Origin of the sequence: Pseudomonas sp. SORGH_AS_0199, assembly GCF_031453735.1 — a bacterium.
Taxonomy (GTDB): domain Bacteria; phylum Pseudomonadota; class Gammaproteobacteria; order Pseudomonadales; family Pseudomonadaceae; genus Chryseomonas; species Chryseomonas aestiva.
Map to the genome: position 1 here is coordinate 3285264 of NZ_JAVJAE010000001.1, position 114410 is coordinate 3399673.

Sequence of the window (114410 nt, forward strand, 5' to 3'; positions counted from 1 at the left end):
GCAGCGCCGTGTCCAGGATGGCCAGGGACAGACCGGCCCCGAGGGGACCGCCACCATGGCGATAGGCACGCTCGCCGGGATCGACCAGATAGGGCGGATTGGACAGGATGAAATCGAAGTCGCCCGCCACATCGTTCAGCAGGTTGCTGTAGCACGCGCTGACATTCTCGGCCCCGGCCAGTTCGGCGTTGGTCCGGGTCAGGGCCAGGGCGCGCTCGTTGATGTCCACCGCCAGCACCTCGACATCGGGCCGCGCCAGGGCGACCAGGATAGCACCCGGACCGGCACCGCTGCCGATGTCCACGGCGCGGCGGATGTCACCGGTCTCGAAGCGCAGCTGGGCTTCCAGGGCATTGGCATAGCGATAGGTGTCGGGGCCAAAGAACACCGCATCGGCGTCCTCGGTGGGATAGGCGGAATGCACGAACAACTGGTCGCCCAGGCTCGACACCCGCACCCGGCTGCGCCAGCCACTCGGCACCGCGGTCAGCAGCTCGGCGGCCGCCAGTATGTCGACCAGAGAGCCGGGCAGCAGCTCGGGGGAAAACGGCCGGCTCCAGCCGAAGATGCCCTGCAGATCCCGCGCCCAGGCGTTGCCTGGCCGGGCATTGACCCGCGCGTGGGAGGCCGGGGTGGGCGTGATGAAGTGATAGTCCGCTGCGCGCAGCGTTTCGATCAGCAGTTTCAGGGCAGCGGCCGCGGCAGGGCTGGTCGCGGTGCGTTCGGGGTGTTCCATGGCCGTCATGGATGGTTCCTTCAATGACAGTCGAAAGGAAAAAGGACCCTCGCGGGTCCTTGAACAGGGGTCAGCCCAACAGGGAGACGAACAGCCGCGTCGCCAGCAGGCCGGCACGGCTGTGATGGCGCGCCGGTGACAGTTGCTCTACCAGCAGCGCCATGGCGGCCGCACGACTGGGCTGGCTCGCCAGCCGCTGCTCCAGCGCGACCTCATCGCGATCGAAGTCGCTCGCCTGGGCCTTGCTGGCATTGGCCGCCGTGCCCTGCTCGGCTTCCAGCGCCGGACACAGGCGCTCCTGCTGACGCTGGCGCGCGCGAAAGCTCACCTCGCGCCGCGGCAACACCGCCACCCGCTCGGCGGCAGCCGGGTTCCGGGCCCCGCTGTGCACGAAGTCACCGGCGATCCAGTCGTGGATCAGTTGCTGCTCGTAGGCGGTGAAGACGCCAAACATCTCGGCACGCTCGCCCTGGATCAGCCGCCAGAAGCGGCTGTTGACCGGGTTCTCGTGACGCTTGATCCAGCCCTGCTCCTGCATCACCTTGAGGAAGTCGGGAATCTGCGACGGATCGCATAGCCAGTCGCTGACGCTGCGGCCACCGATGCGGCAATAATCGGAGTGCACATAGCGGCCGACCGTGCTCTTCTCCGCCAGCACCTCGATCACCGCCTGCTCCAGATCGAAGCTGCCAATCACTGACGTGGTGCCGGCGCCCAGCTCATTGAGCAAATAGCCCTGCACCACGCGCTGGTAGAAGGCAGCGCGGCCCTCGGCCGGCATGGCGTCGTGCACCGCCTGCAGCGCCTTGCGCGCATGACCGGTGCCGGCATTGTCGACCGTTACATGCAGCGTGAAGTAATAGGGGTCGATACCCAGTTCGTTGAGCTCGTAAGAGGTGATCAACAGGTGCAACGGCAACTGCTCGTAACCCAGATTGAAGCCGAGCACCTCGGGCAGGTAGTGATCGGCGTTATGGGCCAGGGCCAGCTGAATCGCGCCCTGTACATAGTGCTCGTCGCTCAGCTGCGAGAAATCTTCGCAGCCGTGACTGGCCAGCAGCTTGCGATAGAGCACCACATGGTTCTTGTCCGGCTGGCCGTCGCCCAGTTCTTCCAGATAGATCTGGATGGCCGCCCGATAGCGCAGGTCGTCCCAGTGGGCGAGCGTGCCATAGAGCCAGGCGCCATCCACCAGCTTGGTGGGTGCCACGCCACGCAGGAAGTACAGCGCATGGGCCTTGCTGCCGAAGTAGCGGCGCGGCGCACCAGCCTTGCGGGCCGCCAGGTAGTCCTGGTACCGGGCGCCGACCCGGGCGTTGTTCTCCAGCACCCAGGCTTCCAGGCCCTCGGGGTCTTCCGGCAGGTCGGCGGTCATGCCAGATACCGCCTGCAGTTGGTCGTCGAGAAAGCGTCGAGCCCTCTCCTGCGCCCTGACGCCCGGGTGCTCCACCAGCAATTCCTGATAGAGCGATCGGGCCGGTTGCAGGTTGAGCGGATTCGAGGCGGCGTACTGGCCGGTAACGGCTCTTGTCGTGGTCTGCATGAAGGGCACATCTGGCAGCTGATGAATACCTCGTTCGGCCTGCGGAAAAGGCCTTGGTTCCTGGCCGAGCCCGCGCCGGAACGGTGCCGCTCCGCTTGCGGCCGTCAAAGGCAGTGCCTGGCGACCACTGCCATTCGTCGGCAGGAGCTCCGCGCCACTGCGCCTGCTGCCGGTCCGCACCAGGCGACGGGTGACCTGATGAAGGGCCTCATTTTCCAGGCTGGCGGGCCGATAGCCTGAAAACCCACGCGACTGCCAGGCCCTGCCCATGTCTCCTGCCGATTCCGATGTCGATCTGCGCGCCCTCCTCGATTCGATCCAGGAATTCATCATCGCCAAGGATGGCCGCGGGCGCTGGTTGTTCGTCAATCGCATCGTGCTCGAGGCCTACGCCATGCTCGGCTTCGACTACGTGGGCATCACCGATGCCGAATTGATCGAGCTGTTTCCGGATCATGCCCAGGCCTTCGCCTACAACATCGAGACCGACGAGCGCGCCTGGCGCAACGGTGTGGCCACGCAGATCGAGAAGTCCTTCATGGGGCCGGATGGACGCATCAATACCTGGGAAGTGATCAAGACGCCTCACTTCGATGCACAGGGCGGACGCCAGCTGCTGACCATCGTCAGTCGCAATGTCACCGAGCGCAAACTGGCGGAGACCGCCCTGCAGGACAGCGAAAGACGCTTCAAGTCCCTGGCCTACCTGGATGCCCTGACCGGCATCCCCAATCGACGCAGCATCCTCGACCAGATCGTCGGTCACCTGGCGGTCGCCTCCCCCCAGGCGGATTGCGCCCTGTTCTACCTCGACCTGGACAGGTTCAAGGCGATCAACGACGAATTCGGCCATGAGGTGGGAGATCGGCTGCTGGTGGCCTTCGTCACCCGGGTCAGCGCCTGCCTGCGCCCGGACGATCTGCTCGGGCGGATCGGCGGAGACGAATTCATCGTCTTCCTGCGTGACACCCCCGCCACCACCGCCCTGGCCCTGGCCGAGCGCCTCTGCCTGGCCCTGCAGGAGCCCTGGACGCTGCAGGACATCCGCCTGGCGACCACCTCCTCCATCGGCATCGCCCACGGCACCGCCGGCAGCCTCAACGTCCACGAACTGATCCGCCGCGCCGATGGCGCCCTGTACCAGGCCAAGCGCGCCGGGCGGGCCCGGGTGGTGCTGGCGGACGGCTAGAGCCGCTCCGTCGACTGGGCGCGGATCATGATCTCGCGCTGGCGAAAGGCCTTTTCCAGACGGTGCCGATAGCCTTCCCACCAGGCTCGATCCAGGGCCTCGGTCATGACCTCGTAGACCAGCAGCTCGTCGTCCTCGACGCGCTGCGCCTCGTCCTGGCACAGGCCCTCCACCGGGGCCCGGCTGAAGGCGGTCAGCCCGCCGAAGCGCGCGACCAGTTCCTCGCGCACCTCCTGGAACAGCGCCCCGGACAGGCGCTGGCCGTCATTGTCGTTCAGGGGTAGCAGCAACTGGACGAGGTACATGGCCATCTCTCCTGGAGTAGTGGGCTGCAGACTCCCTGGGCCCCCGGGCGGGTTCCCGTCCATTGATCCCCTGCCCGCACGCCAGAAATGCAAAGGCCCTGCCGAGGAGCGCTCGGCAGGGCCTTTCACCACCGTTCAGTCGGATCAGACCGAGAACCGGCCGACCAGGCGATTCATGTCCACCGCCAGGCGCGAGACCTCATGGGCGGCGGCGGCGGTCTGGTGCGCCCCGGCCGAGGTCTGGATCGACAGGTCGCGGATGCTGACCAGATTCTGGTCCACCGACCGGGCGACCTGGGCCTGCTCTTCCGAGGCCGTGGCGATGAGGAAATTGCGCTCGTTGATCTCGGTGATGGAGCGGGCAATCTCCTCCAGGGCCGCGCCCGCTTCGTTGGCAATCTTCAGGGTGGCGGTAGCCTCGTCGCGGCTGCGTTGCATGGCCTGGACAGCGCCTTCCGAACCACTCTGGATGCCGCCGATCATCTGCTCGATCTCGCGGGTGGATTCCTGCGTTCTGTGGGCCAGGGCCCGCACCTCGTCGGCGACCACGGCGAAGCCACGGCCCTGTTCGCCAGCCCGGGCGGCCTCGATGGCGGCGTTCAGCGCCAGCAGGTTGGTCTGCTCAGCGATGCCGCGGATCACGTCGACCACGGTGGCGATGCCTTGCGCCTGCCCGGCCAGGGCGACGATCTGCTCGCTGGTATGGGACACGGTGCCGGTCAGCGACTGGATGGCGTTGACGGTCTCGGTGACGCGAGCCGCGCCCAGACCGGTCGAGCGCTCCGACTGTTGCGCGGACGTCGAGGCCGAGGCGGCGTTGCGCGCCACCTCCTCGACGGCGGCGGTCATCTCGTTGACCGCGGTAGCCGCCTGCTCCACTTCGCTGTTCTGCCGTTGCAGCCCACGGCTGCCCTCTTCGGTCACGGCGTTCATCTCTTCGGCGGCGGACGCCAGCTGCGTCGAGGCTTCGCCGATGTGGCTGACGGTATCGCGCAGGGTCTGCTGCATCTGCACCGTGGCGCGCATCAGGTCGGCCATTTCGTCGCGGCCCTCTGCCACGGCCGCGACCCGCAGATCACCCTCGGCAATGCGGCGGTTGACGGCCAGCACCTGGCGCAGCGGCTGCAGGATGCTGCGGGTATAGAGCGTGGCCAGCACCACGGTGAGCACCACGGCCACGGCGGAGATGATCCCGAGCAGCCAGAGGTTATGGCTGTAGGTCTGGGTCGCCAGTTCGCCGGCCTGCTTGGCGCCGCGCTGGTTGAAGTCCGCCAGGGCCACGATCTTCTCTTGCAGATCGTTGGTCAGCGGCCGGATGTTGGCATTGACGTAGGCGGTCCCTTCGCTGGCCGGACGGGTCCGGGCGAGGGTGACGATCTCGTCGAGGCGGGCATCGTAGAGCTTGGCGCCGGCGGACACGGCATCGGCCAACCGCTGCTCCTCAGGCGAAGCCACCAGGGCCTGGTAGGCCGCCACCTCCTGCTGCAGATGGCCGCGCGCCTGGGCGATGGTCGCCGCGGCGGTCTGCTTCATCTGCTCGTCTTCAGAGGCCACCATGCGCAGGGTTTCCAGACGCAGCCTGAGAACGAGGGAGTCTATCTTCGCCGTCTGGGCGATGCTGGCCATCCAGTTGGTCTCGACATCCTGCTCAGCTTTGTACAGCGCGTTGAGGCCCACGGCCGAGGTGACCGCCAGCACCAGCAGCAACAGGGTAACGGCGGCAAAGCACACGGCCGAGCGGGCCGACAATTTCAGGGTACGCATGGCGCGACTCCAGTCAGGAAAGGCATGTTCACCCCTTCTGTTCGGCGCTACCGTCACTGGCTGAATAGCCACCCATCGGCGATCGACGGCGCACCCGCCAGGAGCTGCAGGCTAGAGCCGACGCGGGCTCCAGGAGGATGCAGCCAGCTGACGAGCAGCCGCCGCCCTGGCCAATTGCCATGCGCAGTCGGGCTAGAATGAGCCTTTTCCTCAATCGAAATCCCCATGCCGCCGACGAAGCTTCGCCCTGCGCGTCTGGTCCCCTTGCGCAATCGCCTGCTGGCCATCGCCTTCGCCGGAATCGTGCCCCTGGCGCTGGTGGCCGGCCTGGGGCTCTGGCTGCTCGTCCAACACCAGCAGCACGAAGCCGAACAGCGAGCCCTGGAGTCCAGCCGCCAGGCGGCCACCACCATCGAAAGCGAATTGCGCCGCTCGGTGACCATTCTCCAGGCATTGGCCGAGTCGCCCCTGTTGCGGACGGGTGACCTGAGCGATTTCGACACCCTGGTCGGGCGCATCCTGCCGCTGGTGCCAGGCTGGCGAACGGTGCTGCTCGCCACGCCGGAGGGCGAGGTCGTCCGGCGGATATCGAGCGTCAATCGGCCCGCAGGCGGTCCTCTCGCCGAACCGGACAGCTTTGCCGAAGTGCTCGCCCAGCGCCGGCCGGTGATCGGGCAACTGGGCCGCGGCCCCGCCGGGCTGTTGGCCTTTCCGATCCGGGTCCCGGTGCTGCGCGAAGGTCGGCTGATTTTCGTGCTGACCGCGGTGATGACACCGGAGAGCATCCGCGCGGCGCGCATGGCCCGCGCCCTGCCCAAGGACTGGGTGGGCTCGGTATTCGATCGCCATGGCCTGCGCGTCGCCCGTACCAGCCTGCACGAGGAGAGCCTGGGCGAGCCGGCCCTGCCAGCTCTGGCCGAGATCCTGGCCCAGCCCGGCGAAGAAGGCGTCGGTACCGCCCGCACCCGGGAAGGTCACGAGGTCTATACGGCCTTCGTGCGCCTGCCCGATTCCGGCTGGACCGTAACCACGGCGATCCCCACCGAAGAGGTGGCCGCAGCTGCCAATCGCTCCTTCGCGCTCTATGGCGGTGGCCTGGTGCTGTCGGTGGTCTTTGCCTGGGCGATGGCCCTGCTGTTGTCGCGGCGAATCAGCCGGCCGGTGCAGGCGCTGCAGGCGGCCGCCCAGGCGCTGGGGCAGCGCCTGCCGCCGGTGCTGCCCGACAGCGACGTGCTGGAGATCCGCCAGGTGGGCGAAGCGCTGCTGACCGCGGCCGAAGCCCGCCGGCTGATCGAAGAGGAACGCGACGACTACCTGCGCAGCCTGCAACTGAGCCAGGAACAGCTGCAACTGCAGGTCGCCGACCTGGAGGTCCTGCAGCGGCTCAATCATCGTCTGCTGCAGTTGCCCTCGCTGCCACAGCAATTGCAGGAAATCCTCGCGGTCCTCTGTCGCTTCCACCAGACGTCCCTGGGCTGCGTCTCGCTACTGGAAGACAGCAAGCCGCCGCAGCTGTATTTCGCGGCCGGTTTCTCGGCGGAAGATCAGGCGCAGCTGGCCACCCTGCCGCTGGCGGAAAGCGCCTGTGCCGCCGCGCTGCGCAGCGATGCCCGGGTGGTGGTGCCGGCGCTGGCGGCCGCACCCGAGTTCGCCTCCCTGGCCGCCCTGGGCCAGCGCCTGGGCTTCGCCGCCCTGCATGCCGTGCCCCTGCGCAGTACCCTGCACGGCACGCTCGGCGCCATCACCGTCCACCTGTCGGAAGCCCGGGAACCCACGCCGCGCCAGCAGCGCCTGGCCGACCTGTGCGCCTCCAAGGCGGTGCTGGTGATCGACCGCGCCCGCATCCAGGAGGCCGCCCTGCGTTCGCAACGCCGGTTGCGGGTGGCCCTGGAAAGCTCCCAGGTCTCCTTCGGCATCGCCGTGCCCGCTGCCGCGGGTGCCTTCAACTGGGACTATCTCAACCCCATCGGCGCCACCACCCTGGACCTCGACGGCAGCGCTGCGAACGCCCGCCTGCCCTGGGCCAGTGCGCGGATCCTGCAGCTCTGTGCGGAGCACCAGGCCGGTGAGGCGGCCTGGTCCGTGGAAGTGCAAGGTGCCGATGCCAGCGGCGCCAGTTGCTGGCTGCAGATCAGCGCCACGCCCTTCGACGGCAACGTGGCGGTCTGGTTTCTCGACATCAGCGAGCGCAAGCGCCAGGAGCAACAGCTGCGCGACAACGACCGGCAAAAGGACGAATTCCTCGCCGTGCTGGCCCATGAGTTGCGCAATCCGCTGGCCCCCATTCGCCAGGCGGCGGCGCTGATCGCCGCGCCCCAGGCCTCGGCCGAACAGCAGCAGCGCAGTTGCCAGACCATCGAGCGACAGGTGGAACGCATGGGCGCCCTGCTCAACGATCTGCTGGACATCTCGCGCATCACCTTTGGCCGCATCACCCTGCACAACGCCGTCGTCACCCTGCAGACGGTACTCCAGGCCGCCGCCGAGGCGACCCTGGCGCCCATGCAGGAGAAGCGCCAGACCTTCGCGCTGCACTTGCCTGAGGCGCCCCTCTGGCTGCATGCCGATCCGCTGCGCCTGGAGCAGATCTTCATCAATCTGCTGGGCAACGCCGCCCGTTACACCCCGGCAGGAGGCCGGATCACCCTCGCCGTGCAGGCGAGCGAGACCGAGGTGCGGGTAGACATCGCCGACAACGGCATCGGCATCGCCCCCGAGCGCCTGGCGGACCTGTTCCAGATGTTCGGCCAGCTCGATCCGCGCCTTACCGAGCGCTCGCCCGGGCTGGGCATCGGCCTGGCCCTTTCCCGCGAACTGGCGCGGTTGCAGGGTGGCGACATCACCGTGACCAGCGCCGGCCTGGGTCAGGGCAGCCGCTTCACCGTGAGCCTGCCGCTGACGGTGGCGCCACCCACCAGCGCGCTGGAGACCGTGGCCGCCGCCTCGGCAGCGCCCGCCACTCGCCGGATCCTGGTCGCCGACGACAACCCCGACATCGCCGACACCATCGCCGAACTCCTCGAGCTGGATGGCCACGAAGTGCGGGTCGCCTACGATGGCCAGCAAGCCCTGACGCTGTTCCAGAGCTATGGCCCCGAGATCGTCATCTCCGACATCGGCATGCCCGGCCTGACCGGTCACCAGCTGGCCCGGGCGATCCGCGCCACCCCGGACGGCCAGGCGGTCAGGCTGATCGCGATGACCGGCTGGGGCCAGCCCCAGGACCAGGCCGAGGCCCTGGCGGCCGGCTTCGATCATCACCTGACCAAGCCAGCCGACATGCGGACCCTCTACGCCCTGGTGGGCGCCTAGGCGTTGACCCGGTGCGAACCGGCCAGCCGCGTCAGCCCATAGAGCGCCACGCCCACCAGCAGCATCAGCCCGGCGCGCCACCAGGTCGCGGCGCCCTGCTGGGCCAGCAGTAGCGCACAGGAGCCTAGGGCCAGTACCGGAAAGAGCCAGTGGACGCGGAAATGCGCATGCTCGACCCGGTCGCGCTTGAGCACCAGCACCGCCAGGTTGGTGCTGATGAACACCACCAGGAGCAGTAGCACCACGGTTTCGGCCAGCACATCCAGGGTACTGGTATAGGTCAGGGCGATGGCCACCGCGGTGGTGGCGAGGATGGCGATCCCGGGGGTCTGTCGCCGTGGCAGCACCCGGCCGAGCACCGGCGGCAGCAGGCCCTGGCGGGCCATGCCATAGGCCAGGCGGCTGGCCATGATCATGGTCAGCAGTGCGCCGTTGGCCACGGCGATGAGGGCGATGACGGCGAACACCCGGGTCGGCACCCCCAGGCCCGAGGCACCGAGCACGTCCATCAGCGGTGCGCCCGACGCCTTGAGCTGGTCGACCGGCAGCACCAGGGCGGCGCCGGCGCCCACCAGCATGTAAACGATGCCGGCGATGACCAGGGCGCCAAACAGCGCTCGCGGATAGACGCGGCTGACGTCACGCACTTCCTCCGCCAGATTGGCCGAGGTCTCGAAGCCGACGAAGGAATAGAAGGCCAGCAGCGAGGCACCGAGGATGGCCACGGTGGCCGAGGGCGCGTCCACTTCCAGTAGCCGCGCCGGCTCGCCCTGTCCCTGGACGACGAACCAGGCCGCCGCCGCGACGACGATCACCAGGCCTGACAGCTCGATCAGGGTCATCACCAGATTGACCGACAGCGATTCCCTGATGCCCCGGGCATTGAGCAGGCCGATGAGCACCAGGAAGGCCAGGCAGACCCAACTGGCGGGCCAGGGCACCAGTGCCTGCAGATAGCCACCGGCAAAGGCCACCGCCAACCCTGCCGCACTGGTAACCCCGGCGGCCAGCATCGAGAAGCCCACCAGGAAGGACAGCCAGGGCTGCCCGAAGGCTCTCTCGGCGAACACCGCCGCGCCCCCCGCCCTGGGGTACTTGGTGACCAGCTCGGCATAGGACGCCGCGGTCAGGAGGGCGAACAGCAAGGCAACTAGCAAGGGCGCCCAGATGGCGCCGCCGACCCGGCCGGCGATGGTACCCGCCAAGGCATAGACCCCCGCACCCAGGACGTCGCCGAGGATGAAGAACAGCAGCATGGGCAGGGTGATGGCGCGTTTGAGCGTCGCGGTTGCAGGGGAGGATTCCATGGTCATGCTCGAAGTGCTCCTGCGCGGTCCGTTCGGGAAGGATTCTGGCGATCCCAAGGGCCGCCGCTTGCCTTCGTAGAGGTCGCCGACGGCAAGCGGGTTCCGAGGTGCCATCGCTCCTCCCCTGGCGCAAGGGGTCGTTTCCTCAGCGCCACCCAACAGCCGCGTGCCAGCCGCTGCCGCCGGCCGCCTCCCCTGCCCCGCTCTATCCCGGCGACCTCTACGCCCTGGCCGCTTCGCTTGGTCGCAGCCGCAATCCGGGCAGTAGCCGGGCCGTTCCTTCCGCCCAGCCTGCCGATCAGCGGCAAGGCCTATCCTGCGTCGCACGAGGCCGCCACACTCTGCCGCTTTCGTGGTCGAACGATGCTCAGACCGCTTTTTCCCGAGGATCTTCTGCAAGATGAGTGAGGCACCCCTGGCAACGCTGACGCGCGAGGAACTCGAAGCCGAAGTCCTGCGTTTGCGCGCCGCCCTGCGGTCCACCGAGGACCGCGCCGTGGCCCCGACCGGCGCCATCCGCCGGCCCAGCAAGGCACGCAGCCGCGCCGTGCTGGAGAGCACCACCCAGTTCGCCATCGTGGTCTGCGACTCCGAGGGGCTCATTACCGACTGGAATCCCGGTGCCGAGCAGGTCATGGGCTGGACCGCCCAGGAAATGATCGGCCAGGATGCCTCGCGTTTCTTCACCCCGGAGGACCGTGCCAACCGTCGTGCCGAGTACGAGATGGCCAAGGCCCTGCGCGACGGCAGCGCCATCGACGAGCGCTGGCACCTGCGCCAGGACGGGCAGCGCTTCTGGGCGTCCGGCGAGATGATGGCGCTGAACGATGACGACGACGAGCCCCTCGGCTTCGTCAAGATCCTGCGTGACCGCACCGAAGAACACCTGGCGGGCCTTGCGCTCAAGGAAACCCAGGAACGCTATCGCCTGGTCGCCGAAGCCACCAACGATGCCATCTGGGACTGGGACTTCGCCTCCGGGGCGGTGCTCTGGAACGAGGCGCTGCACACGGCCTATGGTCACACCCCCACCGCGGTCGAATCGACCAGCGACTGGTGGCTGGACCGGATCCACCCGGACGATCGCACCCGTATCGCGGCCTCCATCCACGCGGTGATCGACGGCGACGGCCTGGTCTGGACCGATGAATACCGCTTCCAGCGCGCTGATGGCTCCTACGCGCTGGTGTTCGACCGCGGTCGGGTGATCCGCGACAGCTACGGTCGCCCGCTGCGGATGATCGGCGCCCTGCTGGACATGAGCCAGCTGCAGACGGCCGAGACCGCCCTGCGCAAGAGCGAAGAACGCTTCCGCGCCATCATCGAGACCATCGGTTCGGCCTTCGCCATCGTCCAGGTCAAGTTCGACGCCGACGACAAGCCCATCGACTACCGCTTCCTGGAAGCCAACCCGGCCTTCGAACGCCAGGCCGGGGTCAACCTGCGTGGCAAGTGGGTGACCGAATTCGCCCCCAACCTGGAACAGTTCTGGTTCGATACCTACGGCCACGTGGCCAAGACCGGCGAGCCGGCGACCTTCGAAAACTACGCCAACACCTTCGAACGCTGGTTCGATGTCCGCGCCGTACGGGTGGGCGATCCCGACGAGCGCCAGATCGCCATCCTCTTCAGCGACGTGACCGAGCGGCGCAACGCCGAGGAACGGCTGCGCATCAGCGAGGCCCTGGCGCGGGAAAACATCGAGCGGGTACAGCTGGCGTTGTCCGCCGGCGCCATCATCGGCACCTGGCACTGGGACCTGCCCACCGACCGCTTTACCGTGGACGAAGCCTTCGCCACGGTCTTCGGTCTCGATCCGCGCCTGGGTCGCGAAGGTCTGAGCCTGGCCCAGGTGGTGACCAACGTCCATCCCGACGACAAGGGCGGTCTCGCCCACGCCATCGACGGGGTAATCGCCCAGAGCGGTCCCTTCGCCCACCAGTACCGGGTACGGCGCGCCGACGGCAACTACTACTGGATCGAGGCCAATGGCCGGGTCGATCACGCTGCCGACGGCACCCCGCTGCGTTTTCCCGGGGTGCTCATCGACGTCGAGGAGCGGCGGGCGATCGAAGCCGAACGGGACAAGGCGCTGGCCGCCTTGCGTACCCTCAACGAGACCCTGGAAATCCGGGTGGCCGAACGCTCGGCCGAACTGATGCAGGCCGAGGAAAAGCTGCGTCAGTCGCAGAAGATGGAAGCGGTCGGCCAGCTCACCGGCGGTCTCGCCCACGATTTCAACAACCTGCTGGCGGGTATCTCCGGTGCCCTGGAACTGATGGAGACGCGCATCGCCCAGGGGCGGTTGCGCGAACTCGATCGCTATCTGATCGCCGCCCAGGGCGCGGCCAAGCGCGCCGCCGCCCTCACCCACCGGCTGCTGGCCTTTTCCCGGCGCCAGACCCTGGCGCCGCGGCCGGTGGACGTCAACCAGCTGATCGATGGCCTCACCGAACTCATCCAGCGCACCGTGGGTCCTGGCATCCAGGTGGAGACCGTCGGCGCCGCGGGCCTCTGGCCGGCCCTGGTGGACCCCAGCCAGCTGGAGAATTCACTGCTCAATCTGTGCATCAATGCCCGCGACGCCATGCCCGAGGGCGGTCGCATCACCATCGAGACCGCCAACCGCTGGATGGATCGCGAGAGCGCCCGCGCCCAGGATCTACCGGAAGGTCAGTACCTGTCGCTGTGCGTGACGGATACCGGGGTGGGCATCGCGCCGGAGGTCGCGGCCCGGGTGTTCGAGCCCTTCTTCACCACCAAGCCCATCGGCCAGGGCACCGGTCTGGGCCTGTCGATGATCTATGGCTTCGCGCGCCAGTCCGGCGGCCAGGTACGGCTCTACTCCGAGATCAACCAGGGCACCACGCTGTGCATCTATCTGCCGCGCTACCTGGGCGAGGCGCCGACCGACGAAGGCCTGACCGCGCGCCGGGAGGTGGCCGGCAGCACCCAGGGCGAAACGGTGCTCATCGTCGACGACGAACCGACGGTGCGGATGCTGGTCGTGGATATCCTCGAAGACCTCGGTTATGCGGTGATCGAAGCGGCCGACAGCCTCACCGGCCTGAAGATCCTGCAATCGGACGTGTCGCTCGACCTGCTGATCACCGACGTCGGCCTGCCCGGCGGCATGAACGGTCGGCAGATGGCTGAAGCGGGGCGCCAGTCGCGTCCGGGCCTGAAGACGCTGTTCATCACCGGCTATGCCGAGAATGCCGCCATCGGCAACGGGCATCTGGACCCGGGCATGGAAATCCTCACCAAGCCCTTTGCCATGGACACCCTGGCGGCCCGGGTACGCGAGATGCTAGGCGTCTAGCATGCCGCCCTAGAAGCTGGCGCCGATTTTCAGCGCCACGGTATAGCCCTCGGCCCGGTTGCGCGTCTCGAATTCCTTGTAGGCGTGCAGCCAGATGGCCGGCAATCCCGAGGAGGGATCGAAGAAGCTGAGCGCCGGCCCCAGCGCCAGCGTCCGGGCACGGTTGCCGCGGGTCAGGCCGGGAGCGTCGTCGTCGCTGAGCTGGCGGTAGTAGTAGCCGCCCAGCCCCGCGGTCCAGGGGCCGAAATGCTGGCCGACGGCGAATTCGTGGCGATACTCCACCCCGCTGCGATAGTCGGTGGCCGCGTTGCGCGCATTGATGTCGACCTGGAAGCTGGACGACAGCTCCAGTCCGCTCGGGCTGATGTAGCTGGCGTTGAGGATCGGCGAGACCGTCCAGTGGTTGGTCCCGGGGCTGACCAGCCGATTCTTGTCGTAGTCGCCGGTCGGCGCCTGGATCGACAGCTGGGTGTTGATGCCGACGCCGGGCGCCGGCTCCCAGGCGAGGATCAGCGGAATCAGCTGCAGGTCGGCGGGACGGAATAGCTCGGCGCTGTCGCTGAACACCCGCTGCCCACCGGCGTTGATGCCGAGATCGGCGTCCATGCGAAAGAACACCGAGACCGCACCGAAGCCGTAGCGCGCACCGAACAGTTGCTGGTCGGTCATGCGCAGGTAGGCCAGGCCGATGGCCAGGACATTGATGTTGAAATCGTTGCCATCGTCCTTGCCATGGCTGTCCTTGATCACCCGTGCCTGGTAGTCGCTGAAGCGCATGCCGAAGGTGCCGACGGGCGTCGACGGCGGCATGAAGCCGGCGCCGAAGTCCTGCACCCCGGCCGCGGTGGTCGGCATGCCCTTTTCGGTGGCATGGGTGGTGGCGGCCAGTGCGGCGAGCGACAGGACGGCGGCGCGGGTCAGCATTCCGGGCAAAGACGGCATGGCGGGATTCCTCAGGGCATTCGAGCGGGCGAGCGAGGCCTCACCGGGTGCGTGAGCGCCCGGTCTTGGCATAGGGATCAGGGGAGGATCAGTCCGGCGCGGCGGCGACCTGTTGCGCGATCTGCGCCTTGCGGTTGACGCCGAGCTTCTCGTAGATGCGCCTCAGGTGATGGCGGACCGTGGCCGGCGCCATGCCCAGGTTGCGGGCGACTTCCTTGTAGGTCTGGCCGAGGGCGAAGCACTGGGCCACTTCCAGTTCACGGGCGCTGAGGCGCTCCGCCGAACTGCGCCGGCGCGCCTTGAGCAGCAGCAGATCGCCCAGCGGCTGGGCATCGAGCTGCAGGGTGCGGCCCTGGTAGGTGCTCTGGGGATCACAGGCGGGCGGCAGGCGATTGCCGTGCCAGCCCTCCCATTCCCCCGCCAGCAGGGCGGCGAAGCCGGGCTCCATGGACAGCAGCACGCCATAGCGATCGCACACCGCCAGGGCCGTTTCGTCGAAGCTGCCCTGGCTGTCTCTCAGGGTCGCCAGGGTGCGCAGGCAACTCTCGCGCTCGGCATGCAGCAGGTGGGGCATCAGCCATTCCACCAGCTGGCATTCCAGCGCGGTGAAAGGCGTGGCGGGATCTTCGCGGAACAGCGTGAGGTGCACGCCCAGGCGGGTCTGGTCGTCGGTGAGCACGATGCGCAGGCCATGGGCCAGGCCATACCGCTGCCCCAGGGCGGCCAGGGCCGGCGCGGCCGTCTGGTCCCGGCAGTCGAACAGCTGACAGCGGCCCTGCTCCTGATGCAGGTCGCCCAGGGCGCGGTCGTCGGCCTTGAGGGCATCCCATTCCCGGGTATAGCTGCGCGGCAGCCCCAGCAGGAAGGTGCTGTGCGCCACGGGGGCGCCGTCGCGCCAGGCGGAATTTCCCCACCAGGCCTTGTCGAAGGCGACCAGGCACTGCAGCTGCTCCAGGGCCTGGGCATGGAATTCGGTGATGGCCCCGCCACGCAGGCGGGCTTGCAGCGCCAGGACGACCTGGCTGAAGCGAGCGACCACCGTGCTGGGCACGCTGCAGGAAACGACGGCTGACTGATCCATGCTACCCCCATTGTTTTGATTGTCTTTGGGTAGGATGCCGGCCCCCTGACGGGGCCTGGCTTGGGTCCGAGTCTACCGTACCGCTGCGGCGCGCCTATCGTTCAGATGCAGGATAGGCCGCCCTCTGCTACCCGCGCGTCCGCGCAACGGCCGCGCGCGAACCGGGGTCCAACGCGGGTCGCCATCGTTCATCTGATCGATAGACCCGCCCGTGACCTCCGGCGAGGCTGGCGGCGACCCGGCGTCCATCCTGGCACCCGGGACCACAGGAGAAGCCCCATGCCCGACGTCTTCGCGCGCCTCACTCCCGAGGTCGCCGGCCTGCTGGCGCAGCTGGCCGCCCATCCGCAGCCGCCGCTGGACAGCCTCACCCCGGAGCAGGCGCGCGCCGCCTATGTGCAGCTGAATCACGCCCTCGGCCTGCCGCCGGCAGCGGTGACGCGGGTGGACGAGCTCAACGCGCCTGGTCCGCTCGGCCCCATCCCGCTGCGCCTGTACCGCCCCTATGCGGAAGACGATCGACCCCGCCCGCTGGTGGTCTATCTGCACGGCGGTGGCTGGGTGATCGGCGACCTGGACAGCCATGACTCGCTCTGTCGCCAGATCGCCCTGGGCACCGGCCATGCGGTGCTGGCGGTGCACTATGCCCTCGCCCCCGAGCATCCGGCCCCGGCGAGCCCTGACGATGTGCTGGCCGCCCTGCACTGGCTGGCCGAGGCCGGCAGCGCCTTGCACCTCGATCTCGACCGTGTCGCCGTAGCCGGCGACAGCGCTGGCGGCGGCCTGGCGGCCATGGCCGCGCTGCACCTGCGCGAGGGACCGCTCAGGCTCAAGGCCCAGGTGCTGATCTATCCCGGCGTCGACAACACCCCCGAAGCCTGGAGTCACCCCTCGCGTATCGAGAATGCCGAGGTCCCGCCGCTGACCCGACCGATGATGGATTACTTCTCCGGGATGTATCTGCGCGACGTGGACACCCGCGACCCCCGCGTGTCGCCGCTCTATGCCCCTTCCCACGCCGACCTGCCGCCGGCGCTGATCTTCGGCGCCGAATGCGACGCCCTGCGCGACGATGCGCGCCTCTATGCCCAGGCGCTGATCGGTGCCGGCAACGCCGTGGAGTACCACGAGCTGCCAGGCATGATCCACGGCTTCATCGAGATGCTCGGGGTGCTGCCAGGTGTGCGCTGGACGCTGGAGCGGATGAATGCCTTCCTGCGTGAGCAGCTGCAGCAGGCCTGAGTCCGCCCCCGCGGGTCAGATCCGGCCGAACCAGTGCAGCACCAGGCGGTAGAGGTGCTGCGGCCAGCGCGACCACCAGCCGCCCTGCTCTACCGCCTCCAGGGCCACCAGCGGGCGGGTCTGCAGAATGCGGTCACCCTCCAGCAGCTCCAGGCGGCCGACCACGGCGCCCTGGGCGATGGGCGCCACCAGCGGCTCGTCCAGCACCAGACGGCGCTCGGGCGGTTGCTGACCCTTGGGGCGGGTCAGCACTACGTCCTGGGTCACGCCCACCGGCAACGTCGACTGCGCGCCTTCCCAAACCGCCGGGGTGCCCAGGGCAACGCCGGCCTTGTCGAAGGTCAGGTTGTCGAAGAAGCGGTAGCCATAGGTCAGCAGCTTCTGGGTGTCCGCGGCGCGGTTGTTGATGGAGTTGGAGCCGAACACCGCGGTGATCAGCCGGCGTCCGTCGCGCAACGCCGAGGTCACCATGCAGTAGCCGGCCGCCTCGGTATGCCCGGTCTTGAGGCCGTCCACGGTGTGATCGCGCCAGAGCAGCAGATTGCGATTGGGTTGGCGGATGCCGTTCCAGGTGAAGTACTTCTTCGCATAGAGCTCATAGTAGGCCGATTCGTCCTGGATGATGGCGCGGGCCAGCAGCGCCATGTCGTAGGGCGAGGAGAAGTGCTCGGGATCGGGCAGTCCGGTGGGATTCATGAAGTGGCTGTCGTGCAGGCCGAGGCGCTGGGCCGTGGCGTTCATCAGGCTGGCGAAGCTCTCGTTGCTGCCGGCGATGTGCTCGGCCAGGGCCACGCTGGCGTCGTTGCCCGAATCGATGACGATGCCCTGTAGCAGATCGTGCACCGCCACCGGGGTGCGCGGATCGAGAAACATCCGCGAGCCCTCGGTGCGCCAGGCGTGCTCGCTGACGGTGACCTTGTCGTCGGCCTTGAGCTGGCCGGCCTGGATGTCACGGGTCGCCACATAGACGGTCATCAGCTTGGTCAGGCTGGCCGGCGGCAGGTGCTCGTGGGAACCTTCCTCGGCGATCACCTGGCCGGTGGTGGCATCCATCAGCACCCAGGCCTTGGCCGAGAGCTGGGGCGGCGAGGGAATGAGCACATTGGCGGCGGGCGCAGCGGCGGGTGCAGCCTCGACCTGGCCGAGCCAGGCGAGACCCAGGGCGGCGAGACCGAGGCAGAGCAAGGGGTGTTTCACGAGCGGCAGATCCGGTATGGCAGTGGGGCCCGCCATCCTGGGAGAGCCCTGCCCCGGTCTCAAATGAAGGAAAGTGAAGAAAAATTTAGGAAGCCGCGCCTCAGCCGGCGCTGGTGATGACCACCCGGGCGCCCAGCGGCTCGGCCGTCTCGATGTTCAGGCTGAAACCATGCAGGCGGACGATGGCCGCCACCAGGGACAGGCCCAGACCGTAGCCGGGCTGCTGGCGACTGGCATCGCCGCGATAGAGCCGCCGCAGCACACTCTCGCGCTCGGCTTCGGGAATGCCGGGGCCGTCGTCGATCACCTCGATGCGCACCGCCAGGCCGACGCCGCGCGCCACCAGCCGCACCCGTCCCCCCGCGGGGGCGAACTTGAGGGCGTTGTCGAGCAGATTGACCAGCGCCTCGAACAGCAACTCGGCGTCGCCCTGCACCTCTGGCAACGCCTCACCCAGTTCCAGGCTCAGGGTCTGGGCCTTTTCCTGGGCCAGGGGCTCGTAGAAGTCATGGGCCTGGCGCAGCAGCGCGGCCAGGTCCAGGGGCGCGAAGGCCATGCGCCGTCGGGTGTCCTCCAGCTCGGAGATGCGCAGCAGGCCCTGGAAGCGCGACATGATGGCCTCGGTCTCGGCGAGCGCCTCGCCAAGGCTATCGGCCTGGGGTTCGGCCAGCGGCAGCTGCTGCAGCTGATGCAGGCGCGCCCGCAGCCGCGTCAGCGGGGTGCGCAGGTCATGGGCGATGCCGTCGCAAACCCCCTTCACCTCGTGCATCGAGCGCTCGAGCTGCGCCAGGGTGGTGTTGACCGCATCGGCCAGCATGTCCAGCTCGTCATGCCGCGGCGACAACGGCAGCCGTTCTTCCAGGTGACCGGCGACGATCCGCTCCAGGCTGCGCTGCAGCCGTTCCACCCGTCGCAGCGGTCGCCGCCGCAGCAGGTGCCAGCCGACCAGCCCGGGAATCAGGGTCAGCGACAGTCCCCAGAACAGCGCCTGGCCGATGATGCCGCCCACCGCCGAAATGGAACCGCCATCGCGGGCCAGCACCAGGATGCGGCCGTCCGCGCGGCGCTGCAGAAAGGCGTGGCTGCTGCGGGTCTCGTCCAGGGCGTCGGTGGTCCTGAGGCCGCGCTGCAGGTAGTGCACCCGACCGTCGTCCGGCAGGTTGCGCAGCAGTTTGACCAGGTTGCCGGCGACATAGCGGCCATCGGCCTCGAACAGGCCGTAGGCGTCGATGCCGGGCATGGAATAGACCTCGCTGGCCTGCAACTCCCCCAGCAGGTCGGCGTCGGCCACCTTGCCGTAGTAGTGCGCCCGCTGCAGCAGGGTGCGCTCCGCCACGGCGCCCAGGTAGCCGGAGATCTGCCAGTAGAGCACCCCGGTGAAGACCGCACCCCAGGCCACGAAGAGCAGCGCATAGAGCGCCAGCAGACGGCTGCTGCCCGAGCGCCAGCGCCTAGTCCGGGACGACGAGGACATAGCCGGCTCCACGGACGGTATGCACCAGCGGCCGCCCCGCCCGTTCGATCTTGCGTCTGAGCCGCCCCATGTGCACGTCGATGATGTTGGTGCCCGGATCGAAGTGATAGCCCCAGACCTGCTCGAAGAGCATGGTGCGGGTGACCAGTTGCCCGGCGTTGCGCATCAGGTAGGTGAGGATCTTGAATTCGGTGGGTAGCAGGGCGATGGCCTCGCCGGCACGGGTCAGGGTGTTGTCGATCAGGTCCAGGGTCAGCTCGCCCACCCGCAACTGGTGGCTGGCGGACTGGGCGACCGGCCGCCTGAGCAGCGCCTCCAGGCGGGCCATCATCTCCACCAGGGAAAAAGGGCTTGGTCAGGTAGTCGTCTCCGCCGCATCTCAGGCCGCGAACGCGCTCGTCGACATCGGACAGGGCGCTGAGCATCAGCACCGGGGTGGCGATGCCGAGGCCGCGCAGGGTGCTGACGATGGTCAGGCCATCGAAGTCCGGCAGCATGCGGTCGAGGGTGATGATGTCGTGGCCGCCGGCGATGGCCGCGGCCAGGCCGTCGCGGCCGGTGCGTTCCCAGCGTACCTGATAGTCTTGCGCCTGCAATTCGCTGGCGATGGCGTGGGCGGTCACCTCGTCGTCTTCGATGACCAAAGCCTGGGTCATGATGGCCTCTGGATCTGGCGCCCGGTCTGGCGGACCGGACACCCTAGGGAAAACGCCCAGGCCGGTAAATTAAATTTTTCTTCATTCGGACTAACGCGCTTCCGCCCTGCCCGCGGTCTATCGTCGGTCTTTTCACCCTGGAGGCCTCACCATGTTTCGACGTCTGCCCACCCTCGCCCTTGGCGCCCTGCTGCTGGCGTCCACGCCGCTGCTGGCCGCGCAACCCGTCACCACCCTCACGGTGCTGAGCTCGGGCGGCATCATGGGCGCCATCCGCGAAGTCGCCCCGGCCTATGAAAAGGCCACCGGCGTGAAACTGGACATCGCCGCCGCGCCGTCCATGGGCGACACGCCCCAGGCCATCCCCCAGCGCCTGGCCCGCAACGAGCCGGCCGACGTGGTGCTGATGGTGGGTTCGGCGCTGGACAAGCTGGTCGCCAACGGCCAGGCGCTCAAGGACAGCCGCGTCGACCTGGGCCAGTCGTTCATCGCCCTGGCGGTGCGCAAGGGCGCGCCCAAGCCGGACATCTCCACCATGGACGCCTTCAAGCAGAGCCTGGAGAACGCCCAGTCGGTGGCCTATTCCGACAGCGCCAGCGGCGTCTACCTGTCGCACATCCTGTTCCCACGCATGCAGCTGAGCGATGCCTTCAAGGCCAAGGCGCGCATGATCCCCGCCGAGCCGGTGGGCGAAGTCGTCGCCCGCGGTGACGCACAGCTGGGCTTCCAGCAACTGAGCGAGTTGAAGCCGGTGCAGGGCATCGACATTGTCGGCCTGATCCCCGACCAGGCGCAGAAGATGACCCTCTATTCCGGCGCCGTGGTCAGCAAGAGCACGCACCCGGATGCGGCCCGCGCCCTGCTGCAGTACCTGGCCTCGAAGGACGCCGCCAAGGCCATCCAGGACAGCGGTCTCAAGCCCATCCCCGCCCAGCAATAAGGGCCAGGCCGCCGGCGTCAGACGAAGAAGGAAATGGCGCCGGTGGCCAGCGCGAGTACGGTGATGACCAGGGAGGTCAGTACCGCCCATTTGACCGTGGCCTTCTGGAAATCGCCGATGTCGCGGTCGACCATGCCCACCAGCAGCAGCGTCGAGGCCACCAGCGGACTCATCAGGTGCACCGGCTGGCCCAGCACCGAGGCGCGGGCGATCTCCACCGGATCGATCCCATAGGCCGCGGCGGCATTGGCCAGGATGGGCACCACGCCGAAGTAGTAGGCATCGTTGGACAGCACGAAGGTCAGCGGCATGCTGGTGATGGCCACCACCAGCGGGAACCAGTGGCCCCAGGCCGGCGGAATCCAGTCGACCAGGGTCTGGGCCAGGGCATCGACCATCTTGGTGCCGGAAAAGATGCCGGCGAAGATGCCCGCGGCGAACACCAGCAGCACCACGGTCATGGCGTTGCCGGAATGCGCCAGGATGCGCTCCTTCTGCAACTCCAGCTGCGGGTAGTTGATCATCAGCGCCAGCACGAAGCCGATCATGAACAGGATGGCCGCGTGCATCACGCCCATGACCAGGGCGGTCATCACCGCGATCACCAGCACCAGGTTGACGTAGGCCAGGCGGGGGCGCTTGTTCGGCGAGTCACCGAGGATCTCCTCGATATAGCACTTGCCGCCCGCCGCCCCGCCGCTTTCCAGGGCAACGTTGCCGATGCGCGCGCGCTCGCGGCGACCGAGCAGGAAGGCGGTGAAGACCACCCAGGCCGCCCCGCCGATCACCGTGGGCAGCATGGGAATGAAGTAGGCGGTGGCGTCCAGCCCCAGCGCGGCGATGGCGCGGGTGGCCGGGCCGCCCCAGGGACTCATGCCGCTCATGATGCTCAGCGAGAGCATGGAGACGGTCGCCAGCACCATGGGATTCATGCCGATGCGCTTGTACAGCGGCAGCATGGCGGCGCAGGTGATCATGTAGGTGGTGGTGCCGTCGCCGTCCAGGGCCACCAGCAGCGAGAGCAGCGCGGTGCCGATGGCGATCTTCACCGGGTCGCCGTTGACGCGCTTGAGGATCTTGCGGATCAGCGGATCGAACAGTCCGGCATCGATCATCAGGCCGAAGAAGAGGATGGCGAACAGCAGCAGCGCCGCCGAGGGCGCCACCATCTTCAGGCCGTCGAGCATCATCTTGCCGGTGGTGGGGGCGAAGCCACCGATGAGGGCGAAGACGATGGGCACCACGGTGAGCGCCACGATGGGCGACAGACGTTTGCTCATGATCAGGTAGGTGAAGGTCACCACCATGATCAGACCGAGAAGCGCGAGCATAGGCATATCCCTTGTTCTTGTTGTAGGTCTGGCCAGACGCGGGCCAGCCGATCCCCGCCTCCGGCCAGCTGACGGCGCGGAGGTGGGAGTGCAGCGGAAGCGGGGTTGGAACGATCAGGCGTGGGGACGGGCGTCCGATGCCGTCCACTCGGCAGCCTCGGGCAGCGCCAGGGGTTCGGCCTTGCCACTGGCCAGGGCACGCATCAGCTTGTCGCGATCGCAGGCGTCCTCGCCCAGCGCGATCACCACCGTGGCCACGGCGTTGCTGGCCAGGCTGGTCAGGGCGCGGGCCTCGGACATGAAGCGGTCGATGCCGATGAGCAGGGCCAGACCGGCCAGGGGGATGTCATGGATCACGGTGAGGGTCGAGGCCAGGGCGACGAAGCCGCTGCCGGTCACCCCTGCCGCACCCTTGGAGGACAGCAGCATGATCGCCAGCATGGTCAGGGTCTGGCCGATGGTGAGGTCGATGTTGCAGGCCTGGGCGATGAAGACCGCGGCCAGCGACAGGTAGATGGCGGTGCCATCCAGGTTGAAGGAGTAGCCGGTGGGCAGCACCAGGCCGACCACGCCCTTCTTGCAGCCCAGGCCTTCGAGCTTCTGCAGCATGCGCGGCAGCACCGGCTCGGTGGACGAGGTGCCGAGCACCACCAGGAATTCCTCGCGGAAGTAGCGCAGCAGCTTCCACAGGCTGAAGCCGCGCGAGCGGCACAGCGCGCCCAGCACCACGAAGACGAAGAAAGCGCAGGCGATGTAGAGGGTGGCGATCAGCTTGGCCAGGGAACCCAGCGAGGTGATGCCGTACTGGCCGACGGTAAAGGCCAGGGCGCCAAAGGCACCCACCGGCGCGAAGCGCATCAGGTAGCCGAAGATGCGGAAGACCATCTGCGACGCCGACTCCAGCACATCCAGCACCGGCCGGCCGCGCTCGCCCATGGCGGACAGCGCGAAGCCGCAGAGCACGGCGATGAACAGCACCGGCAGCACCTCACCCTTGTTGAACGCCCCCATGAAGGTGTCCGGGATGATGTGCATGAAGAAGTCCACCACGCTGAGCTTGGCCGCCGACGCCGTGTACTGGGCGATGCTGGCGGTGCTCAGGGTCGCGGGATCGATGTTCATGCCCACGCCGGGCTGGAACAGATAGACCGCGCCGAGGCCGATGAACAGGCTGATGACGGTGAGCACCAGGAACAGCAGCAGCGTCTTGCCCATCAGCCGACCCAGGGTGCTCTTGTCGGTCATGCCGGCGATGCCGGTGACGATGGTGCAGAACACCACGGGGGCGATCATCATCTTGATCAGCTTGATGAAGGCGTCACCCAGGGGCTTGAGCGCGACGGCCTGTTGCGCCCAGAAGTGACCGACCAGCACCCCGAGGACCACGGCGCAGAGGATCTGGAAGTACAGCGATTTGGCAAGTTTCATGGGGCATCACCGTTTATTGAAGTTGTGCGGATGCGCTGGTGGTTGGGGGATATCGCTTAGCTGGCAAGCCTCCGCGCGGTGGGCGCGTACACGTGGCCGGCGAACAGGCGGCGCGCGGTCCGGACGACCGAGGCCTGGATGGTAGTGCCGTCCGCGCCGCCGCGCGACAGCACGACGTCGATCCCGCCGCTGGGATGCTCCAGGCGGACGTGGGTCAGGTCACGCGTCGACTCGCCGAGCAGAGCCATCACCACTGTTTCCGCGGTGACGCAGGCGGTGGCCAGGCCGATGGAACCGGTGATGGCCAGGGCGCGGTGGCAGCTGTGCGGCATGAAATAGCGCACCTGCAGGGTGCCGCCGTGCTGGGGTGCAGACACCAGTACCGGCTTGGGGATCACCTTGCCGCTGACATCGCCCAGGCCCATGGCCCGACCCGCCTGCAGACGCAGGGCTTCCAGCCGCGCCAGCAGCGCCGTGTTGGCGTCCAGCTCGGCCGGCCGCTCGCTGCCGGTCACGCCCAGGTGGCGGGCGTCGACGATCATCATCGGCATGGCCATGTCGATGCAGGTCACCGGCACGCCGTCGAAGACATCGGTAGCCTGGCCGGTGGGAAACAGCTTGCCGGTCTTGCTGCCCACGGCGTCAAGAAAGGTCAGCTGCACCGGCGCGGCGGTACCGGGCACGCCGTCGATGGCGGTGTCGCCTTCATAGCGCACCAGGCCGCCCGGCGTGTGCACCAGCGAATCGACGAAGCTGTTGGTGTTGAGGTTGCGGATGCGCACCAGGGTCTTGCCGTCTTCAGCGGCGACCAGCCCCTGCTCCACGGCGAAGGGACCCACGGCACAGAGCATGTTGCCGCAGTTGGGCGCGGTATCGACGCGGCGCTCGGCGACCATCACCTGGACGAAGAGATAGTCCACGTCGGCATCGGGATGGCTGGACGGGCTGATGATGGCGACCTTGCTGGTCTGGGGGCTGCCGCCACCAATGCCGTCAATTTCCAGTTCGTGACCGGCACCCATGAGGTCGATCAGCATCTCGTCGCGCTGGACGGGATCGCTGGGCAGGTCGCTGGCAAGGAAGAAGGGACCCTTGGAGGTGCCGCCTCGCATGAGAACGCAGGGAATACGTTGCATGACTGCTGACTCTTGTTGATCAATAGCGGTTATTGATGTTCTGCAGGCAAGATTGGCAGCCGGATATAAATCTATCCAATGCAAATATCAGCGTTATTATTCCACTTGGATAATCAATTACGCCGAGGTTCCGAGGCAGGGCAATCATGGACTACGAGCTGCAAGACATTCGATCTTTCGTGAAAATCGCCGAACTGGGCAGCTTCCATGAGGCCGCCGACGCCCTGCACCTGTCGCAACCGGCCCTGAGCCGACGCATCAAGAAGCTGGAAGACGGCCTGGGCACGCCCTTGCTCGAACGCACCACTCGTCGCGTCGGCCTCACTAGCGTCGGCCGCGATTTCCTGCCCAAGGCGCGCCGCCTGTTGGACGACTTCGAGGATTCCATCCTCAGCATCCGCGAACTGGCCGAGCGCCAGACCGGCCAAGTCACCCTGGCCTGCATCCCCACCGCGGCCTTCTACTTCCTGCCCTCGGTGATCCGCCAGTACAACGAGCAATACCCCAAGATCCGCATCCGGCTGCTGGACCTCAGCGCCAACGACGGCCTGGAGGCCGTGCTGCGCGGCGAGGCCGACTTCGGCATCAACATGCTCAGCGGCCAGCATCCGGACATCGAATTCGTCCCCCTGGTGCAGGAGCAGTTCGTGCTGGCCTGCCGGCGTGACCACGAACTGGCCGGGCGCCCGTCGATCAGCTGGGCCGAGCTGGTCGAGCACCGGCTGATCGGCGTGGGGCGCCTCAGCGGCAACCGGGTGCTGCTCGACCATGCCCTCTCCGCGCGCGGCATCCGCCCCAAGTGGTTCTACGAGGTGCAGCACCTGTCCACCTCCCTGGGCATGGTGGAAGCCGGCCCTCGGCGTCTCGGCCATGCCCAGCCTGGCCATGCCGGACGCCGACCACCCGACCCTGGTCAGCGTGCCCCTCACCGATCCGGAAGTGACCCGTACCCTCGGCCTGGTCTCGCGCCGCGGGGCCTCGTTGTCGCCCGCCGCGGAAAAATTCGTCGCCATCCTGCTCGGCCAGTGGAAGACCGAACAGCCCTAGTCCGCGCCATGCACGTGCCCCTGTCCTGAATAGCAGCGGCCAAGCGCCAGTATCCAGTGAACGTCGCGTCCCCTCGGGCGGTCTGTTGGCTGCAACAACTGGTTACGGTCAGGTCCGCTCATGTCCCTAGCGCGAATATCGCGTCCTTCTACTCCTCGTCCGGGGAGCACCTCGCGGCACCGCTCAGCCGTCCGGGCGCTGGCCGGCCTGGTGCTCGCCGCTTCGCTCACGGGCTGTTCGCCGCTGCAGCACGGCTTTCTCGCCCCGGCCGGTCTCGCCGCCAGCGGCGAACGCGACCTGCTGCTGTGGATCGTCGGCCTGGCGCTGGTGGTGGTGCTGCCGGTGATCCTGCTCACCCCGCTGATCGTCTGGCGCTATCGCCACGGCAACACGCGCGCCGCCTACCGGCCACGCTGGGAGTTTTCCTGGCTGCTGGACGTCTTCGCCTGGGGCGTACCGGCGCTGATCGTCGCGGTGCTGGCCTTCTTGGTCTGGACCCGCACCCACAGTCTGGACCCCTATCGCTCGCCGACGCCCGGCGAGGCGCCGCTGGAGGTCCAGGTGATCGGCCTGGACTGGAAGTGGCTGTTTCTCTATCCCGAACAGGGCATCGCCACGGTCAATGAGCTGGTCTTGCCGGCGGGGCGGCCGGTACAGCTCAGGCTCACCAGCGATACGGTGATGCAATCCCTGCTGCTGCCGCGCCTGGGCGGCCAGATCTACGCCATGGCCGGCATGCAGACCCAGCGCTATCTGCAGGTTCCGGCGCCCGGTCAGTTCGAGGGCCGCAATGCCCAGTACAGCGGCGAAGGTTTCCAGGACCAGCACTTCCCGATCCGGGTGCTGGCGGAGGCGGATTTCCAGGCCTGGACCCGACAGGTCGGTCAGGCCCGCGAAGCCCTGGACTGCGCCCATTACCAGGTGCTGGCCCGCCCCGGCACCCTGGAGCAGGCCGCCGAGTGGCGCCTGACCCAACCTGCCCTGTTCGCCTGGGTGCTGGCGCGCTATCGCCAGGACCCGGTACCCACCTGTGCCACCTTTACCGGAGCCGCCCATGACTGATTCCTCGGCCCTCTGGCACCTGCTGTTCGGCCGCCTGGGTTACGACGCCCTGCCCTTCTACAGCCTGATCGCCACCTGCGGCGCCAGCGTGGTGATCCTCGGCGCCCTCGCTACGGCCGGGGTGATCACCTGGCTCGGCAAATGGCGCTATCTCTGGCAGGAGTGGTTCACCAGCCTGGACCACAAGCGCATCGGCATCATGTATGTGGTGCTGGCGCTGGTGATGTTCAGCCGCGGCGTAGTGGAAGGCGTGATGATGCGTACCCAGCAGGCGCTGGCCATCGATGCGCCGGGCTACCTGCCGCCGGAACACTTCGGCCAGCTGTTCAGCACCCACGGCACCATCATGGTGTTCTTCGTCGCCATGCCCTTCCTCACCGGGCTGATCAACTTCGTCATGCCGCTGCAGATCGGCGCCCGCGACGTGCGCTTTCCCCTGCTCAACGCCATCAGCCTCTGGCTGACCGTGGCCGGTGCCGCCCTGGTGATGGTGTCCCTGGTGCTGGGGCGCTTTTCCACCGGTGGCTGGAGCGGCTACCCGCCCTATACCGGCATCGACTACCAGCCCGGCGTCGGCCCCGACTACTGGATCTGGGCGCTGACCCTGAGTTCCCTCGGCAGCACCCTCACCGGCCTCAACTTCGCGGTCACCCTCTACAAGGAAAGGGCGCCGGGGATGCGCCTGTTCCATATGTCGCTGTTCAGCTGGACGGCGCTATGCACCAGCATCCTGATGATCTTCGCCATGCCGCCGCTGACCGTGGCTACCCTGCTGCTGGCCCTGGACCGCTACCTGGACTTCCACTTTTTCACCAATACCCAGGGCGGCAACCTGATGAACTACATCAACCTGTTCTGGCTGTTCGGCCACCCGGAGGTGTACATCCTCATCCTGCCGGCCTTCGGGGTCTTTTCCGAGGTCTTCGCCACCTTTTCCACCAAGCGTCTCTATGGCTATCACTCGCTGGTCTGGGCCACCCTGGTGATCGCCGTGTTGTCCTTTACCGTCTGGCTGCACCACTTCTTCACCATGGGCCAGAGCCCCAAGATCAACGCCGCCTTCGGCATCGCCACCATGCTCATCGGCATTCCCACCGGGGTGAAGATCTACGACTGGATGGCGACCATGTTCCGCGGTCGCATCCGCCTGACCACGCCGCTGATCTACGCGGTGATGTTCATCATGCTGTTCGTGATTGGCGGCCTCACCGGCATCACCCTGGCCACGCCGCCAGTGGACTACCAGGTGCACAACACCGTCTACCTGGTCGCCCACTTCCACAACATGCTGATCCCGGGAATGCTGTTCGGCATGCTGGCGGGCTACCACTTCTGGTTTCCCAAGGCCTTTGGCTTTCGCCTCGACGAGCGCTGGGGCCGCATCGCCGCGCTGAATTTCGGCCTGGGCTTCATCCTCGCCTTCATGCCCCTGTATGTGCTGGGCGTCTCTGGTCTGCCGCGACGCAGCCAGGCCATCCACAACCCCGATTTCGCTCCGCTGCTGTGGGTCGCCGAACTCGGCGCCGTGGTGCTGCTGGCCGCCCTGGGCAGCCTGGTGATTCAGCTGGTGGTGAGCATTCGGCGCCGCGACAGTGCGCGGGTGCCGGCGGGTGATCCCTGGAACGGCCGGACCCTGGAATGGGCGGTCGCCGCGCCGCCGCCGGAGTACAACTTCGCCGTGCCGCTGCCGATCAACGACCGCGACCCCTTCACCTGGCTCAAGGAACAGGGCCTGGCCTACGACCGGCCGCGGACCTATGCCGATCTGGTGCTTCCCAGGAACAGCGCCGTACCGGCCATCGTCGGTGTGGCGGGCTTCGCCTGTGCCTTTGGCCTGGTCTGGCACATCGGCTGGATGGCCGTACTGGGGCTGCTGGTGGCCTGGGGCGCGGTGATCGCCCGCAGCTTCCAGCGCGATACCGAGCGACTGATCTCGGCGGCGGACGTTCGGCGCGAGCATGAGGCCTGGCTGGATGAGGTCGCCGCGACCCGCCCCGTCACGCGCGACGAGGAAACCGGGCCGGGCAATCGTGGCCTGGCGGAGATGGCGCCATGAGTTCGCGTGATATGAACCACGCCGGCCTAAACGTCGGTCACACCGACCACGCAACCCACGCCGAGGCCGAATACTCGCTATTCGGCTTCTGGATCTTCCTGATGAGCGACGCCCTGGTGTTCGCGCTGCTGTTCGCCATCTATGCGACGCTGCAGCACGCCACCGCCGGGGGACCGGTGGCCCGGGACGTCTTCGAGATCGGCAGTGTCACCGTCCAGACCCTGGTGCTGCTGGCCAGCAGCTTCACCTACGGCCTGGCGTCGCTGGCGATGAAGTACCACGAGGGTCGCCTGCGGCCCCTGGTGACCTGGCTGCTGGTGACGCTGGCCCTGGGGCTGGTGTTCCTCGGCCTGGAAGTGCACGACTTCCTCGGCATGGCGGACAAGGGCGCCCTGCCCCAGCGCAGCGCCTTTCTCTCGGCCTTCTTCGCCCTGGTGGGCATGCACGGGGTGCACGTCGCCAGTGGTTGCCTGTGGCTGGTGGTGATGCTGGTGCAGCTCAGGGTGTTCGGCCTGGATACGCCGGTGAAGACCCGGCTGATGCGCCTGGGGCTGTTCTGGCATTTTCTCGATATCGTGTGGGTCGCCATCCTGTCGGTGGTCTACCTGCAGGGGCTGTTGCCATGAAGCGTGACGACTATCGCCGAGAACTGGCGAGCTATGTGATCGGCCTGGTGCTGGCGGTGACTCTGAGCCTGATCCCCATCGGCCTGGTGCTGTTCCCGACCTGGCCGCGCGGAACCACCCTGGGCGTCATCTTCGGCCTGGGGCTGCTGCAGATCCTGGTGCACCTGCGCTGCTTTCTGCATATCAGCCTGGGTCGCTCGCACCGCCACGACCTCTATCTGCTGCTGTTCACCAGCCTGATCCTGGTGCTGATGGTGGTGGGTAGCTTGATCGTGCTGGGTGATCTGCACCACCGCATGGGTTGATACCGGTCGCCGTCCCTGAAGACGGCAACCGGATCGTCACCCACCTTACTGGGTGCGCGTCACCCGCCAGACGGTATTGGCCAGGTCGTCGGCGATGATCACGCCGCCACGTTGGTCCACCGCCACCCCGACCGGTCGGCCGCGGGTCTTGCCATCGTCGCCAAAGAATCCGGTGGCGAAGTCGATGGGCTCGCCGGCCGGACGGCCCTGCTGGAAGGGCACGAAGACCACGCGGTAGCCCACCGGCTTGTCACGGTTCCAGCTGCCGTGTTCGCCGACGAAGACGCCGTTGATGAACTGACCGCCCACCGCCGCGGTGGCAAAGGTCACGCCCAGGGCGGCGACGTGAGAACCCAGGCTGTAGTCAGGCTTGATGGCCGCGGCCACCTTGGCCGGATTCTGCGGCTGGGCGCGGGTGTCGACGTTCTGCCCCCAGTAGCTGTAGGGCCAGCCATAGAAGCCGCCCTCGCGGATGGAGGTCAGGTAGTCCGGCACCAGGTCCGGGCCGATCTCGTCGCGCTCGTTGGCCACCGCCCACAGCTGGCCGCTGTCGGGCTGGATGGCCAGGGCGGTGGGATTGCGCACCCCGGTGGCATAGCTCTTGTGCGCGCCGCTCTGGGCATCGATCTGCCAGATCACCGCGCGGTCCACCTCGACATCCATGCCGCGCTCGCCGACGTTGCTGTTGGAGCCGATGCCCACATAGAGGTAGCGACCATCGGCGCTCGCGGCGAGGGACTTGGTCCAGTGGTGATTGATCGCCGCCGGCAGATCGACCAGCTTGTCCGGCGCGCCGCTGGCCTGGGTCTGGCCGTCCTGGTAGGGAAAGCTGACCAGGGCGTCCTGGTTGGCCACGTAGATCCGGCCATTGGCGAAGGCCAGGCCATAGGGCGCGTTGAGATTCTCGGCGAACACGGTCTTGAGTTCGTACTTGCCATCGCCGTCGGCATCGCGCAGCAGGGTCAGGCGATTGCCACCCTTCACCTGGGTGTTGCCCTGGGCCTTGATGTAGCCGGCGATGACGTCCTTGGGCTTCAGCTTGGGCGCGTTGCCGCCACGGCCCTCGGCCACCAGGATGTCGCCATTGGGCAGCACCAGCATCTGCCGCGGAATGCGCAGGTCAGTGGCGATGGCGGTGATGGTGTAGCCCTGGGGCACGGTGGGCGTGCGATCGCCCCAGGGGGCCGGCTCGGCGATCTTCATGCTCGGCAGGAGGCCGCGCTGGGGTTCGGGCAGCTTGGGATCGGGTCCGCGCGCCTGGGTGTCGGCACCGCCTTCGTTGCCGCAGGCGGCCAGCAGCACGGCCAGACCAAGGACGCTCAAGGCTCTTGGAGTGCTCATCGAACCACCTCCGAACGCAGATTGGAGAGCGCGATCCAGGCGGCCACCAGGCTCAGCACCGAAACCACCACCGAGAGAATCAGCCCGGCGGGCATCACCGCCCAGGCGTCCTTGGCGTGTTCGAAGGCATTGACCAGCCCCAGTACCCAGGCCAGCAGCAGCAGGAGGAAATAGGCCGCCGGCCGGCGACCGCGGAAGCGCGCGCCGAACAGATTGCCGAGGGCGAACAGCAGGGCCAGCCCGGACAGCAACAGCGCGCCGGCGATCAGCCAGGCGGCAAAGTTGGCCCACTGGATGTGCATCGTCTGGTAGTAGGCGATATCGCTGAGCAGGCCGCCGATGAACAGCGGGACGGAGCCGGCCAGCAGCAGCGCGTGCAGCGGGCCGGGCCGGACAGGGTGGTAATGGTGGGCAGCTACGGTCACTGACGACTCCTTTTCTAGACGGGACGTGGCAGGGCCGGGCAGCCACTGCGCAACGCAAGACGCACTGAAAAGGATTGCGCGCGCCCGGGGTTAGTTCAGCCGCTTCGCCTGGCGGACACCTCTTGCAAAAGAAGAGATAATGACAGTCTCGTTGCAGCCACGGCCTCTGCCAGGCGCCTGTCCGGCAATGCCGCCCGTGCAACCCGCTGTCCAGCTGCCGACCGAAGCGCTGGACGTCACCTCGTCCACAGGAATCTTTCGCGCATGACCTCTTCCCGGTCCGTCGACCAGGCCTCCCGGCGCGCGGCCATCGTCCTCGCCTGCTGCCTGCCCAGCGACGTGCTGCTCTACCTCGTCCTGCCCATGTACGCCCCGGTCTTCGGCATCACCCTGATCGAAGCCGGCATCCTGCTGGCCGCCAACCGGGTGATCCGCATCGTCGGCTATCGCTATGTGGTGCAGCTCTATGCCCGCTGCGGGGATCGGCGCAGCCTGGTGGTGGCCGCCGCGGTGGCCGCGCTCTGCGCTCTGGGCAACGCCAACCTCTCGGGTTTCTGGGCGCTACTGGGACTACGCCTGGCCTGGGGCCTGAGTTTCGCCACCTTCAACCTGTCCACCCAGGTACTGGCCACCGCCGACCCGGCCGGCGCCGCCCGGCGCACCGGCACCTCCCGGGCGCTGATCGCCATCGGCCCCATGCTCGCTCTGTCCGCGGGTGCCTGGCTCACCCTGCAATACGGGCCGCGGGCGGTGCTGCTGCTGAGCAGCGGTCTCTGCCTGATCGGGCTGCTGCTGGCCCTGGGGCTGCCGCGCGCCGGTCACGAATTGCCGGCGCCCGGGCGGCGCCTGCGCTGGCCGGATCGCATCGTCACCTGGTCCTTCATCGAGGGCGTGACCCTGGACGGCCTGTTCATCTTTGGCCTGTCGGCCTTTTCCCAGGCGGTACTGGGCGGCGACGCCGTGCTGGTGGCCGGGTTGCTGATGGCGCTGCGCTATGTGTCCGACATGCTGCTCAGCCCGCTCGGCGGTCGAGCGGCGGATCGCTATGGCGCGGCGCCCATGCTGGTGGTCTGCTCGACGCTGACCGCGCTGTTCCTGATCGCCTTCGGCTTCCACTGGCTGATCCTCGGCGCCGGCGGAGTACTGATCCTGCGCGCCCTGCAGATCCCCCTGGTGGTGACCCTGGTCGCCACCCGCCATCCCGGCCAGGCCCGGCTGCCGGCGCTGGCCTCCAACGCCATGTGGCGCGACGTGGGTGCCAGCGTGGGGCCGCTGCTGGCGGGCGTGCTCATCCCGCTTGTGCCTTCGACCCTGCTGTATCCGCTGTCCGGCCTGGCCATCCTGGTCAGCTCCCTGGCCTGCCTGAAATTGAAACCGGCTGCCGCTTAGCTCTCCGTACCCTGGCGTCCGTTGCGGACGCCAGGGTCTGCCTGCCGCTACTTGCCGTGGGCCTGCAGCACCGGCTCGCTGACGCCCTTGACGCCGACCAGGGTCAGGCTGGTCAGCAGCACGTTCTGCGGCCCCTGGTAGGCATCCACCGGCTTGTACCACTCCGCCAGCGAGTGGGCACTGCCGCCCTCCCCGCCGCCGCTGATGGTCATGGCCGGCACGCCCAGGGACATGGCGGTGTTGGAGTCGGTGCTGCCACCGCTCAAGGTGACCTTGGCGCCGTTGGTCACGGCGGCGATGGAGCGCTGCGCCGTCTGTACCATGGGCGAATCCTCCGCGGTGCCACCGGCCGGACGGTCACCGATCAGCTTGATGTCGACCGAGATCTGATCGGTGTCCCAGCGCTTGTTCTCCTCCTTCACCGCGTCCTGCACCAGGGCCAAGATCTCCTTCTCTTCCGCCAGCAGCGCGGCCTCCTCGTTGGATCTCATGTCCAGGGTCAGGCGCGCTTCGCCGGCGATGGCGTTGACCGAGGTGCCGCCCTGCACCGTGCCCACGGTAAAGGTGGTCTTGGGCTCCTTGGGCGGCCGCACCTCGGCGATCTTGGCGATGGCGCGACCCATGGCGTGGATGGCGCTGGGTCGCCCGAATTCGGCGAAGCTGTGGCCACCCGGGCCCTTGAAGGTCATCTCGTAGCGGTGGCTGCCGGTGCCGCGATTGACGATCCGCCGCACGTCGATGCCGTCCACCGATATGAAGCCGTCGATGCCCTGGCGATCCTTGAACAGGGCCTTCACCCCGCGCAGGTTGCCGAGCTCCTCCTCGCCCACGGTACCGACGAAGATCAGGTCGCCCACGGTCTCGATGCCACTCTTGTTCAGGGCGTCGATCACCGACAGCAGCGCCGCCAGGCCCCGGGCGTCATCGCCGATGCCAGGGCCGTAGGTCTTGCCGTCCTTTTCCTTCAGGGTCAGGTCGGTGCCCTCGGGAAACACCGTATCCAGGTGCGCCGAGACCACCAGCTGCGGACCCTGGCCGCTGCCCTTGCGGGTGGCGATCACATAGCCTTCCGGGGCGATGCTGGCGTCCTTGAGACCCAGCTCCTGGAATCGCTTGAGGTAATAATCGGCGCGCACCTTTTCCTTGAACGGCGGCGCGGGAATCTGGGCGATATGCTTCTGTTCCGTGAAGGTGCGGCCGTCATCGGCGCGCAGCGCGTCCAGCGCCTTGGTGACCCGGGCATCGCCCTGGACGGCAGACAGGGAACCCTCGACGCCCGGCGCGGCGGCCAGGGGCAACGCCAGGGTGGCGGTCGCTGCGGTAAGCACTAGAGCGGAAAAGCGGTTGGCCAAGGCCGAACGAGCAAAAGACATCTGACACTCCCATTGCCTGAATTGGTATTCCGAAGAAGCGCAATCGTCAGACGAATGCGCCCCGCCTGACCCTAGGTGCCCGCGAACGAAAGGTCAAAGAACCGGGCGCTCTCGGATATGCAGCGTCGTTCAGGGTGCTCCTCGCGACTCAGGAGTCCAGAAACCTCCGCCCCTCGGCCGCCAGCTGCCTGAGCCGCGGAGAGATTCGCGTCCCGCGCTTGGCCAGGGCGGCGGACCAGCCTTCCAGGGCGCTGACGATTCGCTCCAGCCCGCACTGGTCGGCGTGGTACAGCAGCCCGCCGCGATAGCGCGGAAAGCCGTAGCCGTGCAGCCAGACCAGATCGATGTCGACCGGCTGTTCGACGATGCCCTCCTCCAGCAGCCAGGCTGCCTCGTTGATCATCACGAACAGGCAGCGTTCGAGGATCTCCGTATCACTGTGGCTGCGCGGGGTGATACCCCGGCGCTGACGGTGGGCGACGAGCAACCCGGCGATCAGGGGATCCGCCTGGCCCTGGCGCTGACCCGGCTCATAGCGGTAGAAGCCGGCGCCGGACTTCTGGCCAAGACGGCCGAGGGCGTGCAGCTGCTCGATCAGGTCGCAGGCCCGCTCGGCAGGGCTGAGGGATTCACCCCGCCCCTGGCGATTGCGCCAGGCGATGTCGATCCCGGCCAGGTCGCGCAGCTCGAAGGGGCCCATGGGAAAGCCGAATTCCCGCAGCACCCGGTCGACCTGTTCGGGGGCGGCGCCCTCTTCCACCAGCAGGGTCGCCTCGCGTTCGCGCACCGCCAGCAGGCGATTGCCGACGAAGCCATGGCAGTTGCCCACCGCCACCGTGGTCTTGCCCAGGCGCTCGCCCAGCTGCAGGGCAGTGGCCAGTACGGCAGGCGCGACCGCGCGGGTGCGAACCACCTCCAGCAGCTTCATCACCTGGGCCGGACTGAAGAAGTGCATGCCGATCACCGCCTCGGGCCGGCCGGTCACCCCGGCGATGGCATCGATGTCGAGATAGGAGGTGTTGGTGGCCAGGATGGCGCCGGGCTTGGCCAGGCGATCGAGCTGACGAAAGACCTCCTGCTTGACCGCCAGATCCTCGAATACCGCCTCGATGATCAGATCGGCGTCGGCTATCGCGTCCAGGGTCGCTTCACAGCGGATCAGGGCGGCGCGTGCGCTGGCCTGATCCGCCGTCAGGCGGCCCTTGGCCAGGGCTCCGGAGAAATAGCCGTCGATAGTGGCGCGGCCCCGTTCCAAGGCCTGGAGCTGGGTATCGATCAGGACGGTGGCCAGGCCGGCGTTGGCCAGGCAGAGGGCGATACCGCTGCCCATCAGCCCCGCGCCGATCACCGCCACCTGCCGCAACGCTACGGGAGGCGCCGCCTTGGCCAGGGCGCGATTACGACCCGCCAGGGCGCGCTCGGCGAAGAACACCTGGCGCAGGGCCCGGGCCTGGGCGGACTCGCGCCGGGCAACGAACAGCTCACGCTCGCGCTGCAGGGCGGCGGACAGCGGCAGCTGCCAGGCACCGCGCAAGGCGTCCAGCGCCAGCACCGGTGCCTCCTGTCCCGGCAACTTGCGCAGCAGCCCGCGGGCCTGGGCCTCGAAGGCGTCGGGGTCGAACGGGGGTACCGTCTGGACCGCCGTCGGCCGTGGCGACAAGGAGGGATGATCACGCAAAAAGCCCTGGGCCAGGGCCAGAGGTTCATCCTCGCCCAGACCATCGATCAGCCCCGCGCCAAGCGCCGCGCTGGCATCCAGGCGCGTGCCGCCCACGATCATGTCCAGCGCCAGGGGCGCGCCAACCAGGCGCGGCAGGCGCTGGGTGCCGCCCGCGCCCGGGATCAAGCCCAGGCTGACTTCCGGCAAGGCGAAGGTGGCAGCGGTCGCCGCGACCCGGTAATGACAGGCCAATGCCAACTCCAGCCCACCGCCCAATACCGTGCCATGCAGCGCGGCGATCACCGGCTTCGGCGAGGCTTCGAGGGCCGCCAGCACCTCCGGCAGATGGGGCTCCTGCAGCGGCAGGTCGAATTCGCGGAGGTCGGCGCCGGCGACGAAGGTCCGCCCGGCGCAGGTGATCACCAGGGTCTGGATCCCGTCATCGGCCAGGGCCTCCTGCAGCCGTGCCAGGAGCCCCGCACGCACCGCGCGGGACAGGGCATTGACCGGTGGATGGTCCAGGGTGATGACGCCCAGGGCGTCGATCCGTTGCAGGGTTACGGTGGTCATATGAGGTCTCCCGAAGGGTCAGAGCAGCGACAGCGGATAGCTGGCGATGACGCGGACGTCATTGGCGTCCCGCGAGAAATCGGAACGGTAGGTGGCGCTGCGCAGACGCAGGTTCAGGCCCTTGAGCGAGCCGCCCTGCAGCACGTATTGCAGCTCCACATCCAGTTCCCGTTCGGCGCCGGACGCGCCTCCGCGCAGTTCGGCCTGGCTGCCGCGTACGAAGCGCGTCATGAAGTTCAGGCCAGGAATACCCAGTCGACCCAGGTCGTAGTCGTAGCGTGCCTGCCAGGAACGCTCATTGGTCTCGGCGAAGTCGCCCACCTGGACGAAGTTGACCAGATAGGGATCGGTGCCATTGACGTAGGGAAAGGCCGTTGAGCCCGACATCTTCTGATAGCCCAGGCCCAGGGAATGGCCGGCGCGCTTGTAGGTACCCAGGGCGCTGAAGGCGCGGTTGTCGATGCGTCCGCCGCGGGCGCTGCCCTCGTCGTCGCTGTCGAACAGCCGCACCTCGGTGAGGAAGACGCCCCAGTCGCCCTTGCGGCGGTCGGTCAGGCCGAGAAAGCGCTGGCGATAGACATCTTCCAGCACGGCGTACTGGGCGCTCACATCGGTGGTGGTGCCGAAGCGGTAGAGGGCGCCGACGACATTGAAATCACCCCCCTCCAGGGAACCGCTGAAACGGCGATTCTTGTTGTTCAGCGAAAGGCCATCGGCCCCGGAGCTGTCGCGATAGACCGTGCGCTGGATGTTGGCGCCGGTCAGGGTCAGACCCTTGATCTCCCTGAATTCGAACTGGCTTCCCTCGAAGGTCTGGGGCAGCAGGCGGCCATTGTTGGTGACCAGGGTCGGCCAGCGCGGTAGCAGGGTGCCGATCCGCAACTCACTCTTGGAGAGACGCGCCTTGAAGGTCGCCCCGGCCTTGGCGTACTCGCCGGGCGCGCGGCCCTCGTCGTCTACCGGCAGCAGACCGGTGCCAGTGCGGCCACGGCCCGAATCGAGCTTCAACCCCAACAGGCCCAGGGCGTCCAGGCCGAAGCCAAGGGTGCCCTGGGTAAAGCCGGATTCGTACTTGAGGATGAAGCCCTGGCCCCACTCCTCGCGCTTGGACTGGCCGCTGCCGTCGCGAAAGTCGCGATTCATGTAGAAGTTGCGCAGCTCCAGGGTGGCCTTGCTGTCTTCGAGGAAGCCGTCGGCATAGGTGAGGGGCGACAGCAGGGCAATACCCAGCCCTGCCGCCAGGATCGGCTTGTCATGATGCCTGTGCATAGGAGGTCTCTACCGAACCCTAGCCGCCCGCGGCGTACCAGGGGGGATGGAAGGAAGCGTGCGGTTCAGCGCACCTGCGTCAGGTAGTCGGCGGCGGTACCGGGGATCTGGGTGTTCTGGATCTGACCCAGGAAGGTAATGGCGCGCTGGACGTCCTCATCGGTGAGATAGGGCGTCGCGGGGAAGGACTTGCGGTTGTTCTTCCAGGCGGCGGCATAGACCTGGTCGTTGACGCCCTCGAAGCGGGTACGTACGGCCTTGGCGGCCTCGTCCGGATGCTGGCTGATCAGCTGGGTGGCGTCGTTGAGCGCGGCAAGAAAGGCCTTGACCGTGTCCGGATGCTCCTGCGACCACTCGCGGCGAGCGCTCAGGGCGATGGAAGGATAGCCGTCCAGGGCCTTTACCTGGCCCTCGGACATGTCCAGCAGGGTGAAGCCCTTCTGCTCGATCACCGCGCTGTCCGACGCTGGCGACGACAGCGCGAAGCCGTCGATGCGGCCCTGGGCGAAGGCGGCCAGCATGGCGCCGCCATTGTTCAGGTACAGCAGGGTGAAATCCTTCTCCGACTGCAGCTTGGCTTCCTGGCCGAGGAAGCGCACCAGGAAGTCGGCGCTGCCGCCAGTACCGCTGACCGCCAGGCGCAGCCCCTTGAAGGCGGCCAGGCGCTGCTCGACGGTGGAGTTGGCGTTCAGCCCCAGGCGGTCGGCCACCTCCTGGCGGATCACCACGTTGCTCGCATACTGGCCGACCATGCGCCCCAGCAGGGTCACGTCGGCGCCCTTCACCTTGGCGTTGATGGCGTTCTGGATGGCGCAGGAACAGAACTCCACCGAGCGGCTGACCAGTCCGGAGGCGGCGGCGCCGCCACCCTTGAACTTGACCAGGCTGACGTCCAGCCCATGCTTCTTGAACAGCCCGGCATCCAGCGCCACGAACAGCGGCATGTGCACGAAGCCTTCGGTACCTATGGCCACCTTGACCGCTTCATCGGCCTGCACGGCGGGGGTAGCGGCCAGCAGCGCGGCACTCAGACCGAGGACGGAAAACAGACGCTTGAACGACATGGCAAAGACCTCTCTTCTTCTTGTATTGGGTAGTGGGAGCATTCAGATCGAGAGTTCGCGGGCGTCCTGTTCCTTCTTCCAGGGCATCAGCGCGGTTTCCAGCTTGCGCACCGCCGCCTGCAGCAGCAGCGCCAGGAAGATGATCGCCAGCAGCGCGGCGAAGACCCCGGCGGTGTCCAGCTGGCCGGCGGCGTCCTGCAGCAGGTAGCCCAGGCCGCGGTTGGCCGCCATGATCTCGCCGACGATGGCGCCGATCAGCGCATAGGGCACCGACAGCTTGAGCCCGGTGAACACCCACTGGATGGCCGAGGGCAGCACCACCTTGCCGATCAGGTGATGTTCCTTGGCGCCCATCAGCCGCAGGATCTCCAACTGCTCGCGCTCCACCGCACGCACGCCGCTGTAGGTGTTGAGGAACACCAGGAAGAACACGATGGTGGCGGTCAGGATGATCTTCATCTCGATGCCGATGCCGAACCACATGATGAACAGCGGCGCCAGGGCCACCTTGGGCAGGCTGTAGATGGAGATCAGGATGGGATCGAGCAGCTTGGCCAGGGTCTCGTTGCGACCCAGCAGCAGGCCGACGCTGATCCCGGCGCAGGCGCCGCAGAAGAAGCCGGCCAGGGTCTCGACGACGGTGATCCAGCCATGGGCGAACAGCCGACCGCTGGCGACCAGCTCGACGAAGCGGCCGCCGATCTCGCTGGGCGAGCTGACGAAGAAGGGATCCACCAGCGGTCCCGAGGCGAACTGCCAGGACAGCAGGATGACGGCAAAGATGGCGACGCGGCCGAGAAAGATGTTCATAGCAGGATTCTCCAGGGGTGGGCCGCTCAGGCGTCTTGGCTCGGGGTGATGAATTCCCAGAGGTCACCGCAGAGCTGGTGGTAACGCGGGTCCTTGCGCAGCTGCAGGATGTTGCGCTCGTCGCCCAGGGGGATGGTCACGTCGCGCACGATGGTGCCGGGACGGCCGGAGAAGATCAGGCAGCGATCGCCCAGGGCCACCGCCTCGTCCAGGTCATGGGTAACGAACAGCACGGTCTTCTTGAGTTGGCGACTGAGCTTGAACAGCTCGGTCTGCATGCGCATGCGCAGCTGGGCATCGAGCGCCGCGAAGGGCTCGTCCATCAGCAGGGTCTCGGGATCGTAGGCCAGCAGCCGGGCCAGCGCGGCGCGCTTGCGCATGCCCCCGGAAAGCTGGCTCGGGTAGGCCTTTTCGTGGCCTTCCAGGCCGACCAGGGCCACCAGCTCGCGGATGCGTGCCTGGCGTTCGGCCTTGCCCACGCCGCGGATCTCCAAGGGCACGGCGATGTTGCCGACTACGTCGCGCCAGGGCAGCAGGTGATCGCTCTGGGTCATGTAGCCGGTGCGGCCGTTGATGCCCTTGACTGGCTGGCCGCTGTAGAGCACCTGGCCTTCGGTGGGGGCGAACAGGCCGGCCACCATGTTGAGCAGGGTCGACTTGCCGCAACCGGAAGGACCGACGATGGTCACCACCTGGCCCTGCTGGATGTCGACGTTGATGCTGTGGGAAGCCTGTTTCGCCACGCCCTTGACGGTAAAGGCCTTGGCGACGTTGCGAAAGGAAATCACGGTGGGCGCCGGGGCGATGCTGCCGATCGGCTCGCGAGGGCTGGCGTTCTTCAGTACGGCGGACATGGCGTTACTCCCGGTTCGAGGACGTGGCGTCGGGTTCAGGACTCATGAACGACGCGACGGCGTCTGACGGTAGGGATGCACACCATGGGCGATTGATCTGGAAGCTGTTCATAGTGACCTACTTATTGTTATGAGTCAGAAATGAAGCGTTCTTGGATTATGCAAGGGTGAACCTGAGCGGCAATGGTGCTATTCCACCCTGTGGAACAGCACCGCTTCAGCTCAGCACGGTGAGCCCATCGAGGGCGACCACGCCCTGCCCTTGCGGCCTGACCAGCAGCGGATTGATCTCGGCTTCCTGCAGGCGCTCGCCCAGGCGCAGGGCCATGTCGGAGAACGCCACGATGCAGTGCGCCGCCGCCTCGACGTCGGCCCTGGGTCGGCCGCGATAGCCGTCCAGCAAGGGATAGGTACGCAATTCAGCGAGCATTTCCCGGGCATCCTCCAGGGTCACCGGCAGCAGGCGCAGCGTGGTGTCCTGGAACAGTTCGGCGGTCACGCCACCCATGCCTAGCAGCAGCGCCGGGCCCAGTTGCGGATCACGGGTGAAGCCGAGGATCAGCTCCTCGCCGCCGCTGACCATTTCCTGCACCAGGAAGGCCTCGGGATCGAAGCCGACCTGGGTGGTCACCTCGTCGCGCATCCGCTCCAGACGTGCACCGATCCCCTCGGGTCGCTGCCGCAGGGCCACGCCGCCCACCTCGCTCTTGTGCGGGATGCGCGCCGAGAGCACCTTGAGTACCACCTCGCCGCCCAGTTCGCGGGCCGCCGCCTCGGCCTGACGCGCATCGCCCACTACCCGCTCGCGGGTCACCGGAATGCCGAAGGTTTCGTAGAGCTGCTTGCTGCGCGCCTCGTCCAGCGGGCCGGGTTGCAGGTCCGCCAGAGCCACCGACTCGGCCAAGGGAGCGGCGCCGAGCTGCCCCGGCCGCTGCCTTGCATAGCTGCCTTGCAAGGCCAGCGCCTTGAGCGCTCCGGCACAACTTTCGGGGGCGCTGAAGGCCACCCCGCCCGAACCGTTGATGCGCTGCGCCGCCGCCGGCGCATGGGGGCTGATATAGGCCAGCACCGGCTTAGTCGAATGGGCCAGGCTGTCGCGGATGGCATCGGCCATCAGGTGCGGCTGGGCCACCCCGGAGGAACCCACCACGCTGATCACCGCGTCATAGTCGGGGCTGTCCAGCAGGATGCTGATGGCGCCACGCATCACCTCCGGTTGCAGACCCGCCAGGGTCAGGTCGATGGGATTGCGGTCGAGCACCGCCTGGTCGCCGACGTCCAGGGCGCGCAGTCGCGCCGCCGTCTCCGCGCCGGGCGGCGGGGTCTGGAAGCCGTTGACGCCCAGGTTGTCGGCGATCAGGGTACCGGCGCCACCGGTGGAGGTCAGGATGGCTACCCGGGTGCCCTGCATGACCCGGCCACTGGCCAGGGCGAAGGGAATGTCCAGCAGGTCGGCGAAGGTCTCGGCGCGGATCACCCCGAGCTGGCGGAAATAGGCCGAATAGAGATCGTCGGAGCCAGCCAGGGCGCCGGTATGGGAGGCCGCGGCGCTGGCGCCGGCTTCCGAACGGCCGACCTTGAACACTACCACCGGCTTGCCGGCGGCGCGGGCCCGGCCCACGGCGCGGGTGAACCTGGCGGTGTCGCGCAGCCCTTCGAGGTAGAGGGCGATCACCGCGGTGGCCGGATCGCCGGCCAGATGGTCGACGAAGTCGGCGACGTCCAGATCCACCTCGTTGCTGGTGGAGATCAGCTTGGAAAAGCCGATGCCGGCCGCCACGCCGCGAGAGAGCAAGGCACCGAGGATGCCGCCGCTCTGGGAGACCAGGGCCACCCTGCCCGGCAGCAGGGCGTCCATGTCCAGGGCGCCACTGGCGGACAGGGTGATGCGCTCGCTGACGTTGACCAGGCCGATGGTATTGGGGCCGAGGATACGCATGCCGCCGCGCGCGGCCTGGAGTTCCGCCTGGCGGCGGATGCCGCTCTCCCCGGTTTCGCCATAGCCGCCGGCCAGCACGATGGCCGCCGCACAGCCCAGCGCCGCCAGTTCGGCCACCGCCTGATTGGCACGTTCGGCACCCAGCAGGATGACAGCCACGTCCGGCACCTCGGGCAACTCGGCGATAGAGGGATAGCAGCGCAGGCCGTCGATCTCCTCGTAGCGCGGATTGACCGGATAGAGGCGTCCCTGGAAGCCATGCTTGCGCAGGAAGGCGATGGGCCGGCCGGAGGTCTTGCGGGCGTCGCCCGAGGCGCCGATGACGGCGACGCTGGCCGGACTGAGCAGACGGTCGAGGGCGCTCATCGTTGGCCACCATTGCTCTTGCGCTCCAGGAAGGCGGCGACCGACTCCTGGTGTTCGCTTGAGGTGTAGCAGATGCCCTGGGCCTGGCTGCCCATGGCCGAGATCTGGCCCTGGGTCAGTTCGAAGGTATTGTTGAGGATCGACTTGCTCAGCCCCAGCGCCGTGGCGGAACCGGCGGACAGTTGCAGCGCCCAGTCCTGGGCCGCTGGCAGCAGCGCATCGTGGGGCACCACCCGGTCGATCATGTTGATGCGCTCGGCTTCGCCCGGCGCGACGGTGCGACCGGTGAAGATCAGCTCCTTGGCCCGGCTCAGGCCGACCCGCCGTGGCAGGAAGTAGAGGCCACCACCGTCGGGGATGAGGCCGCGGGCGATGTAGCTCATGGCGAAGGAAGCCTGCTCGGACGCGATGATGAAGTCGCAGCTCAGCGCCATGTCGCAGCCCAGCCCGGTAGCGGCGCCGTTGACCGCGGCGATGGTCGGCTTGGGCAGGTTGTGCAGCAGCGAAACGGCATGGTGAACCCGTTGCTGGCGCTTCCAGCCGTTGAAGGCCATCGAACCGGCCGGCGCACTCATGCGCGCCTGCATGCCCTTGATGTCGCCGCCGGCGCAAAAGCCCTTGCCGGTACCGGTCAGGATCAGCGCCTTGATCGCGCTGTCGGCGGCGATGCGCTCCAGGTGCTCGATCAGCAGGGTGCGCATGTCGTCGCTGATGGCATTGCGCGCTTCGGGGCGGTTGAGCGTCAGGGTGGCGATGCCCTGGGTCACCGTCAGCTCGATGGGGGTCGAGGATTCGGGAGCTGTCGTCATGGGAGGCCTCTCTTATTCTTGGGTTGATTGGCTGCCCGGATCTGCGCCAGGCTTGAAATCAATCTGCGCGAGGAGACCTGTCATGACAACGCAGCCATTCCACCAGGTGGAACACGCCGTCGCCGAGCCGCACGCCGCCGACATGCCTGGCCAGGGCAAGGCACCGGCCAACCGCTCGCTGGAGCGTGGCCTGGATGTCCTGCGGGCTTTTCGTCCGGGCACCGAATACCTCACCAATGGCGACCTCAGCGACCTCCTCGGCCTGGCCAAGTCCACCGTCAGCCGCCTGACCCAGACCCTGGTGCGTACCGGCTTTCTGGACTACGACGGCGGCCGCAGCGCCTATCGCCTGGCGCCGACCTTTCTCGGCCTGGCCCATGCCATGCACCAGGGCAGCAGCCTCCTGCAGGCCGCCTCGCCGCTGATGATCAAGGTGGCGCGGGAGCACCAGGTCAACGTCAGTCTGGCGGCGGCGGACCGCGACGAGATGATCTACCTGGAGTCGATTCGCCTGAGTCAACGCAAGACCCCGCGCAACGTCCTGGTCGGCCAGCGCCTGCCGATGGACATCACCTCCCTGGGCCGCGCCTGCCTCGCCGGCCTGGGCGAAGCCCAGCGCGAAACGCTGATCGCCACCTTCTGCGCCCGCCGCTGCGAGGCACGCCGGGCGCCACTGGAACAGGAGATCCGCGCCGCCCTTGCCAGCGTCCGCAGCAAGGGCTACTGCCTGGCTGCCTGGCAACCCGAAGTGGTCGCCATCGCCACCCCCCTCGGCCTCCCCGGCTATCGCACCCATGCCCTCAACATCAGCCTGGCCACCCCGCTGTCGGAGGCGGAGATCGAGGAGCGCTATGCCGGGGTGCTGCTGGAATTGGCCGGGAAGATCAGGGCGGCGTGTGGGAGTGATCCTGGCGGACTGACGTGATGTCTCGGGGCAACATCTCCGCCCGGGAGGCCATCCTTCCGCTCCGTGGTGTCACTCCTGCCTATTACTGAAGACTGGTTGAGCCCGGTAGTACAGCGGGGGCACCGCCCTACCTGACCGGGCTACGTCCCGGCCCGGCCAGGCTCACTCGGCCCGCCCGGCCTCGCCCAGGTGCTCCAGCGCCCACTGCTCTGCGCTGGTCACCGCGAAACCGTGCCGGGCATTGAAGGTGGTTTCCATCGGCCAGGCGACACCGCGGCCCTGGGCGAAGACGGCACGGTACTTCTTGATGTGCTTGGCATCCTCGTCGGACTCCTGCTCCATGGCGTCCACCAGGTAGGGAACCGACCAGACATTGGTTTTGAAGGGACGCTTCAATACCCGCTCCAGCAGCTCGGCCAGCTCGCCATAGGCCAGCGTGTCACCCGCGAGATAGACGATTTCATTGCAGAAACGTGGCTCGAAGAAGACGATCTCGGCGGTCAGCCTGCCGATGTCGTCAGGGGTGGTCAGGGTCACGCAGGTATCCAGGCTGCCCAGTGCATTCACGGTAGCCGTTACGAGGTCTACCACCCCGAACACGGGTTCGAACAGGAAGCTGGTGAACATCCCGGTGGAGATGATCACCCACTCGGTCCGGTGCTGCGCCCGCAGGAGTTCACGCACATCGAGCTGGGCATCGAACAGGTCCTGGGGGCTGCCGCGGCCGATGGCCTCGAAGTCCACACCGAATTGCCAGGGGAAGTAGCGCTTTACCCCGGATTGCAGCGCGGCGCGAGCCAGCTTCATGGGGGTTTCGCGGCCAGCAACCATGCCGGCACAACCAATGACGGTATCGAATTGCGCGAAAATCACCGCCAGTTCGGCGATGGAATCCTTGACCAGGTCGCCTGCCACCAAGGCGACGCCGAGGGCGCGCAGCTCGTCTATCTCCCTTTTCTTGCCAGGCTCCTGGCTGTCGAGCGTGGCCTGGCGCAGCAGCACGCTGATCCGCGAGCCCGGCTTTTGCCCGGAGAGCCGGGCGAGATTGCGCAGCACCGGCAGACCGAGTTCGCCGGCGCCGAGCACGAGAATGGATTGGGTAGCGGTAGGGAATTGGGCAGTCATCATGACTCCTGACGTCAGGTGTAAGATGAGCGAATGCTGGCAGACGCCAGCGGCGCTCAGAAGAAGGCACACGCGTGATACCAGGGGACGAGATGACCGATCTGGAGATCCTCCGACAGTCCGAAGCCATCTGCCAGACGCTCAGGCGGGACGAAGACGGCGTACGCCGGGAGGTGCTGACCCATGCGGGCAGTCGCTGGTCCCTGGGGGTCCTGCATGCGCTTGGAGTCTATGGCGTCATGCGGCATGCCGAGCTGGCGCGGCAACTCTCGGGCATCACCCAGCGGATGCTGACCAAGACCCTGCGCGCCCTCGAACGTGACGGCCTGCTGCTGCGCCACGACTTCGACGAAGTCCCGCCCCGGGTCGAATACGAATTGACGCCGCTGGGCCTGAGTCTGCTGATCCGGATGACGCCCATCTGGACCTGGGTCATCGAGAATGTCGAAGACTTCCGCGCCGCGCGCCGTGCCTTCGATGAGCGAGTTCACGAGAAGCCGGCGTGGCAATCGCCAAGGCCCATGCCGGACGAGCCAATTGACGAAGACCCACGGCCCTGAATGGAACCGCCAGGGCAGCCACTGCGTTCCGCGGTGGCTGCCCTCGTGACCCAGGCCTGGCCGGTGAACGCCAAACGGACCCTGCCGCCCCTTTCGTGCTCGCACCTCACCCACTCAGGAGTCGCACCCATGAGACGTTCCAGCCTGGATCATCTGGTCATCGTGGCCCCGACCCTCGCCGCGGGCGCTCTGCATGTCGAGCAGCGCCTGGGCGTGGCGCTGCAGCCCGGCGGCAAACACGCGCGCATGGGCACCCACAACCTCCTGCTGCGTCTGGGTGACTGCTACCTGGAAGTCATAGCCCCGGACCCGGATGCTCCACCGCCGACCAGACCTCGCTGGTTCGGGCTGGATGAGCTGGGCCCCGATGCCGAGCCCCGCCTGGCGCACTGGGTGGCCAGGACCCGGGGATTGGCTGAGGCGGATGCGCGCCTCACGCAGACCTTCGGCCGCATCGAGTCGATGAGCCGCGGCACGCTGGCCTGGCAGATATCGATCCACGCCGATGGACAGCTACGGCTGGGTGGTGTCCTGCCCAGCCTGATCGTTTGGGGCGATGCCCGGCACCCCGCGTCAGGGCTGATCGACCAGGGCTGCTGCTTGCAGCGTCTGGAACTCAGGCATCCCGATGCCGCAGTGCTCGGGCAGCAGCTGGAGGCGATCGGTTTTTCCGGGCCCGTCGCGGTGATGCCTGGCGAGAGACCCGACCTGCTGGCCTATCTGGAGACGCCAACGGGTCTGAAGACCCTCTGATGGCCAACCGCTGGCGGCCGACCCGCACGCCCACTCAGCCCGGCACCACCAACCCCTTGGCGCGGTAGGCGTCGATATCGATGCCATAGGCACCCGAGGGTTTTACCGCGCGGACGCTGATGAGGCGCCCCTGCTCATCGAGCGGATTGCGCGCCAGGTCGAGTACCTGCTCCGGTCGCGGCTGCTTGCTGGTGTCCAGCACGATCAGCACCCGCGGCTTCAATTTGCTGCCGGCGTCGAAGCCGATGATGATGCCCACCTCGCCGGTGCTCAGCTCGACGATCTCGCCCGGCGGATAGACGCCGATCAGCTGGATGAAGGCCAGGACGACGACTTCGTCGAATTGCGTGCCCCGCGCTTCGAAGAGGACGCGCAAGGCTTCCAGGCTGGAACGGCCCTCGCTGTAGGGGCGATCGCTGGTGATGGCGTCGTAGGCATCCACCACGGCGATGATCTTGGCCTTGAAGGGGATGCGCTGCGCTGGCAACTGGCGGGGGTAGCCCTTGCCATCCATGCGTTCGTGGTGGGTATGGGCGACGTCGACGGCGGCGGGCGGCACCTCGCTGTTGGCCATCAGCAACTGATAGCCGTAGGTGGTATGGGCCTGCATGATGCGGAATTCTTCCTCGGTCAGGCGGCCTGGCTTGTTGAGGATCTCGTCGGGCACCTTGATCTTGCCGACGTCGTGCAGCATGCCGCACACCCCGAGTTCTTCCAGTTCGAGGGGCAGCATGCCCAGCGCCTTGCCCAGGGCGATGGCATAGAGCGAGACGCGCAGGCAGTGTTCCGCGGTGTAGTGGTCACGCTGCTTGATGCGCGCCAGCCAGAGGCTGGCCGCGGGGTGCTTGAGCACGCTCTCGACGCACTCGCCGACCGCCCGCCGGACTTCGCTGACGTTGAGTTCCTTGCCGAATTTGACGGCGTCGAGCATCCGCATCGATACGGCGCGGGCCTCGCGCCACACCGGTTCGGTGGTCTTGACCTCACCCCGGTAGTCGATGGCATAGGTCTTGGCCTGAGCGCTGGCCGCCAGGTTGGCGGACAGGTTAGCCGATAGCGGCGTCACGGCAGGACTCTGGCGCCGGTCCACCCAGACGAACTCGCAGGTGTCCTGCAGGGTGCGGAGATCCTGCACGCTCTGGATGGGGAATCCCTGGAACAGGAAGGGCGTGCCTTCCCAGGGCCGATCCAGTTCGCAGACGTACATGCCCAGCTGCAACTGGGACACGGGCACTCTGATGCTGTATTGGGGCAGCGCCATGGCTTCTCGGCAAGCACGTCGGTGGGCGGGATTTAATAGGTATTACAATAACCATTGATACCAAAATGCCATCATCCAGGGAAGCATCCAGCCTGCCCGCGCCGATGAGCTGGCAAAAAACAGTGGTCAGAGGTAACTGTTTGTAACTTCGGGGCGCGCGATACCAGACGGCGCGCCCTCCCCTCACGCCAGCTTGAAGCGTCGCACCAGTGTCTGCAGTTCGCCGGCCAGTTCCGACAGTTGCTCGCTGGCACCCACGGTTTCGCGGTTGCCGTCGCTGGTCTGCACCGACAGATCGCGAATGCTGATGAGGTTGCGGTCCACCTCGCGGGAGACGTGGGCCTGCTCTTCGGAGGCAGTGGCGATCTGCAGGTTGCGCTCGTCGATCAGGCGCACGGCCTGGAGGATGTCGCTCAGCGCCGCCCCGGCTTCCTGGGCCACCGCATAGGTGGCCTGGGCCTGGGTGGTGCTGAGCTGCATGGAATCCACGGCTTCGGCCGAGCCCTTCTGGATCGCCTGGATCATCTGCTCGATCTCGCGGGTGGAGGTCTGGGTGCGGTGCGCCAGGGCGCGGACCTCGTCGGCGACTACGGCAAAACCGCGACCCTGTTCGCCCGCTCGGGCGGCCTCAATGGCCGCGTTGAGCGCCAGCAGATTGGTCTGCTCGGCGATGGCGCCGATCACGCTGAGCACCTGGCTGATGTCCTGGGCCTGTCCGGCCAGGCCTTCGACCTGCACCGAGGTGGACTGCACCTGCTGGGTGAGGCGCTGCATGGCATCGAGGGCCTGGCCAACCTTGGCATTACCGCTTTCCGCGGCGGCGCTGGAGTCCCGCGCGGCCTGGGAGGTGGACGAGGCGTTGCGGGCCACCTCTTCCACGGCGGCGCTCATCTCGGTGACCGCGGTAGCGGCCTGGTCGATCTCGGCGTTCTGACTCGCCAGGGCACGGCTGGCCTGGTCGGTGACGGCGTGCATGGTGCGCGCGGTGTCGCTCAGGCGGCTGGAAGAACTGGATATGCCATGCAGGGTGTCCTTGAGGTTGTCCTGCATCTGCGCCAGGGCGCGCATCAGCCCGGCGGCTTCGTCCTTGCCGGTGGGATCGATCTTGCCGGTCAGCTCGCCCTGGGCGATGGCATTGGCCACGGCCAGGGAAGCGCCGATCGGCTGGGCCAGGCTACGGGTCAGCCGCCAGGCCAGCAGCAGGGTCACCAGCACCGCCAGCAGCATGATGCCGACCACGATCCTGACACTCTGGTCATAGATGCCCGTCGCCGCTTCCCCGGCATGGCGGGCGCCTTCGCCGTTGAATTCGCGCAGCCGGGTCAATTGCTCCTGATAGCCTTCGGCGCGCTGGCGCTGCTCGCCATTGGCCAGTTTGAGGGCTTCAGCGCGATCGCTGGCGGCCAGGGTCACCACCCGATCCAGTCCGTCCAGATAGCCTTTCATCTGCAGGGCGGCCTGGTCGAAGTTGCTGCGTTCCTCGGCGGTGGAAATCAGGCGGTCACGGTAATAGGCCGTCCGGGCGTTCATCAGATCGCGATTCACCTGGATCTGCCGGGTGGCGAGGGCCATGGCCGCGCTGTCCTCGCTGGCCAGCAGCCGGATGCTTTCGAGGCGGGTGTGCAGCAGCGCGACCTGGATGTCATCGGTGGTCTGGACGCTCGCCAGCCATTCGGCTTCCATCGCCTGCTCGGTGGCGCGCAGGGCCTTGAGCTGGACGAGGGCGAAGGCGCCGAGCAGCATCACGAACAGGGTGACCGCACCGAAGCAGAGGGTGGCGCGGGGGGGCGATGCGTAGCTGACGAAGATTCAAGACGGGCTCCTTGGATCGGCGGAAGGCGATTCTCTAAAGCCCGTATCGACTGACTAATGCCTTTCTTTAGCGCGTCAGCGATTGGCGCGACAAGAATACTGTGGAGCTTGTCCAGCGGCTGCATGGCGCGTCGCAATGGTCTAGCCGCGTGACGCCTCCAGCCGCTCCACCATCTTGACCAGTTCCGCCAGGGAGCCGGCCTGCAGCTTGCGCATGAGGGCCGCGCGGCGCACCTTCACGGTGATCTCGCTGACCCCCAGCTGGGCGGCAATCTGCTTGTTGAGCAGGCCGGTCACCACCCGCGCCAGCACCGCCCGTTCGCCCTCGTTGAGAGTGTCGAGGCGGGTCTGCAGGTCCTGCAACTGCCGGCGCTGGGCATGGGCGTCCTGCGCCTTGCGCAGCGCCTGGTCGATGGCATCGAGCAGGTCCTGGTCACGAAACGGCTTGGTGAGGAACTCCAGGGCGCCCTGCTTCATCGCCCGGACCGACATGGGGATGTCGCCATGGCCGGTGATGAAGATAATCGGCAGGGCCAGGCCACGCCGCTGCAATTCCTGCTGCAGGTCCAGGCCGTTCATGCCGGGCATGCGCACGTCCAGCACCAGGCAGCCCGGTTCGTCCAGCCGGGCCCGGTCGAGAAAATCGGCGGCCGAGACATAGCTGCGGGTGCTGAGCCCCACGGACGCCAGCAGGTCTTCCACGGCGGCGCGCACCGAGGCGTCGTCGTCCACCAGGTGGACCCGCGCGGGCTGAGTTTGGTCGGTCAGGCTTTGAGAAGTCATGGTTGTGGATCCTTGGGCAGGCTGCAGTAGACCCCGGTGCCGCCTTCCGGTAGCGAGGTGGCCCAGATCCGCCCGCCATGGGCTTCGACGATGGAGCGACTGAGCGCCAGTCCCAGGCCCATGCCCTGCGCCTTGGTGGTGTAGAAGGCCTCGAACATCTGCTCGCGCGCCATGGGCGTCAAGCCGCGACCGCTGTCTTCCACGCCCAGGCGGATGGCGCCGGCGGTGTCCTGCCCCACCTGGATGACCACCCGCCGCTGCTCGGGCGGCATCCCTTCGAGGGCGTCCAGGGCGTTGAGCAGCAGATTGAGAATGACCTGCTGCAGCTGGCTTTCATCGGCCAGCAGCGGCGGCAGGCCCTCCTGCAGGCGAACCTCCACGGCGACCTGACGCTGGTTCAATTCGGCGCGGACGAAATCCAGCACCTGCTCGACGGTATCGGCGACGTTGAGCCAATCCTTGGCCACCTGCGCCTGGCGCACCAGGCTGCGCACCCGGGCGATCACCGCGCTGGCACGGTGAGCGTCGTCGATGACCCGCTGCGCCGCCTGCACGGCGCGCTCCACCTGCGGCGGCTGATTGCTCAGCCAGCGCTGGCAGGCGTTGCCGCTGGCGGCGATGGCGGTGAGCGGCTGGTTCACCTCATGAGCGATGGATGCGGCCAGTTCACCCAGCTGGCTCAGGCGCCCGGCCTGGGCCAGGCGTGTCCGGGCCGCGTCGGCGGCGCGCTTGGCGGCCTCCAGGCGCAGGGAGAGGGCGGCGACCGCGACGATGGCCAGGAGGCTGATGATGCAGTTGACCAGCCCGGCCTCCTGATCCCCGCTCCGGGTAGCGACATAACTGCAGAGTACCAGCAGCGTGCAGCCCAGCGCGGTGATCGTGACCCCGCGCGCCGACAGAAAGCCGGCCGCCAGGAGCACCACCACCACCTGGAAGACGCCGATGGCGATCTCCCGGTCGGTGAAGGTGTCCAGCAGGGCGATGCCCAGCGCCAGGGCGCAGAGGCCGCCTAGCCGCAGCCAGTGGGTGGTGGTGGCGAAGGGTCGTCGATCCATGGCCAGTCTCTCGTTCGAAGGCGTGCCTAGCCCGGGTTTTCCAGGCTGAAGATATCGGCCGCCTGATCATAGGCGAAGAGTTCACCGTAGCGCCCCCACTGGATGGCGCTGCCGAGGGTGCGGGCGGCGTCGGCTTCGTCCATGAAGTCCTCCAGCTCGTCGCGGAAACGCCGCGCCGGCGCCGTGTGACCCTGGCGATCGTCCAGCACCCGGCGAATATGGGCCACCAGGGGCACGAAGTTGAGCAACTGGCGGGCGAACAGCTGCTTGCGCACGTCCACCCCCGCCTCGACATAGGCGCGCCCGGCCGGCAGCAGACGCAGATCACCACCTTCGAGGACCGCCAGGCGCAGCAGTTGCAGCACCTCGGCCAGGGGAAAGAGCTCGTCCAGTGCATAGCCCAGCCCGCCGGCCAGTTCCGGCAGGTCGGCGCGACCGTCGTAGGGCGCGGCCTGGACCGCCTCCAGCAGACCGGCCAGGGCATTGGTGGACACGGTCGGCAGCCGCATGCCCAGGCCGTTGCCGGGAACGCCCCCTTCGTGGGGTGCCGGCGTAGTCTCGCCGGTCATGCGCACATAGATTTCCTCCACCAGTTCGCGGAAGGCCGGATCATGGCGATTGCGCGGCTGCGGCAAGTCGATACGGATCTCGCTGGCGACGCGGCCGGGATTGCTGGAAAAGATCAGCACCCGATCGCAGAGCAGCACCGCCTCGGCGATATTGTGGGTGACCATGAGGATCGAGCGGATCGGCATGCGCCCTTCGACCCAAAGGTCGAGCAGGTCGGTGCGCAGGGTCTCGGCGGTGAGCACGTCCAGCGCCGAGAAGGGTTCGTCCATCAGCAGCACGTCCGGGTGCACCACCAGGGCACGGGCCAGGCCGACACGCTGGCGCATGCCGCCGGAGAGCTCCTTGGGATAGGCGCTCTCGAAGCCGTCCAGGCCGATCAGGTCGATGGCGGCCAGGGCGCGGCGACGGCGCTCGTCCAGCGGCACGTGCAGGGCTTCCAGGCCGATCTCGACGTTCTGCAGCACCGTGAGCCAGGGAAACAGCGCGAAGCTCTGGAACACCATGCTGACCCGGGCGCGCTGGCCGTCGTCCTTGGGCGGGAAAGCGACGCTGCCGCCGCTGGGGGTGAGCAGCCCGGCGATGGATCTGAGCAGGGTCGACTTGCCCGAGCCGGAGCGCCCCAGCAGGCCGACGATCTCGTTTTCGTGCAGGGTCAGGGACACTTCGTCCAGCACGACCCGGGCCGGGCCACCGGCGTTGCCGTACAGCTGGCGGACGTTCTGCACGTCGATGAGCGGACGCGGGTTCAGGGTGGTCAGGTTCATGATGGTTCTCCTCTGGAGCCTGTTTAAAGGCTAGCGAGCTAGAGACAGACAAGGCGGAAATGGCTGAGGAAGCGGAGTTTACGAGCGGTAAATGAGCATTCCGAAGCCATTTCCAACGCAGTTCGGCCGACGCGCAGCAGCCTTTGAACAGGCTCTTAGTCGAGCCGCAGGCGCCGTTCGGCGTAGGCATACAGGGGCCGCCAGAGCAGCCGGTTGAAACCGAGGACGAAGATCGACATCACCACGATGCCCAGGGCGACCCGGGGGAAGTCGCCGGCGGTGGTCATCTGCGCGATGTAGGCGCCCAGGCCATGGGCCTGCAGGCGCGCGTTGCCCCAGCTCACCACCTCGGCGACGATGCTGGCGTTCCAGGAACCGCCCGCGGCGGTCAGGGCGCCGGTGACGTAGTAGGGAAAGATCGCCGGCAGGGCCAGCTGCCGCCACCACTGCCAGCGCCTGAGGCCGAACAGCCGGGCCGCTTCGCGCAGGTCGTTGGGCAGCACGCTGGCGCCGGCGATGACGTTGAACAGGATGTACCACTGGGTGCCCAGCACCATCAGCGGCGACAGCCAGATGTCCGGATTGAGGTGGAAGCTGACGATGCCCACCACCGCCACCGGGAACAGCACGTTGGCCGGAAAGGCGGCGAGGAACTGGGCCACCGCCTGCAAACGCTGCGACCAGCCCGGGCGCAGGCCGATCCAGACGCCGATGGGCACCCAGATCAGGCTGGCGACGGCGATCAGCAACAGCACCCGGGCCATGGTCAGCAGACCCAGACCCAGCACCGAGACCGCTTCCACCCAGTAGACGTCGGCGGCGATGAAGCGATACAGCGCATAGATGCCATAGGGCAGCACCAGCAGCAGCGCGCCGTACCAGAGCACGTCCAGCCCGCGTTGCAGCCAGGCGCGGCTTTGCGGCGCCAGGTGCCAGTGCGGCCAGGGGCGGCGGATCCGCGGGGTGGCGAGCTGGATGCAGAAGCTGCCGAAGCCACCCAGCATGCGGCCCAGGCGCGCGCGGCGGACCAAGTCGTAGACCCAGGAGCGCGGTACCTGCTGGCTGGCGGTCTGCTCGACGCGGAAGCGATCGGCCCAGGCTACCACCGGGCGGAAGAACAGCTGGTCGTAGACCAGGATCACCAGTCCCATGGCCAGCACCGCCCAGCCGATGGCGGCAATGTCCTGCCGGGCGATGGCCAGCGCCAGCCAGGAGCCTATGCCCGGCAGGTTGATGGTGTTGTCGCCCACGGTGATGGCTTCCGAGGCCACCACGAAGAACCAGCCGCCGGACATGGACATCATGGTGTTCCATACCAGACCGGGGATGGCGAACGGCAGCTCCAGGCGAAAGAACCGCCGCCAGGGCGACAGCCCGAACTGGCGACTCACCTGCTGCAGGTCCTCGGGCACGGTACGCAGCGACTGGTAGAAGCCGAACGCCATGTTCCAGGCCTGGCTAGTGAAGATGGCGAAGATGGCGGCGCACTCGGCGCCCAGTTGCCGCCCCGGGAACAGGCCCAGGAAGAAGCTGACGGTAAAGGTCAGGAAGCCGAGGATGGGCACCGACTGCAGGATGTCGATGGCCGGCAGGATCAGCAGCTCCGCCTTGCGACTCTTGGCCGCCAGGGTGGCGAAGACGAAGGTGAACAGCAGCGAGGCGCCCAGGGCGATGAACATGCGCAGGGTGGTGCGCAGGGCGTACTCGGGCAGCCGCGCCAGGTCCAGGGTCATGGGATCGGCGTCGAGCACGGCCAGGGGCGCGCGCATCTCGGCGACGCCATGCCAGATCAGCGCCAGGGCGATCAGCCCGAGGGCCAGGCAGAGGGCATCGGCCCACAGGGAAGCGGGACGTTGCCGCAGCGAGCGCGGCGCCACGGCGGGGGTGTAGAGGCCAGGAAGGGTCTTCATGGCGTACCTCTTTGCAGGGGGCCTTGGGAGTGCGGCCGACCCTGCCGCGCAGGGTCCGGACACCGGGCTAATCTAGGCTCGCCACCCCGTCCCAGCCATCGAAACGAAGGACGCCTGGCTATACCAAGGTATATCCCGCCCAGGCCCGCCCTCGCCTGCTGCCACCCGCGCCCGGGCCCGGCGCCAGAGCAGAAGCTTCATCTCGCTGTCATCGTCCCGACATCTGCCGCCGGCATTGTCTGCCGCCAATGAGATCGATCTCAAACGAGGCCGGCATGACCGATCTGAAACAGGTAGCGCAACAGGCGGGGGTCTCCCGGGCCACGGCAGCGCGCGCCTTCGCCACGCCCGAGCAGGTGCGCGAGAGTACCCGTCAGCGGGTGCTGGACGCCGCGCGCAGTCTCAATTTCCGTCCCAATCTGCTGGGCCGCCAGCTGCGTCAGCAGAGCACCCGGCTGATCGGCGTGGTGGTGCCCAGCCTGCTCAACCCGGTGTTCGCCGAACAGCTGCACGCCATGGAGCGCACCGCGCGCAGCCAGGGCTACTCGCTGGTGATCGCCACCACCGACTACCAGCCCGAGCGCGAAGCGGCGGTGGTGGAGGAACTGCTGCGCCAGCGCGTCGCCGGCCTGGTACTGACGGTGGCCGACGCCGACCGCAGCGCGGTGCTAGCCGAGCTGAGCCAGGAGCGGACGCCCTTCATCCTGGCCTATCACGAACCCCAGCGTCCCTATGCGGCGGTGGCGGTGGACAACCGCCAGGGCATGGCCATGGCCACCGAGCACCTGCTTGGCCTGGGGCACCGCCGCATCGCCCTGGTCTCGGGGCCGGCCCAGCAGTCGGATCGCAGCGAGCGCCGTTTCGCCGGCTATTGCCAGGCAATGGCCGCCGCCGGCCTGCCGACGCTGCCGCGCCTGGAGCTGGCCAGCCACACCGACGCCGACTGGGCGGAGCTGGCGCCGCTGCTGGAGCGTCATGCCCCGACCGCCCTGCTCTGCACCAACGACCTGCTGGCCATCAGCGTCATCGCCGAACTCCAGCGCCACGGCGTGCCCGTGCCTGCCGACCTCTCGGTGGTGGGCTTCGATGGCATCGCCATGGGCGCCCGTCTCGAACCCAGCCTGTGCAGCGTCATGCAGCCGCTGCAAAGCCTGGGCGCCGTGCTCGTCACCGAATTGCTGGCGCTGATCGCCGGCAGTGCCACCCACCAGCAGTGTCTGCCCTGCCTCGTCCGTCCCGGCACCAGTGCCGGCCCCTTGAAGGAGCCCTACCGATGAAATCACCCTTCCCCTTGCGTCGTCTCCTGGCCGGCGTCGCCCTGGCCTGTGGCCTGGCCAGCGCCCAGGCCGCCGAAACCGCCATCTGCTACAACTGCCCGCTGGAGTGGGCCGACTGGGGTGCCCAGCTCAAGGCCATCGCCGCCGACACCGGCATCGAAGTCCCCCAGGACAACAAGAATTCCGGCCAGTCGCTGGCCCAGCTAGTGGCCGAACGCGAAGCCCCGGTGGCCGACGTCGTCTACTACGGGGTGACCTTCGGCATCCAGGCCGACAAGGCCGGGGTGCTGCAGCCCTACCAGCCCAAGCACTGGGACCAGGTTCCGACCGGCCTCAAGGACCCCCAGGGTGAATGGACCGCCATCCATTCCGGCACCCTCGGCTTCATGGTCAATACCCAGGCCCTGGGCGGCAAGCCGGTGCCACAGCGCTGGGCCGACCTGCTCAAGCCCGAGTACCGCGGCCTGGTGGGCTACCTGGACCCTTCCAGCGCCTTCGTCGGCTACGTCACCGCGGTAGCGCTCAACCAGGCCCTGGGTGGCAACCTCGACGACTTCGGCCCGGCCATGGCCTTCTTCAAGAAACTGGCCGCCAACGATCCCATCGTGCCCAAGCAGACCGCCTATGCCCGCCTGCTCTCCGGCGAGATCCCGATCCTGGTGGACTACGACTTCAACGCCTACCGCGCCCGCTACAAGGACAACGCCCCGGTGGCCTTCGTCATTCCCCAGGAAGGCAGCCTGACCGTGCCCTACACCATGAGCCTGGTGAAGGGCGCGCCGCACCGCGCCAATGGCGAGAAGGTGCTGGACTATGTGCTGTCGGACAAGGGCCAGGCGCTCTGGGCCCAGGCCTATCTGCGGCCGGTGCGGGACGTGCCGCTGCCGGCCGAGGTGAAGGCGCGCTTCCTGCCCGCCGCCGACTATGCCCGCGCCGGCACCGTCGACTACGGTCACATGGCCGCGGTCCAGGAAGCCTTCGCCAAGCGTTACCAGGCCGAGGTGCGCTGAGATGCAGGGCCTCGCCGTTTCCTTCGGGCGCCGCCGGGTGCCGCGCCGGCTGCCCTGGCCGGTACTGGTCGCCCTGGCACCGGCGAGCGCCTTCCTGCTGGCCTTCTGGTTGTTGCCATTGACCCACCTGCTGGTGCTCGGCGCCCGCCCGGACGCCGCCGGCAGCTCCGGCTACTGGCAGGTGCTGACCAGCGCCGGCTATCTGTCCGGACTCGCCCAGACGGTGGCCCTGGCCGCCGTCACCACCCTGGCCACCCTGCTGGTGGCCGGCATCGCCGGCTGCTTCCTGGCGCGCCATGCCTTCCCTGGGCGCAGCCTGCTGGTGGCGCTGCTGACCTTTCCGCTGGCCTTTCCCGGCGTGGTGGTGGGCTTCCTGATCATCCTGCTGGGCGGTCGCCAGGGTCTGTTCGCCAGCCTTGGGCGCGGCCTGTTCGGTGAGCCCTGGGTGTTCGCCTATTCGCTGTTCGGACTGTTTCTCGGCTATCTCTATTTCTCCATCCCGCGGGTGATCCTCACGGTGATGGCGGCGTGCGAGACCCTCGACACCAGTCTGGAAGAAGCCGCTCGCTCCCTGGGCGCCGGGCTCTTCGCCGTGGTGCGCGATGTGCTGATCCCCGGCCTGACCCCGGCCCTGCTGTCCAGCGGCGCGCTGTGCTTCGCCACCGCCATGGGCGCCTTCGGCACCGCCTTCACCCTCGGCACGCGCCTGGCGGTAACGCCCATCGCCATCTACGACACCTTCACCAACTTCGCCAACTTCGGCGTCGCCGCGGCGCTTTCGGTGGTGCTCGGCCTCGTCACCTGGCTGGTCCTGCTGCTGGCCCGGCGCCTCGGCGGTGTCCAGGGAGACCTGCGATGAATCGCCCCCTGCGCTTCTGGCTGCAACTGCTGTTCACCCTGCTGGTGGCCGCCTTCCTGCTGGTGCCGGTGCTGCTCTCGGTACTGGCCGGCCTCACCCGCAACTACTTCCAGGGCCTCGCCAGCGGCCTCACCCTCGACTGGCTGCTGCAGGTCTGGCAGGCCTATGCCCCCACCGTCTGGCTGTCGCTGCAACTGGCGCTGGGGACGACGGCCCTCGCGGTCGTGCTCGGCGTCCCGGCGGCCTATGCCCTGGTCCGGCTGGACAACCGCTTCGCCCGCGCCTTCGAGGAATTGCTGGTGCTGCCCGTGGCCATGCCCGGCTTCGCCTCGGCCCTGGCGCTGCTGCTGACCTACGGCCATCTCGGCGGCTTTCGCCGCAGCCCGGCGATCATCCTGGTCGGCCATCTGCTGTTCACCCTGCCCTTCCTGATCCGCCCGGTGATGGCGGTGCTCAGGCGCAGCCAGCTGCCGCAGCTGGAGGAAGCCGCGGCCAGCCTGGGCGCCGGTCCCTGGCGGCGCTTCTTCGGCGTGGTGGTGCCCAATGCCCGCGCCGGCATCCTCGCCGGCAGCCTCATGGTGATCACCCTCTCGCTGGGGGAATTCAACCTCACCTGGATGCTGCACACGCCCCTGACCAAGACCCTGCCGGTGGGCCTGGCCGACAGCTACGCCTCGGCGCGGCTGGAGGTGGGCTCCGCCTACACCCTGATCTTCCTCTTGCTGATCGTGCCGCTGCTGGTCGCCCTCCAGGCCCTCAGCGCCCGTCTCTCCCGTGGAGCCCTGCGATGACCCAAGGTACCGCCGTCCGCCTGCGCCACTGCGCCAAGACCTTTGCCGGAGGCCGCCAGGTGCTGCAGCCCCTGGACCTCGACATCCACCCGGGCGAGACCCTGGTGTTCCTTGGCCCGTCCGGCTGTGGCAAGACCACCACCCTGCGGCTGATCGCCGGCCTGGAGCAGCCCGATGCCGGCGGCCAGGTGCTGTTCGACGACCGCGACGTCACCGACCTGCCCATCGAGCGGCGCGACGTCGGCATGGTGTTCCAGAACTACGCCCTGTTTCCCAACCTGGACGTGGCCGGCAACATCGCCTACGGCCTGAAGATCCGCGGCCTGCCGCGCGCCGAGCGCGATGCCCGGGTCGCCGAATTGCTGGCCATGATGCAGCTGGAGGCCCTGGCCGAGCGGCGCATCCAGCAGCTGTCCGGTGGCCAGCGCCAGCGCGTGGCCCTGGCCCGGGCGCTGGCACCGCGCCCCCGGGTGCTCCTGTTCGACGAACCCCTGGCGGCGCTGGACGCCCAGCTGCGCGAGCAGTTGCGGGCCGACATCGGCGCCCTGCTGCGCGAACTCGGCACCACCGCGGTCTATGTCACCCATGACCAGCAGGAGGCCCTGGCCCTGGGCGATCGCATCGTGGTGATGGGCGAAGGCCGCATCGCCCAGATCGGCACCCCGACGCAGATCTACCAGCGCCCGGCCAGTCGCTTCGTCGCCGGTTTCGTCGGCCAGCTCAACCGCTTCGAGGTGCGCGGCCAGAGCGGCGCCGAGGTGGCGGTCGCCGGCGGACGGCTGCCCTGGACCGGCGCTGCCAGCACCCTGTTCTGTCGCCCGGAACACCTGGAGCCGAGCACGACGCCCGCGCACCTCACCGGCATCCTGGTCGGGCAATTCTTCCAGGGCGCCCATTCGCGGCTGCTGGTGGAAGTGGGCACCGGCCAGCCGCTGCTGGTGGACACCGCCCAGCCCCTGCAGGCGCAACCGGGCGACCTGCTGCACCTGAACGTGCGTCCCGACGCGCTCTTCACCCTCGCTTCCTAGGAGATCCTCATGTCCGCGCCCTTCCTGCTGGCCCAGCTCAGCGACCTGCACATCAAGGCCGGCGGCCGGCTGTCCTACGGGGTGGTCGATACCCTCGGCGCCCTGCGCCTGGCGGTGGACCGCCTCAACGCCCTGCAACCGCGCCCGGATGCGCTGGTCATCACCGGCGACCTGGTGGACTTCGGCACCCCCGAGGAATACGCCACCCTGCGCGAGGTCTTGGCCGAACTGACCATGCCCTTCTTCGTCATCCCCGGCAATCACGACGACCGCGCCGCCCTGCGCACGGCCTTCGCCGATCACCCCTATCTGCCGGCCCGGGGCACCCTGGACTGGCGGCAGGACTGCGGCCCGCTGCGACTGATCGGGCTGGATACCCATATCCCCGGCGAGCACGGGGGGCGTCTCGACGCCGCGCAACTGGCCTGGCTCGACGCCCAGCTCAGCCAGGCACCCGACCAGCCGACCCTGGTGCTCCTGCACCATCCGCCGTTCCCGGTTGGCATCGGCCATATGGATCGCATCGGCCTGGACGGCGGCGCCGAACTGGAAGCCGTGATCCGCCGTCATCCCCAGGTGGAGCGGCTGCTTTGCGGCCATCTGCACCGGCTGATCCAGCGCCGCTTCGGCGGCACCCTGGCCTGCGTCTGTCCCGGTGTGTCGCACCAGGTCGACCTGGACCTGCGCGAAGCGGCGCCGTCGCGCTTCCGCCTGGAGCCGCCGGGCCTGCTGCTGCATCGCTGGGCGGACGAGGCCCTGGTGACCCACCATCTGCCGCTGGGCAACTACCCTGGGCCCTACCCCTTCTTCGCCGCCGATGGCCAGTTGCTGGACTGACACCGCCCCGTTTCGGGTCCTGAGGTAGCAGAGCGGCCGCTGCGGCGACCCAGCGTGGTGCAAAAGGTAACGCCGGCGCCTGACCACGCTGACCTGCGGCCCAGCGCTGGCGAGCACTGGACTCCCTGGCATGAGCCTTGCCTTGGCAGATTGGATACAAAAATCCAGGAAGCCAGTCCATGCCGCTCTCCGCCCTGTCCCGCTCCACTGCCCTGAGCGCCGAAGAAGAGGCCTATCGCCATCTGCTGCAGGCCATCTGCGCCGGGCACTATCGGAATGGCGAGCGGCTGATCGCCGAGGACATCGCCACCACCCTGGGCATGAGTCGCATGCCGGTGCGCAGCGCCTTCCAGCGCCTCGCCGCCGAAGGCCTGGTGATCCTCCGGCCGCATCGCGGCGCGGTGGTCAGCGGCCTGGACCTGGAGGACATGCGCGAGGTGTTCGAGATGCGCAGCGCCCTCGAAGGCCTGGCCATCCGCCTGGCCACGCCCCATGTCGGCCCCCGCGAGATGACGCGCCTGGAACGCCTGCTGGAAGACCTGGACGACGAGCAGGAACCCGGCGCCTGGGTCGCCCAGCACCGCGCCTTCCACGAATACCTGTGCAGCCTGGCCGGTCGGCCGCGGCTGCTGCGCCAGATCAATGGCCTCTATGCCCTGATCGAGCCGCACATGCAGCTCTGGCTGCACGTCGATCGCCCCCAGTCGGCCCGCGACGAGCACGCGCCCATCCTCGCCGCCCTGCGCGCCGGCGATGCCGCCGAAGCCGAGCGGGTGTTGCGCGAGCACATCGAGGGCACGGTGCCCGACCTGCTGACCTTCATCGAACGATCGGGCGACCAGACCCGAAGTACGCCCCCGCGCTGAGCCATCCGCCCTGCCCACCCCTGTCCTTCCGGAGAAGACCATGACCCGCCACCGGCTTTCCTGCAGTCTGCTCGCCCTGACCCTCGTCGCCGGCTTCACCCAGGCCGCCCCGCAGATCCCCGAGCGCCTGGCCAAGGCTTCCAAGATCACCTATTGCGGCGCTCTCGATACCCCACCGATCGGCTTCTTCGACGAAGCCCAGAAGCCCAAGGGCCTCACCGTCGACCTCGGTGCCGAGATCGCCAAGCGCCTCGGCGACAAGAAGGTCGACTGGCGCGTGGTGCCCTTCTCCGGCCTGATTCCGGCGCTGCTGGCCGGCCAGTGCGATCTGCTGATCGACCAGCTGTTCGACAAGCCCGAGCGCCGCCAGGTGATCGACATCGTCAACTACATGTACTCCAGCCAGGCGGTGGTGGTGCCGGCGGGCAACAAGGCCGGCATCCACACCCTGGACGACCTCGCCGGCAAGAAGGTGGCGGTGCTCAATGGCTCCACCATCCGCACCCTGCTCGACGCCCACAACGAGGAGCTGAAGAAGGCCGGCAAGGCGCCCATGAAGCTGGTGGCCTACAACAGCGACACCGACGCCTTCCAGGCCCTGCGCCTGGGCCAGACCGACGCCTACGGCACCACCGTGGAAACCGCCGCCTACTACCAGGGCGTCGCGCCCGGCCAGTTCGAGACCGGCGTGCCGGCCTTCGCCCGCATCCTCACCGGGATCGGCGTACGCAAGGACGACAGCCAGCTCAGCAGCGCCCTCACCCAGATCCTCGCCGACATGAAGGCCGATGGCAGCTACGCCACCCTCATGGCCAAGTGGCACCTGGAAGGCGACAAGCTCGATTAAGGGAAGGCCACGATGAACTTCAGCTGGGATGTGTTCTGGCAGTACCTGCTGCACCCGAGCGACGTCTACCTCTACGGCCTCGGGCTGACCTGCGTCATCGCCATCGGCGCCATGCTGCTGGGCTGCGCGCTCGGCCTGCTGGCGGCGCTGGCACGGCTGTCGCGCTATCGGGCGCTGCAATACCCGGTGCGCTGCTATGTCTGGCTGATGCGCGGCACGCCGCTGCTGGTGCAGATCGTCTTCCTCTACACGGCCCTGGCGGCCGGCGGCATCTTTCGCTTCGAGGACCTGGACCTGGGCTTCCTGGTGATCCCGGGCAACATCCAGGCGGCCATCATCGCCCTGGGCCTCAACGAAGGTGCCTACATGGCCGAGATCATCCGCGCCGGCATCGGTGCGGTGGATCGCGGCCAGTACGAGGCGGCGCGCTCCCTGGGCATGACGCCGGCCAAGCTGATGCGCCGCATCGTGCTGCCCCAGGCGCTGCGGGTGATCATTCCGCCGCTCGGCAACGAGTTCAACGTGATGCTCAAGAACACCACCCTGGTCAGCGTCATCGGGGTGCAGGAGCTGCTGCTCAGCACCCAGATGATCACCTCGGCGACCTTCCGCGTCTTCGAGCTGTACCTGGTGGTGGCCATCTACTTCCTGGTCCTGACCACCCTCTGGGGCTTCTTCCAGGCCTGGCTGGAGCGGCGCTTCGGCAAGGCCGACGGTCACCGACCCACCGCCACCGGCCGGCTGTTCAGCCTGCAGGGCTTCAAGCTACGGGGACGCTAGCCATGACGACCACGCAAGAATCCGTGATCCAGGCGCTGGAGGTGCACAAGGCCTTCGGCGAGCTGGAGATCCTCAAGGGCGTGACCCTGGAGGTGCGCCGCGGCGAGGTGGTGGTGCTGATCGGCGCCTCCGGCTCGGGCAAGACCACCTTCATCCGCTGCCTCAACCACCTGGAAGACATCCAGGGCGGCACCATCCGCGTCAACGGCGAGCTGATGGGCTTTCGCGAGCGTGCCGATGGCTCGAGAGTCAGAGACTCCGAGCGCAATATCGCCCGCCGCCGCCGCGACATCGGCATGGTGTTCCAGAGGTTCAACCTCTTCCCGCACATGACGGTGCTGGAAAACATCATCGAGGCGCCGATCCAGGTGCTGGGCGTGGCGCGGGCCGCCGCCGTGGAACAGGCCCGCGCCCTGCTCGCCCGGGTGCGGCTGTCCGACAAGGCCGAGCACTATCCGGCGCAACTCTCCGGCGGCCAGCAGCAGCGCGTGGCCATCGCCCGCGCCCTGGCGATGAAACCCCAGGCCATGCTGTTCGACGAACCCACCAGCGCCCTCGACCCGGAAACCGTGGGCGAGGTGCTGCAGGTGATGAAGGAGCTGGCCGAAGACGGCATGACCATGGTGGTGGTGACCCACGAGATGGGCTTCGCCCGCGAGGTGGCCGATCGCGTGGTGGTGCTGCACCAGGGCGAGCTGATCGAGGAAGGCCCGCCGGCCCAGGTGTTCGGCAATCCCACCCATCCGCGCACCCGCGAATTCCTCAGCCGCGTGCTCTAGACCGGAGACCTCCATGGCCGTTCGTCCCCTGCTGGCCGCCCTCGCCCTCTGCCTGACGCCCCTGACCCAGGCCGCCGAGTCCGAGGTGCGTTTCTACAACTGGTCGGACTACATAGGTCCGAACACCCTCAAGCAGTTCACCGAGGCCAGCGGCGTCCAGGTGCGCTACGACGTCTTTGACACCAACGAGATGCTCGAAGCCAAGCTGCTGTCCGGCCACTCCGGCTATGACCTGGTGGTGCCGTCCAACCAGTTCCTCACCAAGCAGATCAAGGCGGGCGCCTACCAGCCACTGGATCGCAGCCGGCTGTCCAACTGGCAGCATCTGGATCCACGGCTCATGCAGCGCCTGGAAGCGGCCGATCCCGGCAATCGCTACGCTGTCCCCTACCTCTGGGGCACCGTGGGCATCGGCTACAACGCCGCCAAGGTGCGCGCCGCCCTGGGCGATGGCGCCCCGGTGGATTCCTGGGACCTGCTGTTCAAGCCGGAGAACCTGGCCAGGCTCAAGGGCTGCGGCGTGGCCCTGCTCGATGCGCCGCAAAAGGTCTTCGCCCAGACCCTGCACTACCTGGGCCTGGACCCCAACAGCCGGAAACCCAAGGACTACCGCAAGGCCTCCGCGTTGCTGCAGCAGCTCAAGCCGTCGGTGACCTATTTCAGCTCCAGCAAGTACATCACCGACCTGGCCAACGGCGACGTCTGCGTGGCCATGGGCTATTCGGGCGATGTCCTGCAGGCCCAGAGCCGCGCCAGGGAAGCCGGCAAGACCAGCGACGTGCGCTACGTGATCCCCAGGGAAGGCGCCAATCTCTGGTTCGACATGCTGGCCATCCCCAAGGACGCCAAGAATCCCCAAGGGGCCCTGGCGCTGATCGACTACCTGCTGCGCCCCGAGGTGATCGCCCCGATCAGCGACTATGTCGGCTACGCCAATCCCAACCGCGACGCCACCGCCCTGCTCGATGCCAAGGTCCGCGACAACCCGGGCATCTACCCGAGCGCGGCCATCGCCGAGCGCCTCTACGTCTCCGCCGATCTGCCGCCGCAGATCCAGCGGCTGATGACCCGCGAGTGGACCCGCATCAAGACCGGACAATGACCTCGAAGAGCCTGCCATGCTGAATTTCTCTGCTCACGACTACCCCTATGCCTCGCAACGCCAGAGCGTTTTCGCGCGCAATGGCATGGTCGCCACCTCCCAGCCGCTGGCCGCCGAAGCCGGCATCACCATGCTGCGCCAGGGTGGCAACGCCATCGACGCGGCCATCGCCACCGCCGCGGCCCTGACCGTGGTGGAACCTACCGGCAATGCCATCGGCGGCGACGCCTTCGCCCTGGTCTGGGTCAAGGACCAGCTGCATGGCCTGGACGCCAGCGGCCATGCCCCGGCCAGCCTCGACATCGCCACGGTCAAGGCCGCCGGCCACGAACGCATGCCGGTGCACGGCTGGCTGCCGGTCACGGTGCCGGGTTGCCCAGCGGCCTGGGCCGAGTTGTCGCGCCGCTTCGGCAAGCTGCCCTTCGCCACCCTGTTCGAACCCGCGATCGCCCTGGCCCGAGACGGCTTCCCGGTGTCGCCGGTGGTCGCCTACCAGTGGCGCATCGCCCAGGCCGAGTACCAGGCCAGCCGGGACCAGGCGCCTGAGCTTGCAGCCTGGTTCGACACCTTCCTCATCGACGGCCAGGCGCCGGTCGCCGGCCAGCTGTTTCGCAACCCCGCCCAGGCCCGCACCCTGGAGGAACTGGCACAGACCCGCTGCGAGAGCTTCTACCGGGGCGCCATCGCCCAGCGCCTGGCCGAGCATGCCGCGGCCAGCGGCGGTCACCTGACCACGGCGGACCTGGCCGGCTACCAGCCGCGCTGGGTGGAGCCGATCAAGGTCGACTACCGTGGCTATCAGGTGTGGGAGATTCCGCCGAGTGGCCAGGGCCTGATCGCCCTCATGACCCTGAACATCCTCAAGGGTTATGACTTCGACCAGCGCGACAGCCAGCTCACCTGGCACCGCCAGCTGGAAGCCATGAAGAAGGCCTATGCCGACGGCCTGCACTACATCACCGATCCCGAGCACATGAGGGTCGCCGCCAGCGTCCTGCTGGACGATGCCTATGCCGAGCGCCGCCGCGCCGAGATCACCGACCAGGCCCAGCCGCCGCTGCATGGCGATCCCCAGGCCAGCGGCACCGTCTACATCGCCACCGCCGATGGCGAGGGCAACATGGTGTCCTTCATCCAGAGCGCCTACCACGGCTTCGGCTCCGGCGTGGTGCTGCCCGACAGCGGCATCGGCCTGCAGAATCGCGGCTCGGAATTCAGCCTGGATGCCGGCCACTCCAACGCCCTGGCGCCGGGCAAGCAGACCTTCCACACCATCATCCCGGGCTTCCTGAGCAAGGGTGACGTGCCCATCGGCCCCTTCGGCGTCATGGGTGGCTACATGCAGCCCCAGGGCCATGTGCAGATGGTGATGAATCTGGTGGACTTCGGCCTCAATCCCCAGGCGGCGCTGGACGCCCCGCGCTGGCAGTGGCTGGGGGAGATGAAGGTCGGCATCGAGCAGGCGGCTTCCCGCGCCCTGGCCAGCGGCCTGGCGCGGCGCGGTCACCAGATCGAGATCGCCCACGACTCCACCGACTTCGGTCGCGGCCAGATCATCGTCCGCGATCCGCAGACCGGCGTGCTCTGCGGCGGCACCGAGCCGCGCGCGGATTCCCATATCGCGGTCTGCTGACCGCCAGGAAAGCCCCTCCCGGGTCCTGGCGGGGCTTTCCGTTAGAGCGTAATCCCAGCCGCCCTGGCCCGCGCCGCGTGCAGCTTGCGATAGCTGTCGATCAGCCGCAGGTGCTTGTCGAGGCCTTCCAGCTTGAGGCTGGTGGGCGTCAGGCCAGGGAAGCGTACCTCGCCCGAGACCGAGCCCAGGGCGGCGTCCAGGCGTTCGTTGCCGAACATCCGGCGGAAATTGACTTCGAAGTCGGCCAGTTCCAGTTCGTCGTCCATTTCGACTTCCAGCACCGCATTGAGCGCCTGGTAGAACAGGCCGCGCTCCAGGGTGTTGTCGTTGAATTGCAAGAAGGTCTCGACCTCTTCCTTGGCCTCTTCGAATTGCTGCAGCGCCAGGTGAATGAGCAGCTTGAGCTCCAGCACGGTCAGCTGGCCCCAGACGGTGTTCTCGTCGAATTCCACGCCGATCAGGGTGGCGATGCGGGTGTAGTCGTCCACCTGGGTATCGTCCAGGCGTTCGAGCAGGGACTCCAGGGCCGCATCGTCCAGCTGGTGCAGGGTGAGGATGTCCTCGCGTACCGCCAGCGCCTTGTTGGTGTTGTCCCAGATCAGGTCCTCGACAGGATAGATCTCCGAATAGCCCGGCACCAGGATGCGGCAGGCCGGCGCGCCCAACTCCTCGTACACCGCCATGTAGGCTTCCAGATCCCGTTCGGCGAGGATGCCGAACAGGGTGGCGGCCTCTTGGGCGGTGGCGTCTTCGCCCTCGCTGGAGAAATCCCAGTCGACGAACTCATGGTCGGCCCTGGCGCTGAAGAAGCGCCAGGAGACCAGGCCGCTGGAGTCGATGAAGTGCTCGACGAAGTTATTCGGCTCCATCAGCGCCTGGCTCTCGAAGGTCGGCTGCGGCAGGTCGTTGAGGCCCTCGAAGCTGCGGCCCTGCAGCAATTCGGTGAGACTGCGCTCCAGGGCGATCTCCAGGCGCGGATGGGCGCCGAAGGAGGCGAACACCCCACCGGTGCGCGGATTCATCAGGGTCACGCACATCACCGGGAATTCGCCACCCAGGGAGGCGTCCTTGACCAGCACCGGAAAGCCCTGGGCTTCCAGGCCGCGGATGCCGTCGACGATGGCGGGAAACCGGGCCAGCACCTCGTCAGGAACATCCGGCAGGGCCAGCTCGCCTTCGAGGATCTCGCGCTTCACCGCCCGCTCGAAGATCTCCGACAGGCACTGCACCTGGGCTTCGGCCAGGGTGTTGCCCGCGCTCATGCCGTTGCTGAGGTAGAGGTTCTCGATCAGGTTCGAGGGGAAGTACACCACCTCGCCATCGGACTGGCGCACGAAGGGCAGCGCGCAGATGCCGCGCGCCACGTTGCCGGAGTTGGTGTCGTGCAGGTGCGAGGCGCGCAGCTCGCCTTCCGGGTCGTAGAGCTTGCGGCAATAGCGGTCGAGGATCTCCCGGGGCAGCGCGTCCTTGGGCCCGGGCTGGAACCAGCGCTCGTCGGGGTGGTGGACGAAGGCCGCGTTGCCGATGGCCTCGCCCCAGTACTGGTCGTTGTAGAAGAAGTTGCAGTTGAGGCGTTCGATGAATTCGCCCAGCGCCGAGGCCAGGGCCGCTTCCTTGGTCGCGCCCTTGCCATTGGTGAAGCACAGCGCCGACTGCACATCGCGCAGGTGCAGCGACCAGACGTTAGGCACGATGTTGCGCCAGGAGGCGATCTCCACCTTCATGCCCAGGTCAGCGAGGATGCCGGAGAGCTTGGCGATGGTCTCTTCCAGCGGCCGGTCCTTGCCGGGGATGTAGGTTTGGCTACCGGTATCGCTGGGCAGCAGCAGGGCCTGGGCATCGGCGTCCAGACTCTCCACCGCCTCGATGATGAAGTCGGGACCGGCCTGCACCGCCTTCTTCACCGTGCAGCGATCGATGGACCTGAGGATGCCCTGGCGATCCTTGTCGGAGAGATCGGCAGGCAGCTCGACCTGGATCTTGAAGGTCTGCTTGTAGCGATTCTCCGGGTCGACGATGTTGCTCTGCGCCAGGCGGATGTTGTCGGTGGGAATGTCGCGGGTCTGGCAGTAGAGCTTGACGAAATAGGCCGCGCAGAGCGCCGAGGACGCCAGGAAATAGTCGAAGGGCCCCGGGGCCGAGCCGTCACCCTTGTAGCGGATGGGCTGATCGGCGATCACCGAGAAGTCGTCGAACTTGGCCTCGAGCCTCAGGTTGTCGAGAAAATTGACCTTGATTTCCATGCACAGCATTCCGGTTTGGAGACAGATTGGCCGCCATTATCCGGACAAAGGGGCGCGGGCGATATGCAGGCCGTCGTCTCGCGGACCCCGGGGCAGGCCTCGTCAGTCGTTAGTCCAGCAGAAAGATGCCGTCTGGATACCGTGCGCAGAGGAAGTCGACGAAGGCCTTCACCTTGGGGCTCTGCAGTCGTCGCGAGGTGTGCAGCACCCAGAGTTCGGTCTCACCGGCGAGGGTGCCCCAGCGCCTGAGCGCGCCTTCGTCCAGCTGACGTTGCACCAGCGAGAGCGGCAATAGCGCTGCACCTGCACCGGCCAGTACCGCCTCGCGGATGGTCAGCAGCGAAGTCAGCTGCAAGACCGGCTGGGGCAGGAAGCGCTCCCCGCCCTCCGTCAGCGTCCAGACCTCGCCCTCGCGCTGGCCGGGCATGACCACCGCAGGCAGAGGCGCAGGCTCGGCACCAGCCGTCAGAGGGCCTTCGAGGCCCGGGGCGGCGACCAGCACCCGGCGGTCCCGGGCGAAGCAGCGACCCACCAGGGTGATGTCGGGCGCGGGGTTGATACGAATGGCCAGGTCGAAGTGTTCCTCCACCAGATCGGCCAGGCGATCCTCGGCCATCACCTCGATGAGGATCTCCGGGTACTGCCGCCGGAAATCCGCACTCAGCCGGCCCAGCGCCACCTGGGAAAACAGCAGCGGTGCCGCGATGCGCAGCCGTCCGCGGGGCACAGCCACGCCCTCCTGCACCGCGGCCACCGCCTCCTGAATCTCGCGCAGCGGCCCCAGGGTACGAGCCGCCAATTCAACCCCGGCAGGCGTCAGGACGAGGCTGCGCCCGCCGCGCTCGATCAGGCGTATCCCCAGCGCCTCTTCCAATTCGGCCAGCCGCCGCGACAGGCTGGCCTTGGGTCGGCCACTGGCACGACTGGCCTTGCCAATGCCGCCATGAGTGGCGATGAGCTGAAAATCGGCCAGCAGGCTGAAGTCCATCAAGCTGTCTCAATAATGGAACGGTATGTCCCTATCCTAGCGGCTATTGGCCTAAGGTGGGACGACTTAAGGTGGCTCTACCCCTCACCCACCTGGAGTTACCGACATGACCATCCTCGTCACTGGCGCCACCGGCCGCGTAGGCCGCCACCTCGTGCAACAGCTCGTGCAGCGCGAGGCCAAGGTGCGGGTGCTGACCCGCACTCCGGCCAGCGCCGATTTTCCTGCCACCGTCGAAGTCATGCAGGGCGACCTGCTCGATCTCGCTGCCCTGCGCCGCGCCTTCGCTGGCGTGTCCACCCTTTTCCTGCTCAACGCCGTGACCGGCGACGAATTCACCCAGGCGCTCATCACCCTCAACATCGCCCGGGAAAGCGGCGTCGAGCGGGTCGTCTACCTCTCGGTCTTCGGCGCCGACAGCGCGGTCAACGTACCGCACTTCGCGGTGAAATTCGGCGGCGAGCGGATGCTGGACGCCATGGGTTTCAGTGCCACCGTCCTGCGGCCCACCTACTTCATCGACAACGAGGTCATGATCAGGGACATCATCCTGCAGCATGGGATCTATCCCATGCCCCTCGGCGGCAAGGGCGTGGCCATGGTCGACGCCCGGGATATCGCCGAGGTCGCCGCTCTCGAACTCATCCGCCGCGATCAGGCGATCGACAAGCTGCCCAGCGAAACGATCAACCTGGTGGGCCCGGACAGCCTCACAGGCACAGGCGCCGCGGCGATCTGGAGCGACCTGCTGGGCCGCCCCGTCCACTACGCCGGTGACGATCCGCACGGCTTCGAGCAGAACATGGCGACCTTCATGCCGGCCTGGATGGCCTATGAAATGAGGCTCATGGCCGAGCGCTATGTCAGCGACGGCATGCTTCCGCAACCTGGGGACCGTGAGCGGCTGGTGCAAATGCTCGGGCGCCCGCTGCGCAGCTATCGCGACTTCGCCCGGTCGCTGATCGACTGACCGTGCGCCACCCCTGAGCCTGGGCCGCCCGACGACCCCGACTTGCCAGCTAGACAATATACATTATATAAAACTGTATATTGAATAAGTCGGGCTTGCTCATGACCACTCCACCTACCAGACCCACCCCAGGCGCGGTCCTCTCCCCCCAGGACATGCAGACCCGCGCCCGGGAGGTGGCCGCCCTGCTCAAGACCCTGGCGCATCCGGTTCGCCTGCTGCTGGCCTGCGCCCTCGCCGAAGCTGAGTACGCGGTCGGCGAACTGGAAGCCCGTCTGGACATCCGCCAGCCCACCCTCTCCCAACAACTCGGCGTGCTGCGCGAGGCTGGCCTGGTCACCACCCGCCGCGAGGCCAAGCAGATCTTCTACCGGCTCACCGAAGACAAGGCCGCCCAGCTGCTGCAGGCGCTCTACCAGATCTTCTGTCAGCCCGAGAGCCAGACACCATGATCCTCGTCTCCTATATGCCCGCCCTGGGTGGCGGTCTGCTGCTGGGCCTGGCCGCCAGCCTGCTGTTGCTGGTCAATGGGCGGATCGCCGGCATCAGCGGGATCTTCGGCCGGCTGCTCGGCGGACAGCAGGCCGGCACCGGCCTGGTCTTCGTGCTGGGCCTGGTGCTGGGACCGCTGCTGGTGAGCGGCCTGCACGCGCCTCCCTCCCTGACCGTGGACGCGACCTGGCCTCAACTGCTACTGGCGGGGCTGCTGGTCGGTTTCGGGACGCGGCTGGGCTCGGGCTGCACCTCGGGCCATGGCGTCCTCGGCGTGGCCCGAGGTTCGCGCCGCTCGCTGGCCGCCACGGCGGTCTTCCTGGCCTGTGGCCTGGCCACGGCCACCCTACTGGGGCTGCTGCGATGAATTCTTGCCGCCTGGTCGTAGCGCTGCTGGCCGGTCTGCTCTTCGGCAGCGGCCTGGCCCTCTCGGGGATGCTCGATCCCGCCCGCGTACTGGGTTTTCTCGACCTCGCCAGCGGACGCTGGGACCCTAGCCTGCTGTTCGTCCTGGGCGGCGCCCTGCTGGTGGCGCTACCCGCGGTCCAGCTCCAGCGCCGGCTGACACGCCCCCTGCTCGACAGGGCTTTTCACCTGCCGCCCACCGTACCCGTCGACCGCCGCCTGCTGCTGGGCGCCGCGCTCTTCGGCCTGGGCTGGGGGCTGGCCGGGCTATGCCCCGGGCCCGCGCTGGCAGGCCTGGGGCTGGGTATCGCCAAGGTCTATGGCTTCGTCGCGGCGATGGTCGTGGGGATGGTGCTGCATGACCGGGGGCTGGCCCGACGCGAGACGGCGGCGCCCAAGGCCTGAGCGCCAGGTACTTCGGGCGTGAGGCGTGGTCCTAGGTAGGGATGCGGGGGCATTTCAACCTGCGTCTCCCGCGCACAGGAGCATCCCATGTGTGGCCGCTTTGCCCAGTACCGCTATGCCCTCGATTACCTGGACGCCCTGGGCGCCGCGCCTGCGGATGTCCGCACCGGCCTGGAACCCCGCGCTCTGGGTCGTTACAACGTGGCGCCGGGCACCCGCGTCCAGCTGCTGCACCAGCAGCAGGATGGCCTGCACCTGGACCCGGTGCTCTGGGGCTACCAGCCCGCCTGGGCGCGCCAGGCCAAGCGTCCGCCGGTGATCAACGCGCGCGTCGAAACGGCGGCCACCAGCCGGATGTTTCGCGGCCTCTGGAAGAACGGCCGTGCCATGGTGGTCGCGGATGGCTGGTACGAATGGAAAAAGGACCCTACAGATCCCAAGCTCAAGCAGCCCTACTTCATCCGGCTGAAATCCGGCGAGCCGCTGTTCTTCGCCGCCATCGGCCACTTCCACCCGGCTGACCAGGCACCCGACGAGGATGACGGCTTCGTCATCGTCACCGCCGCCTCCGACGCCGGCATGGTCGATATCCATGACCGCCGCCCGCTGGTCCTGCCGCCGGCCGTGGCCCGCGAATGGCTGGACCCCGAGCTGTCCATGGAGCGCGCCGCCGAGATTGGTGAGATCGAAGCAACGCCGGTGGAGGCCTTCGACTGGTATCCGGTCGGCAAGGCCGTGGGCAGCGTGAAAAACGATGGACCCGGACTGCTGGAGCGGATCGCCGAGCCGCTGGTGTAGCGGATCGACGGGGGCTTTCCGCCGGGCACCGACGCGCCGAGTTAGGCTTCAGCGACCTGGCGATCCACCCCCGAACCGCCGCCGATAATCCCCCGGGCTCAGCCCCACCACGCGGGTGAAGACCTTGCGGAAGGCACCCGGATCGCTGTAGCCCACTTCCCAGGCGACCCGTTCGAGGGGCAGGCGGCTGGCCTGCAGCAGTTCCCGGGCACGACCGACGCGCAGTTGCTGGCCGTAAGCGGTGGCGGTCATGCCGGTGGCCTGGCGAAAACGGCGCAGAAAGGTGCGCGGTTCCAGGCCGGCGCGGCGGGCCAGGGTGTCCAGGGCGATGTCCTGGGCGCCGCTTTCCTGCAGCCACTCCTGCACGGCGAGAATGGCGCCGTCGCCATGACTCAGGCGCGGGGAAAAGGCGCTGTAGTAGCGCTGCTGTCGACCCGGTGGGTCGATGACCAGGATGCGCGCGGTGTCGAGCATCCGCTTGGCGCCCAGGTAGCGATCGACCAGGCGCAGGCCGAGGTCGGTCCAGGCCATGAGACCGCCCGCGGTGACGAGATCCTCGCCGTCGATGAGGAGCTGGTCGGCGTCCAGGCTGACGGCAGGAAAACGCGCATTGAAGCGCTCGACATGGAGCCAGTGGGTGGTGGCGATGCGACCGTCGAGCAAGCCGGTTTCCGCCAGCAGAAAGGCGCCGGCGCAGATCGAGGCCAGACGCACGCCGCTCTGATGCTGCAGACGTAGCCACTCGCGATAGGGCGCAGCCGCCTCCGCTGTGATTGGCTCAGCCAGGCTGGGTGGCAGGATCAGCACGCTGGGTGAGCCGCTCGCTGCGGGCAGTGAGTCGTAGACCCGGCTGGGCGCTGCTGCGCCCTCCTCAAGCCGCCAGTGGCTGACGCGCAAGCGGGGCCGCTCGGCATCCTCCGCCGTTCCCGTGAAGCGCCCGGCGATCTCGAACAGATCGGTGAGGCCGTGCACCGTCGCCCATTGCACACCGGGATAGAGCAGCAGACCGAGTTCGATCGGCGGTTGATCGTGCATGTGTCGCTGGCGCCCCTGAAGTTGTCGGTCACGCCTCTTCGCCCGGAGGCGCGGCTGGCCAATCATGGCCGGACCCGAACCTGAAGCATCTTCCGAGAGGCTGGACATGAGCAAGCACGCCGTCGTCGTCATCGATCTGCAGAACGAATACCTTCCCAGCGGCAAACTGCCCCTCAGTGGCATCGAGGCCGCGGTCGCCAAGGCCGCGCGGATCATCGCCCACGCCCGCGACCAGGGCATTCCGGTGATCCATGTGCAGCATCAGTCGCTCAGCGCCGAGGCGCCGATCTTCGTGCCCGGCAGCGACGGCGTCGAGATCCAGGCCGCGGTCGTGCCCCGGGCCGGCGAGCCGGTGGTGCTCAAGCACTATCCCAATGCCTTTCGCGAAACCAACCTCAAGCACCTGCTGGACGAGCGCGGTATCGAGTCGCTGGTGGTGGTGGGGGCCATGAGTCATATGTGTATCGACGCCGGCGTGCGCGCCGCAGCCGACATGGGGTACGCCGTGACCGTGATCCACGATGCCTGCGCCACCCTGGATCTGGAATTTGAGGGCGTCAGGGTGCCGGCTGCCCAGGTGCATGCCGCCCTGATGGCGGCGCTGGCCTTCGCCTATGCGACGCTGGAAGCCACCGACGCCTATCTCGCCGGCTGAAACGCCGCCGCCCCCACGGCGGCGTCCGGCACCCCCTGGTCGATCAACCCCAGCCGCGCGACCCGGGTGCCTGGCGACAGCAGGGCGCCCGGCGCGATGACCGCATTGGCGCCCAGTCGGCAACCGTCGCCGATCAGGGCGCCGAACTTGACCACCCCGGTGTCTATCACCTGGTCGCCGTGGCGGATGCGGATGAGCGCGCCGTCACTTTCGTTGCGGTAGTTGGCGACGATGGCGCCCGCTTCCAGATTCACCCCGCTGCCGATCAGCGAATCCCCGACGAAGTTGAAGTGGGCGAGCTTGCTGCCGTCCAGCAGCAGGCTGCTCTTCAGCTCGCAGGCCGGGCCCACCACGCAGTGAGCGCCCAGATGGACACCGCCGCGCAGATAGGCGCCGGCCGCCACCAGGCTGCCGGGGCCGATGATGATCGGTCCCTTGAGTACGGCACCGGGCTCAACTATTGCCGTCTCGTGGATGGCACTGTCGCCCTGGCGGCGATAGCCGGGACCGAGCCGCGCCAGCAGCAGCCTGACCCGATGCTCGCAGGCGCCGGTATGGGTCCAGGGCTGAGCGGGTTCCAGACCCAGGGTGGGCCAGGCAGCGATGAAGGTGGCGATATCCAGATCAGGCATGACGGGCCTCGGCAGTGGTGGAACACCTGCCGATTCTGACCTGAGTCCCCCGCCTGATGCTCGCCCCGGCGGGCGAAAGATTCAGCCGTCGCGCAGGCGCCCCAGATGACCGCTGAGCATGGCCGCGACGGTGCGGCAGGTGCTTTCCGCCGGCAGCTCCTCATCGAACAGCAGCTCCACGGTGGAGTGGATCAGCTCGACCACGATCCGCGCGACCTGGGCGACGGTGGCCGGCGCCACGCCAGGCAGCAGCAGCACCAGCAACGCGGTCTGCTGCGCCGCCACCCGGCGGTGCGAATCCAGGCGCACGTGCTCCAGCGAGGGCACCGCGCGCAGCGCCTTGAGGATCCACATACCCCCGGCGGTCTCGGCGGTGACCCGGTAGGTATCTAGCAAAAGCCCGGTCAGGACGTCTTCCACCCGCTCCAAAGGACCGGCCAGCAGCTCGGCATTGATCCGCCCGTCTATCTGCGCATTCTGCTTTTCCAGCAGGCGCCGACCCAGCTCCTCCAGCAGGGCGTACTTGTTGGGAAAGTAGCGGTAGAGCGCCGGCGGGGTCAGCCCCGCGCAATCGCAGACCAGATTGGTCGACAGCCGCTCGATGCCAACCTGACACAGCACCTCCGCCGCCGCCGCCAGGATGCGTTCATAGGTTTCCGCTGCCCGCTGCTGGCTGGGGCGGGCCTTGGGCGTGGCGCGGGAGGATGGAGCGGACTCTTTGGCGACCATGAAAAAGCTCTCGGCTGAACGAAAAAACCCTTGATGGGCAGTAAAATGATAGTTATAACTATCGTGTAGCGATAACTATCATATCAGCAACAGCGTTGCCTTACTGCCTCCAGCCACAACCACAACAATCAGCAGGAGTCTCCTCCATGAAAACACCCCTCGCGCTCGCCGCCGCCTTATTGGCGCTCCCCCTCGCCCCCGTGCTGGCCGCCGACGCCGTACCGGTCCAGGGACTCTGGCTGACCGCCGACCAGGGCGCCGCGGTCAAGGTCATGCCCTGCGCCGACAACGCCGGTGCCCTGTGCGGCACCATCGTCTGGGACAAGGACGCCGGCAATGCCCATGACACCTGCGGCACCCGCATCTTCCAGATGAGTCGCGACGACGGCGGCACCTGGCGCGACGGCTGGGTATTCGATCCGCGCGATGGCAAGAAATACAAGGGCTACGTCCGCCGCAAGGGCGACGACCTCAACATCCGCGCCTATGTCGGCACCGAGGTGCTCGGCAAGACCGAACAGCTCACCCCGCTGAGCGCCCTTCCCGCCACCCCGCACTGCAGCTAAGCCACCGCAAGGAGCGACCCCATGAACCGGATTCTTCACCGCACCCAGGCGGCGGCCCTGCTGTGCCTGAGCGTTCTCGGCAGCGCGGTCCAGGCCGACGACGACCTGACCAGCTATGCCCTGACCATCACCCCGCGTCTGCTCTCGGACGTGCGTAACCGCGGCATCTCCGACTCGCTCAATCGGCCGGGGGCGAAGGTCACCGTGGAATTCGCCCACGAAAGCGGCCTGATCGGCCTGGCGGAAATCGGCACCGTGAGCAAGAAGCAGTTCATCGACGGCGATGGCGCCAACGTGCTGCTGGCCGGCGGCTACCGCTTCGGCGATCCGGAGGCCTGGCACTTCGGTGTCGGTCTGGCCGGGGAATTCTTTCCCGGTGCCCACTTCAAGGCGCCCAGCCGCATCGATCCGGAGACCGGCGCTCCCGATGGCTTGCGCAGCACCAACTACAACAGCCAGTTCGCGGTGCTGGAGATCGGCTACGGGGCCCTGCAGGGGCGCATCCTCAACGTGCTCTCGGAAAACTATCGCGGCGCCAACACCGCCGGGGTCTGCGGCGCCCAGCTGCAATTCAATCCCGACCCGACCAAGGGCCTGGAGTGCTATGCCAAGGGCGAGCACAACTCCCGCGGCAGCCTGCTCTACGACCTGGACTATCGCTACGAGCTGACCCCGCGCACCAGCCTCAAGCTGCACGCCGGCTACCAGCAGATCCGCAACTTCTCCGAGGCCAACTTCAGCGACTACGGCGTGGGCCTGGTGCATCGCCACTGGGGCTTCGACTTCGGCCTGGACTACCTGAGCCCCCATACCCGGGCGCGCGAACTCTACATCGCCGAAGACGGCGACCATCAGCGCGCGACGGACGAGGCCCGCTGGGTGCTGTCCGTGGCCCGTCCCTTCTGAGCCGGCGCCCATGAAACCTCACGTCTTCGCCACGCCGCCCGCACCGGCCCAGGCCACCGCCCTCGACGGCCTGGTGCTGGTGGTGGATCTCGGCACCTCCGGCTGCAAGAGCGCCCTGGTCACCCTCGGCGGCGAGGTGGTCGCCTGGACCTTCCATGGCGTCACCCTGCACGTCGAGGGCCACAGCGCCGAACAGGAACCGGAAGACTGGTGGCAGGCCTTCCTGCGCGGCGCCGGCGAATTGCTGGCAGCGGACCCGGCACGGCGGCGGCGGGTGGTGGCGGTGTGCTGCTCGACCCAGACCGAGGGCACGGTGTGCGTGGACGCCAACGGCCAGGCCCTGGGCCGGGCGCTGCTCTGGCTGGACATGCGCGGCGCCGAATCCGTGGCGCGGCGGGTCGGCGGCGGCCGGCTGAAGGTGGCCGGCTACTCGCCGTTCAAGCTGTGGCGCTGGATCCGCCTCACCGGCGGTGCGCCCTCGCTGTCGGGCAAGGATTCGGCGGGCCATATCGCCTACCTGCAGGACCATCAGCCGGAGCGCTATGCGCGCACGGTGAAGTTTCTCAATGTCCTCGATTTCATGAATCTGCGCCTCACCGGGCGCTGCTGCGCCACCGCCGATTCCATCTGCACCGCCTGGATCACCGACAACCGCGATTCGCGCCAGGTGAAGTACGACGCCGGGCTGATCCGCACCCTGGGCTTCGACCGCGACAAGCTGCCCGATCTGGTGGATTCCGCGGAGGTGATCGGCACCCTGACCGGCGCGGTGGCCGACCAGCTCGGCCTGCCGCGCAGCACCCCGGTAGTGGCCGGCTCGGTGGACACCTCGGCGGTGGCGGTGGGCTCCGCGGTGGAAGACTTCGCGCCGCACCTCTACCTGGGCACCTCCTCCTGGCTGGGCGCCCATGTGCCCTTCAAGAAGTCCGATGTCCTGCGCCACATGGCCGCCGTGCCCAGCGCGGTCAAGGGCCGCTACCTGGCCATGGCGCTGCAGACCGCGGCGGGTGCCAACCTGTCCTTCCTGCGCGACAACGTGCTCTACCACCCGGACGAACTCCTCAGCGACGAACAGCACCCGGATCTCTATGCCCTGCTCGACCGCATCGCCGCCCGGGTGCCGGCCGGCGCCCGCGGGCTGCTCTACACCCCCTGGCTGTATGGCGAGCGCAGCCCGGTGGACGATCCCAGCCTGCGCGCGGCGCTGATCAACCTGTCGCTGGAGCACACCCGCGAAGACATCATCCGCGCCTTTCTCGAAGGGGTGGCGCTCAACACCCGCTGGATGCTGGAACCCTTCGGTCGCTTCCTCGGCCGCCGACCGGAGCGGATCACGGCGGTGGGCGGCGGCGCCCAGTCCAATCTCTGGTGCCAGATCATGGCCGACGTCACCGGCCACGTGATCGCCCAGCCCGATGCGCCCATCCAGGCCAATGCCCGGGGCTCGGCCTATATCGCCGCCGCCGGCATCGGCGCCCTGACCTTCAGCGATGTGCCGGCGCTGCAGCGACCGCCGCGCCTCTACCAGCCCTGCCCCCAGGCGAGGGCGCGCTACGACGACAGCTACGCCACCTTTCTCGAAGTCCGCCGGCGCCTGGCGCCGCTCTACCGCCGCCTCAACCCCAACCAGGGAGCCCGACCATGAGCGATACCCTCGAAGCGCGCGAACAGGTGGTCGATCTCTGCCTGCACCTGGTGCGCCGCGGCTTCTTCGCCGCCACCGGCGGCAATCTGGCCCTGCGCCTGGATGCCGAGCGCATCGCGGTGACCCCCTCCGCCCTCGACTACTACCAGATGGGCGCGGAAGACGTCTGCATCCTGCGCCTGGCCGACCTGCACCAGCTCGAAGGCGATCGCGCGCCCTCGGTGGAAACCGGGTTGCACGCCCGGGTGCTGCGGCGCTTTCCCGCCGCGGGCTGCAGCCTGCATACCCACCAGCCGCTGGCCAGTGCCTGCACCCTGCTGGGCGAGGCCCTGAGCGTCGACGACCCCGAGCGCTGGCCCGAACTGGGCCGCCACCTGCCGCTGGTGGGCTATGCCCCCTCCGGCACCAGCTGGCTGGCCAAGCGCCTGGATCGCGCCCTGAGCGCCGAGAGCCCGGCCTATCTGCTGCGCAACCACGGGGTGCTCTGCTACGGCGCCAGCGCGCGGCAGACCCTGGCGGTGCTGGAGCAGCTGGAAGCCTTCTGCGAGCACTACCTGGTCGGCCGTATCGCCAACCGCCCCGGCGTCTCCGCCGCCGACAGCCTGGCGCGCCAGCGCCTGCTGACCACTCTCACCGCCTCCCTCCCGTCCTGAGGTCCGCCATGAACCAGCCCCTGACCACCCCGCCGCCCCTGGTACCCACGCCGCCGGCGATTTCCGCCTGGCCGGATACCGAGACGCTCTATCGCCGTTTCGACGCCCTGGTCAAACAACCCATGCGCCCGCTGCGCCGCGATGCCCTGGCCAAGGTCATGGGCTATTTCGACGAGCGCTGCCAGGGCTCGCGGCGACTGGCGGAAGAAGCCAAGCGTTTCATCCCCGGGGGCATCCAGCACAACCTGGCGTTCAACCATCCCTTCCCCCTGGCCATCTCCCGGGCGGAAGGTGGCCACCTCACCGACGTCGACGGTAACCGCTACATCGACTTTCTCCAGGCCGGCGGTCCCACCCTGCTCGGCTCCAATCACCCCGGCGTGCGCGAGCAGGTCCAGCGCATCCTCGCCGAGTGCGGCCCGGTCACCGGCCTGCTGCACGAATACGAGGTCAAGCTCGCCGAACTGGTCTGCCAGAGCGTGCCCGGCATCGACCAGGTGCGGCTGCTGGGCTCGGGCACCGAGGCGGCCATGGCCGCGGTGCGCCTGGGGCGGGCCTATACCGGGCGCCGCTGGATCATCAAGATCGGCGGGGCCTATCACGGCTGGAGCGATCAGCTGGTGTACGGCATGCGCCTGCCCGGCACCGGACGCATGGAGGCCCTCGGCATTCCCCGGGGCGCCACCGCCCACACCCAGGAAAGCCCGCCCAACGACCTCGACGCCCTGCGCCGGCGCTTGCAACTCAATCGCCTGCGCGGCGGTACCGCGGCGGTGCTGGTGGAACCCTTCGGCCCGGAGAGCGGCACCCGCCCGGTGCATCCGCAGTTCAATCGCGAGGTGCGCAAGCTCTGCGACGAATTCGGCGCCCTGCTGATCTTCGACGAGGTGGTGACCGGTTTTCGCGCCGGCATGGGCGGTGCCCAGGGCTACTTCAAGGTGCTGCCGGATCTCACCGTGCTCGGCAAATGCCTTACCGGCGGCTATCCCATGGCCGGGGCCCTGGGCGGCAAGGCCGAGGTCATGCAGCTGCTGGTGGGCGGCATCGGCACCTCGTCGAAGCGCGCCTTCGTCGGCGGCACCCTGTCGGCCAATCCGCTGTGCTGCGTGGCCGGCTACTACGCCCTCAAGGAGATCCAGCGCCTCGACGCCGCCGGCCAGGCCGGTCGTGCCGGCGATCGGCTGCGCCAAGGGCTGGACGAGATCATCCAGCGCCGCAACCTGCCCTATGTCGCCTACAACCTGGGCTCCATCGTCCATCTGCAGACCTCCGGCGTGCTGCTGCTCGACACCGGCAACCCGCTCAAGCTGCTGCGGGTGCGCAACGAAGCCAAGGCGCGCAAGCACATGATGGAAGAGATGGGCGCGGCCTATACCGCCCATGGCCTCATCACCCTGGCCGGCAGCCGCATCTACACCAGCCTGGCCGACACCGACGCCGTGATCGACGACGCCCTGGAGCGTTTCGACCGGGTCTTCCAACTGGTATGAGGCCGCCCATGAAAGCCGAACTGCGCCAGCAATGGCTGGATCTGCAGCAACGTCTGGCCCGCCAGGGCGAACGCTCGGCCCTGGCCCTGTCGGTACGCATACCGGGGGCGGGCAGCCTCTGGTACGGCACCCTGGGCGATGCCGCCCCCTGCGAGATCGAGCTGACCCGCAGCAGCGGCGGCGCCCTCGATCACGCACTCATCTACCGCTCGCGACCGGATGTCGGCGCCATCATCCAGGGGGCCGGGCGCTATGGGCAGCATGTAGCGGACTTCGGCGGCCAGCTGCCACAGCTGTTCGACGAGCAGGCCCGGCACCTGGGCCGGATGGCACCCGCGGTGACCAGGAGCAACGCCCTGGCGGAAGCCCTGGCCGACCAGGGCAACGTCCAGCTGCTCGGCGGCCAGCCGCTGTGCCTGGGGACCACCGCCAGCCGCGCCGCCCTCAATGCCGAGCTGTTCGAGAAATGCGCCAAGGCCTACACCCTGGCCCAGGCCACCGGCGCGGCGCTCACCCGCCTGCCCTGGTGGGTGGTGCTGATCGCCACCCGCCGGCTCCAGCGCGACCAGCGCGCTGCCGCCGAGGCCTTCCGCCAGGGCCGGCTGCCGGCGGAAAGTCGCGGTTACTAGTTACTCTTCGAAGGTAGAGCCCATGACCGTCACCTCGCCCTCTCCGCCCCGCCAGGTCTGCGCCGCGCTGCTGCTGGGGTCCCTGGCCCTGCTCATCCTCGGCCTGCAGCCGCTGCTGCTCGGCGAGCTATTCACCAGCGGTCGCGCCAGCCTCGATGGCCTGGGCCTGGTGGCCATGGGCGAGATCGTCGCCCTGGGCCTGGGGGTCATCGCTGGCGAGGCCCTGGGCCCGCGCCTGGGGCTGCCAGCCGTCCTGGTACCGGCGACGCTGCTGGCGGTCGCCGCCGACCTGGCCAGTGCCCAGGCCAGCGGTGATCTGCTGCTGCTCGGCCTGCGCGCCCTCGCCGGCCTCGGCGATGGCCTGCTGCTCTGGGCGGCGGTCGCGCTGATCGTGCGCCAGCCCGCCGCCGAGCGCCTATCCGGCCTGTTCATGGCGCTGCAGACCTTTTGCCAGGGCCTGCTGGCCGCCCTGCTGGCGCTGTGGATCCTGCCGCGCCTGGGCAGCCCCGGCGGCTTCCGGCTGCTGGCCGGCGTCACCACCCTGGCCCTGCCGCTGACCGCCGCCTTGCCCCGCCGGCTGGCGGCGCTGGAGCTCCCTGGCAGCGTGCCCGTTCGCCATCGCTGGCGGCTGCCCCAGGCCCTGCTGCTGGCCTTCGTCGGCTGCCAGCTGGCGGCGATCGGTGCGCTCTGGGCCTATCTGGAGCCCTATGGTGAAGCCCTCGGGCTGGACGCCAGCCAGGCCCAGACCCTGATCGCCGCCAGCTTCGCCGCGCAGTTGCTCGGTGGTCTGGCCGGCGCGGCGCTGGTGGCCTGGCTACCGGCCGCCACCACCCTGACCCTGGCGACCCTGTTGCTGGGCAGCCTGGCCGCGCTGATCTATGGCCTGGCACCAGGGGCACACCTGACCTTCGCGCTGCTGTGCCTGGCCTTCACCTTTCTCTGGCAGACCCTCACCCCCTTCCAGATCAGCCTGGCCCTGCGGCTGGACGCCAGTGGCCGCGTCGCCACCCTGGTGCCTTCGCTGCAGCTGCTCGGCTGCGCCGCCGGCCCGGCGCTGGCGTCCCTCTGGCTGCAGGGCGCCGCGGTCCGGCCCGCCGCCCTGACCAGCGCCCTGCTCGCCCTGCTGGCCCTGGGGTTGGCGGCCCTACTCGCCCTCAGTGCCCCCGGCTCCCGGCCGTTGCCACGCTGGCGCTGGCAACGCCCAGGCTGAATACTGCCGTCGTCGCCGTGTCGCCCCTTCCTGCCCCCTTGCGGACTGCTGCCATGAATGCGCCCCTCCCCGATCCCGCTTCTGCCTGCGCCCCGGTCGACCCCGAGACCCTGCAGCGGCTGTTCGCCGCCCAGGGACCGCGCACCCTGGCCCTGCGCGATTCCAGCGCCGCCGAGCGCCTGACCCTGCTGCAGCGCCTGCATGGCGCCCTGGTGGCGCGGCGTGGGGCGCTCTATGCGGCCTTTCGCCAGGACTTCGGCAAACCCGAGGTGGAGGTGGAACTGTCGGAGATCATGCCGGTGCTGGAAGAGATCCAGCACGCGCGCCGCCATCTGCGCCGCTGGATGAAGCCGCGGCGGGTGCGACCGACCCTGACCTCCCTCGGCTGCCCGGCGCACATCCACAGCCAGCCCCGCGGTCGCTGCCTGATCATCGGCCCCTGGAACTACCCGGTCTCCACCCTGCTCGGCCCGCTGGTGTCGGCGCTGGCGGCAGGCAACAGCGTGATGCTCAAGCCCTCGGAATTCACCCCGGCGGTCAACGCGGTGCTGCGCGAGCTGCTGGCCGAGGCCTTCACCCCCGACACCGTGGCCTTTTGCGAAGGCGACGTCACCACCGCCCAGGCGCTGCTGGCACTGCCCTTCGATCACTTCTTCTTTACCGGCTCCACGGCCGTGGGCCGCCTGGTGATGCAGGCCGCCGCCCAGCACCTGGCCTCGGTGACCCTGGAACTGGGTGGCAAGTCGCCGGCGATCATCGACGCCAGCGCCGACCTGGACGCCGCCGCCGAGTTGCTGCTCTGGGGCAAATTCCTCAATGCCGGCCAGTCCTGCGTCGCGCCCGATCATGTCTTCGTCGCCCGCCGCCTGCTGCCGGCCTTCAAGGAACGCTGTCGTGCCCTGCTGGTGCAGCGCTACGGCACCGATGCCGCCGCCAGCCCGGACTACGCCCGGCTCATCCACCCGCGCCACGCCAGCCAGCTGATCGGGCTGCTGGAACAGGCCCGGGCCGCCGGCGCGCAGCTGATCCACGGCGGCGCGCACGATGCGGCCGGGTGCTATCTCGCCCCGACGCTGCTGGATTGCTCGGCCGTCGACAGCCCCCTGGACAGCCAGGAGCTGTTCGGTCCGCTCCTGCCGGTGATCGCCTACGACGACCTGGAGGAGGTGCTGCAGCGCATCGACGCCGGTCCCAAGCCCCTGGCGCTCTATCTCTGGAGTTGCGATCGCGCGGTGCAGCGACGGGTCGTCGCCCGTACCAGCTCCGGCAGCGTCGGCCTCAATCTGTGCATGCAGCAGTACACCCAGCTGCACCTGCCCTTTGGCGGCGTCAATCACTCCGGCAGCGGCAGCGCCCATGGCCAGGCGGGCTTTCGCACCTTTTCCCACGAGCGCAGCGTGCTCGCCGCCGGTCCGCTGCTGGCCGTTCGTCTGCTGCTGCCGCCCTATTCGCCGTTCAAGCTGCGGCTGGCGCAATGGGTGTCGCGCCTGACCGGAGGCGGCTAGATCCAGTACGCGAAGTGCCTGCATCATCGGCGCTGCTTTGTTGCAATGCCTGGATCGGCAGCCCGGTCGGAAGCCTCGTGTACCGCACCTGCACGGCCCTTCCTCGGCCTTCCGGTTCGGGCGCGCTCAGCCTTCGAGTCGCCTTGGGCCGTTACTCCCTAAGGTCGTTTCAACTCGCCTCACCTGCGCTCGGCGGCGTTCGTAAAGGGCCGAGAAAACGCCCAGCAGGGCGCACCATCCGCCGGGAATGACGCTTCCGAGGATGCACGAGCGGCAAACCAGCCTTTAGAATGACGGGCCGCCAGCCTTGGGCGTGCCAATCTGCAATCGGCGCGGTCCAAGCCCGGCATGGGTTACCCTTGCACGTGAATTCTATTGGAGCGGTGAGCTGAACGATGGGCTTTGAGCAACTAGCTGAACTACGCGACCGCCTGCGGGCCGAAAAAGCGCAGGTAAAGACCGAGAGCAACGAGCGGCCGGCGCGGAGACCTTCACCGAAAGCCAAGCCCCGCGAGCAGAAGCCCCGCGAGCAGGATCCGGTGGTCGAAGGCATCCGCCGTCTGCAAAAGCACTTCCCGCTGGCCTTCCCGGTCAATCCGGCCCCCAAGGTGCCGCTCAAGGAAGGCATCCTGAAGGACGCCGAGCAGCACCTGGAGCGCCTGGGCATCACCGGTGACCAGCTCAAGCAGTCGATCGCCACCTGGTGCCGTGGCACCCGCTACTGGGCGGCCATGACCGAAAACGCCCCGCGCCTGGATCTGGATGGCCAGCCGGCTGGCACCGTGACCGCTTCCCAGGCGGTCTATGCCAAGCAGCAGGCACGCCGCCAGCGCGCCCAGGCCCGCCGTGAGCAGGCCAAGGCCAAGGCGGACACCGCCACGCCAGTCGAAGCTGAGGCGCCTGCAGCGGCCGAGGCTGTCGCCGCCCCTGCGGACGACGCCTCCGCCTGAGGCCCGCTGCCCCTGTCGCCCTGACAGGGGTAGTCGTTCCAAGACGCCTGCCGCGCTAGGACAGCCGTCCCGGCAACTCGATCCGCATGACCGTGCCGCCACCCTTGCGCCCCAGGGCGACGATGCGGCCCTGGTGCGCCGCGCAGATGGCGCGGGCGATGGACAGGCCCAGGCCGCTGCCACCCAGATGACGCGCCCGGGAGCTGTCGGCGCGCCAGAAGCGGTGGAAGACCCGCTCACGGTCGGCTTCGGCGATGCCCGGGCCGCGATCGCGGAATTCCAGCACCAGCCCCTCTGCCAGAGCCCGCTGGACGATCTCCAGTTCGCCGCCGCTGGCGCCATAGCGCAGGAAATTTTCCAGCAGGATGTTGAGCAACTGGCCGATGCGATCGCGGTCGGCGTACAGCCGTTGGCGGGGATCCAGCTCCAGGTGGAGTCGTATCGCCTCGGCCTGCAGCTGGGGCGCGAACCAGGCCAGTCGCTCTTCCACCAGCGCCGCCAGGGCGAAGGGCCGCTGGTCCAGCGCCAGTTGCCCGGCCTCGGCCAGCGACAGGGTATGCAGATCGCCGACCAGGGTGTTGAGCAGGTCGAGCTGGCGCTTGACCATCTGCAACTGGCAGGCATCCGCGGGAAAGACCTCGTCGAGGATGCCCTGCACCCGCACCGAGGCGGCGTTGAGCGGGGTGCGCAGCTCATGGGCGAGGATGGCGCTGGAATCCCGTACGTCGCGTTCGTATTGCTGCAACCGCGCGGTGAGGCTGTTGAAGTCCAGCGCCAGGCGGCGCAACTCCGCGGGTGCCGTCTCGGCGACCTCCAGCCGGGTGTCCAGATCGCCCGACGCCACCCGCCGCGCCGCCGCGGCGATGGCGGAGAACTGGCTCGACAGCGGGCGTGACAGCCGAAAGCCGGCCAGCAGGATCAACGGCACGGCTGCCAGCACCAGGCCCGCCAGCACCCACCAGTCGCGGCTGGCGATACCGGGCAGGAAATAGCGCACCGGATAGTAGTGGCTGAACAGCGCCCAGAGCCTTGCCTCGTTTTCCTGCGGATCGGCGCGCAGCTGGAGGATCTCCGCCCGCGCCGCCTGGGGCACCTGGCGCAGCACCCACCAGTCGCCGAAGAGAAACCAGAGGTACATGCCGGCGGCGATCAGCAGTACCGCGCCCAGTGCCAGCAGGCTCATGCGCCAGCCGACCCAGCGTCCCAGCGGGGCCTGGCGCTTCATGAAAAGCGATAGCCGATGGCGCGTACCGTCACCGGCACGCCGGGAATGCCGGCCGCCTCCAGCTTGCGCCTGAGGTTGTGCAGGTGGGTGTCCACCACCCGCGCCAGGGCCTCGCTCTCCGGCAGGCAGCGCTCCAGCAATTCCTCGCGGGTAAAGGCCTTGTGCGGGGTGCGCATCAGGGTGGCGAGCAGGCCGAATTCGGTGGGCGTCAGCTCCAGGAGGCGTGCCTCGACCGTGGCGCTGAAACGCTCCAGATCCACCGTCAGGGCGCCATGGCGCAGCCAGCGATCATCGCGCGGCGCCTGATGACAGCGACGCAGCACCGCGTGCACCCGCGCCACCACCTCCTTGGGGTTGTAGGGTTTGACCACATAGTCGTCGGCGCCATAGCGCAGGGCGCCGAGCTTTTCCGGCTCGTCGCCGATGGCGGTCACCATGATCACCGGGGTATCCCCGGCGCGGCGGATCTGCGCCAGCACCTCGGTGCCACCGAGGCGCGGCAGCATCATGTCGAGCAGGACCAGATCGGGTCGCTCGCGCTGGAACAGGTCCAGCCCCTGGCGGCCGTCCTCGGCGAGCATCACCGTGAAGCCGTCACGCAGCAGATAGGCCTCCAGCACGCTGGCGCTGTCGGCGTCGTCTTCGACGATGAGTATGAGTTTGTCGCCCACGTCCGCTCTCTTGATCGAATCTCGACAATTCGCCGAAGGAATCTTGATTCGGCGTCCCTAGGCTGCGATCCATGCCTTGCACCGGGTCTGCCTGCCATGCCTTCACTCGCCGCTTCCGTCACCTGCCCGCTGCTGCTGATCAGCCTGCTGGGCCTCAGCGGTTGCTCACTGATTCCCGACTACCAGCGGCCGGCACTGCCGGTGCCCGCGCATCTGGGGCAGTGGCAACGGCAGGATGCGGCGCTCGCGGCGGTCGTCGACCTCAGTCCGGAGGAGCGCCAACTGCTGGCCGCGGTCAGCGCTGAAGCCCTCCTGCCAACGCTGGCGAGCCAGGCGCTGGCGGGCAATCGAGACTACCGGATAACCCAGCTCAGGGTCGAGCAGGCGCGGGCGCAACTGGGAGCCCGCCAGGCCGAGCGCTGGCCCACCCTGGGCCTGGCGGTGCAGCGTCCGCGTCAGCGCTTCGCCGATCAGGCGCTGGACGAGCGCTACCAGCAGGACCTGGCCACCGCCACCCTGGGCGTGGACGCCTTCGAACTGGATTTCTTCGGCCGCGTGGCCAGTCTGGGTGAGGAAGCCCGCCACCAGCTGCTGGCCAGTGCCTATGGTCAGCAGGCCGCGCGCGGCGCCCTGGTGGTCGAGGTGGCGCGCCTCTTCCTGCTGGCCCGCGAGGCCGATGCCCAGGTCGCCAGCGCCCAGGCGATGGCCGCGCTCAGCGACCAGCTGGCGCAGCGGACCCAGGCGCGCATCGCCGCCGGCGACCTGGCTCCGGCCGCGCTGGAGCCCCTGACCCAGGCCGTTCTCGAGGCGCGCCAGCAGCTGCAGCAGCGGCTGAGTCAGCGCACCCAGGCCTATGGGGCGCTGGCCTGGGTCACCGGCTACCGGCTGGCGCCCTCGCCCGGCGCTGCGCCTGCCCTCGCCGGTCCTCCGCCGGAGCTGCCCGGCGAGCTGGCCGACCTGCCCTCCAGCCGCCTGCTGGAGCGTCTCGACGTGCGCGCCGCCGAGGAACGTCTGCAGGCGGCCAACGCCAGCATCGGCGCGGCCCGCGCCACCTTTTTCCCGAGCATCCGCCTGAGCACCGCGGTGGGTCTGGCGAGTCCGCAATTGCAGGATCTGTTCAGCGCCGGCCATGGCCTGCGCCTGCTGACGCCGTCGCTGTCCCTGCCGCTGTTCGACGGCGGGCGCAACAGCGCCAATCTGGATGCGGCCAAGGCTGCTCGCGACCTGGCCCTGGCCGCCTACGAACGCACCCTGCAGGACGCCTTTCGCGAACTGGCCGACGGCCTGGAAGAGCGCCGCCTGCTGCTCGCGCAGCGCCAGACCCTGGACGCCCAGCTGCAACTGAGCCACCAGCGCCGCCAGCGCCTGGCGCACCAGTGGCAGGCCGGGGCTGGCGATCCCGGCGCCAGTCTGCAGGCCGGTCTCGACGACCTACGCGCCGGCGAGACGCTGCGCCAGACCGAGCAGGCGCTGCGCCTCAATCGCCTGCGCCTGCACCGCGCCCTGCACGGCCTGGACCACCCTTCCGCCACCTGAGAGGACCTGCCATGACCCGCACCCCCCTGCTGCCGCTGCTGCTCTGCCTGACGCCCCTGGCCGGCCAGGCGGCCGACGCCTCGCCCTGGGGCGACCACACCGATGTCAGCCTCGGCCTGGTGGCCGGCGCGGTCAGTCGCTACCTGGGTTCGGCCGACTATCGGCCGCAGCTGCTGCCCCTGGTGGTGGTCCAGCGCGGCCCCTTCTTTGCCGACACCAGTCGTGGCCTCGGCCTGCAATGGCAGTCGGCCCAGGGGCTGACCCTCAGCGGCGCCCTGAACTACGACGTCGGCCGCGATGACCGCGAAAACGCCTCGCGGCCAGGCGCCGACCGGCTGCGGGGGATGGGCGAGGTCGACGGATCCACGGTGCTGGACCTCACCCTGAGCCAGGCCCTGGCGCCCTGGCTCAGTCTCAACGCCGAGGGCGAATGGCGGCTGGCCGGGGCCCAGCGCGGCACTCGCTATCGCCTGGGAATGGAAGCCATTGGCCTGCACACCGACCAGGACACCCTGGCGCTGGATCTCGACGCCCATGCCGGCGACCGCCGCTTCAACCAGACCTATTTCGGCGTCACCGCCGCCCAGAGCGCCGCCAGCGGCTTCGCCCCGGCGCGTCTCGACCAGGGCATCTATGCCTATTCCGTCGCGCTGAACTGGTTGCACACCTTCGATCCGCACTGGAGTTCGGTGGCGACCCTGACCACCACCTATTACGGCGACCAGGCACGCGACAGCCCGCTGCGGCAGCGCGCCACCGCCACCACCACCCAAGTCGCCCTGACCTACAGCTTCTGATCCTGGAGCCCGCCATGCCCGGCCCGCGCCTGACCTCCGCCCTCACACTCCTCTTGCTGCTCCCCCTGCTGGGCGGCTGCTCACCGGATGAACGCCCCGGTCCGGTGCCCCTGCGCACCGTCAAGCTCGCGCCGGTCGCCCGGCTGACGGCCCAGGCGCCGCTGCTGCCCGGCCTGGTGCGCCAGCCGCGCAGTACGGCGCTGGCCTTCGAGAATGGCGGGCGGGTGCTGCGGGTGGCCGTGGACGTGGGCGCCCAGGTTGCGGCCGGTCAGGTGCTCGCCGAGCAGGATGGCGAGTCGGCGCGTCTGCGCCTCGACCAGGCCAGCGCCCGGGTGCAGGCTGCCCGGGTGGAGCTGGATCAGCGCCGCGCCGGGCAGCGACGGGCACGGCAGCTGTTCGCCGAGGGCAACCTGGCCAAGGCCGAGCTGGAAGGCGCCGATGCCGCCCTGGGCGCAGCCCAGGCGCAGCAACGGGGCGCCGAGGCGGAGCTGGCGCTGGCGCGCCGCGCCCTGGCCCAGACCCGGCTGGTGGCGCCCTTCGCGGGCCAGATCATCCTGCGCGTGCCGGAGCCGCTGCGGCTACTGGGCGCGGGCGAGACCCTGCTCGGATTGCAGGCCGAGGGTGAACGCCAGGTGGTGGTGCAGGTGCCAGCCGCCCTGGCCCAGGGGCTGACACCGGGCGCCCAGGCGAAGGCCTATGCCACGCGCGACGGCGCGCCCCTGGCGCTCCGGCTGATCGGTCTTTCGCCGCGTGCCGAGCAGGGCCTGCTACAGGAAGCGGTCTTCGCCCTTGGCAGCGAGGCGCCGGCCCTGCCCAGCGGCAGTCTGCTGGACGTGCGCCTGCCGCTGCCGGCCCAGGCGCAGCTGGCCGTACCCCTGGGGGCGCTGCTGCCCGGACAGCGCGGCACCGCGGGTCAGGTCTTCGTCTACCAGCCGGAGACCCAGCAGGTGAAGCCGCGCCCGGTCACGGTGGCGGCCCTGCGGCAGGACCAGGCGCTGATCGCCAGCGGTCTCGCCGAGGGCGAGCAGATCGTGGTGGCCGGCGCTGCCTTTCTGCGCGCCGGCGAGCATGTGCTGCCCTATCAGCCCAGCACCGTGCTCACGGGAGAGTAGGCCATGTCCCTGACCGCTTTCGCCCTGCGCCGGGGTCGCCTGGTGCTTTGCATCGCCCTGGCCCTGTTGCTGGGCGGGATCTACGCCTTTCTCGGCTTTCCGTCCCAGGAAGAACCCAGCGTGACCGTGCGCGACGCCCTGGTCAGCGTCGCCCTGCCCGGCCTGCCCAGCGACCGGGTGGAGGAGCTGCTGGCCAAGCCGCTGGAAGACCGGCTGCGCGAATTGCCTGAACTCAAGACCCTGGTGACCACCCTGAGACCCGGGCAGGCCATCATCCAGCTCACCGCCCGGGACGAGATCAAGGATCTGCCGGCGCTCTGGCAGCGCGTCCGCAACAAGGTCGCCGAGGTGGCTCCGGGCCTGCCCGAAGGCACCCAGGGCCCGCGGGTGGACGATGATTTCGGTCGAGTGGCGGTGGCGTCCATCGCCGTGACCGCGCCCGGCTTTTCACCGAGCGAACTGCGCCGCGAGGTGGAAGGCCTGCGCCGCGCCCTCTATGGCCTGCCCGGGGTCGACCGTATCGCCCTCTATGGCCTGCGGGACGAGCGCGTCGTCCTGACCCTGGACGCCACGGCGCTGGCCCGCCTGGGCCTGTCGCCCCAGGCGCTACTGGCGCAATTGCGCACCCGTAACGAACTGGTCAGCGGCGGCAGCCTGCGCGCGGGAGAACGCGTCCTCAGCCTGGCCATCAGCGGCGAACTGGCCGATCCCGCCGCGCTGCGCGCCGTGCCGATCCGGCTGGGTGAAGGCCGCGCCGTGCCCCTGGCCGAGCTGGCCCAGGTGCAGGTCGAGCCCGAGCAGCCAGTACGCAGCGCCGCCTTCTATCGAGGCGAACGCGCCCTGGTGCTGGGCATCGCCATGACCCCGGGCCGCAACGTCGAAGCCTTCGGCGCCGCGCTGCACGACCGGCTGGAGGAGTTGGCGACCACCCTGCCCACCGGCTTCGCCCTGCATCGGGTGACCTTCCAGGCCGAGGTGGTGCACCACGCCATGGCGCGCATGCAGCACGTGCTGATGGAAACCATGGTGATCGTCATGGCCGTGGTCATGCTGTTCCTGGGCTGGCGCCTGGGGCTGATCGTCGGCGCCATCGTCCCGCTCACGGTGCTGGCGACCCTGCTGGTCATGCGCGCCCTGGGCATCGAATTGCAGACGGTGTCCATCGCCGCGCTGATCCTGGCCCTGGGGCTGCTGGTGGACAACGGCATCGTCATCGCCGAGGACATCGAACGGCGCCTGCGCGCGGGCGAAGAGCGCCGCGCCGCCTGCGCAGCCGCCGGCCGGACCCTGGCCATCCCGCTGCTGACCTCCTCGCTGGTGATCATCCTGGCCTTCTCGCCCTTCTTTCTCGGCCAGACCAGCACCAATGAATACCTGAGGTCCCTGGCCGTGGTGCTGGCGCTGACCCTGCTGGGCTCCTGGGCGCTGAGCCTGACGGTGACACCGCTGCTCTGCCTGCGCCTGGTGCCGGACCCCAGCCATAGCGGTAGCAGCACCGACAGCGCCCTGCACCGCGGCTATCGCCGCCTGCTGGAGGTCCTGCTGCGGCATCGGCTGGCCTATCTGCTGGCCATGCTCGGGCTGCTGGCCCTGGCCACCCTCAAGGTGCTCAGCCTGCCATACGACTTCCTGCCGCCCTCGGATCGCAACCAGTTCCAGATCCCCCTGCAGCTGGAACCGGGCACCTCGGCCCAGCGCACCCTGGAACTCATGCAGGGCTTCAGCCGCTGGCTGGGCGAGGATGCCGATATCGTCGAGAGCATCGGCTACGTCGCCGAGGGCGGACCACGCATCGTGCTGGGCCTGAATCCGCCGCTGCCCGGTCCCGATGTCGCCTATTTCACCGTCACCACCCGCCCGGACGCCGATCTCGCCCAAGTCATGGCCCGGGTCGGCGAGCAGCTGACCCGGGCCTATCCCGAGGTGCGCGCCCAACCCAAGCGCTTTTCCCTGGGCACCACCGAAAGCGGCCTGGCGGTCTATCGCCTGAGCGGTCCGGACGAGACGGTCCTGCGTCAGCTGGGTGCCAACCTCGCCGACCTGCTCGCCGCCGTCCCCGGGACCCGCGACATCCAGGACGACTGGGGTCCGCGCCTGCTGCGCTACCAGGTCGAGGTCGACCCGGCCCGGGCCCGCGCCGCCGGACTCGACCGGCGCGACCTGGCCCAGGCGCTGCAACTGGCCGGCGACGGCCTGAGCGGCGCCCAGCTGCGCGACGGCCAGTATCCGGTCGAGATCGCGGCGCGCAGCACGCCCCGCGGTGGCGATCCGAGCACCCTGCTGGTCTATCCCCAGGGCGGCGCCACGCCGCTACCGCTGGCGGCGGTGGCCCGGATCGAGCTGGCCAGCGAGGCCGGGGTCAAGGTCAGGCGCAACCTGCAGCGCACCCTCACGGTCAGCGCGCGCAATCCCGGCATGACCGCCGCCACCCTGGTCGCCACCCTCGCGCCCCAGTTGCCCACCCTGCAGCTGCCGCCCGGTTACCGCCTGGAGCTGGGCGGCGAGAGCGAGGATTCCGCCGCCGCCAACGACGCCCTGCTGCGCTATCTGCCGCTGGCCGCCGTGGCCATGCTGTTGCTGTTCCTCTGGCAATTCGATTCCTGGCGCAAGGTGCTGATCATCGTCGCCAGCATCCCCTTCATCCTCATCGGCGTGGCCCTGGCGCTGTGGCTGAGCGGCCATCCCTTCGGCTTCATGGCCACCTTCGGCCTGCTGTCCCTGGCCGGCATCATCGTCAACAACGCGGTCTTGCTGCTCGAACGCATAGAAGCCGAAAGGCAGGCCGGCAAGCCCCTCGTCCTGGCGCTGCTCGACGCCGCCGGCGAGCGCCTGCGGCCGATCATCATGACCAAGCTCACCTGCATCCTCGGCCTCATCCCGCTGATGCTCTTTGCCGGTCCGCTGTGGACCGGCATGGCCATCAGCATGATCGGCGGCCTGGCGCTGGGCACCCTGGTGACCCTGGGGCTGATCCCGGTGCTCTACGCCCTGCTGTATGGCCGGCGCCAGGACAGCTGAACGAGGCACCGGCGGCGAGGCTGTCCCCCTCCCGCAAGCTCGGGCTCAGGTGGTGGCGCCCAGTTGCCAGGGGACGAATTCGTTCTGCCCGTAGCCGTGCAACTCGCTGCGGCTACGCTCCCCCGACGCCAGTGCCAGCAACCGTTCGAAGATGAAGGCGCCGCGCTCTTCCAGGGTGGTGCTGCCGTCGACCAGGCCGCCGCAATCCACGTCCATGTCGTCGCGCTGGCTTTCCCAGAGGCGGGTGTTGGTGGCGATCTTCAGCGACGGCGTCGGCGCACAGCCATAGGCCGAACCCCGGCCGGTGGTGAAGGCGATGAGGTTGGCCCCTCCCGCCACCTGGCCGGTGGCCGAGACAGGGTCGTAGCCGGGGGTGTCCATGAACACCAGGCCCGGGCTGCGCACCGGCTCGGCGTAGCCATAGACCGCCATGAGATCGGTGGAGCCGGCCTTGATCACCGCGCCGAGGGATTTTTCCAGGATGGTGGTCAGGCCACCCGCCTTGTTGCCCGCCGAGGGGTTGTTGTCCAGGCTGGCGCCGAAGCGGGCGCAATAGTCTTCCCACCAGCGGATGCGCTCCACCAGGCGTTCGCCCACCGCCGGGCTGGCGGCGCGCCGGGTGAGCAGGTGTTCGGCGCCGTAGATCTCCGGGGTTTCCGAGAGGATGGCGGTGCCCCCGGCGGCCACCAGCATATCCACCGCCCGGCCCAGCGCCGGGTTGGCGCTGATGCCGGAATAGCCGTCCGAGCCACCGCACTGCAGGCCGAGGATCAGATGGCGGGCACTGACCGGTTCGCGCGCCACCGCATTGGCCGCAGGCAGCAAGGCTTCCACGGCGGCGATGCCCCGGGCCACGGTGGCGGTGGTGCCGCCGCTGTCCTGGATATTGAGGGTGCGCAATCCCGCGTGCTCGCTGAGGCCCTGATCGGCCAGCAGCGTGGGGATCTGGTTGGCTTCGCAACCCAGGCCGATGAACAGCACCGCGGCGAAGTTGGGATGGGACGCATAGCCGCCCAGGGTCCGGCGCAGCACCGCCATGCCCTCGCCCTGGGTATCGATGCCACAGCCGACACCATGGGTCAGGGCGACCACGCCGTCGACGTTGGCATAGGGCCCCAGCGCCGCGGGATGGACGTCGCGGCGGAAATGGTCGGCCACCGCCCGGGCCACCGTGGCCGAGCAATTCACCGAGGTGAGGATGCCGATGTAATTGCGGGTCGCCACCCGGCCATCCGGGCGGACGATGCCGAGAAAGCTGCGCTCGATGGGCGCTGGTGCGCCGCGGGCCTCGATCCCGAAGGCGTGCTCGCGGGTGAAGTCGCCCATGGCCAGGTTGTGCACGTGCACATGGCTGCCGGCGGCGATGGCCTCGCGGGCGAAGCCGATGATCTGGCCATAGCGGCGTACCGGCGCGCCTGCGGCGATGGCGCGCACGGCGACCTTGTGCCCGGCCGGCACCGGCTCGCGGACCTGCACGCCCTCCTCCGGCAAGTCGAGGCCCGGCACCAGCGCCTGGCGGGCGATCAGTACATCGTCTTGCGGATGCAGGCGCAGGGTGGCGCGGGCAGCGGCCGCGGCGCCGCTGCGGGTGATCAATTCCATAGGGGTCTCCACGTCAGCATTCGAGGTTGGCCTTGACCGCGCCGGTGGCGGGGTCCGGCACGAGGTATATCCGAGAGACGCCGATCCGCATCAGTCATGCGCCTCTTCCAGCCGCCGCACGGCCTGTTCCACGCCGCGCAATTCCGCCAGGCCCTTGAGCCGGCCGATCAGCGAATAGCCGGGGTTGGTCCGTCGCCCCTGGTCGTCCAGCAGCTGGTGGCCGTGGTCCGGACGCATGGGCAGCCGCGCCCCGCCTGCGCGTTCACGGCGACGCTCCTCGCGTACCAGTTCGCGGATCACCCCGACCATGTCCACGTCGCCGTCCAGGTGATGGGCCTCGTGGAAACTGCGCGGATCCGCTTCGCGCCGGGTCGCCCGCAGGTGGACGAAGTGAATGCGCGGCGCGAATTGGCGGGCCATGGCCACCAGGTCGTTGTCGGCGCGCACGCCATAGGAGCCGGTACAGAAGGTCAGTCCGTTGGCCGGGCTCGGTACCGCGTCCAGCAGCCACTGGGCGTCGGCGGCGGTGGAGACCACCCGTGGCAGCCCCAGCAGCGGGCGCGGCGGATCGTCCGGGTGCACCCCCAGACGAATGCCCACCTCTTCCGCCACCGGCACCACGGCCTGGAGAAAGACCGCCAGGTGCTCGCGCAGCCGCGCGGTGTCGATGCCGGCATAGGTGGCCAGCAGGGTGCGCAGGTCGGCGACCGAGTAGCCCTCCTCGGCGCCCGGCAGACCGGCGATGAGGGTACGCACCAGCTCCTCGCGCCCGGCGTCGTCGAGCCCGGCGTGATAGCGGCGCGCGCGTTCGATCTCCTCGGCGGCGTACTCGGCCTCGGCGCCCTCCCGCTGCAGGATGCAGAGATCGAAGGCGGCGAAAGCGTCCTGATCGAATCTCAGCGCCCAGCCGCCGTCGGGCAGTCGATGGGCCAACTGGGTGCGGGTCCAGTCCAGCACCGGCATGAAGTTGTAGCAGACCACGTCGATACCGCACTGGGCGAGGTTGCGCAGGCTCTGTCGATAGTTGTCCAGATAGCGCTCGCGCCCCCCCAGGCCGCGCTTGATGTCTTCGTGGACCGGGATGCTTTCCACCACCGACCAGGTCAGTCCCGCCGCCTCGATCAGCGCCTTGCGCTCGGCGATGGCCGCCAGCGGCCAGACCTCGCCATTGGGAATCTCGTGCAGCGCCGTGACGATGCCGGTGGCCCCGGTCTGGCGGATGTCGGCGAGGGAGATGGGATCGCGCGGGCCGAACCAGCGCCAGGTGTGTTCCATGTCAGACTCCTTGTTCGGTGAGATCGGCAATGGCCGCGGCGATACCCGCCGTGGCGATGCGCGCGTGGGCCCGTCGCACCGCGTCGCAAAAGACGGGTTGCGCGACCAGGGCCGGTGGAAAGACCTCGGCCAGCGCCAGCACGGCGTCCACCCGCGCCGCGCCAGCAGGCAAGGCGGCCAGGGTGGCGCGCAGGGGATCGTCCAGCGCCTCGCCCTCGCCTTCACCATAGTGAATCCAGGCCGCCACGCCGAGCGCGGTGCAGGCCAGCTCGCCGCCTTGCTCCAAAAGCCGCTGGGCACCCAGCAGCCAGCGCTGGGGCAGCTTCTGCGAGCCGTCCATGGCGATCTGCCGCAGGCGGTGCTGAAGGGCGTCGTTACGGAAGCGCGCGACCAGCGCCGCGGCGTAGGCCTGCAGGTCCACGCCCTCCGGCATGTCCAGGGTCGGCGCCGCCTCGCGACTCATGTAGCGGTGCACCAGCGCCGCCAGGCGTTCGTCGGCCATGGCCTCGGCCACGGTGCCGTGACCGGCCAGGCTACCGACATAGGCCAGCAGCGTATGACTGCCATTGAGCAGGCGCAGCTTCATGGTCTCGAAGGGGCGGACGTCCGCCACCATCTGCACCCCTTCCCGTTCCCAGTCCGGGCGCCCTTGCGGAAAGCGGTCCTCGACCACCCACTGGCTGAAGGCCTCGCCCACCACGGCGGCCGTGTCATCGCAGCCGAGGTCGCGCAGCCGCGCGAAGGCCGCCTCGTCCATGGCCGGGACGATGCGATCGACCATGCTGCAGGGAAAGGCCACGGTAGAGGCTATCCAGGCTGCCAACCCAGCGTCCTGGGCCTCGGCGAGGGACACCACCGCCTGGCGGGTCCGCTGACCGTTGTCCGGCATGTTGTCGCAGCAGAGCACGGTGAAGGGCGCGATGCCGGCCGCGCGGCGCCGGCGCAGGCCTTCCACCAGCAGCCCCGGCGCGGTGCGCGGCGCCCGCGGTTCGGCCAGGTCATGGACGATGCCGGGATCGTCGCGGCGCAAGGCGCCGCTGGCCGGACTCAGGCAATAGCCCTTTTCCGTCACCGTCAGGGTGACGATGCGCACCCCGGGATCGGCCAGCCGCGCCAGCAGGGCCTCGCGCCCGGCCCCACCGTCGCCGGCGTAGAGCACCTCGCGCAGGGCACCGATCTCGCGCAGCACCCCTTCGCGCCGGTTGCGGTATTCGGCCACGTGATAGCGGCCCTGCTGGGCGTTCAGGGTCTCCACCAGCGCCCGCCCCGATCTCAGGTTGGCGCTGCACAGGCCCCAGGCGCCGCCGCCGTGGCGGGCCAGATTGCGCTCCAGGTAGACCGCCTGGTGGGCGCGATGGAAGGCGCCCAGCCCCAGGTGGACGATGCCGATGGCCGGCGCCGGATAGCGCGAGGGAATGCGTTGGAAATCGCTCATCGGACGCCTCCGGTAGCCAGCGTGGCGGGTGCCTCCGCCGGCCGCTCGGCCAGCGGCTTGACGAAGCGCGCCACGCACAGCGAACCGATCACGGTCAGGGTGCCGGCGAGCAGGAAGGCACTGGTGAAGGCGCCAGTGAATTGCACCAGATAGCCGGTCACCGCCGGGCCGATGATGCCCGAGGTGTTGGCCAGGAAGTGCATGAAACCGCTCACCCCACCCACCCGCGCTGCCGGCACCGTGTCCTGGATGATCGCCCAGTAGATGGCGCCGGTCAGATAGAGGAAGAATACCGAGAGCGCCACCAGGGCCACCGCGGCATAGAGGGTGCTGACCAGGCCGGCCACGCCGATGCACAGGGCGCAGGCCAGCAGGCAGGTCACCAGCACCACCTTGCGCGAAAACATCAGGCGACCGGTCTTGCGGAACACCCAGTCGGACAGATAGCCGCCCACCGCCAGGCCGATGAAGCCCAGCACCCAGGGAATCACCGTGGCGATGCTCATGTCCTTCACATTGAGGCCGTAGGCCTGGATCAGGTAGCTGGGGAACCAGGTCAGGAAGAAGAACAGGGTGTAGTTGTAGGCGAAAAACGCCAGGGCGGTGAACAGTACCGTGGGCTGGCGCAGGTAGTACTTGAGCGGTCGCACCTCGGTATCCACCACGGCCACGGCGCGCTCCTCGGCGGCGATGTCGGCGGCCAGCTGGCCGGTGGGCTTGTCCTTGATCCAGAGGTACCAGGCCACCGCCCAGACGAAGCCGATCAGCATGATGACGACGAAGGACACCTTCCAGCCGTAGGTCACCGCGATCACCCCGACGATGGGGCCGGAGATGGCGCCGCCCAGGGGCGTGCCCGACATCGACAGGCCCAGGGTGCGACCCCGGTTGTGGGGCGCGTACCAGTTGTTGACCATCTTGCTGGTGGAGACGCTCAGGGGCCCCTCCGCCATGCCGAACAACACCCGGATCACGATCAGCGCGGCGAAGCCCGAGGCCAGCACCGTCAGGCCGCTGAACGCCGACCAGAGCACCATGGCCAGCAGCAGCGTGGTCTTGGCGCCATAGCGGTCGGCGGCCCAGCCGCCGATGAAGTTGAACGCCGCATAGCCGACGAAGAAGGCGCTGAACAGCAGCCCCATCTCCCCGGCGCCCAGCCCGAAGTCCTTCTGGATCAGGGGCGCTGCCACCGACAGCGCCGAGCGATCCAGATAGTTGACGACCCCCGCCAGGAACAGCATGACGAGTACCAGTCCACGACCTTGTCCAGCCATTTGTTACCTCCCGCTCATTGTCTTTATTCGGTAAGGCATCGAAGCGACGCCCCTTGCGGAGCGCGCATTGTCAGGCGTTGCCACCCCACTGCACCAGCACCTTGCGTGTCTGCTCGGGATGCCTTTCGATCAGCTCGATGGCACCCGGCATCTCCTGGCTGGCCACCTGGTGGCTGATCAGCGCCGCGGCATCCAGCTTGCCCGCCGCCAGCAGCTCGATGACCCGCGGAAAGCGGCCATTGTTGAGCCGCGAACCCACCAGGGTCAGTTCCTTCTTGATGATCTCCAGCTGCACCAGCTCGCTGGGCGTGGCGCTGAAGCCCAGCAGGCCGATCCGCCCGGCCGGCGACGCCAGCCGGACGATCTCCGGCAGCAAGGCCGGATGGCAGGCGGCGTCGACGATCAGCGGCACGCCCTCGCCGCCGGTGGCCTCGCGCAGCGCCGCCTCGACGTTGGTCTCGCGGCCATTGAGGGTGCGGGTCGCGCCCAGGGTCCGGGCGGTGGCCAGGCGATCGTCCAGCACATCGGTCACGGTGATATCGGCGATGCCCAGCGCCCTGGCCATCTGCACCAGGGTCAGGCCGATCACGCCGGCGCCGTAGATGAGCAGGGAATCCCCGGGCAGGAACTGCATCCGCTCCAGCACATTGAGGGCGATGCTGTAGGGCTCGACCAGCGCGGCCTGGGCCAGCGGCAAACCGGGCGGCAGGCGATGGGCATTGGCCGCGGGCACGCAGACCTCTTCGCTGAAGCCGCCATCGCGGTGCACCCCCAGCACCTGCAGGCGACTGCAGACATTGGGCCGACCGATGCGGCACGGATAGCAGCTGCCGCAGGCGATCACCGGATCGACGCAGACCGGATCGCCCACCGCCAGGCCGCTCACGCCCGCGCCCAGCTCGCGCACCACGCCGGCGAATTCGTGGCCGGTGACGCGGGGAAAGCGCACGAAGGCGTTCTGCCCATGGATGATGTGCATGTCCGAGCCGCAGATGCCGGCATAGGCCACCCCGACGCGGACCTCGCCGGGTGCCAGCGTGGGTACCGCGACCTCTTCGATGCTGAATTCGTGGGGTGCTCTGACCTGAAAGGCTTTCATCCGGGATTCCTCGCTCACCAGTGCCACAGGGTGCCATCCACCAGCCGGTTCACCGGCAGGCTGGCGCGTTGGTACGGATAACGGGCGGCGAGGTCTTCATCGATGTCCACGCCGTGGCCGGGCACCTCGCCCGGGGTGAAATGGCCGTCCGCGAAGCGATAGGCATGGGGAAAGACCTCCTCGATGCGCGCCTCGTGGGGCATGTGCTCCTGGATGCCGAAGTTGGGCACCCAGGTGTCGAAGTGCAGCGCCGCGCCCATGCACACCGGCGACAGGTCGGTGGCGCCATGGAAGCCGGTGCGCACCTGGTAGAGCGCCGCGAGGTCGGCGATGCGCCTCATGTGGGTGATGCCGCCGGCATGCACCAGGGTGGCGCGGATATAGTCGATCAACTGCTCCTGGATCAGCTCGCGGCAGTCGTGGATGGAGTTGAACACCTCGCCCACCGCCAGCGGCGTGGTGGTGTGCTGGCGAATCAGGCGGAAGGCCTCCTGATTTTCCGCCGGGGTGCAGTCCTCCAGCCAGAACAGGTTGTATTCCTCGACCCTCTTGCCCAGCCGCCCCGCCTCGATGGGCGTCAGCCGGTGGTGCACGTCGTGCAGCAGGTGCAGGTCGTCGCCGAAGCGCTCACGCACCGCGGCGAACAGTTTGGGTACGTGATTGAGGTACTTGGCGGTGTCCCAGACGTGCTCGGCCGGCAGATCGCTGTCGGCCGGCTCGTATCGCTCGCCTTCGCGCTTGGCCACGCCATAGGTGGTGGGAATGCCCGGCACGCCGCACTGCACTCGCACCGCGCGATAGCCCTGCTCCACATGGCGGGCGACCTCGTCCAGGCAGCTCTCGATGTCCTTGCCGGTGGCATGGCCATAGACCATCACCCGCTCGCGACTCTTGCCGCCGAGCAACTGGTACAGCGGCATACCAGCGGCCTTGGCCTTGAGGTCCCAGAGCGCCACGTCCACCGCGGCGATGGCGGTCATGGTGACCGGTCCGCGGCGCCAGTAGGCGCCCCGGTAGAGGTACTGCCAGATGTCTTCGATGCGATGGGCATCGCGACCGATCAGCGCTGGCAGCACGTGCTCTTCCAGATAGGCCACGACCGCCAGCTCGCGGCCATTGAGGGTGGCGTCGCCGAGGCCATAAAGGCCTTCGTCGGTGACGATCTTGAGGGTGACCAGGTTACGACCGGGACAGGTGACGATGACGCGGGCTTCGGTGATCTTCATGGCTTCAGGCCTGGGCAGTGAGAGCGGGAATCAGGGGCGGCAGCGCCGGCATGGCCGCGCGCGGAATGAGCGCCCCGGGATGCTGGATGACCGTGGCCGCCAGGCGATGCCCCCAGGCGGCGGCCGCCTCGGGGGCCCCGCCCTGGAGGCGGCAGGCCAGGTAGGCGGCGCTGAAGGAATCCCCGGCGGCGGTGGTGTCCACCACCCGGGCCACGGCTTCGCCGGCCACCTCCTGGCGCCCCTGGCGATGCTGCAGCAGGCAGCTGCGCGCACCGCGCTTGAGCGCCACCTCGGCCACGCCCCATTCGGCGTACTGGGCGAACAGCGCCGCCTCGTCGGCGAAGCCGAACAGCGCGGCGTCGTCTTCCCAGGTCACCAGCGCCACATCGGTGAGGTGCAACAGCCGGCGATAGGCCGTGCGCGCCGCCTGCAGGTTCGGCCACAGCCGCGGCCGGTAGTTGTTGTCGAAGACGATGCGGGTGCCGGCGGCGCGCGCCTGGCGTAGCGCCTCCAGCAGCCGCTCGCGGCCGGTGTCGGTCAACACCGCGAGGCTGATGCCGCTGAGATAGAGCACCTGGTACTCCGCCAGGGCCGCCAGCAGCGGCTGGGCCTCGGCGCCGTCGAAACATTCCCGCGCCGCCGCCTCGCCGCGCCAATAGAGAAAGCGCCGCTCGCCGTCGGCATCGGTCTGGATCAGATAGAGGCCTGGCAGGCGTCCGGGCAGCACCCGCACCCGCGCGTCACTCAGCCCCTCCTCGCGCCAGCGGGCGCGCATGGCCTGGCTCAGGCTGTCGTCGCCCACCGCGGTGAGGTAATCGACCTGCACCGGGTCATCCCCGAGCAGCCGTCGCAGATAAACGGCGGCATTGAGGGTGTCACCGCCAAAGGCCTGGCCCAGCTGGCCATCCCCCTGACTGCGCAACTCGACCATGCATTCGCCGATGAGGCCGATGCGGGTCAGCGGGGACGAAACGAGGGGTAGCGTCATGCAGACTCCTGGAGGTGCTCTGGAACCCGCACGCGGCAGGCGGACACCGCCAGGCCGGTCACGCCGGGATCGAGGCTAAAGAGACGTCCGGCCAGGGGTTGCGCCTGGCGGGCGGACTCATCGAGGCCCACCCGGGCGGTGGTGATCAGCAGCTGCTCCAGGCGCTCGCCGTAGAAGGCGCAGGAGGTCACCCGCGCCACCGGCAGCTCCACCCAGGCGAGCAATTCGCCTTCGGCGCTCCAGCGACTCAGGCGGTAGCCGTCCCAGTGGGCAATCCACAGCGCCCCCTCGCTGTCCACGGCCAGGCCATCGGGCACGCCGGGCTGCTCGCCGAAGTCGATGAGGGTGCGCCCGCGGCCGAGCGCGCCGCTGGCGAGATCGAAATCGAAGGCCTGTACCCGGCGGGTGGGCGAATCTATGTAGTAGAAGGTGCGGTTGTCCGGACTCCAGCCCAGGCCGTTGGACACGGTGATGCCGTCGAGCATCGGCTGCAGCTGGCCATCCAGGTCCAGGCGATACAGCCGGCCGCCGCCGGGTGCCTCGTCGAGCAGCGTGGTACCCAGCCAGAAACGGCCGAGCGCATCGCACTTGCCGTCATTGAAGCGGTGCTGCGATCCATGGACCGCCTGGGGCGGCTGCGCGATCGGCACCGGCTGAGAGGCACCGGCGGCCAGGCGCCAGACGCCATCGCTCAGGGCCAGCCAGGTGGAGCCGTCGACATGGGGCACGGCGCAACCCAGCGGTCGGCCGAAGCCCAGTATGTCGACCGGGGCCGCGGGCTGGGGCGCCGCGCGCAACAGCCGCCCGGCGAGGATATCCACCCACAGCAGCCGCTGCTGCCGGGCATCCCAGACCGGGCCTTCGCCCAGTTCATCCCTATGGTCGAACAGGCACTCAGGTGGCGCCATGCCGGGTCTCCTCCACGAAGCGCAGCGGTATCAGCGCCAGCAGGCAGCTCAGGGCGAGCATGGCGTAGCTCCAGTGCCAGCCGAAATGCTCGATCACGTAACCGGCCACCGGCCCCACCAGAAAGCCCGCCAGGCCCAGCCCCACGCCGATGAGCAGCCCCAGGCCGCTGCCGGCCGCGCGCGGCGAGGAATCCACCGCCAGCGAATAGAGCACCACATAGGGCGAATTGCGAAACAGGCCCCAGGCCAGCAGCAGGGTCCAGGCCATGGCGCGGCTGTCGATGAACATGCACAGGGCGACGCAGACCGAGAAGCCGATGGTCAGGACGCCCAGGGCGAACTTGCGGCCACGGTGATCGCTCAGCGTCCCCCAGAAGATCTGTCCCGCCCAGCCCACCAGTCCCGAGGCGCCCGAGATCACCGCGGCCTCGGCCAGGCTCAGCCCCAGCTGGCTGGTGAGCTGGTAGGTCAGAAAGGTGGCCACGCCCATTTCGGTCCAGAGAAACAGGAAGTTCATCACCAGGCAGAGGCGCACGTTGCGCTCGGCGAAGGCCTGGCGCAGGTTGGTCAGCGGATTGCGCGAGACGGGCGCGGCGGTGTCGACCGGAACGGTCAGCCCCTCCTCGCGGATCCAGGCATAGACCTGCTCCTCGTTGCGCCGGCGGCCCAGGTAGAGTTGCAGCAGGATGATCGGCAGGCCGATCAGCGGGATCCAGAGAAAGGTGGCGCGCCAGTCGCCATTGGCCAGGATCAGCCCCATCAGGACCGGACCGACGAATTGCCCCAGCGGCATGCCGGTGTGGTGGACGCCGAGGGCGAAGCCGCGATTTTCCTTTTGCCAGAATTCACTGGCCACGGCGATGTTGACCGGCTCCATGGCGCCGGTGCCCAGGCCCATGGTGAATCTCAACACCTGCAGGGCGCCCAGCGAACGCGCATAGACGGTGGCGAAGGCCGAGCCTATGGTCAGGGCGCAGGCCCCCACCCAGCTCCAGGCACGGCGGTGGCCGGTGCCGACGCTGTCGGCCAGCACCCCCACCACCAGGGCGCCGATCAGGGTACCGACGAAACTCAGCGAACTGAGCCAGCCACCCTGGGCGGCGTCCAGTCCGAATTCCTGCATGATCGCCGGCAACACGGTAGGCAGCAGCTGGCGATCCACCGAGATCATCAGCATCGCCAGGGTGGTAATGCCCAGCATTTGCCAGGACACCGGATGGGCACGGGGCAACCAGCCGGGGGTACGAGCGGCAGGCGCCAGAGCGCCCGGGACTTTGGTCATGGATTTCATCGTCGCAGGTTCCGTTGTTGTTTTTGTTCGCACCCCCGGCGACCGCCAGCGGTGGAAAGAGACCCTTACGCGCGAAATACTTTGGAACGTTGTTCCATTCGCTGGAAGACAGTGTTGCTGGCCTTTCCTGCGTTCGTCAATCAGAATGGAACAGTGTTCCGGCAATCAGGCGACCGGCGGTTAGATGGAAAAGAATCAGATTCTCGGCAACGACATGGTCAGCGCCGTCGGGCGTACCCTGGCGGTGCTCGAAGCCCTCGGCGAGCGCGAGGACGACTGCGGCGTCTCGGAGCTGGCGCAGCAGCTGGACCTGTCGAAGAGCACCGTCCACCGCTTCCTGCAGACGCTCAAGGCCCTGGGCTATGTGGTCCAGGACGCCGAAGACCGCTACCGGCTGAGCGTCAAGCTGTTCGAACTGGGAGCCCGCGCCCTGCCCCAGCTGGAGCTGGTCCGCGAGGCCGAGCCGGGCATGCGCCTGCTCAACGACCTCACCGGCGAGACCGTCCACCTCGGCATCTTCGACGAGGGCGCCATCGTCTATGTGCACAAGCTCGACTCGCGCTACACCCTGCGCATGTATTCGCGCATCGGTCGGCGGGCGCCGTTGTATTGCACCGGGATCGGCAAGGTGCTGATGGCCTGGCGAGCGGAAGCCGAGGTACGCCAGATCCTCGCCCAGGAGACCTTTGTCCGCCGCACGCCCAACACCCTCGACAGCCTGGCCGCCTATCTGACGGAGCTGGCGCGGGTTCGTGAGCTGGGTTTTGCCGAAGACCACGAGGAATTCGAGGCCAACATGAGGTGCCTGGCGGCGCCGATCCGCGACCGCTTCGGCCAGGTCGTGGCCGGCCTGAGCGTGTCCTTTCCCTGCTTCCGCTTCCGTGAAGACCTCAAGGCCGAGTACGTCGAGCAGATGCTTGCTACCACGGCGCGCATCTCGGCGCAGATGGGTGCCCCGGCCCGCTAGCGCCGCCAGGGATCGCCGCGCCTGAAGCGACAGCTGCCTCGCAGCGCCCGGCCCTGTTCAAGCCGCACCGCCATCGTCAGACCAGTGGTCCGATGGGCGGCTCAGCCTTAAGCCGCCGCTAAGCCACCCCCTATAGCGTGTGATGCACATCACAACTCCAGCCCGGTGTTCCCTAGGGCCTCCTTCATGGTGACTGTCATGATGATGCGCACACTCAAGGTGGGTCGTCGGTCGGCCTTGGCCTTTTCGGTTATCGTAGCAATCGTCATCGCGCTTGGGGCCATCGCCCTGATCCAGATGCGGCAACTCAGGCAGGCGGAAATCGAGGTGGAGACGGACTGGATGCCCAGCGTGCGCCAGGCCGGGCAGATGACCGCGGCGCTGCTCCGATTGCGCCTCGAAAGCCTGAGAAGCCTGGGCACGCAGGATTCGGGGCGCAGGTCGGAAATGGCCACTGCACTGGTCGAGCTGCGCAGCCGCTTCGCCAAGGAAATCGCGGACTATGCGCCGCTGGTGTCCAGCGACGCGGAACAGCAGCTCTACCAGGCCGTACAGAACGGTGCCGCGGGCTACCTGAGCCTGCTGGACAGCTTCGCGACCCTCTATCGCAGCGGTGACCTGGCAGGCGCCACCGCCTTGGCCGATGGCAACATGCGGATCGCCGCCGACCAGGTACAGGCGCAGATCGAAAGCTTGGCCGCGCTGAACGACCGTGGTGCGGTCGCGTCTGGCATCGCGGCGGGCCGGATCTACGATCACGGCCTGGCCTGGGTCGTCGGCCTGATCCTCGCCACCCTGCTGGCCACCGTCGCCCTCGCCCTCCTGCTGACGCGCAGCATCACCGTGCCCATCGGCGAAGCCCTGCGCATCGCCCAGCGGATCGCCAACAAGGATCTCGCCGAAGATATCCAGGTGGCGGGCAGCGACGAGGCCGCCGGCCTGCTGACCGCCCTGGCCGGCATGCAGGCCAACCTGCGCGCCACCGTGGCCCATCTGGCGGACAGCTCCAGCCAACTGGCCGCCGCCGCCGAAGAGATGACCGCGGTGATCGACGACGGCAATCGCGGCCTGCTCAGGCAAAACGACGAGATCGGCCAGGTGGCCACCGCGGTGACGGAGATGAGCGTCGCGGTGGACGAGGTGGCACGCCATGCGGAGGAAAGCGCCGGCGCCTCGCAACGGGGCAGCGCCCTCACCCAGGCCGGCCTGGAGCACGTGGCCGCGACCCTGACCGCCATCGAACGACTGGCCACCCAGGTCGACCAGAGCAGCGGTCAGATCCGGACGCTGTCGGGTCGCGCCCAGGAAATCAGCAACGTCGTCGACGTCATCCGCGCCATTGCCGAGCAGACCAATCTGCTGGCGCTCAACGCCGCCATCGAGGCCGCCCGCGCCGGTGATCAGGGCCGCGGCTTCGCCGTGGTCGCGGATGAAGTCCGCGCCCTCGCCCATCGCACCCAGCAGTCGACGCGGGAGATCGAAGCCATGATCGGCACCATCCAGTACGATTCGACGGACGCGGTGAAGGCCATGCAGCAGAGCAGCCAGACCGCCGAGCAATCCCTCGCCGTTGCGCGGGAAGCCAATGGTGCCCTGCGGGCCATCGCCGGCGCCATGGGCGGCATCGATGAGCGCACGGCGCTGATCGCCACGGCCGCCGAAGAACAGGCGCTGGTGGCCAAGGACATCGACCGTGGCCTGATCAGCATCAAGGACCTGTCCGACCAGACCGCGGCAGGTGCCAGCCAGACCTCCAGCGCCAGCAACGAGGTGTCGCGCCTGGCGGCCGGTCTCCGGCAGGTGGTAGCGGAATTCGTGATCTGAACGGAGCCACCGGCTGGCGCTGGCGGCCAGAGCGGCGCCAGCCCGCGAACGATCGACCGGCCTTTTCTTCAGGCACAAAAAAAGCTGCCCTGGGGCAGCTTCTCTTGCGTCGTTCGGGCAGTTCAGAGGCCCCGGAACAACTTGTATGGCGCGGCGGACGGGACTCGAACCCGCGACCCCCGGCGTGACAGGCCGGTATTCTAACCGACTGAACTACCGCCGCGCATTGCGTGTACCTTGCGGAACACTTCCCGAAGAGTTTGGTGGCTGATGACGGGATCGAACCGCCGACCCCCTGCGTGTGATGCAGGTGCTCTCCCAGCTGAGCTAATCAGCCATCCCCTTCGGGTGACGCGCATTCTCCTCGTAGCTCCTTGATCCGTCAAGGAATTTTCCAATTATATTTTCTACGAGGCGCTATTCCCGGTAGATCATCTTGCGGGTCATGCCGCCGTCCAGGGTGATGGCCTCGCCGCTGATGAAACCGGCGTTGCCGCTCAGCAGCCAGGCCACGCAGGCCGCGACGTCTTCCACCGTCCCTACCCGCCCGACCGGATGCTGCTCGTGGTCGGCAGCGGACAGCGGCTCGGCCTCGCGGACATGGGCATCGCGCGCATCGATCCAGCCCGGAGAGAGCGCATTCACCCGCACTTCCGGACCCAGGCTGATGGCCAGGGCGTGGGTCAGGGCCAGCAGCCCGCCCTTGCTCGCGGCGTAGGCCTCGCCATGGGGCTCGGACTGCTGGGCACGGGTCGAGGCGATGTTGACGATGGCGCCCTGCTGCTCGCGCAGATAGGGTGCGCAATGCTTGGCCAGCAGCATGGGGCCGTCCAGATTCACCCCGAGCACCCTGCGCCATTCGGCCAGTGCCAGGCTTTCCAGCGGCTGGCCCTGGGCAGTGGCGAGACCGGCATTGTTGACCAGGGCATCCAGCCGCCCGAACTGGCCGATCACCTGGGCGACGGCGGACTCCACCTGACTCTCGTCAGCCACGTCCAGGGCGACGAACAAGGCGCGTTCGCCAAGGGCGGCGGCCACCTTGGCGCCGCGCTCCTGCTCGATGTCGGCCACCACTACCCGCCAGCCTTCGGCTACCAGCCAGGCGGCGATGCCCAGCCCGATCCCACGCGCCGCGCCGGTGACCAGGGCGACGCGCAATTCCACCGGCGCGAACGTCAGACTCATAGGGCCGCCAGTCCGCGGGCCAGGTCCTGGCGCAGATCACCCAGGTCTTCGAGACCCACGGCGATACGGATCAGGCTGTCGCGGATCCCGGCGTTGGCACGCTCGGCCGGCGACAGCCGCCCGTGCGAGGTCGTCGCCGGGTGGGCGATGGTGGTCTTGGTATCACCCAGGTTGGTGGTGATGGAGATCATCCGGGTGGCATCGATGAAGCGCCAGGCGGCGTCACGTCCACCGGCGACCTCGAAGCTCACCACGGCGCCGAAGGCGCTCTGCTGGCGGCACGCCAGCCCATGCTGCGGATGGCTTTCCAGGCCGGCGTAGTGGACCCGCTCGACGCCGGGCTGGCCTTCCAGCCAGCGCGCCAGCACCAGTGCGGTCTGGCTGTGCGCCTGCATGCGGATCTTCAGCGTCTCCAGGCCCTTCAGGAACAGCCAGGCATTGAAGGGGCTCAGGGTCGGACCGGCGGTACGCAGGAAACCCACCACTTCCTTCATCTGCTCGGCACGGCCGGCGACCACGCCACCCATGCCCCGGCCCTGACCATCGATGTACTTGGTCGCCGAATGGATGACGATATCGGCACCCAGCGCCAGCGGCTTCTGCAGCGCCGGGGTGCAGAAGCAGTTGTCGACCGCCAGCAGCGCACCCTGGGCATGGGCGATCTCGGCCAGGGCGGCGATGTCCACCAGCTCGGCCAGGGGATTGGACGGCGACTCGACGAAGAACAGCCGGGTATTGGGCTTGCAGGCCGCCTGCCAGGCGTCCAGATCGGCCAGCGGCGGATAGTCCACCTCGATGCCGAAACGCTTGAAGTACTTCTCGAACAGGCTGATGGTCGAGCCGAACACGCTGCGCGAGACCAGCACGTGGTCGCCGGCGCTGCACAGGCTCATGACCATGGCCAGGATGGCGGACATGCCCGAGGCGGTGGCCACCGCCTGCTCGGCCCCTTCGAGGGCCGCGATGCGGGTCTCGAAGGTACGCACCGTGGGATTGGTGTAGCGCGAATAGACGTTGCCCGGCACCTCGCCGGCGAAGCGCGCCGCGGCATCCGCAGCGGTCCGGAACACGTAGCTGCTGGTCAGGAACAGGGCTTCGCCATGCTCGCCTTCCGGCGAGCGCTGCTGCCCTGCCCGCACCGCCAAGGTCTCGAAGGCCGCGCCCTCGAGATCACTGTCCAGGCGTCCGGCATCCCAGTCTTGGCTCATGTGCAGCTCCTTAGTCGTTGTAGAGATCGATGATGGCGCTGACGGCCTTGTGCTTGACCTTGGCCGCGTCGTTGCGCGCCTGCTCGATCCGATTCAGATAGGCGGCATCGACGTCGCCGGTGATGTACTCGCCATCGAACACCGCGCAGTCGAACTGCTCGACCTTGGGTGCCTTGCGGGTGCGCACGGCTTCCTGCAGGTCATGCAGGTCCTGGTAGATCAGCCAGTCGGCGCCGATCAGCTCGCCGACTTCCTCGGTGGTGCGGCCGTGGGCGATCAGCTCGTGCACGCTGGGCATGTCGATGCCGTAGACGTTGGGGAAGCGCACCGCCGGAGCCGCCGAGCAGAAATAGACCTTCTTGGCGCCGGCTTCGCGGGCCATCTGGATGATCTGCTTGCAGGTGGTGCCGCGGACGATGGAGTCGTCCACCAGCATCACGTTCTTACCGCGGAATTCCAGTTCGATGGCGTTGAGCTTCTGGCGTACCGACTTCTTGCGCGCGGCCTGGCCGGGCATGATGAAGGTCCGGCCGATGTAGCGATTCTTGACGAAGCCCTCGCGAAACTTGACGCCCAGGTGGTTGGCGAGCTCCAGGGCCGCGGTGCGGCTGGTGTCCGGGATCGGGATGACCACGTCGATGTCGTGCTCGGGCCGCTCGCGCTGGATCTTCTCGGCGAGCTTCTCGCCCATGCGCAGGCGGGCCTTGTAGACCGAGATGCCATCGATGATGGAATCCGGACGGGCCAGGTAGACGTGCTCGAAGATGCAGGGCGCGTACTGCGGATTTTGCGCGCACTGGCGGGTATAGAGCCGTCCGTCTTCGGTGATGTACACCGCTTCGCCCGGTTCCAGGTCGCGGATCAGGGTGAAGCCGAGCACGTCGAGGGCGACGCTCTCGGAGGCGATCATGTATTCCACACCGTATTCGGTGTGACGCTGACCGAAGACGATGGGCCGGATGGCATTGGGGTCGCGGAAGCCGACGATGCCGTAGCCCGTCACCATGGCCACCACGGCATAGCCGCCACGGCAGCGCTCATGGACCTCGGAGACCGCGGCGAAGACGTCGTCCTCGGTCGGCTGCAGCTTGTTGCGCACCGCCAGCTCGTGGGCGAAGACGTTGAGCAGCACCTCGGAATCCGAATTGGTGTTGACGTGGCGCAGATCGGATTCGTAGATCTCGCGGGACAGCTGCTCGACGTTGGTCAGGTTGCCGTTGTGCGCGAGGGTGATGCCATAGGGCGAGTTGACATAGAACGGCTGCGCCTCGGCGGAGCTGGAGCTGCCGGCCGTGGGGTAGCGCACATGGCCGATCCCCATGCGGCCGACCAGGTGCTGCATGTGACGCTGCTGGAAGACGTCGCGGACCAGGCCGTTGTCTTTGCGCAGGAAGAGTTTACCGTCCAGGCTGGTGACGATACCGGCGGCATCCTGACCGCGATGTTGAAGGACGGTGAGCGCGTCGTATAACGACTGGTTGACGTTCGTCTTGCCCACGATACCTACGATGCCACACATGCGACGCGACCCCACTGTTTCAAGTGATGCGACGGCGAACCATCGCAGGATGACCCCGGCAGTGCGAGGCCTGGAAAACCGTTCAAGGAGCCTTGGGCCCCAGCTGTGGCAACAGTTGCAGACTGGGCATGGGCGTCGCGCCCAGCCATTGGCCGGCAAAGCCCAACAGCAGATTCTTCGACCAATCGGCCACCAGGAGAAAATGTGGAACCAGCACCGACTGCTGCCACCAGCCGTCCTGCTGGACCGGCCCCAGGCTCAGCAGCCCCACCGCCACGGTGATCAGCAACGCACCGCGAGCGGCGCCAAAGGCCATTCCGAGAAAGCGATCGGTGCCCGACAAGCCGGTGACGCGGATCAATTCGCCAAGCAAGAAGCTCACCAGGGCGCCGACGAGCAGTGTCAGCACGAAGAGAATGACACAGGCGGCGATCACCCGTCCGGACGGCACCTGAATATAGTCCACCAGGTAATTGGACAGGGCCCCACCGAAGACCCAGGCCACGCCACCGGCCACGATCCAGGTCGCCAGTGACAACGCTTCCTTGACGAAGCCGCGCCTGAGACTGATCAGGCAGGAAACGATGACAACGGCGACGATCGCCCAGTCCACCCAGGTGAAGCCCACGGCAAGGTCCACTTACAAAAAGGCCCTGCATTCTAGCAGAGCCTTGTGACCGGGTTAACCGCGCTCCGGCTGAAAGCGGACGACGAAGCCCTTGACGCCATTCTGCTTGTTGAGCTGGTCGCGCAGGCGATCCGCCTCGCTGCGCTCTATCACCGGCCCGACGAAGACCCGGTTCATGCCGTCGGCGGTCCGTACATAGGCGTTGTAGCCCTGGCTGCGCAGCTTGGCCTGCAGGGCATCGGCGCTGGGCCGCGACGACAGGCTGGCGAGCTGGACCGACCAGCTGTTGGGCAGATTGGCCGCGCCCAGGCGCGAATCCGGCTTGGCCGCGGGTGCCGGGGCCGCCGCAGGTGCCGCCGGAGGACTGGCGACGGGTGCGCTGGCGGCGGGCGCCTTGGCGACCGGCGCGGCAGGCTGGGATGGCGCCGGCGCGGGGTTCGCCGGCGCATTCTGCGTCGGCGCCTGGCCGGAGGTGCCGGCGATCGGCGTCTGCGGCTTGCCGAGCGGCTTGGCCGGCTCGTCCGGCACCACCACCACCGGCGGCGCCTCGGGTGTCTGCACCGGCTGCACCTCGGTACTGGGCACCGTGGGTGCGGCCGGCTGGCCCGGCGCCTCGACCGCCACCTTGCGGGCATCGTCCTGGCGATTGAAGAGCATGGGGACGAAGATGATGATCAGCGCCAGCAGCACCAGCGCGCCGATGACTCTTTGCTTGAGCATGGGTTATGCCTCCGCGGATTCGGATGGGGAAGAGAGCTGCGCGAGGACCTCGGCGACACTGTAGAAGGAGCCGAACACCACCACCTCGTCGTCAGCCGCACTGGCGGCCAGTTGCGCCTCGAAGGCGGCCAGCAGCGAGGCATGGGCCTCGGCGCGCGCACCGCGCGCCGCCAGGAGAGTGGCCACCTCGGCACCGTCGCGACTGCGCGGGGTCGGCAGACTCGCCACTGCCCAGGTGGCGAACAGGCTTTCCAGGGGCGCCAGGATGCCGTCCAGGTCCTTGTCGGCCAGGACGCCAAACACCGCGCGCCGTACGCCGGCGACCGGTTTCATCGCCAGGCGGCGGGCCAGGTATTCGGCGGCATGGGGATTATGGGCCACGTCCAGCAGGACGCTGCGTCTCTGCCGTGCCCGCTCGACCTGACGGCGATCAAGCCGTCCGGTCATGCGCGTGGCCTGGAGCGCCGCCGCCATCTGCTGCGGCAGCCAGGGCTGTTCGAGCAACGCGTAGGCCTGCAAGGCCAGGGCGGCATTTTCCATGGGCAGATCGAGCAGCGGCAGGCCTGGCAGCGCCAGGTCATTGCCCTGGGCATCACGCCCACGCCAGAACCAGCCGGCACTCTCGATGCGCAGGTCGAAGGCTTCGCCGCGCAGCAGCAAGGGCGCGCCCAGGCGCTCGGCGGCGTCGATCAGCGGCGCGGGTGGCTCCAGATCGCCACAGAGGGCCGGCTTGCCGGCGCGGAAGATCCCGGCCTTTTCCACGGCGACGCTGTCGCGGGTATCGCCCAGCCATTCGGCATGATCCAGGCCGATGCTG

The 114410-nt window shown here is 68.2% G+C and carries 96 protein-coding genes, 2 tRNA genes and 4 pseudogenes (2 of these 102 cut by a window edge); 48 read left to right on the forward strand and 54 right to left on the reverse strand.

Annotated elements, in window-relative coordinates:
- Both QE444_RS15490 and QE444_RS15495 read right to left on the reverse strand, forming a co-directional pair.
- A protein-coding gene (locus tag QE444_RS15490) for a class I SAM-dependent methyltransferase (RefSeq protein ID WP_309739608.1) crosses the window boundary here: on the reverse strand, positions 1–745 show its 5' portion. It extends 227 nt beyond the left edge of the window; only the first 745 of its 972 coding nucleotides appear in the window; it begins with the start codon at positions 743–745; its stop codon lies off the left edge, out of view.
- A gap of 61 nt (positions 746–806) precedes the next feature.
- A complete protein-coding gene (locus tag QE444_RS15495) occupies positions 807–2279 on the reverse strand; it encodes an iron-containing redox enzyme family protein (RefSeq protein ID WP_309739611.1) in 1473 nt (490 codons plus the stop codon).
- A 268-nt stretch (positions 2280–2547) separates the two neighbouring features.
- On the opposite strand from QE444_RS15495, the gene QE444_RS15500 reads away from it, so the two are divergent.
- Positions 2548–3468 (forward strand): GGDEF domain-containing protein, encoded by a 921-nt coding sequence (locus QE444_RS15500; protein WP_309739614.1) that lies wholly within the window; start codon positions 2548–2550, stop codon positions 3466–3468.
- Here QE444_RS15500 and QE444_RS15505 read toward each other — a convergent pair.
- Both QE444_RS15505 and QE444_RS15510 read right to left on the reverse strand, forming a co-directional pair.
- Entirely contained in the window at positions 3465–3773 is a 309-nt protein-coding gene (locus QE444_RS15505) for a hypothetical protein (RefSeq protein ID WP_309739616.1), read from the reverse strand. The two genes, QE444_RS15500 and QE444_RS15505, sit on opposite strands and share 4 nt — an antisense overlap.
- 144 nt (positions 3774–3917) lie before the next feature.
- Positions 3918–5537: a methyl-accepting chemotaxis protein gene (locus QE444_RS15510; protein ID WP_187979453.1), complete on the reverse strand. Its 1620-nt coding sequence runs from the start codon at positions 5535–5537 to the stop codon at positions 3918–3920.
- Positions 5538–5762: 225 nt separating this feature from the next.
- On the opposite strand from QE444_RS15510, the gene QE444_RS15515 reads away from it, so the two are divergent.
- Positions 5763–8849: an ATP-binding protein gene (locus QE444_RS15515; RefSeq protein ID WP_309739620.1), complete on the forward strand. Its 3087-nt coding sequence runs from the start codon at positions 5763–5765 to the stop codon at positions 8847–8849.
- On the opposite strand, the gene QE444_RS15520 is transcribed toward QE444_RS15515, so the two are convergent.
- The gene (locus QE444_RS15520) at positions 8846–10162 is read right to left on the reverse strand and encodes an APC family permease (protein WP_405046431.1); all 1317 of its coding nucleotides are present in this window, start codon (positions 10160–10162) and stop codon (positions 8846–8848) included. The genes QE444_RS15515 and QE444_RS15520 overlap by 4 nt on opposite strands.
- A 394-nt stretch (positions 10163–10556) precedes the next feature.
- On the opposite strand from QE444_RS15520, the gene QE444_RS15525 reads away from it, so the two are divergent.
- On the forward strand, positions 10557–13478 hold the full coding sequence (locus QE444_RS15525; RefSeq protein ID WP_309739623.1) for a PAS domain-containing protein: 2922 nt from the start codon (positions 10557–10559) through the stop codon (positions 13476–13478).
- A 9-nt stretch (positions 13479–13487) separates the two neighbouring features.
- On the opposite strand, the gene QE444_RS15530 is transcribed toward QE444_RS15525, so the two are convergent.
- Complete coding sequence (locus QE444_RS15530) at positions 13488–14402, reverse strand: transporter (RefSeq protein ID WP_187981364.1); 915 nt, start codon at positions 14400–14402, stop codon at positions 13488–13490.
- Between the two features lie 106 nt (positions 14403–14508).
- On the reverse strand, positions 14509–15501 hold the full coding sequence (locus QE444_RS15535; protein ID WP_309739629.1) for a helix-turn-helix transcriptional regulator: 993 nt from the start codon (positions 15499–15501) through the stop codon (positions 14509–14511).
- 279 nt (positions 15502–15780) lie between these two features.
- On the opposite strand from QE444_RS15535, the gene QE444_RS15540 reads away from it, so the two are divergent.
- On the forward strand, positions 15781–16743 hold the full coding sequence (locus tag QE444_RS15540) for an alpha/beta hydrolase (protein ID WP_309739630.1): 963 nt from the start codon (positions 15781–15783) through the stop codon (positions 16741–16743).
- Positions 16744–16758: 15 nt separating this feature from the next.
- Here the strand turns inward: QE444_RS15540 and QE444_RS15545 are convergent, their stop codons facing one another.
- The 3 genes and pseudogenes from QE444_RS15545 to QE444_RS15555 form a co-directional block, all read right to left on the reverse strand.
- Positions 16759–17928: a D-alanyl-D-alanine carboxypeptidase family protein gene (locus tag QE444_RS15545; RefSeq protein WP_309742007.1), complete on the reverse strand. Its 1170-nt coding sequence runs from the start codon at positions 17926–17928 to the stop codon at positions 16759–16761.
- Positions 17929–18040: 112 nt separating this feature from the next.
- Positions 18041–19414 (reverse strand): HAMP domain-containing sensor histidine kinase, encoded by a 1374-nt coding sequence (locus QE444_RS15550; RefSeq protein ID WP_280307639.1) that lies wholly within the window; start codon positions 19412–19414, stop codon positions 18041–18043.
- Positions 19392–20070: pseudogene (locus QE444_RS15555) on the reverse strand (response regulator transcription factor). Before QE444_RS15555 ends, QE444_RS15550 begins: the two are co-directional and overlap by 23 nt.
- A gap of 151 nt (positions 20071–20221) precedes the next feature.
- Here QE444_RS15555 and QE444_RS15560 point away from each other — a divergent pair.
- Positions 20222–21010: an extracellular solute-binding protein gene (locus tag QE444_RS15560; protein ID WP_133860754.1), complete on the forward strand. Its 789-nt coding sequence runs from the start codon at positions 20222–20224 to the stop codon at positions 21008–21010.
- A 17-nt stretch (positions 21011–21027) separates the two neighbouring features.
- Here the strand turns inward: QE444_RS15560 and QE444_RS15565 are convergent, their stop codons facing one another.
- The 3 genes from QE444_RS15565 to QE444_RS15575 all read right to left on the reverse strand — a co-directional run bounded on the left by QE444_RS15565 (position 21028) and on the right by QE444_RS15575 (position 24905).
- Positions 21028–22341, reverse strand: a complete 1314-nt coding sequence (locus QE444_RS15565; RefSeq protein WP_133860755.1) for a CitMHS family transporter — start codon at positions 22339–22341, stop codon at positions 21028–21030.
- Positions 22342–22455: 114 nt separating this feature from the next.
- Positions 22456–23769: a C4-dicarboxylate transporter DctA gene (gene dctA / locus QE444_RS15570; RefSeq protein ID WP_187979458.1), complete on the reverse strand. Its 1314-nt coding sequence runs from the start codon at positions 23767–23769 to the stop codon at positions 22456–22458.
- 56 nt (positions 23770–23825) lie between these two features.
- A complete protein-coding gene (locus QE444_RS15575) occupies positions 23826–24905 on the reverse strand; it encodes a 4-oxalomesaconate tautomerase (RefSeq protein ID WP_133860757.1) in 1080 nt (359 codons plus the stop codon).
- Between the two features lie 146 nt (positions 24906–25051).
- On the opposite strand from QE444_RS15575, the pseudogene QE444_RS15580 reads away from it, so the two are divergent.
- From QE444_RS15580 to QE444_RS15600, 5 genes and pseudogenes are all read left to right on the forward strand, one after another.
- Positions 25052–25952, forward strand: a pseudogene (locus QE444_RS15580) (LysR family transcriptional regulator).
- 210 nt (positions 25953–26162) lie between these two features.
- Positions 26163–27014: a ubiquinol oxidase subunit II gene (locus tag QE444_RS15585; protein ID WP_252977132.1), complete on the forward strand. Its 852-nt coding sequence runs from the start codon at positions 26163–26165 to the stop codon at positions 27012–27014.
- The gene (locus QE444_RS15590; RefSeq protein ID WP_273862081.1) at positions 27007–29070 is read left to right on the forward strand and encodes a cbb3-type cytochrome c oxidase subunit I; all 2064 of its coding nucleotides are present in this window, start codon (positions 27007–27009) and stop codon (positions 29068–29070) included. Before QE444_RS15585 ends, QE444_RS15590 begins: the two co-directional genes overlap by 8 nt.
- Positions 29067–29696 carry a cytochrome c oxidase subunit 3 gene (locus QE444_RS15595; protein WP_187979461.1) on the forward strand — a complete coding sequence of 210 codons (630 nt, stop codon included), beginning with the start codon at positions 29067–29069 and terminating at the stop codon, positions 29694–29696. The genes QE444_RS15590 and QE444_RS15595 overlap by 4 nt, the downstream gene beginning before the upstream one ends.
- On the forward strand, positions 29693–30001 hold the full coding sequence (locus QE444_RS15600; protein ID WP_064309514.1) for a cytochrome o ubiquinol/quinol oxidase subunit IV: 309 nt from the start codon (positions 29693–29695) through the stop codon (positions 29999–30001). Before QE444_RS15595 ends, QE444_RS15600 begins: the two co-directional genes overlap by 4 nt.
- A 45-nt stretch (positions 30002–30046) precedes the next feature.
- Here QE444_RS15600 and QE444_RS15605 read toward each other — a convergent pair whose 3' ends face one another.
- On the reverse strand, positions 30047–31342 hold the full coding sequence (locus QE444_RS15605; protein ID WP_273862082.1) for a sorbosone dehydrogenase family protein: 1296 nt from the start codon (positions 31340–31342) through the stop codon (positions 30047–30049).
- The gene (locus QE444_RS15610) at positions 31339–31767 is read right to left on the reverse strand and encodes a DUF2231 domain-containing protein (RefSeq protein ID WP_077172686.1); all 429 of its coding nucleotides are present in this window, start codon (positions 31765–31767) and stop codon (positions 31339–31341) included. Before QE444_RS15610 ends, QE444_RS15605 begins: the two co-directional genes overlap by 4 nt.
- A gap of 264 nt (positions 31768–32031) precedes the next feature.
- On the opposite strand from QE444_RS15610, the gene QE444_RS15615 reads away from it, so the two are divergent.
- A complete protein-coding gene (locus QE444_RS15615) occupies positions 32032–33156 on the forward strand; it encodes an MFS transporter (RefSeq protein WP_133860764.1) in 1125 nt (374 codons plus the stop codon).
- 47 nt (positions 33157–33203) lie between these two features.
- Here QE444_RS15615 and QE444_RS15620 read toward each other — a convergent pair whose 3' ends face one another.
- From QE444_RS15620 to QE444_RS15655, 8 genes are all read right to left on the reverse strand, one after another.
- Positions 33204–34529, reverse strand: a complete 1326-nt coding sequence (locus tag QE444_RS15620) for a M20/M25/M40 family metallo-hydrolase (protein ID WP_280307659.1) — start codon at positions 34527–34529, stop codon at positions 33204–33206.
- Between the two features lie 148 nt (positions 34530–34677).
- Entirely contained in the window at positions 34678–36759 is a 2082-nt protein-coding gene (locus tag QE444_RS15625; RefSeq protein ID WP_309739664.1) for a 3-hydroxyacyl-CoA dehydrogenase NAD-binding domain-containing protein, read from the reverse strand.
- An 18-nt stretch (positions 36760–36777) separates the two neighbouring features.
- Positions 36778–38028, reverse strand: coding sequence for an OprD family porin (locus tag QE444_RS15630; RefSeq protein WP_309739667.1), 1251 nt, complete (start codon positions 38026–38028; stop codon positions 36778–36780).
- Between the two features lie 65 nt (positions 38029–38093).
- Positions 38094–39092, reverse strand: a complete 999-nt coding sequence (locus QE444_RS15635; protein WP_273862087.1) for an ABC transporter substrate-binding protein — start codon at positions 39090–39092, stop codon at positions 38094–38096.
- Between the two features lie 42 nt (positions 39093–39134).
- Complete coding sequence (locus QE444_RS15640) at positions 39135–39902, reverse strand: ABC transporter permease (RefSeq protein WP_017641233.1); 768 nt, start codon at positions 39900–39902, stop codon at positions 39135–39137.
- Positions 39903–39928: 26 nt separating this feature from the next.
- Complete coding sequence (locus QE444_RS15645; protein WP_280307673.1) at positions 39929–40756, reverse strand: ABC transporter ATP-binding protein; 828 nt, start codon at positions 40754–40756, stop codon at positions 39929–39931.
- A 217-nt stretch (positions 40757–40973) separates the two neighbouring features.
- On the reverse strand, positions 40974–43061 hold the full coding sequence (locus QE444_RS15650; RefSeq protein ID WP_309739671.1) for an acetate--CoA ligase family protein: 2088 nt from the start codon (positions 43059–43061) through the stop codon (positions 40974–40976).
- Positions 43058–43870, reverse strand: a complete 813-nt coding sequence (locus tag QE444_RS15655; RefSeq protein WP_273862088.1) for an enoyl-CoA hydratase/isomerase family protein — start codon at positions 43868–43870, stop codon at positions 43058–43060. The genes QE444_RS15650 and QE444_RS15655 overlap by 4 nt, the downstream gene beginning before the upstream one ends.
- An 82-nt stretch (positions 43871–43952) precedes the next feature.
- On the opposite strand from QE444_RS15655, the gene QE444_RS15660 reads away from it, so the two are divergent.
- The gene (locus QE444_RS15660; protein ID WP_273862089.1) at positions 43953–44795 is read left to right on the forward strand and encodes an IclR family transcriptional regulator; all 843 of its coding nucleotides are present in this window, start codon (positions 43953–43955) and stop codon (positions 44793–44795) included.
- 144 nt (positions 44796–44939) lie between these two features.
- Here the strand turns inward: QE444_RS15660 and QE444_RS15665 are convergent, their stop codons facing one another.
- A complete protein-coding gene (locus tag QE444_RS15665; protein ID WP_309739676.1) occupies positions 44940–45902 on the reverse strand; it encodes an aromatic alcohol reductase in 963 nt (320 codons plus the stop codon).
- 92 nt (positions 45903–45994) lie between these two features.
- Between QE444_RS15665 and QE444_RS15670 the strand changes: the two genes are divergently transcribed.
- On the forward strand, positions 45995–46462 hold the full coding sequence (locus QE444_RS15670; RefSeq protein ID WP_187979473.1) for a helix-turn-helix domain-containing protein: 468 nt from the start codon (positions 45995–45997) through the stop codon (positions 46460–46462).
- Between the two features lie 129 nt (positions 46463–46591).
- Positions 46592–47215: a VOC family protein gene (locus QE444_RS15675; RefSeq protein ID WP_309739680.1), complete on the forward strand. Its 624-nt coding sequence runs from the start codon at positions 46592–46594 to the stop codon at positions 47213–47215.
- Positions 47216–47249: 34 nt separating this feature from the next.
- Here the strand turns inward: QE444_RS15675 and QE444_RS15680 are convergent, their stop codons facing one another.
- The 6 genes and pseudogenes from QE444_RS15680 to QE444_RS15705 all read right to left on the reverse strand — a co-directional run bounded on the left by QE444_RS15680 (position 47250) and on the right by QE444_RS15705 (position 55370).
- Positions 47250–48476, reverse strand: coding sequence for an HD-GYP domain-containing protein (locus QE444_RS15680; RefSeq protein WP_280307692.1), 1227 nt, complete (start codon positions 48474–48476; stop codon positions 47250–47252).
- Positions 48477–48659: 183 nt separating this feature from the next.
- Positions 48660–50289: pseudogene (locus tag QE444_RS15685) on the reverse strand (methyl-accepting chemotaxis protein).
- A gap of 140 nt (positions 50290–50429) precedes the next feature.
- Positions 50430–51071, reverse strand: coding sequence for a response regulator transcription factor (locus QE444_RS15690; RefSeq protein WP_309739685.1), 642 nt, complete (start codon positions 51069–51071; stop codon positions 50430–50432).
- Positions 51068–52126 carry a sensor histidine kinase gene (locus QE444_RS15695; RefSeq protein ID WP_187979477.1) on the reverse strand — a complete coding sequence of 353 codons (1059 nt, stop codon included), beginning with the start codon at positions 52124–52126 and terminating at the stop codon, positions 51068–51070. The genes QE444_RS15690 and QE444_RS15695 overlap by 4 nt, the downstream gene beginning before the upstream one ends.
- A 26-nt stretch (positions 52127–52152) precedes the next feature.
- Positions 52153–53460 carry a nitrate/sulfonate/bicarbonate ABC transporter ATP-binding protein gene (locus tag QE444_RS15700; RefSeq protein WP_309739690.1) on the reverse strand — a complete coding sequence of 436 codons (1308 nt, stop codon included), beginning with the start codon at positions 53458–53460 and terminating at the stop codon, positions 52153–52155.
- A gap of 155 nt (positions 53461–53615) precedes the next feature.
- Positions 53616–55370 (reverse strand): ABC transporter permease subunit, encoded by a 1755-nt coding sequence (locus QE444_RS15705; protein WP_309739693.1) that lies wholly within the window; start codon positions 55368–55370, stop codon positions 53616–53618.
- 275 nt (positions 55371–55645) lie between these two features.
- Here QE444_RS15705 and QE444_RS15710 point away from each other — a divergent pair, with 275 nt between their 5' ends.
- The 12 genes from QE444_RS15710 to QE444_RS15765 all read left to right on the forward strand — a co-directional run bounded on the left by QE444_RS15710 (position 55646) and on the right by QE444_RS15765 (position 67179).
- Positions 55646–56647 (forward strand): substrate-binding domain-containing protein, encoded by a 1002-nt coding sequence (locus QE444_RS15710; RefSeq protein ID WP_158896876.1) that lies wholly within the window; start codon positions 55646–55648, stop codon positions 56645–56647.
- Entirely contained in the window at positions 56644–57657 is a 1014-nt protein-coding gene (locus QE444_RS15715) for an ABC transporter substrate-binding protein (RefSeq protein WP_252977136.1), read from the forward strand. Before QE444_RS15710 ends, QE444_RS15715 begins: the two co-directional genes overlap by 4 nt.
- A 1-nt stretch (position 57658) precedes the next feature.
- A complete protein-coding gene (locus QE444_RS15720) occupies positions 57659–58516 on the forward strand; it encodes an ABC transporter permease (protein ID WP_133860804.1) in 858 nt (285 codons plus the stop codon).
- Positions 58513–59307 (forward strand): ABC transporter permease subunit, encoded by a 795-nt coding sequence (locus tag QE444_RS15725; protein WP_309739699.1) that lies wholly within the window; start codon positions 58513–58515, stop codon positions 59305–59307. The genes QE444_RS15720 and QE444_RS15725 overlap by 4 nt, the downstream gene beginning before the upstream one ends.
- Positions 59304–60335, forward strand: a complete 1032-nt coding sequence (locus QE444_RS15730; RefSeq protein ID WP_309739702.1) for an ABC transporter ATP-binding protein — start codon at positions 59304–59306, stop codon at positions 60333–60335. Before QE444_RS15725 ends, QE444_RS15730 begins: the two co-directional genes overlap by 4 nt.
- A 9-nt stretch (positions 60336–60344) precedes the next feature.
- On the forward strand, positions 60345–61172 hold the full coding sequence (locus QE444_RS15735; protein WP_309739705.1) for a phosphodiesterase: 828 nt from the start codon (positions 60345–60347) through the stop codon (positions 61170–61172).
- 179 nt (positions 61173–61351) lie between these two features.
- Positions 61352–62038 carry a GntR family transcriptional regulator gene (locus tag QE444_RS15740; RefSeq protein ID WP_158896871.1) on the forward strand — a complete coding sequence of 229 codons (687 nt, stop codon included), beginning with the start codon at positions 61352–61354 and terminating at the stop codon, positions 62036–62038.
- 40 nt (positions 62039–62078) lie between these two features.
- Positions 62079–62885, forward strand: a complete 807-nt coding sequence (locus tag QE444_RS15745) for an ABC transporter substrate-binding protein (protein ID WP_017641252.1) — start codon at positions 62079–62081, stop codon at positions 62883–62885.
- 12 nt (positions 62886–62897) lie between these two features.
- Positions 62898–63665: an amino acid ABC transporter permease gene (locus tag QE444_RS15750; protein ID WP_187979482.1), complete on the forward strand. Its 768-nt coding sequence runs from the start codon at positions 62898–62900 to the stop codon at positions 63663–63665.
- Between the two features lie 2 nt (positions 63666–63667).
- Positions 63668–64444, forward strand: a complete 777-nt coding sequence (locus tag QE444_RS15755; protein ID WP_187979483.1) for an amino acid ABC transporter ATP-binding protein — start codon at positions 63668–63670, stop codon at positions 64442–64444.
- A 13-nt stretch (positions 64445–64457) separates the two neighbouring features.
- Positions 64458–65546: a polyamine ABC transporter substrate-binding protein gene (locus QE444_RS15760; protein WP_309739714.1), complete on the forward strand. Its 1089-nt coding sequence runs from the start codon at positions 64458–64460 to the stop codon at positions 65544–65546.
- Positions 65547–65562: 16 nt separating this feature from the next.
- The gene (locus QE444_RS15765; protein WP_309739716.1) at positions 65563–67179 is read left to right on the forward strand and encodes a gamma-glutamyltransferase family protein; all 1617 of its coding nucleotides are present in this window, start codon (positions 65563–65565) and stop codon (positions 67177–67179) included.
- A gap of 41 nt (positions 67180–67220) precedes the next feature.
- Here the strand turns inward: QE444_RS15765 and QE444_RS15770 are convergent, their stop codons facing one another.
- Both QE444_RS15770 and QE444_RS15775 read right to left on the reverse strand, forming a co-directional pair.
- Complete coding sequence (locus QE444_RS15770; protein WP_309739720.1) at positions 67221–69422, reverse strand: OsmC domain/YcaO domain-containing protein; 2202 nt, start codon at positions 69420–69422, stop codon at positions 67221–67223.
- Between the two features lie 109 nt (positions 69423–69531).
- A complete protein-coding gene (locus QE444_RS15775) occupies positions 69532–70410 on the reverse strand; it encodes a LysR substrate-binding domain-containing protein (protein WP_309739723.1) in 879 nt (292 codons plus the stop codon).
- A 106-nt stretch (positions 70411–70516) separates the two neighbouring features.
- On the opposite strand from QE444_RS15775, the gene QE444_RS15780 reads away from it, so the two are divergent.
- The 5 genes from QE444_RS15780 (at position 70517) to QE444_RS15800 (ending at position 73480) form a co-directional block, all read left to right on the forward strand.
- Entirely contained in the window at positions 70517–71380 is an 864-nt protein-coding gene (locus tag QE444_RS15780) for an NmrA family NAD(P)-binding protein (RefSeq protein ID WP_309739725.1), read from the forward strand.
- A 101-nt stretch (positions 71381–71481) separates the two neighbouring features.
- Positions 71482–71832 carry a sulfite-sensing transcriptional repressor BigR gene (gene bigR, locus QE444_RS15785; protein ID WP_405046432.1) on the forward strand — a complete coding sequence of 117 codons (351 nt, stop codon included), beginning with the start codon at positions 71482–71484 and terminating at the stop codon, positions 71830–71832.
- Positions 71829–72239 (forward strand): YeeE/YedE thiosulfate transporter family protein, encoded by a 411-nt coding sequence (locus tag QE444_RS15790; protein ID WP_309739728.1) that lies wholly within the window; start codon positions 71829–71831, stop codon positions 72237–72239. Before bigR ends, QE444_RS15790 begins: the two co-directional genes overlap by 4 nt.
- Complete coding sequence (locus tag QE444_RS15795; RefSeq protein WP_309739731.1) at positions 72236–72682, forward strand: DUF6691 family protein; 447 nt, start codon at positions 72236–72238, stop codon at positions 72680–72682. Before QE444_RS15790 ends, QE444_RS15795 begins: the two co-directional genes overlap by 4 nt.
- An 87-nt stretch (positions 72683–72769) precedes the next feature.
- Positions 72770–73480: an SOS response-associated peptidase family protein gene (locus QE444_RS15800; protein WP_309739734.1), complete on the forward strand. Its 711-nt coding sequence runs from the start codon at positions 72770–72772 to the stop codon at positions 73478–73480.
- 48 nt (positions 73481–73528) lie between these two features.
- Here QE444_RS15800 and QE444_RS15805 read toward each other — a convergent pair whose 3' ends face one another.
- Positions 73529–74515 carry a GlxA family transcriptional regulator gene (locus QE444_RS15805; protein WP_309739737.1) on the reverse strand — a complete coding sequence of 329 codons (987 nt, stop codon included), beginning with the start codon at positions 74513–74515 and terminating at the stop codon, positions 73529–73531.
- Positions 74516–74621: 106 nt separating this feature from the next.
- Between QE444_RS15805 and QE444_RS15810 the strand changes: the two genes are divergently transcribed.
- A complete protein-coding gene (locus QE444_RS15810) occupies positions 74622–75170 on the forward strand; it encodes a cysteine hydrolase family protein (RefSeq protein WP_208691461.1) in 549 nt (182 codons plus the stop codon).
- Here QE444_RS15810 and QE444_RS15815 read toward each other — a convergent pair.
- Positions 75155–75802 (reverse strand): transferase, encoded by a 648-nt coding sequence (locus QE444_RS15815; RefSeq protein WP_309739742.1) that lies wholly within the window; start codon positions 75800–75802, stop codon positions 75155–75157. The two genes, QE444_RS15810 and QE444_RS15815, sit on opposite strands and share 16 nt — an antisense overlap.
- 81 nt (positions 75803–75883) lie before the next feature.
- Complete coding sequence (locus tag QE444_RS15820; RefSeq protein WP_280306725.1) at positions 75884–76531, reverse strand: TetR/AcrR family transcriptional regulator; 648 nt, start codon at positions 76529–76531, stop codon at positions 75884–75886.
- 146 nt (positions 76532–76677) lie between these two features.
- Here QE444_RS15820 and QE444_RS15825 point away from each other — a divergent pair, with 146 nt between their 5' ends.
- The 9 genes from QE444_RS15825 to QE444_RS15865 all read left to right on the forward strand — a co-directional run bounded on the left by QE444_RS15825 (position 76678) and on the right by QE444_RS15865 (position 86085).
- Positions 76678–77097: a DUF2147 domain-containing protein gene (locus QE444_RS15825; protein WP_187979494.1), complete on the forward strand. Its 420-nt coding sequence runs from the start codon at positions 76678–76680 to the stop codon at positions 77095–77097.
- A gap of 21 nt (positions 77098–77118) precedes the next feature.
- Positions 77119–78003: a TorF family putative porin gene (locus QE444_RS15830; RefSeq protein WP_280306722.1), complete on the forward strand. Its 885-nt coding sequence runs from the start codon at positions 77119–77121 to the stop codon at positions 78001–78003.
- Between the two features lie 10 nt (positions 78004–78013).
- Positions 78014–79648 (forward strand): FGGY-family carbohydrate kinase, encoded by a 1635-nt coding sequence (locus QE444_RS15835; RefSeq protein WP_309739752.1) that lies wholly within the window; start codon positions 78014–78016, stop codon positions 79646–79648.
- On the forward strand, positions 79645–80301 hold the full coding sequence (locus QE444_RS15840) for a class II aldolase/adducin family protein (protein ID WP_273862114.1): 657 nt from the start codon (positions 79645–79647) through the stop codon (positions 80299–80301). The genes QE444_RS15835 and QE444_RS15840 overlap by 4 nt, the downstream gene beginning before the upstream one ends.
- Positions 80302–80309: 8 nt before the next feature.
- Positions 80310–81791, forward strand: coding sequence for an aminotransferase class III-fold pyridoxal phosphate-dependent enzyme (locus QE444_RS15845; RefSeq protein WP_309739756.1), 1482 nt, complete (start codon positions 80310–80312; stop codon positions 81789–81791).
- 8 nt (positions 81792–81799) lie between these two features.
- A complete protein-coding gene (locus QE444_RS15850; protein ID WP_309739759.1) occupies positions 81800–82420 on the forward strand; it encodes a class II aldolase/adducin family protein in 621 nt (206 codons plus the stop codon).
- A gap of 22 nt (positions 82421–82442) precedes the next feature.
- Positions 82443–83630 carry a hypothetical protein gene (locus QE444_RS15855; RefSeq protein ID WP_309739762.1) on the forward strand — a complete coding sequence of 396 codons (1188 nt, stop codon included), beginning with the start codon at positions 82443–82445 and terminating at the stop codon, positions 83628–83630.
- Positions 83631–83683: 53 nt separating this feature from the next.
- Positions 83684–85135, forward strand: a complete 1452-nt coding sequence (locus QE444_RS15860) for an aldehyde dehydrogenase family protein (RefSeq protein WP_309739764.1) — start codon at positions 83684–83686, stop codon at positions 85133–85135.
- A gap of 395 nt (positions 85136–85530) precedes the next feature.
- Complete coding sequence (locus QE444_RS15865) at positions 85531–86085, forward strand: ProQ/FinO family protein (protein WP_187979500.1); 555 nt, start codon at positions 85531–85533, stop codon at positions 86083–86085.
- 55 nt (positions 86086–86140) lie between these two features.
- Here the strand turns inward: QE444_RS15865 and QE444_RS15870 are convergent, their stop codons facing one another.
- Together QE444_RS15870 and QE444_RS15875 are read right to left on the reverse strand one after the other, a co-directional pair.
- Complete coding sequence (locus tag QE444_RS15870; RefSeq protein ID WP_280306712.1) at positions 86141–87310, reverse strand: cell wall metabolism sensor histidine kinase WalK; 1170 nt, start codon at positions 87308–87310, stop codon at positions 86141–86143.
- Positions 87307–87981, reverse strand: a complete 675-nt coding sequence (locus QE444_RS15875; RefSeq protein WP_133860836.1) for a response regulator — start codon at positions 87979–87981, stop codon at positions 87307–87309. The genes QE444_RS15870 and QE444_RS15875 overlap by 4 nt, the downstream gene beginning before the upstream one ends.
- A gap of 96 nt (positions 87982–88077) precedes the next feature.
- Here QE444_RS15875 and QE444_RS15880 point away from each other — a divergent pair, with 96 nt between their 5' ends.
- Genes QE444_RS15880 through QE444_RS15895 form a run of 4 tightly spaced genes read left to right on the forward strand, consistent with a single transcriptional unit; the run spans position 88078 to position 94444 of the window.
- Positions 88078–89517 (forward strand): efflux transporter outer membrane subunit, encoded by a 1440-nt coding sequence (locus tag QE444_RS15880; RefSeq protein ID WP_280306710.1) that lies wholly within the window; start codon positions 88078–88080, stop codon positions 89515–89517.
- An 11-nt stretch (positions 89518–89528) separates the two neighbouring features.
- Complete coding sequence (locus tag QE444_RS15885) at positions 89529–90314, forward strand: MipA/OmpV family protein (protein WP_280306708.1); 786 nt, start codon at positions 89529–89531, stop codon at positions 90312–90314.
- A gap of 14 nt (positions 90315–90328) precedes the next feature.
- On the forward strand, positions 90329–91426 hold the full coding sequence (locus tag QE444_RS15890; RefSeq protein ID WP_280306707.1) for an efflux RND transporter periplasmic adaptor subunit: 1098 nt from the start codon (positions 90329–90331) through the stop codon (positions 91424–91426).
- Between the two features lie 3 nt (positions 91427–91429).
- Entirely contained in the window at positions 91430–94444 is a 3015-nt protein-coding gene (locus QE444_RS15895; protein ID WP_309739773.1) for an efflux RND transporter permease subunit, read from the forward strand.
- A 45-nt stretch (positions 94445–94489) separates the two neighbouring features.
- Here the strand turns inward: QE444_RS15895 and QE444_RS15900 are convergent, their stop codons facing one another.
- The 9 genes from QE444_RS15900 to QE444_RS15940 all read right to left on the reverse strand — a co-directional run bounded on the left by QE444_RS15900 (position 94490) and on the right by QE444_RS15940 (position 105533).
- The gene (locus QE444_RS15900; RefSeq protein ID WP_280306703.1) at positions 94490–96046 is read right to left on the reverse strand and encodes a UxaA family hydrolase; all 1557 of its coding nucleotides are present in this window, start codon (positions 96044–96046) and stop codon (positions 94490–94492) included.
- A gap of 90 nt (positions 96047–96136) precedes the next feature.
- Positions 96137–97321 carry a mannonate dehydratase gene (gene uxuA, locus QE444_RS15905; RefSeq protein ID WP_280306701.1) on the reverse strand — a complete coding sequence of 395 codons (1185 nt, stop codon included), beginning with the start codon at positions 97319–97321 and terminating at the stop codon, positions 96137–96139.
- Position 97322: 1 nt separating this feature from the next.
- Positions 97323–98756 (reverse strand): mannitol dehydrogenase family protein, encoded by a 1434-nt coding sequence (locus tag QE444_RS15910; protein WP_280306700.1) that lies wholly within the window; start codon positions 98754–98756, stop codon positions 97323–97325.
- On the reverse strand, positions 98753–100030 hold the full coding sequence (locus QE444_RS15915) for an MFS transporter (protein ID WP_133860844.1): 1278 nt from the start codon (positions 100028–100030) through the stop codon (positions 98753–98755). Before QE444_RS15915 ends, QE444_RS15910 begins: the two co-directional genes overlap by 4 nt.
- Before the next feature lie 70 nt (positions 100031–100100).
- On the reverse strand, positions 100101–101129 hold the full coding sequence (locus tag QE444_RS15920) for a Zn-dependent oxidoreductase (RefSeq protein WP_280306698.1): 1029 nt from the start codon (positions 101127–101129) through the stop codon (positions 100101–100103).
- 14 nt (positions 101130–101143) lie between these two features.
- Complete coding sequence (gene manD, locus QE444_RS15925; RefSeq protein WP_187979509.1) at positions 101144–102355, reverse strand: D-mannonate dehydratase ManD; 1212 nt, start codon at positions 102353–102355, stop codon at positions 101144–101146.
- Between the two features lie 4 nt (positions 102356–102359).
- Positions 102360–103343, reverse strand: coding sequence for a sugar kinase (locus tag QE444_RS15930; protein ID WP_280306697.1), 984 nt, complete (start codon positions 103341–103343; stop codon positions 102360–102362).
- Positions 103340–104251 carry an SMP-30/gluconolactonase/LRE family protein gene (locus QE444_RS15935; RefSeq protein ID WP_187979511.1) on the reverse strand — a complete coding sequence of 304 codons (912 nt, stop codon included), beginning with the start codon at positions 104249–104251 and terminating at the stop codon, positions 103340–103342. Before QE444_RS15935 ends, QE444_RS15930 begins: the two co-directional genes overlap by 4 nt.
- Positions 104238–105533: an MFS transporter gene (locus QE444_RS15940; protein ID WP_309739786.1), complete on the reverse strand. Its 1296-nt coding sequence runs from the start codon at positions 105531–105533 to the stop codon at positions 104238–104240. Before QE444_RS15940 ends, QE444_RS15935 begins: the two co-directional genes overlap by 14 nt.
- Before the next feature lie 193 nt (positions 105534–105726).
- On the opposite strand from QE444_RS15940, the gene kdgR reads away from it, so the two are divergent.
- The 3 genes and pseudogenes from kdgR to QE444_RS23660 all read left to right on the forward strand — a co-directional run bounded on the left by kdgR (position 105727) and on the right by QE444_RS23660 (position 108333).
- Positions 105727–106509 (forward strand): DNA-binding transcriptional regulator KdgR, encoded by a 783-nt coding sequence (gene kdgR, locus QE444_RS15945; protein ID WP_133860849.1) that lies wholly within the window; start codon positions 105727–105729, stop codon positions 106507–106509.
- A 204-nt stretch (positions 106510–106713) separates the two neighbouring features.
- A pseudogene (locus QE444_RS23655) lies at positions 106714–107478 on the forward strand (MCP four helix bundle domain-containing protein); the annotation flags it as partial.
- Positions 107479–107544: 66 nt separating this feature from the next.
- Complete coding sequence (locus tag QE444_RS23660; protein WP_405046475.1) at positions 107545–108333, forward strand: methyl-accepting chemotaxis protein; 789 nt, start codon at positions 107545–107547, stop codon at positions 108331–108333.
- Between the two features lie 146 nt (positions 108334–108479).
- Here QE444_RS23660 and QE444_RS15955 read toward each other — a convergent pair.
- From QE444_RS15955 to folC, 8 genes are all read right to left on the reverse strand, one after another.
- Positions 108480–108556: transfer RNA gene (locus tag QE444_RS15955), tRNA-Asp, on the reverse strand.
- Positions 108557–108594: 38 nt separating this feature from the next.
- Positions 108595–108670: transfer RNA gene (locus QE444_RS15960), tRNA-Val, on the reverse strand.
- An 80-nt stretch (positions 108671–108750) separates the two neighbouring features.
- Positions 108751–109518, reverse strand: a complete 768-nt coding sequence (locus tag QE444_RS15965; RefSeq protein WP_273862132.1) for an SDR family oxidoreductase — start codon at positions 109516–109518, stop codon at positions 108751–108753.
- Positions 109515–110726, reverse strand: a complete 1212-nt coding sequence (locus QE444_RS15970) for an O-succinylhomoserine sulfhydrylase (RefSeq protein ID WP_273862133.1) — start codon at positions 110724–110726, stop codon at positions 109515–109517. Before QE444_RS15970 ends, QE444_RS15965 begins: the two co-directional genes overlap by 4 nt.
- Before the next feature lie 10 nt (positions 110727–110736).
- Positions 110737–112245: an amidophosphoribosyltransferase gene (gene purF, locus QE444_RS15975; RefSeq protein ID WP_133860853.1), complete on the reverse strand. Its 1509-nt coding sequence runs from the start codon at positions 112243–112245 to the stop codon at positions 110737–110739.
- An 82-nt stretch (positions 112246–112327) separates the two neighbouring features.
- Positions 112328–112873, reverse strand: a complete 546-nt coding sequence (locus QE444_RS15980; RefSeq protein WP_017641289.1) for a CvpA family protein — start codon at positions 112871–112873, stop codon at positions 112328–112330.
- Positions 112874–112927: 54 nt separating this feature from the next.
- Positions 112928–113593: an SPOR domain-containing protein gene (locus QE444_RS15985; RefSeq protein ID WP_273862135.1), complete on the reverse strand. Its 666-nt coding sequence runs from the start codon at positions 113591–113593 to the stop codon at positions 112928–112930.
- A 3-nt stretch (positions 113594–113596) separates the two neighbouring features.
- Positions 113597–114410, reverse strand: the 3' portion of a protein-coding gene (gene folC, locus QE444_RS15990) for a bifunctional tetrahydrofolate synthase/dihydrofolate synthase (protein WP_273862136.1). Its footprint extends 479 nt past the window's final position; 814 of the gene's 1293 nt are visible here — the last part of the coding sequence; the start codon falls outside the window, past its right edge — the gene reads right to left on this strand; it ends in the stop codon at positions 113597–113599.

Excerpts from the sequence above, each read along its gene's own strand:
- QE444_RS15495 (WP_309739611.1), bottom strand. The coding sequence starts at position 2,279 with ATGCAGACCACGACAAGAGCCGTTACCGGCCAGTACGCCGCCTCGAAT.
- QE444_RS15500 (WP_309739614.1), top strand. The coding sequence starts at position 2,548 with ATGTCTCCTGCCGATTCCGATGTCGATCTGCGCGCCCTCCTCGATTCG.
- QE444_RS15505 (WP_309739616.1), bottom strand. The coding sequence starts at position 3,773 with ATGTACCTCGTCCAGTTGCTGCTACCCCTGAACGACAATGACGGCCAG.
- QE444_RS15510 (WP_187979453.1), bottom strand. The coding sequence starts at position 5,537 with ATGCGTACCCTGAAATTGTCGGCCCGCTCGGCCGTGTGCTTTGCCGCC.
- QE444_RS15515 (WP_309739620.1), top strand. The coding sequence starts at position 5,763 with ATGCCGCCGACGAAGCTTCGCCCTGCGCGTCTGGTCCCCTTGCGCAAT.
- QE444_RS15520 (WP_405046431.1), bottom strand. The coding sequence starts at position 10,162 with ATGACCATGGAATCCTCCCCTGCAACCGCGACGCTCAAACGCGCCATC.
- QE444_RS15525 (WP_309739623.1), top strand. The coding sequence starts at position 10,557 with ATGAGTGAGGCACCCCTGGCAACGCTGACGCGCGAGGAACTCGAAGCC.
- QE444_RS15530 (WP_187981364.1), bottom strand. The coding sequence starts at position 14,402 with ATGCTGACCCGCGCCGCCGTCCTGTCGCTCGCCGCACTGGCCGCCACC.
- QE444_RS15535 (WP_309739629.1), bottom strand. The coding sequence starts at position 15,501 with ATGGATCAGTCAGCCGTCGTTTCCTGCAGCGTGCCCAGCACGGTGGTC.
- QE444_RS15540 (WP_309739630.1), top strand. The coding sequence starts at position 15,781 with ATGCCCGACGTCTTCGCGCGCCTCACTCCCGAGGTCGCCGGCCTGCTG.
- QE444_RS15550 (WP_280307639.1), bottom strand. The coding sequence starts at position 19,414 with ATGTCCTCGTCGTCCCGGACTAGGCGCTGGCGCTCGGGCAGCAGCCGT.
- QE444_RS15560 (WP_133860754.1), top strand. The coding sequence starts at position 20,222 with ATGTTTCGACGTCTGCCCACCCTCGCCCTTGGCGCCCTGCTGCTGGCG.
- QE444_RS15565 (WP_133860755.1), bottom strand. The coding sequence starts at position 22,341 with ATGCTCGCGCTTCTCGGTCTGATCATGGTGGTGACCTTCACCTACCTG.
- dctA (WP_187979458.1), bottom strand. The coding sequence starts at position 23,769 with ATGAAACTTGCCAAATCGCTGTACTTCCAGATCCTCTGCGCCGTGGTC.
- QE444_RS15575 (WP_133860757.1), bottom strand. The coding sequence starts at position 24,905 with ATGCAACGTATTCCCTGCGTTCTCATGCGAGGCGGCACCTCCAAGGGT.
- QE444_RS15590 (WP_273862081.1), top strand. The coding sequence starts at position 27,007 with ATGACTGATTCCTCGGCCCTCTGGCACCTGCTGTTCGGCCGCCTGGGT.
- QE444_RS15595 (WP_187979461.1), top strand. The coding sequence starts at position 29,067 with ATGAGTTCGCGTGATATGAACCACGCCGGCCTAAACGTCGGTCACACC.
- QE444_RS15600 (WP_064309514.1), top strand. The coding sequence starts at position 29,693 with ATGAAGCGTGACGACTATCGCCGAGAACTGGCGAGCTATGTGATCGGC.
- QE444_RS15605 (WP_273862082.1), bottom strand. The coding sequence starts at position 31,342 with ATGAGCACTCCAAGAGCCTTGAGCGTCCTTGGTCTGGCCGTGCTGCTG.
- QE444_RS15615 (WP_133860764.1), top strand. The coding sequence starts at position 32,032 with ATGACCTCTTCCCGGTCCGTCGACCAGGCCTCCCGGCGCGCGGCCATC.
- QE444_RS15620 (WP_280307659.1), bottom strand. The coding sequence starts at position 34,529 with ATGTCTTTTGCTCGTTCGGCCTTGGCCAACCGCTTTTCCGCTCTAGTG.
- QE444_RS15625 (WP_309739664.1), bottom strand. The coding sequence starts at position 36,759 with ATGACCACCGTAACCCTGCAACGGATCGACGCCCTGGGCGTCATCACC.
- QE444_RS15630 (WP_309739667.1), bottom strand. The coding sequence starts at position 38,028 with ATGCACAGGCATCATGACAAGCCGATCCTGGCGGCAGGGCTGGGTATT.
- QE444_RS15635 (WP_273862087.1), bottom strand. The coding sequence starts at position 39,092 with ATGTCGTTCAAGCGTCTGTTTTCCGTCCTCGGTCTGAGTGCCGCGCTG.
- QE444_RS15640 (WP_017641233.1), bottom strand. The coding sequence starts at position 39,902 with ATGAACATCTTTCTCGGCCGCGTCGCCATCTTTGCCGTCATCCTGCTG.
- QE444_RS15645 (WP_280307673.1), bottom strand. The coding sequence starts at position 40,756 with ATGTCCGCCGTACTGAAGAACGCCAGCCCTCGCGAGCCGATCGGCAGC.
- QE444_RS15650 (WP_309739671.1), bottom strand. The coding sequence starts at position 43,061 with ATGAGCGCCCTCGACCGTCTGCTCAGTCCGGCCAGCGTCGCCGTCATC.
- QE444_RS15655 (WP_273862088.1), bottom strand. The coding sequence starts at position 43,870 with ATGACGACAGCTCCCGAATCCTCGACCCCCATCGAGCTGACGGTGACC.
- QE444_RS15660 (WP_273862089.1), top strand. The coding sequence starts at position 43,953 with ATGACAACGCAGCCATTCCACCAGGTGGAACACGCCGTCGCCGAGCCG.
- QE444_RS15665 (WP_309739676.1), bottom strand. The coding sequence starts at position 45,902 with ATGACTGCCCAATTCCCTACCGCTACCCAATCCATTCTCGTGCTCGGC.
- QE444_RS15670 (WP_187979473.1), top strand. The coding sequence starts at position 45,995 with ATGACCGATCTGGAGATCCTCCGACAGTCCGAAGCCATCTGCCAGACG.
- QE444_RS15675 (WP_309739680.1), top strand. The coding sequence starts at position 46,592 with ATGAGACGTTCCAGCCTGGATCATCTGGTCATCGTGGCCCCGACCCTC.
- QE444_RS15680 (WP_280307692.1), bottom strand. The coding sequence starts at position 48,476 with ATGGCGCTGCCCCAATACAGCATCAGAGTGCCCGTGTCCCAGTTGCAG.
- QE444_RS15690 (WP_309739685.1), bottom strand. The coding sequence starts at position 51,071 with ATGACTTCTCAAAGCCTGACCGACCAAACTCAGCCCGCGCGGGTCCAC.
- QE444_RS15695 (WP_187979477.1), bottom strand. The coding sequence starts at position 52,126 with ATGGATCGACGACCCTTCGCCACCACCACCCACTGGCTGCGGCTAGGC.
- QE444_RS15700 (WP_309739690.1), bottom strand. The coding sequence starts at position 53,460 with ATGAACCTGACCACCCTGAACCCGCGTCCGCTCATCGACGTGCAGAAC.
- QE444_RS15705 (WP_309739693.1), bottom strand. The coding sequence starts at position 55,370 with ATGAAGACCCTTCCTGGCCTCTACACCCCCGCCGTGGCGCCGCGCTCG.
- QE444_RS15710 (WP_158896876.1), top strand. The coding sequence starts at position 55,646 with ATGACCGATCTGAAACAGGTAGCGCAACAGGCGGGGGTCTCCCGGGCC.
- QE444_RS15715 (WP_252977136.1), top strand. The coding sequence starts at position 56,644 with ATGAAATCACCCTTCCCCTTGCGTCGTCTCCTGGCCGGCGTCGCCCTG.
- QE444_RS15720 (WP_133860804.1), top strand. The coding sequence starts at position 57,659 with ATGCAGGGCCTCGCCGTTTCCTTCGGGCGCCGCCGGGTGCCGCGCCGG.
- QE444_RS15725 (WP_309739699.1), top strand. The coding sequence starts at position 58,513 with ATGAATCGCCCCCTGCGCTTCTGGCTGCAACTGCTGTTCACCCTGCTG.
- QE444_RS15730 (WP_309739702.1), top strand. The coding sequence starts at position 59,304 with ATGACCCAAGGTACCGCCGTCCGCCTGCGCCACTGCGCCAAGACCTTT.
- QE444_RS15735 (WP_309739705.1), top strand. The coding sequence starts at position 60,345 with ATGTCCGCGCCCTTCCTGCTGGCCCAGCTCAGCGACCTGCACATCAAG.
- QE444_RS15740 (WP_158896871.1), top strand. The coding sequence starts at position 61,352 with ATGCCGCTCTCCGCCCTGTCCCGCTCCACTGCCCTGAGCGCCGAAGAA.
- QE444_RS15745 (WP_017641252.1), top strand. The coding sequence starts at position 62,079 with ATGACCCGCCACCGGCTTTCCTGCAGTCTGCTCGCCCTGACCCTCGTC.
- QE444_RS15750 (WP_187979482.1), top strand. The coding sequence starts at position 62,898 with ATGAACTTCAGCTGGGATGTGTTCTGGCAGTACCTGCTGCACCCGAGC.
- QE444_RS15755 (WP_187979483.1), top strand. The coding sequence starts at position 63,668 with ATGACGACCACGCAAGAATCCGTGATCCAGGCGCTGGAGGTGCACAAG.
- QE444_RS15760 (WP_309739714.1), top strand. The coding sequence starts at position 64,458 with ATGGCCGTTCGTCCCCTGCTGGCCGCCCTCGCCCTCTGCCTGACGCCC.
- QE444_RS15765 (WP_309739716.1), top strand. The coding sequence starts at position 65,563 with ATGCTGAATTTCTCTGCTCACGACTACCCCTATGCCTCGCAACGCCAG.
- QE444_RS15770 (WP_309739720.1), bottom strand. The coding sequence starts at position 69,422 with ATGGAAATCAAGGTCAATTTTCTCGACAACCTGAGGCTCGAGGCCAAG.
- QE444_RS15775 (WP_309739723.1), bottom strand. The coding sequence starts at position 70,410 with ATGGACTTCAGCCTGCTGGCCGATTTTCAGCTCATCGCCACTCATGGC.
- QE444_RS15780 (WP_309739725.1), top strand. The coding sequence starts at position 70,517 with ATGACCATCCTCGTCACTGGCGCCACCGGCCGCGTAGGCCGCCACCTC.
- bigR (WP_405046432.1), top strand. The coding sequence starts at position 71,482 with ATGACCACTCCACCTACCAGACCCACCCCAGGCGCGGTCCTCTCCCCC.
- QE444_RS15790 (WP_309739728.1), top strand. The coding sequence starts at position 71,829 with ATGATCCTCGTCTCCTATATGCCCGCCCTGGGTGGCGGTCTGCTGCTG.
- QE444_RS15795 (WP_309739731.1), top strand. The coding sequence starts at position 72,236 with ATGAATTCTTGCCGCCTGGTCGTAGCGCTGCTGGCCGGTCTGCTCTTC.
- QE444_RS15800 (WP_309739734.1), top strand. The coding sequence starts at position 72,770 with ATGTGTGGCCGCTTTGCCCAGTACCGCTATGCCCTCGATTACCTGGAC.
- QE444_RS15805 (WP_309739737.1), bottom strand. The coding sequence starts at position 74,515 with ATGCACGATCAACCGCCGATCGAACTCGGTCTGCTGCTCTATCCCGGT.
- QE444_RS15810 (WP_208691461.1), top strand. The coding sequence starts at position 74,622 with ATGAGCAAGCACGCCGTCGTCGTCATCGATCTGCAGAACGAATACCTT.
- QE444_RS15815 (WP_309739742.1), bottom strand. The coding sequence starts at position 75,802 with ATGCCTGATCTGGATATCGCCACCTTCATCGCTGCCTGGCCCACCCTG.
- QE444_RS15820 (WP_280306725.1), bottom strand. The coding sequence starts at position 76,531 with ATGGTCGCCAAAGAGTCCGCTCCATCCTCCCGCGCCACGCCCAAGGCC.
- QE444_RS15825 (WP_187979494.1), top strand. The coding sequence starts at position 76,678 with ATGAAAACACCCCTCGCGCTCGCCGCCGCCTTATTGGCGCTCCCCCTC.
- QE444_RS15830 (WP_280306722.1), top strand. The coding sequence starts at position 77,119 with ATGAACCGGATTCTTCACCGCACCCAGGCGGCGGCCCTGCTGTGCCTG.
- QE444_RS15835 (WP_309739752.1), top strand. The coding sequence starts at position 78,014 with ATGAAACCTCACGTCTTCGCCACGCCGCCCGCACCGGCCCAGGCCACC.
- QE444_RS15840 (WP_273862114.1), top strand. The coding sequence starts at position 79,645 with ATGAGCGATACCCTCGAAGCGCGCGAACAGGTGGTCGATCTCTGCCTG.
- QE444_RS15845 (WP_309739756.1), top strand. The coding sequence starts at position 80,310 with ATGAACCAGCCCCTGACCACCCCGCCGCCCCTGGTACCCACGCCGCCG.
- QE444_RS15850 (WP_309739759.1), top strand. The coding sequence starts at position 81,800 with ATGAAAGCCGAACTGCGCCAGCAATGGCTGGATCTGCAGCAACGTCTG.
- QE444_RS15855 (WP_309739762.1), top strand. The coding sequence starts at position 82,443 with ATGACCGTCACCTCGCCCTCTCCGCCCCGCCAGGTCTGCGCCGCGCTG.
- QE444_RS15860 (WP_309739764.1), top strand. The coding sequence starts at position 83,684 with ATGAATGCGCCCCTCCCCGATCCCGCTTCTGCCTGCGCCCCGGTCGAC.
- QE444_RS15865 (WP_187979500.1), top strand. The coding sequence starts at position 85,531 with ATGGGCTTTGAGCAACTAGCTGAACTACGCGACCGCCTGCGGGCCGAA.
- QE444_RS15870 (WP_280306712.1), bottom strand. The coding sequence starts at position 87,310 with ATGAAGCGCCAGGCCCCGCTGGGACGCTGGGTCGGCTGGCGCATGAGC.
- QE444_RS15880 (WP_280306710.1), top strand. The coding sequence starts at position 88,078 with ATGCCTTCACTCGCCGCTTCCGTCACCTGCCCGCTGCTGCTGATCAGC.
- QE444_RS15885 (WP_280306708.1), top strand. The coding sequence starts at position 89,529 with ATGACCCGCACCCCCCTGCTGCCGCTGCTGCTCTGCCTGACGCCCCTG.
- QE444_RS15890 (WP_280306707.1), top strand. The coding sequence starts at position 90,329 with ATGCCCGGCCCGCGCCTGACCTCCGCCCTCACACTCCTCTTGCTGCTC.
- QE444_RS15895 (WP_309739773.1), top strand. The coding sequence starts at position 91,430 with ATGTCCCTGACCGCTTTCGCCCTGCGCCGGGGTCGCCTGGTGCTTTGC.
- QE444_RS15900 (WP_280306703.1), bottom strand. The coding sequence starts at position 96,046 with ATGGAATTGATCACCCGCAGCGGCGCCGCGGCCGCTGCCCGCGCCACC.
- uxuA (WP_280306701.1), bottom strand. The coding sequence starts at position 97,321 with ATGGAACACACCTGGCGCTGGTTCGGCCCGCGCGATCCCATCTCCCTC.
- QE444_RS15910 (WP_280306700.1), bottom strand. The coding sequence starts at position 98,756 with ATGAGCGATTTCCAACGCATTCCCTCGCGCTATCCGGCGCCGGCCATC.
- QE444_RS15915 (WP_133860844.1), bottom strand. The coding sequence starts at position 100,030 with ATGGCTGGACAAGGTCGTGGACTGGTACTCGTCATGCTGTTCCTGGCG.
- QE444_RS15920 (WP_280306698.1), bottom strand. The coding sequence starts at position 101,129 with ATGAAAGCCTTTCAGGTCAGAGCACCCCACGAATTCAGCATCGAAGAG.
- manD (WP_187979509.1), bottom strand. The coding sequence starts at position 102,355 with ATGAAGATCACCGAAGCCCGCGTCATCGTCACCTGTCCCGGTCGTAAC.
- QE444_RS15930 (WP_280306697.1), bottom strand. The coding sequence starts at position 103,343 with ATGACGCTACCCCTCGTTTCGTCCCCGCTGACCCGCATCGGCCTCATC.
- QE444_RS15935 (WP_187979511.1), bottom strand. The coding sequence starts at position 104,251 with ATGGCGCCACCTGAGTGCCTGTTCGACCATAGGGATGAACTGGGCGAA.
- QE444_RS15940 (WP_309739786.1), bottom strand. The coding sequence starts at position 105,533 with ATGACCAAAGTCCCGGGCGCTCTGGCGCCTGCCGCTCGTACCCCCGGC.
- kdgR (WP_133860849.1), top strand. The coding sequence starts at position 105,727 with ATGGAAAAGAATCAGATTCTCGGCAACGACATGGTCAGCGCCGTCGGG.
- QE444_RS23660 (WP_405046475.1), top strand. The coding sequence starts at position 107,545 with ATGACCGCGGTGATCGACGACGGCAATCGCGGCCTGCTCAGGCAAAAC.
- QE444_RS15965 (WP_273862132.1), bottom strand. The coding sequence starts at position 109,518 with ATGAGTCTGACGTTCGCGCCGGTGGAATTGCGCGTCGCCCTGGTCACC.
- QE444_RS15970 (WP_273862133.1), bottom strand. The coding sequence starts at position 110,726 with ATGAGCCAAGACTGGGATGCCGGACGCCTGGACAGTGATCTCGAGGGC.
- purF (WP_133860853.1), bottom strand. The coding sequence starts at position 112,245 with ATGTGTGGCATCGTAGGTATCGTGGGCAAGACGAACGTCAACCAGTCG.
- QE444_RS15985 (WP_273862135.1), bottom strand. The coding sequence starts at position 113,593 with ATGCTCAAGCAAAGAGTCATCGGCGCGCTGGTGCTGCTGGCGCTGATC.